Origin of the sequence: Nocardia arseniciresistens, assembly GCF_046764875.1 — a bacterium.
Classification (GTDB): Bacteria; Actinomycetota; Actinomycetes; order Mycobacteriales; family Mycobacteriaceae; genus Nocardia; species Nocardia arseniciresistens.
The window spans coordinates 57,672-173,014 of sequence record NZ_JBKORD010000003.1 but is presented as its reverse complement, the minus strand read 5'-3'; the positions used below and the strand labels follow the sequence as shown (position 1 = coordinate 173,014).

15 protein-coding genes (1 of these 15 only partly in view) are annotated in these 115,343 nt (G+C 65.2%); 4 read left to right on the top strand and 11 right to left on the bottom strand.

What is annotated here, in order from left to right; translation table 11 throughout:
* The first annotated feature begins 138 nt into the window (after positions 1–138).
* A complete protein-coding gene (gene eccA, locus ACLMAJ_RS06330; protein ID WP_412012564.1) occupies positions 139–1,956 on the top strand; it encodes a type VII secretion AAA-ATPase EccA in 1,818 nt (605 codons plus the stop codon).
* A 6-nt stretch (positions 1,957–1,962) separates the two neighbouring features.
* Here eccA and eccB read toward each other — a convergent pair whose 3' ends face one another.
* Positions 1,963–3,384, bottom strand: coding sequence for a type VII secretion protein EccB (eccB, locus tag ACLMAJ_RS06325; protein WP_412012563.1), 1,422 nt, complete (start codon positions 3,382–3,384; stop codon positions 1,963–1,965).
* 139 nt (positions 3,385–3,523) lie between these two features.
* Here eccB and eccE point away from each other — a divergent pair, with 139 nt between their 5' ends.
* Positions 3,524–5,251: a type VII secretion protein EccE gene (gene eccE, locus ACLMAJ_RS06320; RefSeq protein WP_412012562.1), complete on the top strand. Its 1,728-nt coding sequence runs from the start codon at positions 3,524–3,526 to the stop codon at positions 5,249–5,251.
* Between the two features lie 75 nt (positions 5,252–5,326).
* Here eccE and ACLMAJ_RS06315 read toward each other — a convergent pair whose 3' ends face one another.
* From ACLMAJ_RS06315 to ACLMAJ_RS06275, 9 genes are all read right to left on the bottom strand, one after another.
* A complete protein-coding gene (locus ACLMAJ_RS06315; protein ID WP_412012561.1) occupies positions 5,327–5,617 on the bottom strand; it encodes a WXG100 family type VII secretion target in 291 nt (96 codons plus the stop codon).
* A gap of 31 nt (positions 5,618–5,648) precedes the next feature.
* On the bottom strand, positions 5,649–5,948 hold the full coding sequence (locus ACLMAJ_RS06310; RefSeq protein WP_412012560.1) for a WXG100 family type VII secretion target: 300 nt from the start codon (positions 5,946–5,948) through the stop codon (positions 5,649–5,651).
* An 80-nt stretch (positions 5,949–6,028) separates the two neighbouring features.
* Positions 6,029–6,820, bottom strand: a complete 792-nt coding sequence (locus tag ACLMAJ_RS06305) for an ESX secretion-associated protein EspG (protein WP_412012559.1) — start codon at positions 6,818–6,820, stop codon at positions 6,029–6,031.
* Between the two features lie 25 nt (positions 6,821–6,845).
* Positions 6,846–7,841 carry a PPE domain-containing protein gene (locus tag ACLMAJ_RS06300; protein WP_412012558.1) on the bottom strand — a complete coding sequence of 332 codons (996 nt, stop codon included), beginning with the start codon at positions 7,839–7,841 and terminating at the stop codon, positions 6,846–6,848.
* Between the two features lie 16 nt (positions 7,842–7,857).
* Complete coding sequence (locus tag ACLMAJ_RS06295) at positions 7,858–8,154, bottom strand: PE domain-containing protein (protein WP_412012557.1); 297 nt, start codon at positions 8,152–8,154, stop codon at positions 7,858–7,860.
* Positions 8,155–8,167: 13 nt separating this feature from the next.
* Complete coding sequence (locus tag ACLMAJ_RS06290; protein WP_412012556.1) at positions 8,168–9,508, bottom strand: hypothetical protein; 1,341 nt, start codon at positions 9,506–9,508, stop codon at positions 8,168–8,170.
* Positions 9,505–9,762 carry a hypothetical protein gene (locus ACLMAJ_RS06285; RefSeq protein ID WP_412012555.1) on the bottom strand — a complete coding sequence of 86 codons (258 nt, stop codon included), beginning with the start codon at positions 9,760–9,762 and terminating at the stop codon, positions 9,505–9,507. Before ACLMAJ_RS06285 ends, ACLMAJ_RS06290 begins: the two co-directional genes overlap by 4 nt.
* Positions 9,763–9,926: 164 nt before the next feature.
* Positions 9,927–10,226, bottom strand: coding sequence for a YbaB/EbfC family nucleoid-associated protein (locus ACLMAJ_RS06280; RefSeq protein WP_412012554.1), 300 nt, complete (start codon positions 10,224–10,226; stop codon positions 9,927–9,929).
* Positions 10,223–10,501: a hypothetical protein gene (locus ACLMAJ_RS06275; protein WP_412012553.1), complete on the bottom strand. Its 279-nt coding sequence runs from the start codon at positions 10,499–10,501 to the stop codon at positions 10,223–10,225. Before ACLMAJ_RS06275 ends, ACLMAJ_RS06280 begins: the two co-directional genes overlap by 4 nt.
* A 329-nt stretch (positions 10,502–10,830) precedes the next feature.
* On the opposite strand from ACLMAJ_RS06275, the gene ACLMAJ_RS06270 reads away from it, so the two are divergent.
* Entirely contained in the window at positions 10,831–12,954 is a 2,124-nt protein-coding gene (locus ACLMAJ_RS06270) for a hypothetical protein (RefSeq protein WP_412012552.1), read from the top strand.
* Positions 12,951–13,733 carry an ESX secretion-associated protein EspG gene (locus tag ACLMAJ_RS06265; protein WP_412012551.1) on the top strand — a complete coding sequence of 261 codons (783 nt, stop codon included), beginning with the start codon at positions 12,951–12,953 and terminating at the stop codon, positions 13,731–13,733. The genes ACLMAJ_RS06270 and ACLMAJ_RS06265 overlap by 4 nt, the downstream gene beginning before the upstream one ends.
* A 7-nt stretch (positions 13,734–13,740) precedes the next feature.
* Here ACLMAJ_RS06265 and ACLMAJ_RS06260 read toward each other — a convergent pair whose 3' ends face one another.
* A protein-coding gene (locus ACLMAJ_RS06260) for a LacI family DNA-binding transcriptional regulator (protein ID WP_412012550.1) crosses the window boundary here: on the bottom strand, positions 13,741–115,343 show its 3' portion. Its footprint extends 38,602 nt past the window's final position; 101,603 of the gene's 140,205 nt are visible here — the last part of the coding sequence; its start codon lies off the right edge, out of view; its stop codon occupies positions 13,741–13,743.

Sequence of the window (115,343 nt, the reverse complement as noted above, 5' to 3'; positions counted from 1 at the left end):
ACTCGCTGACGCTCGCTCACGAGTATGCAGACTCCCACTTCACACAGTCGAGGTTGATAAGGCACTCAATCTATACCGGCGTCTGCCGGTATGCTGGGCGAGATCTCGCACACACCGTATGCTCTGGGGGCTACCCGCATGACTGGCAACCGCCAAGCACAACGCGCCTTCGATGCTGGCGTCTTGTCCCTGGGCCTCTCCATCGATGGGCAGGAATCCGCCCGCGATCTCGAATACGCCAAGCTGGCGTTCACTCGGGCCACCGAATGGGATCCCGATATGTGCGACGCCTGGCTCGGCCGGGCCGCCGCGGGTGAAGTCACCCGCGAAGTCCTGTTCAACTTGTACAAGACAAGTCCGACAACACTGTTCCGGGAGCAACGTCGCCTCGGTTTGCGCCCCCGCGAGATGGCCGGACGCTTCGTGATCGGTCAGTACATCGACTATCCGCTGGCGAGCTTCACCGAGATCAGGCTGGCCCAGGCCTCGGTGCTGATCACCGAGGGTGACTACGACGAGGCCGAGCGAGTGCTCGACGAACTCGCCGCCCATCGCAAATCTCAACTGTCGCAACCCGATCGCGAGGTGGACGACCGCATCTGCGCGTACGTCCGCGCTTCGCTGCACTACCAGACCCAGCGCTGGTCGGATGTGATGACGGTGCTGGCGGGCTCCGCGGACTGGGAAGACCCGTACATGGCCGCGGCCGCACACGTGATGGTCGGCACCGCGTGTGCACAGCTCGGGCTGTTCGGCGAGGCGATCCGCCGCATGGAAAAGGCCGAGCAGGGGCCCATTCCGGCGGCCGCCGTCACCGCTCGGTTCTGCCGTGGCCTGTGTTTGCGCGAAACCGGCCACGAAGCCGAAGCACAAGCCCTTTTCGAGAAGGTGTACTCGGAGGCGCCGGATTTCGAAGCCAACGCCAACGCCATGCGGGATCGCAAGTACCGCATCACGATCACCACCCAGGAACAGATCGACGCACGCACCAACCGGTGGGATTCGGCCACGGCGCCCTCCACCGAGCAGATGGGCCGCGAGGAGCGCGACGACAAGGCCAAGCTGATTCTCGCGGCCGCACGCGCCGAACTCGATGCCCAGATCGGGCTGAGCGCGGTCAAGACTCAGGTGGCCAAGCTACAGGCGACCGCGCAGCTGGCGAAGATCCGCGCCGAGAAGGGGATGGCCAGCGTGCCGCGCGGTCAGCATCTGGCCTTCACCGGTCCGCCCGGCACCGGCAAGACGACCGTCGCCCGAGTGGTCGCCAAGATCTATTGCGGACTCGGCCTTTTGAAGACCGACTCGCTGGTGGAGGCCAAGCGCGCCGACTTCGTCGGACAGCATCTGGGCAGTACCGCGATAAAGACATCCAAGCTGATCGACAGCGCCATGGACGGCGTGCTGTTCATCGACGAGGCCTACACGCTGATTCAGACCGGGCTACAGGGCGGCGACGCATTCGGTCGTGAGGCAGTCGACACCATCCTGGCCAGGATGGAGGACGACCGCGATCGCCTTGTCGTCATCATCGCCGGGTACGACGGCGAGATCGATCGGCTGCTCGCCTCCAATGACGGCCTCGCCTCCCGGTTCGCCAAACGGGTGAAGTTCGATTCCTACACCCCGACCGAACTCGGTGAGATCGGGCAATTCATAGCGCGCAAACGCGATTCGGATCTCGCCGACGACGCGATGACGCTGCTGGTCCAAGCCTGCACAGAGCTGTACGCCAAGGAAAGCACAGACCAGAACGGCCAGCCGCGCCGCGGCGTCGATCTGGCGGGCAACGGGCGCTTCATCCGCAATGTCATCGAGTCGGCCGAGGAGGAACGCGAGTTCCGGCTCGCCAACGACGAGAACCTCGACCTGAGTGACATCGATGAAGCGGTGCTCATGCGCATCGAGGCGGACGATATGCGCAATGCTTTGACGAATGTCCTTTCGACCTTGCGATAGGACCGCCTACAGCGTGTCGTGGCTGACCAGGGCTTCTTTCGTCGCAAGAGTGGGGCCGGGGACCAGTTGGCCGACGATCTGCCATGGGGCGAGGCGGGGCTTGTCCTCGAGGCCGAGGATCGTTGCGGTCTCGGTGTCGGGGATGCCGTAGCGGACACCGTTGTCGCCCACGTAGAACAGGGTGCCGAGGCGTGCGCTATCGGGACTGATATCGGCTACCTGGATGTATTCGCCGGTGCTCGGTGGGATGTAGGCGGCGTCGACGCGGTCGCCACGGCCGTCCGCGGAGGCCAGCTCGACCGGAACGGATGTCTTCGCCAGCGGTATTTCACGACCCGCGAGCACGGTCACGGTCGGTGCCGGTCCGCTGGCATTTCCAGCCCACGAGACGCACCCGACCGGCGCCACCTGCGCAGTCACGATCTTCGGGGTTTCCTTCGGGAAGTGCTCGACCGCGAGGACGGTGAGCACCGCGATGCCGCTGAGCCGGTCCGGCGGCACCGTGATGATCTCGCTCATGCCTTGCGAATTCGCATTGCGGATCACCTGCGCGGTGAACGGTGATACTCGCTGCACACCGTCGGCGAGCACCACATACAGCTCCTCGGAATTCACCCCGCGCACCCGGATCACGCCGCCGACCGGAACATCGGACAGCCGGCCTGGACCGGGTTCACCGATTCGGTCGATATGTGGCGGTGTCAACGCCGGTACCTGGGTGGTGGAGTTCAATAACCCGGCGCTGATCGGCCTCGGCTGATAGTCGCGCAGCGCGAGTGATCTGGCCATCACCGAATCACCCTGGTCCACTTCCGCGCGCTTGCCGTCGAAAAGCAGAAAGGTCTTACCTTCGCGGATCACCAACAGGGCCTGCGCCGAGTCCAACGGCTGGGCGGCGGCCGCGTCGGTGTCGAGCCGACCGGCGATCACCGTGGACTTCGCGCCTGTCGAGGTGACGGTGCCCCATGAGGACAACGGCACGGTGTCACACAGTGTCCAGATCGACCCGCCGCCCGCCGACGAGCCGGGCAGTGCGGCGGGGGCGCCGGGGATGCCGACGAGTGGGCCGCGCGGTATATCCCCGAGCTTGGACTCCTTCACCGAGGTCGGCACCTCGTTGCTCTGCGTGATCAGGCGAGCCGATGCCAGATTCAGCACGGGATAGAGCTTGTTGTCGACGACCGCATACAGCGCGCCGCTCTCCTTGGCCATCACGATCTTCGAGTCACCGATAGAACCCTGTGGGCGCAGGAAGGACAGAATCGCCGCGCCCGCGACAACCAGAATGCCGAGTACCGCACCGACGAGCAGCGAGCGCGATTGCGACCGCATCGGATCGTGCAGCATCCGGATGTCCCGGCGCACCAGCGCGTGCTCGTAGCGGCGCAACAGAAACCGATACCCGTTGACCTGGGCACGTGTTGTCAACTGGGCCGGCAAGATTCCTCCGAACGGGACGCAAGTAGAGCGAACTGCGATCGGTACACGCCTCTCGATTCCCGAGGAACGTGACCTACTCGCGTGACTACAGTAGCGAAGCAATGGAAGTTCAGTCCATGATGAGCCCATGGCGATACCAACAGCCGATCCGGTGGCGCGGCCGGCGGCCCCACCGCTGAGTTCACCGCAGTCCTGGCTGTTTCGGGTACTTCCGCTGCGCCTTGTGGTTCCCGTGCTCTTGCTCGCGATCACAATAGCGCTCGTGGCGGTCGTCTACGGGGCACCGCCATATGCCGCGGCGGGCGGCGGTGGGCTCGTGGTGCTGATCGGGCTCGTCCGATTCCGCGGCACCTGCCTCACGGCATTTCTCGCCGATGAATTCGCCTTCCGCTGGCATGCGCTCCGGCACCGGGCGACCGGCGTGCACCAGGCTCCGTTCGATGTGCCGGTGCCCGATGGCGGCAGCTACGGCATGCGCTGGGACGGTGCCCGACTGATCACCATGTTGCGCATCGACGCACAACCACAGAACGTGACGCGGCTCAGTCCGAGCGGTCTGAACACCGGCGAAATGGTTCCATTGCCCGAAATCGCCCGCTGCCTGAACCAATTCGATATCGACCTCGCCTCGATCGACGTGATCAGTACCGGATCGCGCACCTCGGACGCGGGCCAGGTGGCCCGGCTCTACGAGCAGATCCTCGGCCCGCTGCCCGCGGTCGCGCATCGGACAGCCTGGGTGGTGCTGCGGTTCGACCCGTTGTCCAACGCGCCCGCGATAAACCGGCGCGGCGGCGGCTCGACCGGCACGTTGCGTTCGGCGATCGTCGCCACCCGGCGCGTCGCCAACCGCCTCGCCGCCCGCGATCTGACCGTGTCGGTGCTGTCGGCCGCCGAGATCACCGCCGCCGTCCATCAACTCACCCGCAGTGCCGATCTCGACCAGTTGAACGAGACATCACACAGCGTCGAGTACAACGGAATCCATTCCGCCACTTACCGGATGGCACCACAGGCTCTCGGGCCGCGCGGGCTCGCGGAAGTCTGGGCCGCCCCGAGCCTGGCGACGACGGTCACCCTGCGGCTGCGGCGCGCGACCGGCACGCCGACCCATCACCGCGAACACGGGCCCGCGACCCTCGCGGTGTCGGCGACGGTGCGCTTCGACGCCCGTGCACACCCACCCAAAATATCGGTTCCAGGGCTGATCGCCTTGTCCGGCAAGCACCGCCGCGCCCTGCTGGATCATCTGCCGATCAGCGCCCGGGGGCCGGCGCTGCCGATCGACAGTTATCTGGGCACACCGGATTCGCTGGCCGATCTTTTCACCCCGATCACCGGCTGCGGGCAGGTGATCGGTGCCGACTCCTCCGGGCAGGGCGTTGCCCTACCGCTGGTCGGTAAGTACATTCGCCGGGTCGAAATCGTCGGTACGCTACTCATCGCCAAACAGGTGATATTGCGGGCGATCGCACTGGGCGCCACCGTCGTGGTGCACACCAATCGACATGACGCATGGCGCTACATGGTGGACAGGGTCGCCGCGCCACACGCGCTTGCCCTGGCGTCCTGGTCGGCCGGGTCGCAGCAAGCGAGCGCACATCGGTCGGCCACAGTGGTTGTCTACGATGGCATTCCGCCATCCACGCATCATTCCGATGCGACCGTAATCGTATTGCGTTCGAACACAAGCCAGAGCACCGATAGCTTCGTGGGCGACATCACCCTGACCGAGGACCTCGACACCGCGAACCTCGTCACGGTCCGAACCGCGACGGAAACAACCTCGGTCCATATGGTCGCCACCCCGGCGGAGATGGGGTATCTCGACACTCCGATGGCGATGTCATATTGACAACCCGAACGTACTGAAAGTCCGAAACGGCCCGTACACGCGAATGGTGAACGGGCCGTTCGGAACCGGTTCGAGCTACATTCCGGCGAAGCTGTCGTACACCTTTTGGTCGGCACTCTGAGCATTGCCGAGCGCCCGGTCCACCGCGTCGCGCAGGTTCTCGAGTTTTGTGGCGGTGTCCGAGAACTCTTGCTCCCATTTTTTGTGCGCGTTTTTGAAACCCATGGCCGACTCGTTGTCTTCCCATGCGACATTGACCAGCTTGTCGGCCGCCGTCTCGAGGTGCCCGATCTCGGTGTGCAACGACTTGTAGTGGGCGTCCAGCTGATCAATCAGCGGCAGCAGATATTTGGGGTCGTAAAGCATATCTAATCCTTTCGAAAAGCGCTGATCGACACTACTTGCCGAGGTTGGTGAACAGATCGAGGTTGTCGGCGTCGATGTTCTTCTTGGTCTCGCCGCCCTCGAAAATATGCGATGTCATTTTGTCGAGTTTGGCGTTCAGTCGGCCGCCTTCGTCCATCCATTCGATGGCAGCCTTGCCACACGCGGTGTTGGCATCGCCCTGCCAGCCGGGCTTGGCCGCTTCGATGGAATCTTCGATGTTCTGGATCGTCTTCTTGATATTGCCGACCGCCGTGGTGAAGTCGTTGACTACGCCCGCGGTCGAGGCGTCGTCGTTACCTACCTTGCTCATTTTCTAACCTTTCACATTCATGTTTGTGTTCGGATGACGCTGCCAAGATCTCGCACAGTCAGCCCTCGACGACGCGTGAGCTAGGGCATCCACCTTCCTCCGGGCAATGAGTCGATCAGCGCGGAAATCGCCTGCGCGACGCGGTGATCAGAGCCCGGTGTGAAGGTGGACCAGACCCGGAGGTCTTGGGCGGTTCCGGGGCTGGCGACAATGCGACCGCGCGCGGTGTCGTATACCGCGACCGCTCCGGATGATCTGGTGCTCGCCCCGTCGGTATTGGCGTAGGCGACGATTTCGGCGTGTGCGAAGCAGGTGGACATGGCGAGCCCGAATTCGATCGCATCATTTTCGTCGGCGACACCGAGCGTGTAGAGCGCCTGGGTGAAGTCGCTCGAGGTCGATGCGCCGTCGAACCGGGTGCGCAGTTGATCCGCGAGAGCGCTGAAACCGGCGATCGGCGCGGGCGCACACCGTCCGAGAGCGGCCAGCATCGGACGGGCGAGCGCGGCACCGCTATCGTCGGCCCAGGTCGTGCGGATATCGAACGCGCTGCCGGTGCGGGTTGCGAGCGCATGTTCCCCGCCCCGCCGCGCCAGGCAGACTCGGATCTGATCTGCCTCGGTGTAGATGCGCGCCACCAGCTCTCGGTCTGGTTGCGCCAGCACCCGCAGCGCGGTGGCGAGTTCGGATTCCACCTCGTCGTAGCGGTCGACCAGCCCGGCACCGCGCAGCTGCGACATCGCCTCCTGCTGCGCGAGATGCCACGCATCGACCGAATCCTGTTGCGGGCCTACGCCCAGCACCAGGGGCAGGGTCTGCACGCCGAGCATGCTCGATACCGCGAGCAGTCCGTCGTTTGTCAACGTAGGCATATCGGCCTCCGACACCTCTGCGGTGTCACGGCTGCGCCTCGACTCGTGTCAGCGCCGGGTCGGCCGAGGCAGGGGCACGTGTGGCTTGCTCGGCGGCACCGAGTACCGGCGGAGCCGCATCGAAGCCCGCCTCGATATTCAGCGCCTCACCGGGACGTGGTTGCGCCACCGATCCGGCGCGGACGACGCGTTCGGGTTCGCCCATGGCACCGGCCGGACCCATACCGCCGGGCATCATCCGGCCGGCACCGCTCTCACTCGCCGCCGCCACCGGTTGCGCCGCAGTGGCTTCCGCGGTGGACGTCGCTTGCGCGACGGTCTGCGCCTGGTAGGCCGTCTGCGCGCGCGGCATCACTGAGAGCCCCGCGAAATTGGGCACGAAACCACCGCGTGCCATAGCCGGATTCGCCGGGGCTGTCGGTGCGACCGCACTACTCTGCTCGGCCTCCAGCGCGACACTGGTGGCGATGACCGGTGGATGCTGCTGTAGCCATGGGGTGGCCAATGGCGTGGTAGCCGACTCGTAGCTCTGCATCACCCGTGCGGCATTCGCCTTCGCCAAATCCTGCTCGTCGTCGACCTGCGCCGCCGCCGCGACAAGTGGTGCGCCGAGCGCGGCGCCTGCCTGCTCGATACCCTGCTTCGTCGCTTCCAGCGCCGCGATCTCGGCGACATGGGGCATCGCGAGCCTGGCCACTTCGTAGGCAATGGCTTGTCCGCCGGCTCGTGTCGCGTTCTGGCCCGCTGCCGCTGCCGCATCGACGAGCCAATCACGCAGAGCGGTGATCCGTTCGACGACGGCATCGCTCTGGGATGAGCGCCAAGATTCGCGAATCGTGGACATAATCTGGTCGTACTCGACGACCGCCGCCGCGAAGCTCGCGGCCAATTGCGCCCACGCGGCACTGGCATCGGCCATCGGCGCGCCACCACGCCCCATTGTCAGATCACGGGACAACTGTTCGGTGCGTCTGGCAGGCCAGACCACACCGGTGAACCCGATTACCGGTGGTTCGACCACACGCGCACCCCCGTTGCTATCTCGCTGCCCCGAAGTCGGCCGCATTGTCGTCGTCCATCCGCACCAGCACATCGGTGTGCGAACGTAGGGCGGCAGCCAACTTTCGGACCTCCAGGATGCCCGCGGTGGCGGCCTCGTCATACGAGGAGGCGACGCCGCGCAGCGATTCCGCGGCGCGAACCGAAACCTCGTCCACCCCGGCGGGTTCGACCGCGAGCGCGGGCAACCGTTGTCGCAGGTCGGACTCCAGCCGGGCCGCGAGCGCATCCAGCGCGGTGGCCGACTTGAGGGCCGGTACCGATTCGAATTCCATGATGTCCTCCTAATCAGAGGGTGAGCGACTTGTCCGGCGAATCGGAATCCAGTGGCCCCGAGACATGTTCGGCCGCGCCGACCACCGGCATCGACGCGCCTTCGACCTCGCCGACGACCTCATTGCCGTGTTGCTCGGTGACCAGCAGCCCGCGCAGACCATCGGCCGACTGCTCGCCCGGTCGCGCCATCCCGGCCGCGCCCGCGGCGCCACCCATCGGCATCATGCCCGGTGAGGACCCTACGCCGCGCGCCGCCGAAACCTGAGCGGCGGTTGCCGCTTCCGCGGCAGGCGTGCTCGCGCCCGCCGGTCCGAAAGAGGCGCCCGCACGCGGACCGTTCCACGCCGCCAACTGGCGCGCTTGGCCTCCAACGCCGACCGCACCGCCGCCGCCCCCACCACCGCCGGACGATCCCTTGCCGGGTCCGCCCAGTCCGGCCTCGTGCCGTGCCTTGTCCTCGGCGTCCTTGTCGACGACCGACTTCGCCGGATACAGCGCGGTCTGCGCGGCTTGCAGCGCCTGCCCACCCGCGCTCGCCATCTGAGTCAGTGGCTGCACCAGCTGCATCAGCTGCTGGATGGCTTTCGACGGATCGACACTCTTCGGTGCGCCGGTTACCGGCACTTTGGTTCCGGTCGCCGTCATGACCCCGCTGTGCCCGGCGAGTTCGACACGGGTCTTGGCGACGACCGCCGCAGCTTCGGCGAGCGTCTCGGTTGTCAGCGCGAGCACGAACGCCTGCCCCGCCGGGGTAGCGATGAAAGGTGCCGCTGCCGCAAGCGAAGTCATGAACTTGGTGATGATCCCCGCCATCAGCGTGGCGCCCTGAAAGACACTGCTCGCAGCGGCGGTGACGCCTGCCGAAGTCTCCGAGCTCTGCGCGGAGACGGCTGTGCCGTCCGAGGTAGCTTGGGCTGCCTTCTGGGCCGCGGATGTGGCACCCTCACTCTGCCAGAGCGACTGCGCGATTTGCAGCGCGGAAGTACCCAGCGTCATCGCTGTCTGCACCGCGGAGGACACCTGGGACATCACCTGCGCCGGGTCGATCTGCGGCAGGCCGTGCCCAACGGCTGGAGTGGTGCCATCGGCCGCGGCCGGGTACTGGCCGGTGCCGAGAGCGGGGAGACGTCCGGTGCCGAAACTGCTCGCCAAGTCGGTGAGGGGTTTGGCAAGCAGCGAAAGATCGATTACGGGAAGCGGCGGGAACTCCGGCATCGGTGGCAACCCCGGAATCTCCGGCAACGAGGGCAAGCCCATGTCCTTCAGGACATCGTTCACCGGCCTGTCCACTGCCTGGCCGATGGCACTGTGCCGCAGCAGATCCAGCACAGACTGGTCCAGGGGTTGGTTCATATCGATCTGCTGATCGTCCCGAAATCGGTGGCCGACGCGGCTTCGGTGGTGTCGTACAGGGCCGCACCCTCATACGCGGCAACCGCGGACATCCCGTACACGTGGGCCAGCTCGACCACCGACGCCAGGTTGTTGGCCTGAGCACCGGCGAACGTAGCCAGGAAGTCCTGGCCGATCAGCCCGAAGATCGGGATTGCGGCAGCAATGGTCGCGGCCTGGTTCGTTGCTCCAGCAACAACTACATCAGCCGCCATAGTCGCAGTTGCGTCACCATATGCGCGGATCGCGTCGGACGTAACCAATATTTCATTCATCGCAAACCCTAGCTGCCGGAAGATGATTGCTCCGTACCACGGAATGTACCGGATACCCCGATCCGATGCTCGGCAAGACTACCCATCACTGGTGAGTCTCACACCTACTCCGCGGCCTCTTCGTTGAACGCGGTGATCAGCTCGGCGCGTTGCGCGAAAGCTTGCCGCGCAGCCTGCCCCGCGGTACTGACCAACACCTGCTCGAACTCGGATGGTGACAATTTCGCTATCCCCGTGGACAATTCCAGATCCACCAGCGCTCCGCTGCCATCGACCACCACGGTGACCAGCCCGTCAGGTGAGGTCTCACGGACGCCGACGGCGGTCATCTCGTCGGCGAGGTCGCGCATCCGATTCAGCCTGCGGTGCGCCCGCGCCTCGAGTTCATCCATCGCCTCACTCATACCGACCTCAACCAGGTCTGCGGCTCGACTTCATACTCCGCTTCCTCGACCAGCTCCTGGCGGGCAACATCTTCCGGCTTGGGCAGCCCGGTCAGTGCGAGTACGTCGCTGGTCAATCCCGCCTTCTCCAGCTCCGCCCTGCGCGCGAGCCCGGCCCGATTCGCCGATCGTTTGCACAGTCTGACGATCTCGGCCGCCAACTCCCCAGGCGGACGGCGCAACTCATCCCACTCGACCCTGATAGCAATCGGCAATCCCTGTTCGGTGGTCTCCACCGAAATCGATCCACTTTTGGACGCGGTTGTCCACATAAGCATCCCTCATCACCTCGTGGTACCCGCGAGTATACGACCGGGCACCGACACAGCAACAGTCGTGACATCCCTGATCACCCCGACGCCCCAAGGGATTTCGGGCCAGCAGTGTACTACCACAGTGACTCGCAGAGCGGTTGGAATATCGCCAACTATGGGAAGAACGTCCGCCGTGCGAGGTAGCGCAGTCGTGTCACACTGGATTCGGATTCTCGGTGATAGTCAGGAGCGCGACCTATGGGTGACACCAAGGCCTTGCCGCAGTCGAGTGCACGCATGCGGGGGCAGCGATGAGCAGCCATGACGCCATGTACGGCGGCACCCAAGAGCCGACAAAGGCCGTTGGCCCGATCGTGACGCCCGACAAGAAGGAAGAAGACCCCTGGAAGGAGGTCGCCAAGCAGACGGCTGCCGGGGAGGTCAGGTTCGAGCCCATGGCCGCGCAGCTGGCTGCTCAGGAATGCGCCGATGCGATAGGCGGCATCCTCGGTGTCCAGAAGACGATCAGCGACATGGGCACACTGAAGGAACTGAGTCAGCTCCTCTCCGGCGGCGTACTCGCCATCCAGTTCAACAACACCCTCCACGGGCTCAACGACGTGCTGAACACTCACAAAACGACGTTGGACCAGATGTTGAACACGTTCAAGGCCGCAGGCACTAAATATATCGATACCGACCTTGATTCCGCGACCGGATTCGATAAAAAGACCAGAGACCAGATGAAGGAGGCTTTGGCCAACATCAAAGCCCCCACCACGGCGGGAAAACCTCGTAACGACGACGTGCCGAAATTGAAGGATGTAGATATCCCGAAATCGGAGAGCGTCGGCGAGGATGGCGAAAAAATCCCGTTGTCCAGTAGAGACTATCTGGACTCAGTGAAAGTGAGCAAAAAAGAATCTGCGACCACAGAGTACCAAGCGCGTGACGAGTACCAAGCGCGCGACTTGGTCAAACCGGCCAATCTCCCGAAAGGTCTCATGGACTATACGGGCGAGAACCAGACGCAGCCGACAGCCTTGCAGCAGTGGCGGCTGGAAGCGAGCGCCAAACCCGAGAATCCGGACAGTCAAGAGTGGGCTGATTTGTATAACCTCGGCAAATCAACCGAGCGGGCGATCAAGCCGGTGAGTCACGCCTCCGACATGTGGAAGTGGATGGCCAAGGAACTGACCGACACCGTCGGCGCCTTCTCCACGAAACTGACGAGTATTCCCGATTCCCTATGGAAGGGTGAGGGCGCCGATTCCGCAGTAGGCGCGGTAAAGAAGTATCACGCGAAAGCCGATAACCTGTCCGAGCGCATGCGAGCCGTCGGCTCCAACCTCGAGTACACATCGCAATGGCTGGCAGACACCAAAAAAGGCATGCCCACGGAACCGAGTGCACCAAAGCCGGTGGTGATCGACGACGGTGGTGGCGCCAGTTCTGAACTGCCGGGCGGCGGTGCCACCATTACCCAAGATTCCGAGAATTTATCGACCGCCGCCCAAAATAAGCGCAATCTTGCGATATACCGCCAGAACATGGAAAACAACTATGTTTTCGGTGTCCAGGCGTCGTCGTTGTTCGTTCCCGCGTTGGACGAGTTGCCGGTGACCGCAGTGACGAAACCCGAGGACGAACCGAAGGACGGCGGCACGGGCGGAGGCCAGAACAACAACACCGGCGGAGGCGGCTCGGATAACACCGGCGGCGGCCAGAGTTACGGCGGCCAAAATAATGGCGGCCCCAGTGCCACCAACTACAACCCGACCAGCCCACCCGTGGTTCCACAGGACACGAGTGACTACAGCACACAGACCAAATCCCCCAGCGACGCCAACTCACAGACACTGACCAACCCAGCCGGGGCAGATCCCACCTCCCCAACCTCCCCCACTTCCGGAACCGACGGCCTGAGTCAGGCGGCCAACCTCGCACAGCAGGGCCTGGGCGGCGCCGAGAGCGCGATTCAGGCCGCGGCGCAGGCCGCCCAGCAAGCCGCGGCCGCGGGGGCAGCGGGATCCGGGTTGAACGCGGCAAGGGCCGGGCTGCCCGGCGGCCTCGGCACGCCCGGCGGTGGCAGCAGCGGGATCAATGCCGCCGCAAAAGTCGGCGGCGGCGGTAGTGGACTGGGTAGCGGCGCCGCTGCTGCCGCACTACAGAAGGAAGCCGATGCGGCACGGATGTTTCCGCGAGCGAACGCCGCCGGACCCGCACCGGCGTCGGCGCTCGGGCGCATGGGCGGAATGTCCGCGGCCAGTATGCCCACGAACGGTACGCCGGGATCACCCGGTGCGGCCGGTGGGGGTCAGGGCCAAGGGCAGGGCAAGGAACACAAGCGCCCCAGCTACCTCGAGTCCAGCAAGCACCTGGAGGAGGCGCTCGGTGACGCGCCAACGGTCGTGAGGGCCGTTGTAGAGAAATGACCCGAACCTGGAAATTCACCGACCTCGAGTTCGTCGTCGCTTGGGAAACCTTCCAAGCGGACCTCCTTCCGGCTCCGTTCGTATTCACGAGCCGAACTCCGCTGTACGACGACTACCAGCGTGAGAAGCGGGATCTCCGTGCGCAACTGGGCACTACGCTCGACCACAACCTCGAGCGAGTGATGGATGTGGTCGCGCGGCCGGAGATCCGAGTCGAACTGCACGGTTGGGGCAGCGACAGCGAGGACGCCGCGAGTCAGATCCGACTGCTGGCGGTCCGCCGTGCGGGCGACGGCTACCTACTCAAACAGCTACCGGGCGAAACTGCTTGGCACAGTGGCGGTTACACGATCACCGAATGCGCGCCGGTGGAGCTCGCCAATGTACTCCTTGCCGAGCTGCCCGAGGTAGCGGCGGGCAAGCTCGGAGACATCGTGCTCACCAAGCAGACCAAAGGCGCCGACCTGGACTACTCCTACGGCCGGTCGTTCATCAACGACTCCTTCGACGACACCGTCGAACGGCAGACCGACCAATTCGTCCGTGCCCCGAGCACCGGCGAGGGCATCATCCATATCGAACAGGGGATGTCGCGGTTCGGCCCGCGCGGGATAACCCGCAGACGCCTGTGCTGGCGCGACCTGGAGGACGACGGACGCTACGCGATCACCAACGGGATCCCGCCTGCCGCGGTGGCCGCCGACACCAAACGGCTCACCGCACTGCTGAATTCGAACATCGCCGACGTGGTCAAAGCCATCAAAGACGAACGCCGATAGGGCTCGATCACAGAACGGCGACACCCTTCCAGTGGAAGTCGGCGAAGAAATCGGCGAAGAAATCGGCGGCGTCCACCCCCTTCGGCAGGTGGCCGGCGATCTCGGCCAGAGTCGGATAACGTCCACTCGTCGGGGATTCGAGCTCGTCGAGTAGCTGTCGCAGCCACGCGGTGATCTCCAGATCCGGGCGCATTATGAGGCGGGCGCAAATGTACATGCTCAACGCTCGCATGCACTCGGCGAAGCGGGCTGGGTCTGCCGCTGCCTCGTGGTCCCAGGCGAGTCGGTGACGCATCGCGGTCTTTGCCCCGCGCCGGCCTTGAACCGCCACGACGACCCGATCCACCCCGTTCGTGCGGAGGTAGTCGAGCAATACGGGAAGGACGTTGTTGCTGCGTCCGGTGCGGTCGTGCCATGGCTCGATCCAGAGGTTGTCGATTCGGGCGGTCATCCCGCCGTGCTCGTCCCATTCGACGCTCAGATCCAGATCACCTACCTCCGCGAGGCCTTCGCGCCGGGTGACGAATACGCCGCGGATCCGCACTCCGGAAACGCCGATCGGTTCATCGACGCTTCGATCGACGCGGTCGTCGAATTGCCCGGGGTCGGGTCGCAGATATTCGACCCGGCTCAGCACGAGCTCGAGGTCGGGTCCGTACTGCTGCTGTAGTCCGGACAGCTTCGGCAGGAGCTCGTCCTCGCGGAGGTGTTCGGTGAGCAGTTTCGGTATCGAGGGAACCGCGGACAGGTCTGGCCGCCACGCGGCACTGGCCTGCCCGGCGAGCCTGATGGCCCCAGCCGCGTCGAGGTCGGTACCGGGAAACACCGGCCGGGGATGACCCGGGTTGGCCGCATGCCGCATGAGATCGTAGACCTGCGTGTAGGTCAGCGGTCTCGCACCGCGCGAGGGCCATCTTCCGGTCGTCTCGGCGTATCGGAACAACGTGAGGTAGTCGGAGTAGAAGCGTTTGGTCAGAATTTCGGCCTGATTGGGATCGAGGCGAATCTTTTCCACGAAGCTGTTGGAATCGCTGTACAGCGAGTCGAGGCAGGCAATGGCTCGCAGTCGACGGAACTCGACCACTCCGGATTCACCGTGTTGCTCGCGAATGTCGGCCTCGACGATATCCGTCACCTCGCCGAGATCGTCTGGGTTCCAGGGGTTCCAGAAGATGGTGACGTAGTCCCACAGCTTGTGGCGGACGCCAGCGAGGTTCCAGTTGTCCAGCGCCACTTCGCCGTCGGGCCGTAGCCACGTGTTGCGGAAGGTTACGTTGCCGTGGCTCAGTCCGGCGGTCTTCCACTTGCCATCTCCCGACGGGGTGTCGCCCGGCAGGGATATCTCGCTCGGTATCGGTGTCCCCATCGCGTCCAAGACATCCTTGCGACGCTCATCGTGCTTGATCCGCTGCATGCTTCGATACAGCCGCTCATGTCCGACCACGGTGCGCGGACCGAGGTCGTCGGGGAGCTCGACAGTCTGCAACTTCCGCAACTGGCGCAATTGGGCACGCAGGGTGTTGAACCGGTCCTGGTCACCGATGGTGGGAATGCGGCCTTCTCCCATGGAACGGATGGAATTCGCGCCACTGTGTACCGCTCCCGCACCCCATTGGGCCACGGTGTCCGGTACGTCGACACCCTTGCGGCGGGCCATGTCCTCCGCCCGATCCTCGGAGAGGTTGATGGGGTGGAAGGCCCGGTCACCGTCGAGGATCTTCGGATGAGTAGGGTTGGCCGCCAGGTCCTTGTCGCCCGGCGCGGCCGCTATGAGTCGCACCTTCCACATCTTTCCGTCGCGGTCGGTAACACACCAAACGTGCGTGTAGTGGCCTCTGGCATGAGGTGGCTCCATCGCCACCGTCACCGCCAGTTCGACAACCTTCTCGGGCTCCATACCGCCGTCACCGACCACCTCGGTGATGGTGGGGAGGAATTCCTCGCCGCGGGGTCGGCGGGCGGCGGTGCGGTACTCGATCGGGGTCGTCGGTGTCGTCGGATCGCTGACTTCTTTGCTCGCCCACCATCGGCTGGCGAGAATAACGCCCGGTCCGCTTCGGCGGCTCACCTGTTGCGGAGTTTCCAGCAGCGGCCGCGGCTCCTGCGCGAGTGACAGGTCCCCGGGTGCCTGCGCACGCGCCGCGGCCAGCATGGAGGCGGTCGATTCGGTCAATCTGTCCGGGTCCCAGCCGAATCCGCAGTGCGCCGCCCGAAGGCCCTCCTTGCCGGAGACCTCGATCGTGAGCGCGTCGGCGCCCATCCGACGGGCCAGATTCTCGGCGGGTCCGAGCAGATGCGGGCCACCATATTCACCGGCCAGGCGATCGATGTCGTCAGAGGACTCCACACGAGCGGTAACCCGGTCTGCCGCCCGGTCGAGCTCGAAAACTACCGACACCTCACCATATTCGCGAGGACCGTCCATCAGCACGGTGCTCATCCGGATGCGGCACTTGGTCTCTCGGTCCGCCTCGTCGAGCAACTCGTACTGCGCTGCCACCGGTTCCAACCGGGCGGGCCCGTCGCTGCGGCGCATACCAGCTACCGCGTCCCGTAGGTCGGTCCGCTCGGTGTCGGCCTGCAACAGCTCACGAATCGAGTGCTCTGGGAGTCCCGACGTATCGGGGGCCGATGCCGGATCGGTGATCGGTCCGGTGGGCGGCTGCCCCTGATCGCGCTGCTGCACGAGCCGCCGTATCCAGCGCTCGATATGGTCGCGCACCATCGCCAGCGTCGGACCTGTTCGTTCCGTCGCAGCGAATACACGAGTGAGATTGCGGTGCAATGCTTGTGCCGCATCCTCTATCGACATCCGGTTGCTGGCGACCAGCAGCGGCAGCCGGAAACTGTCACCGGCGGCGGACTTCCACGCCTCCAGCAGCAGATACCGATCGAAGTCCCGGCGTGCCTGTTCGCCGTAGTGCGTCAGCAACCGCCGACGGCACCAGTTCTCCACGTCGGTCCGGACCGTGGGGGTCGGCCACGGGTTGCGTGCGGCGAACGCGACGTAATCCCACACCGGCGAACCGGCTTGGGACAACTCCAGATCGAGCAGAGCGATCTGATCCTTATCAGGGCCGACGCACTGGATATTGCCGAAGGTCGGATCGCCGTGCACGACACCGAGCCGCACGTCGTCGGGGGACGCGGACCGGACGGTGAAGATCTCGTGCAGGCTCGGCATGCCCAGCTCGCCGTGGAGCCGGTCCGTCGAGCCCGTGTATTTCGAGTACTTCGAGTCGTATTCGAGCCGGATCCGTGCCGCCTCGCGTACCAGCCGTCGCTCCCATTCGAAGCGGGTGCGAGGCAGCATTTCGCCGTGCTCGGTGTCGATGTCGTCCCATTCGTCCGCGTGCAGTGCGTGGGGCCGATCGAGTTCGGTGAACAGTGCCTCGGCCAGGGGCTCCCACGCGTCCGCCGGTGTGGGATCGCTGCCGTCGGCCTCGGCCAGGGGCGGCCATGGTAGGTCCGGTGTGGGATGGGTGCCGTCCAGATGCTCATGGATCAGGAATTTTTCCGGGTAGGCGGCCCGTGTTCCGACGTGGTGCAGCTTCGGCACCCGGACACCGGCCTTCCGGAACAACGCCACCGCCTTCTGTTCCCCGAAGACCAAGCCGATCCGGGGATCGAAATTGGGGTTCGGCGTATCGGTCGGCACCCGGATGACGACCTTGCGACCATTGGGCATCGTGATAACCCACACCCCGTGATGGTTTCCGATGAACCAGGCCCGGTTGCGGACCAGCGTGGTGAAAAATTCGATCTGCGGTTCGGTCAGTGCGGGATCGTTGGTATCGGTATCTTGTTGCGCCGACCGGGGTTTGCGCTGGGAACCCGTCGCCGGAGCCGGCATCTCATCAGCCTCCGCGGGAGCACCGTTCAGCACACCCCACCACCGGCGGTCATCCGGCCAGTCGTCCTGCCACTGCCTGAAATATGCCACCATCTCGGCGAAGGTGGGCCGCACGCCGACCGGCCGGTCGAATCTGTCGAGCATCGGGTCGGCGACTACCTGCAGGCCGTGCGCGTTCATCAGTCGCACAGTGCTTTCCCGCGATTCAGCGAGATGGTCCGGGTCCGAATCCAGCCGCAGGCCGTGGTGCGCGGCGACTCGGAAGGCGGTCCTGCCGTGGATCGGCATGATGATTCGCCCATCGGCGCCAACCGCGCGACGCAGCCGCGGCACGAAATGTTCGGTGAATCCGCTGTCTTCGAACAGCTCATGGACGAACAGATGGTCGAATGTCACTGTGACACGTCCATCCTGGTCGCGGTGGACATGAAACCGCATGTCACCCTGTTCTCGAGCGCCGAATCCGCCCTCTTGGACAATCGTCGCCGACACGGTCAGGCGCCTGTTCTCCGCGTCACCGGTGTATCTGGCGGCGGTCGATATCAGGGCACAGCCGTCCGGTCCGTACGCCTGATTCAGCAGACCGGTCACGACAGCGCGCAGTTCGTGTTCACCGGATTGCTCTGCAACGGGCAGTACGCCGGTGGAAAGCACCGACTCCGGACTTGTCGCGGCTGAATCCGGCGGCCCCGGTACCACGCGAGGTTCCTCCGGTAGCGGTGCCTCACCCCGAGCCACGCGCATCGTATCGGCATTTTCCCTCATCAGGCCGCGAACCACCCGCAGCGACTGCGGATCCCAGCCGCGCAGACGGCACAACCGTCGATAGTCCGAATAGAACCGCCCGACCAAAGCGTCGGTCTTGTCGGGATCTTCCGAGATCTGCCTGACGAACTTCTGAGAGTCGGCGTAGAGCGAGTCGAGGCATGCCATCGTCAGCAGCCGGTCCAGCTCCGCTACGCCACGCGCTCCGCGCAGATCGCGGACCTCGTTCCTGATCTTGTTTTCGATGACCTCGGCCTGGTCCGGCGCCCAGTTCGTCCACAGTATTGTCACGTAGTCCCACAGTTCGTGGGTGATCGCCGTGTTTTCCCAGTCGAGCAAACCGACCACCGACCCATCGTCGGCGACCCGGACGTTATCGAAAGTCATGTCACCGTGGTTGAAGCTGGGCGGCCACCCCTCGTCGTCGGTGTCCGGCGACCATGCCTCGTGTGGCGCGAGCTGGAAAAGCGAATCCAGCCATTCCGCGCGCATGTTGTAGTTGCGCCGCTGAAAGTCCAGGTACAGATGGAAGTTTTCGGTCACCGACCGCTTTTGCAGCTGCTCGGGCACCGGAAGATCCAGCAATTGTCGCTTCAGGGCGAGTATCCCGTCCACCACCGTCTCGAAGTTCGCGTCGGTCGGCGCCGGGGTACGCCCTTCGACATACCGTGTCACTTGGTAAGGGCCCCACTGGTACAACTCCTCCGGGGCACTGATCCCCGCTGCGACGGCATCCCGCTGCGCATCGGCCGAATCGAACCGAAGTCGAGGGAACCAGCGACTGACGCCATCGATCCGACTGGGATTGCGTGTCAGATCCTTCGCCGCACGGGTCGTCGACAGCATCCTGGTGACAACCACCCGATTGCCTTGCTCGTCATGGTCGAACCACGCCTGCTTGCTGTTTCCCTCCCGGTCGGGAGATCGAAGCACAGCACGCAGCACCAGCCTGGCGACGAACGTCAGATCCAGATCCAGGTCCAGATCCGGGTTCCCTCTGCCTTCCTCCCCGATGGCGACCGGCAGCGCCACCCGCGCGGGGGGTTGAGCAATGGGGCGCTCGCCCCGCGGCAGTCCGAGCGTGCTCCATACGGCGCCGCCCGCCTCGGACGCTTCGGACACGTCGATGCTTCCCCACCATGAGTCGGGATCGGTAGGGAGGCGGGCAGCGATGTCATCGAGATCTACACCGCCGTCGAGCAATTCCCGTGGAGTCGGAAGGTCACCCTCATGCAGTCGGCGACTCAACTCCGCGAGTGCCGGCGAATCGTTGACCTCGAGCGCGATGAACGCATCACCGACGGCCGCCCAGACTTCCTCGAGATACCGCTGGTCCCAACCGAATCCGGCTCTGGCTGCGCCCCGTCCGTCGGTGACCTGCAGCCGGAGCTCATCGGCACCCGCGGCGCGGGCGAAGTCGAGCGCTAGGTGATCGATCGGTGTGTGGCCCTCGGCAACATTGCAGAACGCAGTGATACGCCCGGAGTCATGCAGCTCGAGAATGATCTCCACGTCGTCGTACTCGCGCGTGCCATCCATGACGATAGCGTCGACATGCATCCGGGCAGCGACACCGTCACTCGGCTCGCTCGGATATTCGAGCCAAACCTTGGCAGGCTCCAGTCGTGGCGGCCCGTCCCAGCGCTGTATGACCTCCAACGTGGGCTCCACCGCCTCCGACGGCACCCGAGTGCCGTAAGACCGGAAGGCCGTGAACAGTGAGCGCGCCCACCCACGCCGCGATGCCACCGCAGCAGGCGCGGCAGGAACCTCGAAGGCGGGTGTCCAGGCGAAGGGTGTCTTGGCGGGAGGTGCGCCCGGCGTGTACGAGTCCAGCTCGAGCTGAGTCCATTCGGTCAGCATTTGCCACACAGCGGCCTGCGACGGAACCGATTCGCGGTCGACACCGGAGGCCTCGCACACGCGGACGATATTGCGGTAGAAGTCCGGGAAGACATCCTCGATCTCGACTATCTTCGCGGCGATCTGCTGCGGGAACCGATAGGCGTCGCCGATGACCGACTTCCGCGCCTCCAACAGCACGTACCGGTCGAAGTCGGTTACCGCGCCGGTCCCGTAACGCTCGGCCAGCATTTTCTTGATCCACCGTTGGACCTCACCTCGCTCGTCGTCGTCGAACCACTCGTTTCCGAGGTAATACCGGGCCCAATCCCAGGCGATCGGGGCAAATTGGGCGGATTTGGCGTCGGTGAATCCGACGCGACCATACGGGCCGCGCCGCATCTTGCGACGGATCGGGTTGCCGTGCGTGAATCCCATCGGACTCCCCGCCGCCCCATCGGGCAACGGCTTCCACGTGGTGAACAGCGGCGCACCTCCGATCAGCGCGTTCAGCCTGCGGTCGACGTCGTTGCGCTCCAGTTCGCGGACCCGGCGCTGTTGTGTTTTGTCCCAGGCGCTCTGCGTGCCCATCTCGTTGGTGCCTGCCGGCAGGTTGTGTAGCCGGTACAACTCGGGGAAGACATCTTCGGTCGTGCGTTCCCAGCCCTCCCGCGGCAGGACCGGATCTCCCGGGACGAACTCGTGAATCGTCACCCGCTTCGGATCGCCCGTGACTCCCGGCTGCGACTCGGATTGGAAGAGCAGCCGCGGACCCTGCACCCCCGCCTGGTGAAACATGTTCGAGGCCGTACCGGCCGACACCGCCAGTTGGTTCAGGTCGAAGCTCAGCTGCTCCGCATCAGGGAGATACACCCGGACCGTCACCATCGGACCGGCAGCCGAGCCTGTCCCGGGTACGAGCGGCAGATGCCATACGCCGCACTGGTTTTCATACACGTCCGGTGGGATAACGCGCACCCGATCCAGCACGGCGGCAACCTGAGCCGGAGCGAGATCCCGACCGAGGCGGGCCGCGACAGGAACCGGCGCGGGTCGCAGAGCCGTGCGGGATTCGCTCAGCCACAGCGATGTGTCTGTTACCGGCGTCAGTCCCGCCTGCCGCAGCTCGTCGCGATCGTTCAGAACGTTGCCCGCCGTATCGTCGGCGATCTTCATCCGCAACACATCCGCGTCCGCCCCTCGCACGAAGTGGCGTACCAAGTCGAGGAACGAGCCCCGCCCGGTACCGCAGCGGTTGTCGAGGTACTGCGGAACGAACGCGCCGGTCGGGCCGGGGTCGACGTAGGCGGTGACGATCCCGGCGGTGTCGAGGTCGAAACGTATGTCCACATCGCCGAACTCCGCGCGACCGATCATCACCACGGTGCGCATGCGCAGGCGTGCGACCACATCGCCATCGGAATCGACGGATTCGTAGCTGGCCTCGGCCACTTCCAACCGGTGCGGCCGGTGATTCCAGAACGTGGATCCGTTCAATCCGCCCAGCAGCCGCTGGCCTGCCTGCGGATCCGCCAGCAGCTTACGAACCGAATGCGTGAGACCCGGCGCCAGCGGCTCGTCGAGCCGGGGTGCAACCTCGGGACGGTCCTGCTCCGACGGCCACCCGCTCGCGCTGAGATCCGAGAACCTATCGAGCAGCATTTGAAAATGCGGCTCGGGGATCACGCGCACGAAACTGGCACGGCGGACATTTTCGAGATTCCGCCGGAATGCCAGCAGTAGATCGGCGGGCCTGGCGGTGCCGCCGGCGAGAACCCTCGGGGATTGGAAAGTCTGGTCGATAGCCGCAATTCGCGCCTCGAGCTCGACATAGCGGGCGAAGTCATGGCGCGCCTGGCCGCCGTGCAACCGCCCGACGCGCTCGGCGCACCAGACGATCACCTGGTCTCGTACCTCGGGCGGCCAGGGGTTGCGGACAACGAATGCGGCATACACCCATGCCGCAGGCCCGGATGCGGCGGATTCCCACCCGGACGACGCCAGCTCGCCATCCGGCGTCCGAATCAGATTGCCGAGGGTCACCGGGGCGTGCAGACGTATGCCCTGATCGTCATCGGCCACCGATGCCCGGAATCCACGGTGCAGCGGCGGTAGGTCGAGAAAACCGAATCCCGGTCCGAGACTTGCGATGTGCGCCTCCCCGACGCGCAGCGCACGGCGAACATGTTTCTCCCACTCGGTCCGTGTCATCGTCGACGACGCTTGGGGCGACGCGTCGACAGGAACGAGCTGGTCGAACAATTCGTCGGCGATACCGGCGAGGAACGACATGTCATCGCCCACGAGGCCGGCGACCGTGAGCGATGTTCCCTGAATGTGTTCCTGAACGAGAAGACCTCGGCCCGCGTACAGAATCCGCGGCACGCGGGCTGCACGGTCGTGGATCACACCCTCGACGTCCGTTCCCGGGACGACCTTCAGTGCGGCACTGACGATCTCGGGCGTACTGAGCTCGGTCGTACTTCGGGCGGCCCGGACGAGCACCTTCGCACCGGCGTGTCCCGGACGCGGATCCGGTAGCAGCCACAGTCCCTCCCGACCGTCCAGCTGATCCGGCGCCTGCGACCGAGTTTGCGCAAGCAGTACGCCAGCCTGTTCATCGGTGATGGTCTGTTCGTCGGCGGGTGCGGCCGAGTCGTCACCGGCGCCATCCTGGGGTGTGGATGGTCCGGTGATTTCTCCGTCGCGCGGGGGCGCCCAATCGGTGGTGAAGCCGGTGTTCTTGTGCACGTCCTCGAGTTGGTCCAGCTCGTTGGTGGTGAGGTAGGCGACGTGGGCTTTCTGGATGTGGGGGTAGGACTGCGTCCATTTGTCGGCGGTCTGGACTCGGGGGGTGTTGTCGGACTCTTCCGAGGTCAGCGAGGAGTCTGATCGGGTGTGGTCGATATCGGTGTCGTAGATGACAGCGGTGCCTGCGACATTGGTGACGATGTAGGTGTGCATTCGATCGCCGCTATCGATGACGACGACAGCGGTATCGATAGCGTTGCGGGGGTCTGTGACGGCATCGACGATGTGCTGGAGGGGGTCCTCGCCGGTGTCGGCGCCGAGCGGAAGTGGTACCGGCTGGAGTTTGGCGTCGATGGCCGTTTGGTATGCCAGCCAATCGTTTTCGCCGTTGGCAGGTTTGGCCGCATGATCGTTTCCGAGTGCCCAGAGGAATTGAGCACTGCCGGCGACACACTCGTCCATAGCTCGGGATCTCGTCCGGCCGCCGCTGCGCGATGCCGACGCGGGCGACAGGAGATCCACGGAACCTCGTGCGGTGGAAGCATTTTCCGGTTCCGAATCCGGCTCCGGTTCGGGCTGTGGCTGATCGTCGGCCTGCGCCCACCCCCGCAGCGCGGCCTCCACCTCATCCCGAACAACCGGCTCAGGCTGCCCCCACACGCGACGAGCCTCTGTGAGTTTGCCGACCAACTTGTCGACAAGAACCTGTTCCTCCTGCGCGGTCAGCTGTCCTTCCGCAATGAGCTTGGCGTAGCGAACGGACTCGACGATGACCGACTGGACCCACATGTAGTTCAGGTAGGTGTCCAGATCGCGTCGCCAGTCACCAATCGCTGCTTCGGGCTCCGCGGCCACCCATTCCGCGAGGAACGTCTCGAGTTCGTCGGGGGAATAGCCCATCTTGTACACGTGCACGGCCACGTCGAAGAGCGGATCTCCGTACAACGCGCCTTCCCAGTCGAGAAACACCGTCGCCCCGTCACGGATCATCAGGTTCTTGCGGTGCAAGTCGGCGTGCAGCAGTCGAAATGGCCTCCGTCCGAGGGACTTCCACGCATCGTCAACTTCTACGAACGGATTTTCCCGTAGCTTCAGGCCTTCGTACAGCTTCCTGAAGGGGCCGCGGCTTTCTCGATATACCTGCTTGGTGACATCAGACACCCGACGCGCGAAGGCAACCGGATCATCCACTTGCTCACCGAAAATCGGCGACAGCGACCCATACGCTACCGATCGCAGTTCGGCGAACAGCTTCGCCACGTCGCCGGGCACATGAGCGGGAACCTCGGTGCCGCGCGGTGCGATATCGTCCAGCAGCTCGCCATCGATGCACTCGTGGAGCTGATATGCAGGATCTGCCGAGGCCCAGAGCAGGCGCGGAGCCGAGGCAACGAAGGGCTCGATCGCTCGCAGCACCAAAGCCTCGTGCCACTCCCGCAGATCCATGGTGTCGGCGCCGGCGATCGGCCTCCGCACGATGGCCACACCGGCCGGCCCGTCGACACGAACGTTGTAGTTGTAGTTGCCCGCCGCTGAATCGGTCAGTGCCAGAGACTTGTGATAATAGCCGTCGGCAACGGTCTTTCCGAATTCGTGCCGGGCGCCGAACCCCCGCTGCCGGAACATCGTAATCAGGGCGTCGGGAGGCCGCTGGATGGACGGGAGGTGTTGGGGCGCGGGCTGTTTGGGCAAGGGCGCAGGCGGTTCTGATTCGCTGACCGCCGCTGCTGCTGGTTTTTCCGCGTTCGGCTCGTCACCGGTGGCGCTATCGCCGGAGGGCGTCACCCCGGCGTCATCCGGGTCATTCCCGGCCGGCGCGGAAGAGTCCAGCGACCCGATTTCCACGGGCGTGTCCTCGGCTTCGTCCTCGTCCGCGAATGGCAGCTCACCCGACCTGGTCCCCATTCGCAGCGGGAGCTCCGCCAGCGGCGCGGCCCAGAGCCTGCTGGCATACCGCAGGTCGGTTGTGAGCCGGTCCGCGGATGCCTGGTCCGAGTCCGACGCGACCAGTGCCCGGATCAACCGGCTGATGCGGAGATAGCCATGGAAGACCAACTCGTTCCCACTGCTGGGTACGTTGCCCAGCGAGAGATTCAATGTCGCCCAGGCAAAGTCGGGGTCCGCCCACATCGTCGAACGCAACCCCGTGAAACCGGACACTCGGCCGTTCTCGAACAGTATGTTGCCGAAGGTGAGCGCGCCGGGAATCAGCTGAGACCGATTCGGCAGCAAGGTGCCCGCCAACGCCAGGATCGGCGCGAACGGCTGGTCGGGAATGTGGGGGAAAATCTCCGCCACACGTTCCCCGTGCAGCTCCAACAACCGCATGTCCTCGTCGACGAGAGACTGCAGCAGCTGCACGGGGTCGTCTGCCATCAGGTGGCTGCCGGGAAGCTCCGACCTGGGCACCTGTCGCATCTCCTCCAGCAATGTCTCCACCGCAGGGACGATTTCAGCCACGACCAACATCCGATCGACTGCCGACGGCCGATGCCCCGGCAGGCACTCTCCGATGATCAGCTGCCCGGGGCCCTCGTCCTGCGTCGCGTCCAGGAGAAACAGCGGGCGGGGGATCTTCCGTACGCCGTGGCGGTGCATGATCGCCAGCATCTCGGGTTCCCAGTCTTCCCAATGGCCCCTGGCCACAACACCGGGAGAAACTTCGTGGTCGGGACGATTGCCGACCACACAGAACCCGTCCCCGACGGCGATACACCAACGACGTGCGCCCTCGATCCGGCTGGTCGCCCCGACCACGGCCATGTCGAGCACCGCCCGCGCCTCGTCGAGGTCCATCGTCGGGCGCGGGGACCCGACCTCTCCCAGCGTCGAATAATCCTGCGCCCTCCACTGCGGGGCCGACACCAACCGGGGGCCGGTGTCGGGCATGGCCTCGTCCGCACTCGCATTCCCGAAATGCCGCATCACCCACGTGAGCGACCGGGTCCACCCCTCGGGGTTGTCGTCCAGTCGGGTGTCCTCGAGCTCCCCCATCCAGTCGCGCGCACTGTCGGGAAGTTCCATGCCCAGGGCCTCTGGGCCCTTGTGCAGGACAGTCACCCGGGTGACCCGATTCCACCACGGTTCGTTGGTGCTGACCAGCATAAGCACCACCTTGCCGTCGGATTTCCGCAACGCAGCCTCAGCCGCCACCGCGACAGCCGACGCTGCGGCAGTGCGTTTGTCCTCCGGCCAAACCTTCATGGCCTTGGCCTTGCCGACGAATTCTTTGGTCACCACCTCCGCGACGTATCGGATCGTGTTCTCGTCGTAGACCTGGCCGTCGTCACGCAGAGGCAGGGTGGCCACGGTGGGTTCGGCCGCTATGTCCAAGACCTGCGGATGTCGGTGTCCCGTCGCCCTTCTGACCAGATCGGCGCCGCCCCGGGTGGACTTGCCCAACATCTTCCGCACGGCGGTGAAACTGGCCATGTACGCAGTGTCCCGACTGAGATCGGTCTCCCGCCCGAGGGCTGCCATAGTGTCGTGCACCAGCTGCTGCGCATTCAATATGCCGAGAGCAATCTCCACGTTCAGGGTCATGTCGGCGCTGGACAGGCAGCCGGCCATACCCTGGTGATGCAGCTTCGCCTTGTCCCACGCTCGCGGGCCCAGCAGCGACCGGAAGCCGGTCACGCCAAAGGGGGCGAGCAGTGTGTTCTCCAGACCAGGGTCCCCGTGCAGCAGGGTGAATTCCTCCGGTTCCGCCGCCTCCGTCAACGCCTCGACGACATCGAACAGGTCCGCCGGGATCCCCAACCGGTTGAAGAAATCTGCCACCTCGGCGTTTTTCAGGAGTGAGTGGAACCGTTGCCGCAGTTCCTCGATGACCCACCGGAAGAACTCCCGGGTGTTTCGGTTTTCCGGCATCGGCTCCAACAGCATTGCCCGCAGCACAGATTCCGGAATCCGATCCAGCTGCTGCCACAGCTTCCGGTGTCCGGCCATGACCTGTTCGCGCTCCTCGGGAGTCGATTGGTGGCCGAGCAGCATGCTGGTGGCCACGATCGGCATCGACTCGGTCGCCACCGATCGGTCCCCCAGACACAGATCTGTCACCACGTCGTACGCAAAGGGCACGTTCTGCACCCCGTACTCCGCCATCACCCTCAGCACGTCCTGCTGCCGGAACACCCGTGGATACACACCCCGGGAGGGCTTGCTCATTTGCAAGAACAGACCGCGCTCTGGCAGCGCGTAGTTGAAGTTGTCGCGCCCCGGCCGCGCATCGTCGATGCGGAACGCCTCGCCGAGCAGCGCCTTGGTCACCTGCCTCGGCATGGTCGGACGTGGGTCACCCTCTGCACCCAGCGGCGCGAACAACCTGGCGTGAATTTCCGCGTAGGGGACGACATCCTCGCTCGGCAGATCCACGGATGGCGGCCGAGTGGATGGTCCGGTGATTTCTCCGTCGCGCGGGGGCGCCCAATCGGTGGTGAAGCCGGTGTTCTTGTGCACGTCCTCGAGTTGGTCCAGCTCGTTGGTGGTGAGGTAAGCGACGTGGGCTTTCTGGATGTGGGGGTAGGACTGCATCCATTTGTCGGCGGTCTGGACTCGGGGGGTGTTGTCGGACTCTTCCGAGGTCACCGAGGAGTCTGATCGGGTGTGGTCGATATCGGTGTCGTAGATGACAGCGGTGCCTGCGACATTGGTGACGATGTAGGTGTGCATTCGATCGCCGCTATCGATGACGACGACAGCGGTATCGATAGCGTTGCGGGGGTCTGTGACGGCATCGACGATGTGCTGGAGGGGGTCCTCGCCGGTGTCGGCGCCGAGCGGAAGTAGTACCGGCTGGAGTTTGGCGTCGATGGCCGTTTGGTATGCCAGCCAATCGTTTTCGCTGTTGGCAGGTTTGGCCGCATGATCGTTCCCGAGTGCCCAGAGGAATTGAGCACTGCCGGCGACACACTCGTCCATAGCTCGAGATCTCATCCGGCCGCCGCTGCGCGATGTCGGCACTCCGAGTACCTCGGCCAGGGCGAGCACGTGTCGTGTCGCCTCCAGATCTACCGGCGACGCAGCACCACTCAGTACCAGGTCGACGGTTTCCCGACTCACCCCAACCACCGCGCTCACATCATCGGCGGTGGCGGGCCGGACCGTACCGAGGGCGGTGTATTTCTCTCCGTCGGGAAGCAGCAACGCCATGATCAGCTGCGCCAATTTGGCGATGGCGCGGTCTCGCAGCAGCTCGACAGCGCGGGTGGACTTACGCATAGCCGTCGCGATCTCGCGGTAGTCGCAGCCGATCAACAATCGCATCGTGATGAATCTGTACTCGTCGGCGGTGAGTTCATCGGGGCCGAGCTGTCGAACGAAACTTTCGAAGACATCGGGGTAATGACGCTGTGCCGCACTGACTGTCGCCCACGCCTGGTCATCCGTCAGCGCCTCGAATCCGATGAGTTCCTCGGCCAAGTGGCGGACAGCTTCCTTATAGAGTTGAGTCAGCCCCATTTCGGTACGTCCCGTGTGTGCCATCGCCGCCACCATGTCGGCACGAGACCCACCGTTCACAATTCGCACGCGCAGGCACTGTTGCTCGAGCTCGTCGAGTCGGCCGATCGCATCGAGCACCGCGTCGCGGTCATCGTGCCAAGCCGAGATAACCAGATCCAAGGCTTTGAAGCGGCCCGACGCCTCGTCACCATCGGCCGCGCTCGAAACGTCGCCGACCACAGCAGGAAGGCGCGCCATCACAGCGTTCAAGGCGCTGTCCAGCAGCTTTGCTACCTCTGCTCGGGGGATACCGTCCATCGCGGCTGCCGTCTTCTCCATGGACAAACCCTGGAAGTAGAGCAGCTCACACACCTTCCGCTGCTCGGGCCGCCGAAGACCAGCGATCACCCGCAGCAGCGCCGCGAGATCATCCGCCATCGCATCACGCACCCTCGGCGGCACCCTGTCCCGCACCGCCGACAACAACGCGGCATACTCCGGCGAACCCGCCGCCGCCAGCACATCCACACCAACCCGGAACACCGACCACTCCGGATTCCGCCCGACCTCAGCGGGAACGAGCGCGACCGAACTCCGCACAGCGCTCTTTCGTAGCTCCCTTACCCGCTCCAGCGAGATATCGTCCATCGCCGCCGCCGTCTCCTCCAGGGACAAACCCTGGAAGTACAGCAGCTCGAACACCTTTCGCTGCTCAGGCTGCTCGAGGCGAGCGATCACCCGCAGCAATGCCGCGAGATCGTCCGCCATCGCATTCCGCAGACTCGGCGGCACCCTGTCCCGCACCGCCGACAACAACTCGGCATACTCCGGCGAACCCACCGCCGCGAGCACATCCACACCGACCCGGAACACCGACCACTCCGGATTCCGCCCGACCTCGGCGGGAAGCTGCGCGACAAGAACTTTCGAGGCACTGCTCCGCAGATTTCTTACCCGAGTCAGGGGGATCTCGCCCATCGCGATCGCCGTCTCTTCCACGGACAGACCGTGCAGGAACAACAGCTCGCAAGCCTTCCGTTGGTCGGCGGACCGGAATCCGCCGATCACCCGCAGCAACGCCGCGAGATCCCCGGCCATCGCATCCCGAACCTTCGGAGGCAACCGGTTCTCTACCGCCGATAGCAACGTGGCGTATGCGCCAGAGCCCACCGGCGCGAGCACATCCACACCAACCCTGAACACCCCCGAGTCCCGATTCCGCCCGATCTCAATGGGAAGTTGCGCGACAAAAACTTTCGAGGCACTACCCCGCCGGTCGACCTCGCCCTGATCCTCAGCCTCGGGCTCATACTCGAGTTCGTGGGCTGGAAGGTCCACACCAAAGTCGGTCGCAACCAACTCGGCCAACCCGCGAATGGCCTTGAGCTCCAGCGTCCACACTATTTTCGTACTCCCACGCCCCAGGTGTCGCAGCACCGCGACCTCGGCCCGTGAGTGCCCCTGTCGGAACCGCAACACCAACCATTGCCGTCGCTCGGGGAGCAGCGCCGCCAGGCACTGCTCGACCACCGCCGCGTCCGCCGCCGCCAACACCTGATAGACCGGCGCGGATTCGGCTACCTCCGCTTCCCGCAATGCCGCGAGAATCCCAACGCGCAACCACTCGGACATCACCTCACGAGCAACCTCGCGCAGCCCCTCGGCCAGGCCAGGTCCTTCGGCGATCGCTTCGAGACGGGGTGTGGCAAGCCTGAATACATCCCGGGTTATCGCATTTGCCATCCGACGATTACGTACCTCGGACAGCACCATCGAGAAAATCTCCGGCCCGAACTCGGCGGCCCAAGCAGTGCCCGGAGGTGATTCCGGGGTATCCGGAGCGCCCTGCTCACCCGCGCTCGGCTCGGCCGATGCCGACCGCCCATCATCAGGATCCCGACCGAAAATCCTTCTCAGCGGCAACGGCTCTCGCGTGCCCAAACCCTCGACAACCCGGCCGTGCTCGTCGATCACCGCCGCCCACACCCCGGTCGGTTCAGGACGACCCTTGATCCACTCCGTGAAGTCCGCATCCACGTCACCCTGGCGAACCACAACCCGACCACCACCCACATGCACCAACAACACCGCATGCCCCATATCGAGGCCGTCATACACCTCGAACAACACCGCGGCAGCATTTACACCACGTCCAACCAACTCATCCGCCACCGCGGCCCGACCAGCGAAACCTTCCGGCCGATGCCCCAGCGCACCAACGATCTGCTCACCGGACACACCCTCGGAACCCACCAGACCCAACGCGGACCACTCAACCAACTCCGCATCGGGGTGCAGCTCCGACAGACCCACGAACGCAATCGGCACACACTCATTCGCATGACCCGGACGGTCGTGCGGCACCCCGAAGACCGGTTCGGAGACAATGGGCGCAGGTTCGCGCGGATGTGATTGCGACTCGACGGACTCCGCCGTCGAATGCACCGGCTTTGAAACAGCGGTTTCCTGCCGAGCGGTTTCGTCACCGATCAGACCGTTGACTGAGGTCTGTCCTTGTACTCGCACAACAGTGTTCGGCGATTCATAGGTCGACATCCCGGTGTCGTCGGCGACCCGGGCGCTGTTCGACCCGCGCTTCCCAGCACGAGGAAGCCACCACCAGCGCGGCTTCTGTGGCGTGGCGGCGCTCTCGGCCCGCGGAGCGTCGGCACTGTCCGAGGGGGGTCGCAGGACAACGACGGTGACGTCATCGACTTCGCCTGCGTCACACGCGCTCTGGACTACCTCGGCCGCGATCGCGTCCAGCTCGCCGGGATGATTACCGACGGCCTCGCGGAGCTCTCTCGGGCCGGACCACGCGGAATCGGACGACACAGCGTCGGACATCGTCTTCACCGCACCGTCGGTGACCGCCACCACCACTCCACCGCGCGGCACCATGATGGTTCCGTCCTCGGCGATCATAGGCACGTCGATGTCATCCGACACCAGAACCGTAGCGATGTACTCCCCCGGCACAATGTCCGCACCCGGCCCCGCCGGGATCCGCTCTTGCCGACCGAGAGCGTATTCGATGACGTGCTGCTGGTCGGCCAGCCATGGGTGCCGTTCGAGCGCCTCGGCCTCGGTTATTCCGTTCTCCATCGCGTAAACCCGCAGGGGCGAGTGGTCGTCGGTCAACCACATGGCGCGTCGCCCGTCGGCGGACACCCAACCCACCCGACTGTCCCCGACCCACCCGACGGTGAACCGATCCGATTCCGCGATCACGACCGCGGCAGTGCACTGCGGCTTGTCTATCGAATCGGCGTATTCGGGCCGCCGCCCGAGGGTCTGAGCCTTCAGCTGGAGGTGGTGCAACGCGTCCCGCAGCAGCGCTTCCCGGGTGCGTTTGCGGCCGAACCGTGCGCTCGGCCACTTCACTTCCAGGTAGGCACCCAGTTCGGTCGCTGCCGTCTGCGCGACACGATGCCCGTCCGGCGCACCGCTCACCCCGTCGAACACCCCGGCGACCACCACTGGTTTTCCAGCCCGAGTGAACTCCGCGACCATCATCGCGTCCTCGTTGCGTTCGGGGTGCGACACTCCCCGCTGACTGTTCCCTGCGCTCGACCGGGTTTCTCCGGTCAAGCGCTCGGCTCGTTCGGGTGCCTCGAGCTCCTCGACCGGTCGACCATCCTGGTCACGCAGCCCGTGTTTCGGCCCGAAGGTAGTCGCGGTCGAGCGGTCGGGCCTCCCCACAGCATTCGGCTGCTCGTAGGCGACCGCGCTATCACCGGACGACGACACCCCGACGTCGTCCGGGTCAGGCGCGGAAGTCCATGCGATGCCCAGCGTTTCGGCCAAGTGGCGGACACTTGCCTCCGGTGCGGAGACGAGTCCCCACAGCTGCTGGAGGCGAGGCAAGTTCGCGCACACGTCGCGGAGAGCCTCGGCCTGTCGTTCGGGATCCAGCTGTCCCCGTGACAATTCGACGATGGTGGTGATGGTGTCCGTTATCCGAAGGAAGTCGTCGTATACCTGGATGTTTGCGCCCGCGCCCGGCACTGCGGCGGAGGTTGTTCCGGGGCGGTAGCTCAGGCTCGCCCGATCGAAGTCGCGATCTCCGTACCGGGCGGAATCGAATCCGGTATAGCCGCTGACACTTCCGTTCTCGACCAGAATATGTTCGCGAGTGAGACGACCGTGGATCAATTGGAGTTCCGATGCCGCCATGGTTTCGGCGGCATCGAGCATCGGCTGGTAGGGGTTCCTGGGAAAGCCGAGCGCGTCGAATGCCGCTACCACGGCCGGATCATTGCGATTGCGCTGGTAATTCGACATCGCCTCATCGGCCAGGCGGCACGCGAATTCCTTCGTGTCCTGTGCGAGCGGCACAGTACCGGTCAACTCGCTCAGCACCGCACGCGGCACCTGTTCGAGTTCGCGCAGTAGATCTTCCGCGGCGGCGGCGACCATGTCGAACATCAACCCGAACTCGTGCGCGGGCAACGGCCTGCCCGGCAAAAGGCGCCCGACAGTGACGGTCACCGCACTTGCCCCGTGCCTGGACAGAACATCGACCTGGTCGAGGACATGCAGCAGTCGTGGCACCCGTTCGTCGACAAAGGGCGAGATGGCAGGCAACAGCAGATGCGCGGGGAACTCCGGGCTGACCCCGGGTTCGTCGACCGGTGTGCCCTCGACCTCGAGGACCAGATCGCCGATCCTCCTACTACTGTGCTCGGTCCCATCCCATTGACTGAGCCCGAGCCTCGCGTGCGACAGCAGGATTCGCGCTTCGGTCTCGGACATCTCGGGGCGGGGATCCGCGTCCGTGCCAAGGTGTCGATATTCAATCGCGGGCCGGAAATGGTTCAGCCCCAACCTCATTCGCGCCTCGGGCGACGGGGGCGCAACGGGCGGATCCGACGCCGTATCCGCCTTGTAGCCATAGACGAATACTCGCGTATCGGATTCGGGGAAGGCACGGGTCACGCGGTACCGCAGTTCTTCGACGAGAACGAGGCCCGGTGCTGCGGAATCTGAATCTGCTCGCCGCACCAAGGTGCCCGCGGGTACCCGCACGAAGGCGGTGTGGGTTCGGCCCGGCTCGTATTCATCGTGAAACAGCACGGCCGTCGAGTTCGCTGGTGTGCTGTCGGTGTCCTCGCGCATATGCTCGGGTTCTTCGATATCTTCGTCGGTCAGGTCGAGGGTGACCGCGATCAGGACATCGTGCGGCAGCGGACGGGGTTCATGAATGTCGAAGTGCTGCCGAATATACTCGGACGCCTCGGATTTGTTGTCGAAAGCTAAAGTGCCGCCACCTATTTCGAATTGCGCATGCGGAATCTTCTGCCAGATGGGGTAGTGAGCGAAATCGTCCTCGTCCTCGAGGTCGAGGTAATTGAACATGTCGGATGTGAAGTCATTCTGGAGCGTGAGGGGCAGGTCACCTGAGCGCCCCTCGAGTCGTGCCATGAGTTCCGTGGTGGGTGCGTCCCAAATCCGGCGGGCGTACCGCATTTCGGAATTGAGGTCCACGACCCTCTCACTCGATCCCACCCCGGCGAGCGCCCGGATCAACCTACTGATGCGAAGATAGCCACGATAGACAGCCTCGTTCGGAGTGATGGATTCGCTGCCGAGTGAGAGACCCAATGTCGCCCAGACGAAGTCGGGATCTGCCCACTTCACCTGGCGCCACCCAGTGAAACCGGACACTCGGCCGTTCACGAACAGAATGTCGTCGAACGTGAGCGCGCCAGGAATCAGCTGAGACGGATTCGGGCGCAAGGCGCCCGCCAATGCCAGGATCGGCGCGAAGGGCTGGTCGGGAAGTTTGTGAGCGGCGAGCCGTTCCCGGTGCTCCCGCAGAAACCGCATGTCCTCCTGTACGAGTTGGTTCAGGAGCTGCGCGGGGCTTTCGGCAACCAGCCCGCCGAAAGACTCCGGCCTCGGCACTTGCCGCAGCTGCTCCAGCAATGCTCGCACCGGAGCGGCAACTTCACCAACCACCCGCATCCGATCCAACATGGACGCCGGATGCCCCGGCAGGCGCTCTTCGACGACCAGCGGCCCCTGGCCCTCTTCCGGCACTGTCGGTTCCAGAACGAACAGCGGGCGGGGCACCCGCCGCACCCCATGGCGGTGCATGAGCGCAAGCAGCTCGGGCTCCCCGCCCCGCTCATGGCCGCCGCGTCCGAATCCGGCAGGAACTTCGTGGTCTGGACGGTCGCCGACCACGCAGAAACCGTCACCGACGATGACAGCCCAGCGATGAGTGCCCTCGATCCGGCCGGCTTGCGTGACCGAAGCAATGTCTATCAACGACAGTGCTTCGTCCTCGTTCATCGGTATGGCCGAGGACTCATGATCTCCCAGCGTTCGATACGCCCGTGCCATCCGCCGTGGGGCTCGCACAGCATCGACACCGGTGAGTGCGTCGGGTGTACTCACCAACGGGGACAAAGTCTTATCCGCACTCGCGGTCCCGAAATACCGCATGTGCATCACGAACGTGAGCGATCGAGCCCAGCCCTCGGAGTTACTGTCCAATAGGGTGTCCTCGAAGTCCCCCGTCCAGTCACGCACCTCGTCGGGGATTTCCAGGTCGACGGCATCTCGACCGGTATGCAGGATCACCATCCGAGTCACCCGGTTCCACCATGGCTCGTTGGTGCTGACCATCATCAGCACCACCTTGCCGTTGGAATTGCGCAGCGCTCGACCGACCAACAGCCCCACAAGCGCGCCCGCCGCGCCGCGTTTGACCCCCGGCCAACCTGCCATCGCTTTGCCGACGAAACCTCGGGTCGCCTCCTCGAGGTATTGGATCGCGTTCTCGTCGACGTTCTGGTCGTCGTCACGCACTACAAGGGTGGCCGCCGTCGGATTGGAGGCCGTGTCGACAACCAGCTGATGCTCGTCCCCCATCGCCCTTCTGACCAAATCCGCGCAGCCCCGGGTGGACTTGCCCACCATCTCCCGCACGGCGGCAAAACTGGCCATGTACGCGGTGTCCCGACTGAGATCGACCTGCCGCTCGAGGGCCGAGGGAACCGTGTCGTGCACCAATCGCTGCACATCCAATATGGCGCGGGCGATCCGCACATTGGGCGTCATATCGGCGCCGGACAGGAAGCCGGCCACGCCCCGGTGATCGAGGATCGCCTTGTCCCATGATCGTGGGCCGAGCAGCGCCAGGTCCCAATCCACCATCCCCCACGGGTCGATCATTGTGTTGTCCGGAATGTTGTCCCCGTGCAGCAGCGTGAAGTCCTCCGGTTCCGCCTCTTCGATCATGGCCTCGAGGCGATCGAACATGTCCAACGCAATCTCCGCCTGGGCGAAAATGGCCTCCGCGTCACTGTTTTCCAACAGGGTTTCGAACAGCCGTCGCTGCTTGTTCATGACCCACCGGAAAAACCCCTTGGTGTCCCGGTTTTCCGGCATCTCCTCCAAAAGCAGGGCCCGCAGTACTGGTTCCGGGATCTGATCCAGCTGTCGCCACATCTTTTGGTAACCGGCCATGACCTGTTCGCGCTTGCCGTGGTACTCGCTGGCGGTCGCCTGATGGCCGGGCAGCATGTTCGTGATCACGATCGGGGTGGACTCGGTCGCCACCCACCGGTCTCCCAAACACAGATCGGTCAATACCGCGTACGGCACAGGCACATTTTCCACCCCGTACTTCGCGAACAAGCGCTGTATTTCGTGCTCCCGGAATACCCGAGGGTCCACGCCCTGGGAGGGTTTGCGCATTCGGGTGAACAGACCGAGTTCTGGTACCGCGTAGTTGAAGTTGTTGTAGCCCTGTAGCAGAACGCCGTTGCGAAACCCTTCGGACAGAACTATTTTGGCGACTTCCTTCGGCATGGTCGGGCGGGAGTCGTCCACCGCGCCGAGCGGGCGGAACATAGAAGCATGGATCTCCTCGCCGGTCACTCTTCCGATGGCGAAGTCGTCCGTGGATTCACGCCAGGACAGGCGACCATCCGAATCCGGGACACCCACGGCAATTGGATGGCCCCGATTGTTCAGGAACAGCGCCAGCGCGCCTTCCGTGTGCAAACCTTCCGACGCAACGAAATCCGGAACAATCTCCCCCTTACCCGGATCCCGCAACTCGAACCGCTCCACTCCATTCTCAACCAGACGCACCAACCAACGAGCATGACCAAGAGCACCCTTCGCACCCGACAACGCGGGCTCGAACACCACCACCGCAATCCCATTACCCCGCCCCGAACCATCGGCATCCAACGCCCGACCCCGCGCCTTCAACCGCGCCAACGCATCACCCAACCCCGCCACATGCTGCGCCCGACCACCCAGCGCACCCTCCACCGCACTGACCAAAACCCCACCCAAACCAGCCCGACCCAACAACCGGATATCAGTACGGCCGAACCACTCCGCCACATCCGCAACCACCTTCGGACCACACTGATAATCCTCGTAATCGTTCCCTGAGACGAGGACAGGATCCGCGCCGCCCGCCACGCCGTCAGCGTCCGCCTCCGGCGACACGGGCTTCTCGACAATCCCCTCGGCCGTGGCGGGGTCGGTGATCCTCCCACGCCCCGGATACACGGCGCCGGCGGTGCGGTCGGCCCCAACGCGGATCATCCGTGCCAGCCAATCGGTGAGACCGACGACAGGCTGGGCGATGTCGAGCAGCTTGGGTTTGGATTTCTCGGGCAGCAGGTCGACTACGGCGTCCTTGACGTCGCTCACGGTGCCCAACAGCAGCTCCGGAATTTCACGAATGACGGTGCTGAGCAGGTATTTGTCGACGACCTTCATCATGTATTCCTCGGCAGCTCGACTGCCGATCATCGACCAGATGTAGGCACTGAGATACCGTGCCCGCAGGTATTCGTCGCTCTGGGCTGCGAGCCCTCGGCACCCTGGGAAGTGCAGCGCAGACCACAGGTCGTTCTTGAGGAACTCGTCGTTCCACCAGGCGTATTCCTCGTTCGTGAGGATCTTCGGCTCGCCGTTTTCCTTGTGTTCTCCGCGCATCTTGGCGTGGTCGTCCTCCAGCAGCGGTCTGCCCTGGAAGTACTGCATGTCGCCGAACAGGATCGACCACAGCTGCGGCAACTCGTCGAGCGATGAGGCGCGCAGGAACTTCGTGAACCTGCTGATCAAGTCGTTGATGCCCCGGGTACTGGCTTTCTGCGGTTCGTTCAGCGGCAGGGTCCGGAACTTCCGGACGGTAATCGTCTTACCCTCGCGAGTGATCTTCTCCTGCTTGATGAACAGGGTTTCCCAGCCGACCTTACGCAGGTGTAGCAGCTGATCGATCGACAAGCCCACCGTCACGATCAAGGCGAGTGTCGCGTAGACGGGCGCGCGTTTGATGACTCGGCCGAGCTCGAGGAAATCCTTTTCGGTGAGCTCGATGTCGCGTAGTTTGTCGGTTTTCCCCTCGGACAGCGCTTTGAACCACTCCCCCCGATTACTGACCCAGTCAGCGCCGAACGGCTCCCCGGGCTTGGGCCTCGGCAGGTCCTTCAGGTACCAGAAGGCCTCGGGGTCAAGTGCAATCAACTCCGCTATGGCGGCCTCGACCCGGGCCCAGTCTTCGGTCGACATGCCGGGATAGGGCCCCTGTCCGGAGGACGACTCTTCGCCGGACGCTGTCGCGTCGGAGGGGGGAACGTCGGTCGCTTGGCGCCGGATGTCCAAAAGACGTCGTCTCTGTGCAACGACGTTTCCCACGACAGTCGGCCAACTCGTCTCGTCGATGAAATGACCGACGGCGAAGTCATCCTCGGTCCCACGCGGACGCACCACACCATCCGAGTCCGGAACACCATCCTCAACCGGACGACCCTCATTATCCAAGAACAACGCCAAGCCAGCATCAGCGTTCATACCCTCCGGCACAACGAAATTCGGAACAACCTCCCCCTTACCCGGATCCCGCAACTCGAACCGCTCCACTCCATTCTCAACCAGACGCACCAACCAACGAGCATGACCAAGAGCACCCTTCGCACCCGACAACGCGGGCTCGAACACCACCACCGCAATCCCATTACCCCGCCCCGAACCATCGGCATCCAACGCCCGACCCCGCGCCTTCAACCGCGCCAACGCATCACCCAACCCCGCCACATGCTGCGCCCGACCCCCTAACGCACCCTCCACCGCACTGACCAAAACCCCACCCAAACCAGCCCGACCCAACAACTCGACGTCAGTACGGCCGAACCACTCCGCCACATCCGCAACCACCTTCGGACCACACTGATAATCCTCATGCCCCCTAACAACATTCGGCCGCTCGAACGCCGCCGATCCACTACCCACCTGATGCTGTCCCGATGCCGACTCGCGCGCGCCGACTCCGGGTTTGCCGGTGTCGGGATCGTTTCCCGTCGGCAATGTCACCGAGGGGGCGCCTGATTCGAATGGGCCTTTGAGTTTGCCCTTTTTACGTGGGGTCGGCTGGTTGGGTTGGGGTAGGTGGAGATTGGTGAGGTTGTCGTCGTCGTCGATGGTGAGTTCGGCGATGTAAGCCTTTGTGATATTGCGGGGGTGGGACTGTTGCCATTCCTCGCGGGTGCGGACGCGGGGGATGCGTTCGGGGTCGTCGGGGTCGTTGTCGTCGTGGTTGGCGATGTTGGTGTCGAAGATGACGATGCGGCCGCCGACATTGGTGACGGTGTAGGAGTGCATGTGCTTGCCGTAGTCGACGAGGATGACGACGGTGTCGACCTTGTTTCCGGGATTCTCGACCTTGTCGAGGACGTGGGCGAGCGGGTCGTCGGTGTCAGGGTCGAGATGGGTTTCGATCAGTTGGGTGGCGATGGCGTCCCTGAGGTCAGTCCACTTCTTTTGTCGTCGTTTGGGTTTGATTCCCTCGTTGAGGCCGAGCGCCCAGGTCGCTTCGGCTGTTTGGTTGATGGAGTCCAGCAGTTTCCGGGCCCTATCACGTCCGAAGAGGCGCTGCAGGACGGACCAGGCCGTGAGGGCGCCGAAGCCGACGGCGAGAGATGCGGAGGCAGGCTGGTGTCCCCATAGCGCCAGCGCGCCGCCGCCGGCCAAGCCACCCAGTGCGAACGTGGCCCTGGTCATCTGGGAGCTCAGGGCTTGCACCTGCCCCTGTACTTCAGTCGGGGTCTTTTTGCGCCAGTAAGTGTAGATAGGTATCCCGGCCGAGCCGAGGATTGCCCAGCCACCGGCGAGCGCCGCCGAGGCTATCCAGGGGTCGGTGGTGGTTGCCTCCACGATGGCGGTCCCGGCCAAGCCGACCAACCTGGCGTTGAGGAGCGTTTTGATCCGAAAGCTGTCCAACCACCTGGATGGTACGAAGTTTCCTAGCACGGCCCCGGCAGGGACGAGTGTCCCCACTACTCCCATCTGCGCGGCTGACATGCCGGAGTTGACGAGCAGCGACGTGAACTGGATCGACTGCATTCCCAGGTAGAGATTGGTGAGACCTAGGTTGTTGTTGATATTTCGCAGCAGGGAGCGGTGGCGGATAGTATGCGCGCCCGCGACGATCGAATCGCGCATTTCTTCCCGAACGCTGTTCGATCGCGGTACGGTCGAGAGATCCGGTACTCCCGACATTGTCGCCAGGTCCACGATGTTTGTGCCGAGATTGAGAAGGGGAGGAAATGCGGGACCGGCCGCCAGCAGGATGGGCCCGAATGCTCTTCCGATCACTCGGGTGGAGTTCATTTTGAGATTATTGAAGCGGGTAAGTCCTGTTTGCGCGTCGCCGGCCATCGCGGTGAGCACCTTGCTGGAACTGTTTCCGTAGAGGAGGGAGGCGCCTGCTTCCACGAATGTCGTCCCGATGAGTATGGGCACGGCGTACGAAGTTCCAACCGCAAGGGCGACAGTCGCTGTGGCTGCTGTTACCGCCCCCACGATCGCGCTGCCCGTCATCAACTTCCTAGGTGAGAAGTAGTCGGTCAGATATCCCGCGATCGGTGCGCCGACAATGTATGGCACGTTGACGAGCAACCCAACGGCACCCGCCACCCCAGGCCCGGCCTCTTTGATCATCCACAGGTCCAGCGCAGTTTGCATGATCGCGAAGCCGGTGTCGTTGAGGAACTCGGAGCCGAGGCGTGTCCCGACCTTGAAGTCGGTGCGAATCAGGTGTAGCAGTGATTCGTTCTTCGCCGCGGTGGAAGGTTCCGGAGCATCTGGGGATTCCGCCGGAGGCTCGGGCACATTGTGCTGTTGCCCATGTTGGTCGGGGTCGCCTGATCCGCTGTTCGGTGGGTGGTGATGAACGATGGCTGGATTCAATCCGTCGGCCCCGATAATGCCCCGCCGGAAAGACCGCTCGGGTGCGGCGACATTCCAGTCGCTGCGGGCGTGGCGTCCCGGGTCCATATCCAGCACAAAGGGTGCCGGGTGCGATTCCGCCGATGGAGCGGGAGAGACCCTTCTCTGGTCTGCGAACGTCTCCCCTGTGATGAATAGACCGACAGCAAAGTTGTCGTCGGGCCCACGCCACCGCACATCACCATCAGAATCCGGAACACCCTCGGGGATTGGATAGCCCTGATTGTCCAGGAACAGCGCGAGCGCGCCTTCCGTGTGCACATCTTCCGGCGCAACGAAATCCGGAACGACCTCCCCCTTACCCGGATCCCGCAACTCGAACCGCTCCACCCCATTCTCTACATGACGAACCAGCCAACGAGCATGCCCCAGAGCACCCTTCGCACCCGACAACGCGGGCTCGAAGACCACCACCGCAATCCCGTCGCCCTCCCCCGTCGCATCCAACTCCAGACCACGCGCCTGCAACCGCGCCAACGCATCCGCCAAACCAGCCACGTGCTGCGCCCGACCACCAAGCGCACCCTCCATCGCACTGACCAACACCCCACCCAAACCAGCCCGACCCAACAACTCGACGTCAGTACGGCCGAACCACTCCGCCACATCCGCAACCACCTTCGGACCACACTGATAGTCCTCGTAGTTGTTCTCAGGGAAGAGGATCTGGTCACGCGTGTCCGGTGAGTCGAATGACCCATTCGGCTTGTGGGTATCCGACGGCACGTGGGCGCTCGCACCGTCATCGGCCGGCGCTGCTGCGTCCGGCAGCCACGCGGCGACCAAGGGGATGGCTTTCGACCGGGCTCTGCCCCATGCCAGGGTGTGGCCCAGCGGCTTCGTGATCACGTCCGGCGACAGCCCGTCGACGAACCGCCGCTGCAGCAATTGCCACACGTCCGCCGACTGCTTCCCGTCGGGGATCCCCGCGACATCGTCTTGCCGACTTGGCGTCTGAACCGTTTTCCACCAGACCAGATCCCACAGCCGGCCCGATCCGGTCGCCGCGGGACGGTGCGGGACACGTTCGGCCAAGGCGGCTTTGCCAGCGCAAACCAGGGCTACGTTGTGCAACGCTGTAGATTCCACCCGGTTCTCCGGGTCGCTGTAGAAGCCGTAACTCTGGTGGATCGGTACGAGGTCGCGGACGCGGACTTTTAGTGGAGATGCCGCGGCGAGCCGAGTCGCGCCCCATGGTCCCGCCGGATCGACGCCGTGGCCGAAGCCGAAGTAGCGGCCTTTTTGCTCCGGGGCGTCCCCGCCGGCTTTCGTCACCGGATCGCGGTCGTCGGCCAACACGTACACGTTCTCGGCGCCAACGCCGAATTTGTCGGCGTTGTCCATCGGGACACCTGGGGAACCGGTGATGACGACCTGGTCGATGTCGTCGGCGAGCCGGCCGTCAGCGCCCGCAAAGCACAATGTGGTCGAGCCGTAACTGTGTGCGACGACGGTACGCAATCGTGGCCGTGCGGCCCCTCTGGGTTGTGCGGCCAAGGCTCGACGAGTTGCGTTGGAGGCGGCGATACCCGCTGCCACGACATCGCCACCTTGCTCGGCGAGCGCCGACGACCACGCCTCGCCAACTGTGGTCGGATGGTGATAGCCGATGTCGATCAGGGTGGCCATCTTGGCGTCGGGTACGTGTACCGCTGACGCTTTGTGCTGTGCGAGGGCGAATTTCGCCCGCTTCGCCAGTGTCAGCAGCGTGGTACCTACCCCGCCGATATGCCGGGTCTCGAGTTCGGCACGGTCTGCGTCGTCGATGGAAACCTTGACGCTGCCGTTGCCGTTGTACGCGGTCGCATCGAACTCGATCAATTGTACTGGGGGAGAGCCGATCTCGCGCACATCGTCGACGATGACCTCCAGCTGTTTGCGGAGTCCGACCAGATTGCGCAGATGCACGAGTTCCGGTTCGGACAGCCCGCGGCGGAGGAACCATCTGCCGGTGGACCTACGTTCCAAGAAGCCTTCGGTGTCTCGGGTGAGCGACCGAAGATTCGCTTCATTTCGCACCACGGCTGGGACGGGGGCGTTCCCGATCGCGTGGGGATGCACCGCAATCATTGCGGCTCTCGTCTCCTCGTCGGTCAGTGCGTGCCACCATTCCATGACTTTCGTCGCATGAGCCCGCGCTTCCTCGACCACTCGGCCGGGAACCACCGGCGTCGCCAGCGACGACACGGTCGCGTCCGGGCCCAGATGGTCTTTCAGCTTCGCGACCGCCTGGCGGGCAAGGCGTTGCTCCCTATCCGTGGGTTCCGGATCAGGCGGCAGGAACAGCTCCTGGCGGTCCAGAATCTCTTGCTCGATCTTGTCGAGGTCCGCTTCGGTAGGCACGTCCGCAGCGTTGGGAGGGGTAGGTTCCCCGTCCTCGGACACATCGTCGGATTGTCCGACTCGGCGCTCCCGCGGATCGGGGCCCGGGGTTTCCCCAGGCAACTGGAGCACGTTCCCGTCGGGGTCGAACGCCATCGCCCAAATGCGCTCCAGCTTGTCCACTTCCGGATACACCCCGGTAGTCCGCTTACCCGGGTCCAGCACCCGAATCAGGGCGTTGTTCCCCTTCTCGTCACATTGATACACAAGCTGGAACACATGACCGCTCACACCGTGTCGGTCGGTCAGCCGGGAGCCGTAGATCACATGCACGGCCACACCGTTGCGCTCGGCCGGGGCCATGCCTTCGACCAGCTCGCGCAGCGCCTGCTCCACCGCCTCGGGTGCATGGTTCGGATCGATCGGGAAATGCTGCGGACGAGCATCATTCGCGGCATCGGCATACTTCCCGACAGTCACACCCGACAACCCCGCACGCAAAACCTGAACATTCGGATTGCCCGTCGCATCCCGCAACACCCGCAAGTTCTCCGGCCCACACTGGCCACGCTCGTGCGCGCTCTCGGGAGCGCCCGTCGCCACCTCGCGGCCCGAGATATCAGGGCCTGCACCAGGAATAGGTGCCCCTACCAGCGGCTGCGGCAGGCTGCCGACCGGAGGTAGGGAGACCGGATCCCACAGACCGCTCAAACCGGCGAGCGGGAGCAGCACGGGATCGGTGGAGAGCTCCCGAACGGCCGAATGAACCTTTCCGGTGGCAATGCCATAGCGCTCAGTCGCCTGCTGCAACCCCGACCCCGACCCCGATGCGTCGGCCATCTCGTCGCGCGCGGAATACCACTCCGCCACCACAGCGCCGAAGTCCCACGCGCTCTCGAGCACGCTCTGGCGTTGCCTCGACCACAGCTCCTCCGGCACAGCCTTACCCAACAGGTCGGCGAACTTGCCGACCCTGGCCCCCAGTACCTTCTGGCGGTCCGTCGCCGCATCCAATACCTTTTGTGCGTCCTGTTTCTCGCGGTCGGACACGCCGGGACGGTCCAGCTCCTGCACATGAGCGGCCGCGGCGTCCATGTCCTCCCGTGCACGGTGGTGGGCGATCAGGTCGGACAGCCACGCCCGCAACGGTAGCTGGAATGTCTCACTCGATCGATCGAACGCCGCCGATACTCTCTCCGGTATTTCTATCTCGGGGAAGGTATCCTTCAGACCCTTTATTTCAAGCAGGATCGCCGTTATGACATCGACTTGGCAGGGTATCCGGAAGGGTGTAGGTCGTAACCCGTACGGAATATAGTTCTCCACGGAAATACGAGGCGTAACCACTCTGACGTGCCTGACGTCAGTGCAGTACTTCATAATCGTGGCCCGTACGCGTTGGGCGTGTTGGGGTGCGCAGACAAGAACGATAGAGCTGACGTCGCGCTCGAGCTCTTGCAGCAGTTCTATCGATTTGATTGCATTTTGTATGGTGTTTTTGGCGGCAGGTTCTATATGGATTCGATCAGTGTTCAGTCCGAGCTGCGCTGCAGCTAATGCGAATCTGTCGGCCTCGCCACGATAGCCGGAGAAAACCACGGGTGTGCGGTCGAGTCCATACTCACGAAGGGCATTTACGAGGACAGCCGGGCCGCCGATGTCCGGGCCGCCGAACATGACAACGCCACCATAGTTTTCACCAGGAATAACCTTGAACTCGGGGTCATCCCAGAGGAATTTCCATACCTCCCTCAAGTCGTCAATGGTCTGTTTTGTGTCCACCCCCTGCGCTTCGAGGTCTCGCATCCATTCAGGGCGTTGCGCGTCGTCGCCACCGGAGTCCGGCCGGTCGCCGGTGTTTCCCGGTTCATCGGTGTCGAGGAGACCGCGTTCCTCGAGCGCGAACGGCTGCTCTGGCTCGGACGACGCAGGCTCAGGATGTGTCGAGGAAGGACCGGTGATATCTGGTTCGGGTACCGGACCGGTACCTCCCCGGCCCCCTGGCGAATCACCTTCTCCCTCATCGAAATACAGCGCCAGGTAGCCGCGATCGGTTTCGACCGGGTTGCCGCGATCGGTTTCGACGGTGAGGTCGAGTTGCCGGGAACCCCGTGACCCGGACAGCTCCATGGTGAGCACGCCGTTGCCCTCGGTGAGGCGGGCGGCGGGGCGCGGGCCGATGCCGGACATCCGCTTCACGACGGCGGCGAAGGCTCTGGGTACTCCGGCGTGATCGACCCAGCCGGTCATCAGCTCGGGCACCAGCCGCTGCGCCAGCAAAGCCGGACGCTGTCGGCTCAGGTGCGCCCGAACCCGAATCGTGCCGTCGACCATCTCGACGTCGACGAGTCGGCTGCCGTCGGCGTCGCGGACCTGGAGGCGGCGGCCCGTACCGAGATGTTCCAGCGGCCAAAGCTGAGTTCCCTTGTGCTCCAATGCTTTTGTCAGTACGGCGGTGACGGCGGCCCGGCCGTCGACGCCGAGACTCGGCACCTGGGCCAGCGCTTCGGAGATCTGAGTCGCCGTGGACTTCGGTTCTGGTACCGCGGGGTGGGCCTGCTCATCGAGCCGGCGGGCGTGCGCGTCCCATTCGCCCAGCAAATCGACGGCCCGAGCGATCGGATCCACGGCCAGGAACCGCTCGCACATCGCGGCCACCCGGTCGGCGAACAGGAACCTCCTCGGATCGTCCACCGGCAAAGGGAACTGCTGTTGCAGCTGGGCCTGGCCGAGCAGGTTGTAGGCCTGGTCCGCGGTCACCTCTGTCGGGTCAATGCCCAGGAACTGCGACAGCGCTTGCTTCGCCTCATCCCGCTCCCGGACCAGGCCACTCATCAACGGCGAGCCCGGCCGCGCCTGCGCCGGATCGAGCGACTGCTCGAAGGCCAGAAGATCGCAGGTCGCGCGCTGACGGTCGGCTTCCACGAATGCGTCGATCGCGGCGTGGAGTGGACCGACCCGCGCGTCCCACCTGCGATAGGTGTCGATCGACGCGACCATGGCGCGGGTCCGCGGATCGGTGTGCCGCCGCAGCAATTCCAGTTCACCGGAGACCGGCCCCAGTTCGGCCAGCTTCTCGTCTGTCAACATCGCCAGTTCGGCCCGAGCCCTCGCTCGGTGCTCCAGAGCGTCGTTCCATTCCTGGACGAGTGCGGGCAGCCGTCCGTCGACGTCGAGCTCGGTCCTCCACGACTCGACATCGGAATCCGGCGCTACCTTCTGCGCGTCAGCGGCGGCCTGGTCGAAAGGCGCGGGGTCGATCGGATCGTGCCCGCGTGCGATGTTCCAGGCCGAACGATAGAACTCGGCGTAGGTTAGTCCGGCCAGTCGTGGTCCGACGCGCTCCAACAGCGGTCGCACGGCGGCGACACCGGCTTGTGTCGCAAGTTCGAGTTCGGCTGCCGATGGCGGGCGACCCTGGGCGGCAGCATCGAGGACACGCCGGAATGCCGCCATGTAGGCGAGTTCGATGGGATCCGGCGGCTCGCTGTCGTGGCCTACCGCCCGCAGTTGCCGCATCGCCTCGGCACGACCGGCCTGCGCCACTGCCTCCTCTTCGAGCCGCGCCGCGAGATATTTCGAACCATCCGGGTCCAAACCATCCGGGTCCATCACATCGTGAATGGCGGTGCCGTCGACGCGATCCAGGTCATGCTGGACGTGAACGGCGCCCGCGACCATGGCGGCGCCAAGTTCGGCGTCGGAACCGCCGACATCGAGCACCAGGACTTTTCTGGCCGGGTACAGCCGGTCGTCGGCGTTCGCTTCCAGCAGCAGATGAATGCCGTTGTCGCTCAGTATCTGGTCGGCCCACCGGCCGATCTCGGTTTTACGCAAGATCTGCCGAACTCGACGCATGCGCCGCGTCGAAGCCTGTTCGGCCAGGTCCAGCCACGGCACCTCGAGCAGCTGAGGTGCTGGCTGAGGTGCCGGATTCCACAGACGGTCCAAGGTCACCATGCCGTTCCAGTCGCTGGAAGCAGACCAGTACTCACCGTCCAGATCGGCCAAACCTTCCAGTTCGGGATGGGTGGCGATCGCGTTGTCGCGCAGTCGGAGATGAGCGCCCTCGTTGGCCACGACAACCAACCGCGGCCAATTACCAGTGATCACCGCGACGTGATCGGTCAGCAACATGCCAGGCTCGTGTTGCAGCACGGCGTGCAGCACATCACGTGCGACCTCCGCATCGACCGCAGCGTGGATAGCGGCAACGTCCCGCTCCGCCTCCGCCCGCCATGCGACCAGGTCACGAAGCAGTAGCGCGGCATGTTCCCGACGACGAGCCTCAGCAGGCGAGACCGGGCCGGGCGGGGTCGTGCGCTGACGTTCGAGTTCCCGCTCGACCGCGCGGTCCACCGTGGCGAGGTCCCGGCCGGCGGCACTTCTTACCAGCGCCGAGCGCCGGATTTCCGCCGCTATCTCCGGTGTGGTCGGCGTGTGCGCGTTCAACTGCTCGGCGAACTCACGGGTGGCGAACCAAAACTCACGCGCCGTTTGCACGTAGTGTCCGGGCTTGTCGGACGAGGTGAGCAGCTCTTCGAAGTTGTCGGGCGATGCGACGAATTCGTCGAACTTTTCGGCCGACCCTCCGATTTCCGCGAACAACTTCTCGGGGGCAAGAAGGAAAACTTCCAAGGCCCGGACCCCGGCCTGGTGGCCGGCAGCTGCCTGTTCCGACTCGGTGAGGTTCGGGTGAACCTTCAATGCTTCCTCGACAGCCAAGGCGTGGGCATTGGTGTAAACGAGGAAATCGAGGTCGTCCTCGACGTCGATGGTGTAGCCACGGGCTTTCAACACCAAAGCAAACAGGAACTGCCGGGCGAAAGCCCTCGCTTCGATACGCAATTTCGCATGAACGAACTCGTCGAGCGACATCGTGTAAGGGGTCGGCCAGGGAAGATCGTCATTGTCGACGGCGTGCTGGTTTTCGTGGATCAGGGTGATCGCCTGGGACAGCAGGTCCACACCCGGTGTCAGGATGAAACTCGTCAGCTCATGTGGGGAGAAGGCACCGGCCTGGTGCGACAGCAACTTCGACATATGCCGAATCCTGGCGATATCCAACAGCTTCCACGTCGGCCCGGCCTCACCCACAACCGACAACACCTGGTCGCCGATCGTGTCCTGAGACAGACCAACCCTGAACTCGAGGTCGGCGGCGTCGGCCCGTGTGCCGGGCAGGTCAAGCGGATTCCCCGCACCGTCGAACCCGATCGCCCACACCCCGTTCAGCTCCGCCAAAGCCTCCGGACCCATCACATCTTCGAACCGGCCGAACACTCCCTTGCCCGGATCTTCGATGTGAATCTCGCCGTCCCGGAACACCAATCGGAACGCGTGCCCGGCGACACCGTGCTCATCGGCCTTGTCGAAACCGTCGAACACCAACACCGACGCACCCTCGCGCTGCGCCTGTGGCAGTGACCGCAACGACCGCTCGAACCCGTCCACAACACCCCGATGTGGACGAGTCGGATCAATCGCGAACTGCCGAACCTGCGCCACGTTTCCACCCGCGATGCGCACGATGTCTTTCACCAACATGCCCTGCAAGCCCGGCGCGCCCAGAATGCCGAGTTCTTCGGCCTTCGGTATCTGGTCCGCGTCCACCCACGGCAGCCGCTCCAGCAACAACCGTCCGCACTGGTTGATGAAAGCCTTCGCCTCGCGCGCGCCGGTCGAAGCGTCGGGTGTGGTGTGGATAGTGGTGCTGTCCTCGACGGGAACCGGTGGCAGCTCCGGCATGGGCGCTGTGGCGACCGGCGGAACCGGCGGCGAGCCGAGCTGCGGAACCGGCCGAAGCGCAACCGTGTTCGCGGCCGCCGCATCCTGAGGCTGCTCCGCGGCATCTGGTCGCAGATATGCGGCGGCCCCTTCACCAGGCACTGACCCTGGATTGATGTCCGCGCGCGTTCGGGATTGCGAGTGTGCTCCGACTGGTGCCACTCCAGCCGGAGTCTCGACAACGATTCCACGCCGATCGGGCGTCCAACCGAGTCGTTCAGCCTCCTCCCGCACTCGGAGCACGGTTTCTGGCTTCGAACCACCGCGTGCGTGGACGACCCGGTCTGCGGCTACGACGCCCACGCCCGCCGCACGGGCCACATCTGCCAGGGTCACTCGGCGGAGCGTGCCCTGGTTCAAGTACCAACGAACGAGTTCGGGAGGAAGATTCCCGACCAACAGTTGAGCAATGCCGTACAGCTCGGTCTTGACGGCCTGCTTGCTGCGGTCGGTCACCTCGGCGACTTCGGCCATGGACAGGCCCTGCACCAAGTACGGCTCGGCGTATTGCCACTCGGTTCGTGACAACAGTGAGCGCAGCGCAGAAACCTCGTCCGAATTCGCCTGTACTGCTTCCAGTACGAACAACGCCTGACTGTCCGTCAAAACCTTCCCGGTCGCCAACACCGTCGCCAGCTGTGGAACAACCTTGTTTCGCAGCGTGGCCACGCGCCCCGGACGAAGCTCGAGCCGCGCCGCCGCCTGAGCATCGGTCAACTGCTCCAGACACAGCAACCCAGCGACTTCCCGGTGTTCGGGAGAAAGCAGGCCGATAGCGGCCACCACGGCTTCCCGGTGCGCGCCACGAATTGCCCGGAATTCCCTACCACGTGGCGGATGAACAACCCGACCACCGTGGTCGACCGAGGGAACCGGCGACTCGCCTTGCACACCGTCGACGACGATCCCCTGGCGGCCATGCCTCCAGCCGAGCCGTTCAGCCGCCGACCGAATCCGTTGCGCGGTATCAGGATCCGCTCTGCCATCGCTGAGCACACGTCGTGCGGTAACCGGGCTGACCCCCGCGTTACGAGCTACGTCCGCGATAGTGACCCGCCGCAGCGGGCCCTGACTCAGATAGCGCCGCTCCAGGTCGAGCGAGAGGTGCGGCATCAACGTTCGGGCGATGCGGTAGAGATGTTCGTAGACAGTGTCCTGCCGACAAACCTGCACTTCAGCGATACCGGCCACCGTGGCACCCTGGACAAAATACAGTTCGAAGTATTCGAGTTGCAGGGGCGTGAGTTCGGATAGGTGTGCGGTCAGCGCGTCGGAGTCGTACTTGCGGACCGCCTCGATAAAGGCCAGCGCCGGACCGTCGGACGCGCCGCCGAGAACATACTTCCGCACCAATCGCGGCGGCAGATCACGCACCATCAGGTGTGCCAGCCTGTACATCCGCTTGAGGATCACCCGGGTAGAGACGCCTTCGACGGATGCCATCTCCGATACGGTCCGACCACCGGAAAAGTAGCTATCGAAGCGGGCCTGCTGCTCCTCGGAAAGTCGCGCCCGCAGGCGTTGCACCACGTCGGGCTCATGAAGCAGGATTCGTTGCAGCGCTGTGGTAGCCGATCCATCACCGACCGGCAGACCACCCGACAGTAGTGCCGCCAACGCACGAACGAGTTCCGGTTTCCGACTTCGGACGGACCACACAGTGAGGCCGAGCTGTTGTGCCACCGCAGGCACTTGCAGCTCATCGAGGAACAGCGCCGTGGCAACTGCCCGATCCTCTTCGGGAAGTCTCGTGACGGCTCGCTCGACATCACTGCGCTTCGCGGCGCGAACCGCCCGCATCTCCTTGCTGAGCCGTGTCTCCCCCACCGTGGTGGGTGCCTCGTTCACCGTCGGGACCGGCGACACCACCCGAGCATCCGCCACGGAGCGACTGCCAGACAGTGCCGGATCAGCGATCACACCAGGCCGCTTGCTGCGGTAGCCGAGCCGCCGTGCCGCTTCCGCCACTGACGCACGTGATGCGGCCGTGAACGTCGTGGACCCGCTCGGTCGCAGAATCTTTCCGGCGGTGCTCGCACTCACCCCTGCTTCTCGGGCCACATCCGACACGGTGACTCGCCGAAGCGGACCGGCACTGAGGTACCTGTCCCCGACCTCGGGGGGAAGTCGCTCGGCCAGGATTCGAGCGGTTCGATTCACCCGCTGCTGAACTCCGTCTGCGTCCAACGCCCGCGAATCGCCTGCACGGATTCTCCTGGTTTGCCTGGCAGCGATCTCCGGAACGGATAGACCTCGGACGAAATAGAGGTCGAAACATTCGCGTTGCAGCTCGGAAAGATCGTCGAGATGTGGTTCCAGCAAGCTCGATTCGTGCATATGTACGGCTTCTACCAGCAACAACACCGCACTGTCCGGGGTCAGCATCTCAGTCAGCCGAGCGATTCCCTCGCGCACCAGTTCGCCTGTTTCCGGTGCGCCCACCCGCACGGCTCCGGCGTCCCCCGGTGACAACAACCGACTCTTCCCGAATCGCAGGAAGATCGCTTCCCGTTGTCCCTCGGTCAAGTCATCGAGTGCACGCCCCAGGTCTCTGTTACTCGCCCGCGCCAGGACTTCCCGTTCCGCTTCGGTCGCGGTCTGCTCGAGTTCGTGACGAACTTCCGCCGCCCGTCGCGACTGCTCTGCCGCAGCCGCCCGACGCGCCTCCTCCACTACAGCCGCCCGGCGCGACTGCTCGATCGCGGCGGGAAGTCGTTCGGCAAGAAAGGATATCGCCGCGCGCAGGGTCTCAGCGACGCTTCCTCGAGGGCGGTTGTCCGCCTTGGCGATGTCGGCCACCGACTGGCCGATGAACCATCGAACGAAAGTGTGTCTGCGCGCAGGAGCAAACTGCTCGACCAGCGGACGCAACGCGACGAGATGTTCATCGCGCGCCGCCAGAATCACCGCGATCGCGGGCGCGTACATGCCCTCGGACATAGCGAGGTCCGCACCGCCGCCGCCCGCGAGCAGCTCCGCCAGCGCTTCCCCCTCCATGGGAAGCGCATCAGCTCGGGCCTCGGCCTCGGCGAGTTCGACTACCAACTGGCGCAGGATCTTCGACACCATATCGGTCACCACATTCGGGCCGACCCCCACTGCCTTGGCGGCGGCCTGGGTGGACATTCTGTCCCCCATGAACAGCAGCATGAGCACCCGACGCTGCCCGCTCTCGAGCGTGCCCACGGCATTTCGGAATTCTCGATCAGTCGCCGCAACCAATGTCCGCCGCTGCGCCCCCGTGGCGGCATCCTCGACCGCACGCCGGAAGCGAACATGCCGAACGAACTTGGCATGGTCGGACAGCACGCCCTCGGCCAACGACATGACCCACCGATCGACGTTCCGAACGTCGCCGAGTTCACCGATCCGAGCTTGCGCGCGGCGGTACACCTCAGCGATCAAATCGGTTTCGATCTTCGGATTCCGGACCACGGCCATTCGCCGCGCCACCGCCACGGCGTGCCGCTCGCGCAGCTGATCGAGCGTCACCGTCGAATCCGGACGCCGAGGCTTCCGGCCGAACACCTTATCGGCCGGGAACGCGGGCAACCGGCGGTCGCCGAGTCCTTCGGCCACCGTGTTGTCTTCGAACACCGCTGCCCACGTGCCAGTCACATCCGCAGGCTGCTGCCCTGGTACGAAAGGCTTTTCGCGGCCCTGGTCCAGCACCACGATCCGGCCGCCACCACGGTGCACCATCACCACCGCATGGCCCATCCCGGTGTCGTTGTATTCCTCGAACACCACGGCCGTCGCCCCCGGCTTGCGGCGTTTCAACGCGTCCGCGACCGCGTCCCGGTTCGCGAACCCCGCCGGACGGTGCCCACGCAACGCCGCGACGATACTTTCACCGGACACCCCGGCCGACCCGACCTCTCCGAGGGCGGACCAGTCCACCAGACCCGGCCCCTGATGCAACTCCAACTGACGGAAAGCCACTGGGACACAGTCATTCGAACCGATCCGAGCGGCGGCGTCTCGCACCGACTTCCTGACCGCCTGGCTCGGCCTCGGGTCGCCACGAAGCACCCGATTGGCGGTCTCCTCACTCACGCCCGCCGCAGCGGCAATGTGGTCGACGGTCATTCTCCGGTACAGGCCCTGACCGATATACCGTTCGCGCAGCTCGGTCGGTATCTCTGTGATCAGCTCACCCGCGACCCGATATAGGGCGCGTTCGACGATCGACCGCTGCCTGTCGAGGTTGGCGGCGATCGCCGACGTATTGCTTCCTGTCACAAAGAGATCCAGGCATTGCCGCTCGAAGGTGCCCGGATCGGGCAGGCGGTCGGCGCCGGTCTGCGGATGCCGAAGCAGCGCTGCACGCACCAGTTCCAACGTCTCGCGCTCGGACAACCCGATCCCCTTCGGCACCGGCGGGGCCGCGGGGAGTGCGGCCAGGCCACCCCAAGCTGCGATGCCATCCCACACGGGGACAGGGAGTTCGACGAGCATTTCACGGGCGACGCGCTGTAGCGTGCGCTCCACTTTCACCCGATGTTCCCCGGTCACCTTGGCGATCCGGGCGATGCGGTGCCCCGACATATACAGATCGATGCATTGGCGCTCGAAGCTATCCGGATTCGGCAAAGCGTTGGTCAGTACCTGTGCGTTCTGCCGCAAGCCGGCCCACACCAACTCCAATGCCCGGTCGCCGGACAGGCGCATTCGCCGCAGAATATCTGCTTGATGTTCGGCGGGCACCATGTCGACCAGGGCACGGGCGGTCCGATGCAGCGCCCTGGAAACCGATGTTCGATTCACCCCGGCTGCGGCGGCGATCTCGGTCGCGGTGCTCCCACGCACGGCCGAGTCGAGGCTTTGCCGCTCGAATGTGCCAGGCGCCGGAAGATGTTTCACCAACAGCTTGCGATTACGTTGCAGCACCTCCATCACCAGTGCCAGCGCCTCGGCATCGGTCATCTCCACCGTGCCGGGGAGTTCCGCCGCCACCAGCCGCGCCAACCGGTGTCGGTGCTCCCACAGCGCATCCTCGGTGTCACCGAAAATCGCCGAAGCTTGTTCGAGAGTCAGCTTTTGCAGGAACAGCACCCTGGCCAACCGCTGCTCCCCGTGACCAGGCAGCTGACGGATGGCATCGGCCACATCCTTCTTGCGCGCGACCGCGATCGCCGCCAGTTCCCTATCGTGGCGCAGTAGTTCGTCGCGACCGCCGCTGTCACGAGCAGTCGGTATCGGCGGTCGAACCGACGGACGCACATCGACACCGGCGAGGTCGAGAATGACTCCGGGACGCTTGCGCCCCATACCGAGCCGCCGCACTGCGGCCTTTACTCGTTGCTCCGTCTCCGGCGACACCAGATCATCACGGCGATGGAAGATGCTTTCCGCCGTGGACTTGTTCACCCCAGCTTCCCGTGCCACATCCAACCACTGGACTCGTCGCAACCGGCCCCCGCCGGTGTAGCAGTCGCGCAAGCCATCCGGTAGCCGACTGACCACCCAACGAGCGATCATGACCAGATTGGTGCGTACCTCGTCCTCGGACAACCCGGTTGCCTCCGCCATCTCGGCGAAGGTCATCCCCTCTCGGAAATAGAGGGTGAACAACCACATACCGTCCGAGTCGAGAATTACCTGATGTGGTTCCAACACCGCAGGATCGTGCTCGCTGATGGCTTCGAGCAACAGCAACACATCATCTTCGGTCATCGCTGGCATCAAGTCGACCCGATCGGATCGGTCGAAACCGGACTCCAATGTCAGCGCCAAGTGACGAATGCCGTCCTGCACCAGCTTGTCGACCATCTCGACGCTGGTACCCCTGCTCATCGTCTTGGCCGCCTTGGCGAGCGCTGCCGTGTAGGACAGGTGGGCGCTGGCGAGCACCAACACAATCACCTTGCGCTGTGACGCGTTGAGCGTGTGCATCGCCTGTTGGAATTCCTCGTCGGTGGCCTCGCCGAACACCCACCGTTGAGTGTCGTTCTGCGCCATCGCCTGGACGGCCTGCTTGAATCCGAGAACCTGGGTGAAGTCGGCTCGACCGTAGAGCAGTTTTGCCACGACGGGATCGACGCCCGAGCGCAGATACTCCGAGGTGCTCGAGCCCCCGACATCGATCCGCAGCCGGAGCAGAGCCTCCGCGGCCTCGCTTTCGACGACCTCACGATTACCAGTGGTCGCCGCGACCCACCGGTATACCGGATAGCGGAAGCGGTCACACATACGGTCCAATGCGGTGCGGTCGCCTGCTCGAGCCGCAACCGCCAATTCTCGAATGTCCTCGAACGATCCGTCGTCGGTTTTCACCGGGAATGTCTTGGCTCCCGCAGGAGCTGCAGGTGTCGGATACGGCGAGGTATATCCCAGCAGGAAAGCCACAGCCCGGAGCCGGTCGGCGCCTTCGGGAGTCAACATCCGCAATCGGCCCCGCAGCGCCTCCGAGACCATCGGCTGCATAAAGCCTGCGGCGCGTGCGACATCAGCCTGCGTAATGCGCTCGGATAAGACTCCGCCGAGATCGGAGCTCGAGGGCGCTTGCACACCGAGGTGCGTGCGTAGCCGCGCGGCCGCTGTCATCGCGACACCACGACGGTCGTGAATCATTGCCGCTGTGGTCAGCCCGGGTAGGCCTTCGAGGCATATCTGCAATGCGTCGATGTCATTGTGCATCGCCCACCGAATCATGGCCAACGCCTCGGATTCGTCGTAGGAAGTCGCCTCGGCGGCGCTCGGCTCAGCCGATGGCAGGCGCACATCAGCAGGATTGCGCCCGAAGGACCTATCCAACGGCAACCGCGGCAACTCCCGCTCGCCCAAGCCCTCCACAACCCGGCCGCGCTCATCAACCACCGCGGCCCAGACTCCGGTCGGTTCAGGACGGTCCTCGAGCCACTCGTAGAAATCCGTCTCCACGCCACCTTCACGGACCACAACCCGACCGTCACCCTTGTGGACCAGGAACACCGCATGCCCCATACCGGTGCCGTCATACACCTCGAACAACACCGCAGCAGCGTCCACACCACGCCCCACCAACTCACGAACAACCGCAGCCCGATCAGCGAAACCTTCCGGCCGATGCCTCAGCGCACCAGCAATCCGGCTACCCGACGCACCCTCCGGCCCCACCTCACCCAGCGCCGACCAATCCACCAACCCGGTACCGTGCAACCCCTCCAACTCCCGGAACGCCACCGGCACACAATCATTCACATCACCGGGTGGCACCTGCGGCTGGTCGCCGGGCGGTCGACTGCCGCCGCCGTCGTCGGGAGCGTGCCGTTCGATCTCGTCCAACCGGGCCAGGACGGTGCGGAACTTCTCCTCGAGGCCGAGGCGGCGGAATTCGCCTTCCGCCTGGAGGATTCGCTGGCGGATCGCGTGAATCTGTGACTTCGGGACATCGTGGTCGTGCCACGTTTCGGAACCGTCGGCGGCTCGGCGCACGAAATGCTCGGACAGCGGCGGGCGCGACCCGGACGGCGATGGCTCGGTGGCGCGGTGATCGGTACCGAGCACTTCTCCGGTATCGCTGATCAGCCAGGCCGGGGAATGCGCGGGCGCGGCGATGGCGGCTTCGAACATGCCGAGGCGCTTGCCGCTCGACGAGTGGTAGTACGCGTCCCAGGTGTCTCGACTGTCGATGTCGGTCTCTGGGGTTCCCTGAAGGTTCCGCAGGTAGTAGCCGCGGTCCGAGGCGCGGTAGCACTCCGAGGGCTCGACCGTGAATGCCGCGGCGACGAGTGCGTCAGCCTCTGCCTCGTCGGCAAGGCTCGGATCGGAAACCTCGACAAGGGTGTCGAGGACGGTTATGCGAGATCCGGGCCGGCGCACTGTCGTGCGTGTTTCGCCAGGAAGGAGGCGTTCCTGCTCGGTGATGAGGGCGTCGCTCACCTCGTCGGCGAACGACCGATCGTCCGCAAGCGCATCCACCTGATGGGTTTGCGGGCGGAAGTACCTCTCGGAATGCTCCTGGGGAGCAGAGTAATTCGGCTCGAACGTCCGCTGCGTGACCCGCCCGTTGCGGTCTACCTCGACCTGAAGGTAGCTGATATCGACATCGACGCCATGGAGACGGAGCTCGCGGGGATGCAACTGCGCGGTCCGCTCCGGCAGCCCTGGCAGCTTCGGTACCGGTGAGGTAAAGACGATCCGCGACCGCGCGCCGTCTGCTCCCGCGATGAACCCGGAACCCTCGTCGAACACCATCGCATTCTCAGCGACCAGAACGTCGCGGGCGGCCACGACCGACGCCTCCTCGAGAATGTCCACGCAACGCTGTTGCGCCACCTCGAGGTGCGGCAGCATCACCCGGACCCGCTGCTCGAATGCGGCGAACCGCGCCGCGTCGTCGCCCCGGATGGATGTCACCGCACGCAGCGCCACATCGATCGCGGCCGGATCCATTCCGGTGACGTCGACCCCGATATCCCGGCACCACTGGGTGATATCAGAGCGGATCTCGTCAGCACGCGCGAAGGCAGCATCGATCCGCTTGCGCACACTGGCGCGCACTTCGCCCTGCGGCGTCGCCGGATCGAGCTGCCATCTCTTCCATCCGGGCTCGAATGGGCTCCGCTTCTCGGACTCCAGCATGGCTTCGTCGGCGGGGGACAATGCTTTCGGCTTCGCCGACGCGGTTACCGCCGCTGTGGCGGAAACAGGTTCCGCAGTACCGTCATTGACCGGCATCGAGCCGCTCTTCAACGCCGCGACGACCTTGCGTCCCAACTGTTTCATCGTCTTGGCGCGCCAGCCGTAGAACCATTTCGCCAACACAGCACTGGGATCGCGTGAACTGGTGGTCGCGAGCGGGTCCACGATCCGGTAGCCGCCTTCCCCATCCGGCTGCATACGAAGGGTCGCCCGGATGCCGGCGACTTCGATTCCCAGGTACCTCGCGTACTCCGCCTTCGACTCGAACTCGAATTGGGTTTCCCTGATTTCGCCGGCCACCAGCTTGCGCACGACCTCCAGCGAACCGAACGGCTCGGTAGCGGCATTCGTGTCGGCCAGCCGGTGTCCGAGTTGCAATACCCGGGAAGAGTTCTCGTCGAGCGGCTGCCCGCGTTGCAGGCTCTTCTCCATGGGTTCGAGAACGATGTCGAAGAAGGGATTCATCCGGGGAACGATCGACCCGAGCCTGCCGACCGGCTTCAGCCATTTGGGCAGACCGACCGGTTTATCGAACAGCTCATTGCTGCAATATGTGAGGTACGCATCGAGCAGTGCGGCTGCGAGCTCATTCTGGCTCGGGTTACGGTGTGGCACAGGCGCTTTCGGCATCTTGGTGCCAACGGAGCCGTCCTCAAGCACCTCCGCCGCCACCTCGGTGATCCGGAAACGACGCGCCGCAGTGGCCGATGCCGCCTGCGCGAACTCGGGCCGGTCGACGGCCAGCGCGACCAATGCGGACTCGTACCTGCCTTTCATCGCCACAACGATCAGCTGGTCGGGTTCGGACCCTGCGCTCGGGACGTGGATCACATGGGCGCTCACCTGCTTGCCGCCCGGATAATCCGGCAACTTCTCCTGGACTACCCGGCGTGACACCTCATCGTCGAGCGCGGCGAGCTCCCGGCGATATTCGGTGTACACCTCGGACATCCGGACGAGTTGTTCGTCGCGCTCGAGCAGCTCGGTGCGCCGTTCACCAGCACGCTCGAGCAGACGGGCAAGATCCGCAAGCGGATGCAATCGGCCCAGTCGCGTCCCCAATACGTCCAACGGAACCTCGACGAGCGCCGCCGGATCGACCCGCAACTGCTCGGCCAGCGCCGTCCAATCACGCGCCACCATCGCGAGGTACTTCTCGGCACGTTCTTGCCCTTCTACGTCTTTGAAGAAGACTGGCCACTGACGCCCAACCTGAAATTTCGGGTTGATCCACTTCGTGAGTAGATCCGAGACCCGCTTTTGGGCCGCGCCGATGTCGTTTATGCGGCGGGGTTCGGGTGGCGTGGTGGTGAGATCGACACGCTCCTGCGGGACCGGAACCGTCACGTACTCGCACCGATAGGTGTCCTCGATCCGGACCCGCTCCGATACGTACCCGCCCTCGGCCTGCCGCCACTGCGCCTGCAACCGGTCCAGCACCCGACGGTGCTCGCCCTCGACGGCGATCACCATCAGCGTCCCGTCCGGGAACCGGATGATGTCGTGGCCGTCGAGTCGCTCACCGTCCGGTCGTGTGCGCAGTACGTCCGCGACAACCGGGGCGCACGCCCGCGCATCCACCGCGGCGTTGTGCAGCGCCACCGCTGCCATCGCGTCCCGAAGGCTTTCCAGTACCTCCGGCAACCGCGCCGATGCCGCTTCCCTACGGAGGATGTCTGCCCTGCGCTGGTTCAGCGCGCGATAGTGCCCCAGCCGAAGCAGCAGTGGAGCATGTTCCAATTCCGCTGGCGCAACGCCGATTTCAGCCGCCAATTGCGCCCGATCAGCAGCCACCGAAGACTCCTGCTCGACGATGGTGCCACGCCGCACAGCCTCGGGCCAGGTGGCGATTACACCGGAACCCGGTAGCCCGAGAAAACGAGCCAACTCATCCAGCTGCCACTGCGCGTCTCGAAGCTGTTCGCCGACCGAAAGCTCCGGATTCTCCGGAACTCGACCTACAGCAAGCTCCTCCTCCGAATCACGATCCCGCGCACCACTATCCGAGTCCGGAACAGCCTCAGCGCCTCCCCCTTCGTTGGTGCCGGGCTCAGCAGATGGTGCGCGCTCATCATCAGGATTCCGCCCGAAAACCCTATCCAACGGCAACGGCTCCCGCGTGCCCAAACCCTCCACAACCCGGCCACGCTCATCAACCACCGCCGCCCACACGCCGACCGGCTCAGGACGCTGAGCGATCCACTCCTGGAAGTCGGTCTCCACGCCACCCGCACGGACCACGACCCGACCGTCACCCTTGTGGACCAGGAACACCGCATGCCCCATACCGGTGCCGTCATATACCTCGAACAACACCGCAGCAGCGTCCACACCACGCCCCGCCAACTCACGAACAACCGCAGCCCGATCAGCGAAACCTTCCGGCCGATGCCTCAGCGCATCGACGATCTTTTGGCCGGACACACCCTCGGGCCCCACCTCACCCAACTCCGACCACTCCACCAAGCCGGTGCCGTGCACCCCCTCCAATTCCCGGAACGCCACCGGCACACAATCATTCGCATCACCAGGGCGGGTTCCTCGGGTAGCAGCCGCCACCGTCTGACCTGTTTTGGCGACAGCTACAGGTGCAGAGCCTTGCAGCCCGACAACATTCGGCTGCTCGAACGCCGTCGTACCATCACCGGACACGAGTGTCGTGGCCGGATCCTGCCGTCCACGGGCCGTATCGGGCGACTCGTCGGCTGCCACGTCGAGAGCACATGCGACGAACCAGGCTCGGACCTCCTGTCCATCGTGCAACTGGCCGATGCTCGCACGCACACGCCGCAGAGCCATGGCGGTGATCGACTCGGCCGCTTCCCTGTCACCGACCCGCGACAGCACACTCGAGAACATCGTGTGCGCATAACGCAGGCACAACTGGTCGACAGCGTCGGTGTTCCCGGTCTGGGCGGCGTGAACCCACTCCCGCACACCCGTATCGGCCTGCCGCTCAACCAGATCCGGGTCGAGCTTCGCTACCAGCGCGTGCGCGGCCTGATACAGCATAGTGTGCGAACCCGGTTGGATGCGCCTACGCGTGGTCGCGGTTGTCGGCACGTTCGTGTCCTGGTCGAAGTGCCGGTCGAAGTGTTCCCGCTGGGATTCGGTGAGACCGGACAGGTGCGGCGCCAACACCTTCGGACTGTGTGTCTGAAGCTTCTCGATCAACGCCAAAGCCGCGCGTTCGGTCAGCAATACTCCACCGGACAACAAGCTCGCCAAATCCAGGGCGATGCTGTGCTGTCGTTCGTAGATCGACGCCTCGCTGCGCGCCAGCCGATCCTCCACCTCGGACGGTTTCAGGTTCTGTCCGAACAGGAGTGTGGCGATTTCCTGGTCCACGAGAGGCAGATTCAGGATGCACCGTGCCACATCGTCCGGGTGCGCCGCCCGCACCGCCTGCAATTCCTTTCCGCGACGGTGGTAGGCGGGGGACCCGCCATCACCCACCGTCGGAATCGGTAGCAGCGGGGTGCCATCGATGACCACACCATCACCGAGCACGACCCCCGAACGCCCTGGTCGCAACCCCAACCGGTCGGCAACCGTCCGGATACGCCGGGCCGTGTCCGCCCCGACGCCGGGCTGGTTGCGCAATGCCTGCTTCGCGGCGGTTTCGCTCACCCCCGCCTCGCGGGCCACGTCCGGCACGTTGACGTACCGCAATACCCCGGCCCGCGCATACTGCTCGCGCAACTCGGTCGGGAGCTGTTCGGTGAACAGGTGGGCGATCTCGCGTAGTCGACGCCCGACCGTGGTGGTGCCGACGCCCTTGACCTTCGCAATCGTGGCGATGGGCATGTATTGCGCGAAAAACAGCTCGAAAAGCTCGCGCTGCGATTCGTTCAGTATCGACAGGTGCGGCCGCAGCATCTCGGGGCGACGATCGTGCACCCCGACAATGAGCAGCAATGTCGCGTGGTCGTCCACACGCCGCAACTGCTCCAACTCCGCGGAGAGGCGTCGCCGATCACCGGCCACGTCGTCTTCGGGTCGCCCCGACTCCGCCGCGACATCGGCCACCGGCACCGACCGGACGAACAACATCTCCGCGAGTCCCCGATCGGCGGCGGGAAGCTCACCGATACACCAAACCAGCTGACTCCGACGAATCCGATACGTCGGATCTGCCGCAGGTTGCGCCTCCTCCGCTACTGCTTCCGCGCGGCGAATCTCCTCCGCTGCTGCCGCTTCCGCCGCCCGGCGCGCCTCCTCGGCTACTGCTTCCGCCCGGCGCGCCTCCTCGGCTACTGCTTCCGCCCGGCGCGCCTCCTCCGCTGCTGCCGCTTCCGCCGCCCAGCGCGCTTCCTCGGCTACTGCTTCCGCCCGATGCGTCTCCACAAACGCGGCGGGAAGTCGTTGGGCAATAAAAGAGATCCCCGCGCGCAGGCGCCGATCGACAGTGCTTCGACGGCAACCTTCCGCCTCGGCGATGTCGGCCAACCTATGGCCGATGAACCATCGAACGAAGGCATCTCTGTTCTCGAGAGACAACTGCTCGACCAGCACACGCAACGCATCGAGATGTTCATCGCGGGCCGCCCGAATCAATTCGATCGCGGGTGCGAGCGTCCCCTCCGACATAGCGAGGTCCACATAGCCGCCGCCCGCGAGCAGCTCTGCCAGCGCTTCGCCCTCCATGGGAAGCGCATGGGCCTCGTCGTCGGTTCGGGCCTCGGCGCCGCCGAGTTCAACTACCAACTGGTGCACGATCTCGGGCACCCTCGCCGCGACCACATCCGCGCCGATCCCCACTGTCCTAGCAGCGGCCTGGGTCGACATACCGTCCCCCATGAACAACAACATGAGCAACCGACGCTGACCGCTCCCGAGCGCGGCCACGGCAGCTCGGAAGTCGTGATCGCTCGCCTGGACCAACGACTCCCGCAGTGCCCCCGTCGCCGCCGCCTCGACCGCGCGCCGGAAGCGGATATGCCGCACGAATTTGGCCTGGTCCGACAGCACGTCGTCGGCGAGCGAATTGATCCACCGGCCGATGTCAATGCCTTCTGCGAGCTCACCGATCCGACCTTCCGCGCGGCGGAACACCTCAGCGACCAGGTCGGCGGCGACCTTCGAATTCGGCACCACGTCCATCCGCTGAACCACCGCCACATGGAACCACCCACGCAACTGATCAAGCGTCACAGGCGAATCCGGAAGACCGAGCGATCGAGCGGACTTGCCGAACTGGGGAGGTGAATCCGGAACCCTCTCGCCGACAGGAAGTTCCGGGCGGGCCCCACCGGATTGCTCGGGTCGATCCGACTCGACCCAATCCGACCGGTGAAGCTCGAACCAGACCCCTTTTCGCCAGCCCTCCTCCTGGTACCGCAGCAGATCGACACCCGACCGCATCCACGGGCCCTCGGTCCCCTCGACCTGACCCGGTAGCGGAGCGAGATCGACTTTCGTGTCCAAGACGTTCTGCGCATCGAACACAGTGACGCGCACCAGATCACCGGTCGTCTCCACCACAATCTGCACCTTGCCGGAGGTGTGCTCCAGCGCGTTGTCCACCATCTCTCCGAGCACGCCGCCGGCATGCTCTACCTTCGACGCAGGCCAGCCGGGTAGCTGGTCTGCCAACCAGGACACCGCCGTTGCCTTCGCCTGCGGATCGACGGCGCCACTCGCGGTCCGCACAACATGCTGCGCGCGCCGCGTCGATCCGTCCGCCGTGGATGTGTTCGCGGCAGCGGACTCCGGCGCCGTCTGGTTCGAGGTCGGCGAAATATCGCCGACCTCGAGCCACACGGCGCCCGTTTCCGCCATCCATGCGGTCAATCGGTACTGCAACTCACGCAGCACGGCGGCAACCCGATCCGGCTCCGCACCCAGATCGACATCGCGAAGCTCCACCGCCGCGACGCCATTGACCCGCCTCATGACCACCGTGACGTAACCGGGTTTGCCGCGAACCGGGTCGAGCTTCAACCTCACCTCGATGCCGTCGCCCGAGGTTTCCATGCCGACGAGGTCCACCGAGAAGCCGACTCGGTACCCGATGAACAACTGAGCGATATCGCGGCCACGGCGCTCGAGCACCTCGTCGAACGTCAACGCGGCGAACTGGTTGCGCCACAGCAAACCTTGCAGCGTGGCGTCCTCGCGATCGAAGTCGACCGTATCGAAATCGATTCCGGCCTCGGCCATGTCGAACAGCAGGGTCGCGGCGATCTTGGGGTCGGCACTCGCGTTGGCGAACGGCCCGGCGAACGGGTCGACCATGGTGAGCCGACCTTCGACGAACCACCCGGTCCCGAAACCGGCGACTCCCGGCCCGTTTCCTTCCTCCAGGTAGTTGACGTATGCGTCCTGGTGCGAACCATTGCCGCTGTAGTAGTCCTGCGGTTTCGGCCCGAGGATGAGGGGGTCACCGAGCTGAGCGGTGGTGCTGTACGGGTTCCGGTCCGGCCCGAGGAACACCGTGCCGCGCCGCCCGTCGGGGTATTCCCAGTCGCGGACCACCTGGAGCTTGAACACGGGAGCGTTCGAACGCGGCTCGGCGGGAGGACGGTTGGGAAGCACAGTGTCGTACTCGGGCGCAGCCTGCGTGACCTCGTCGACGGCCGCGACACCGTCACCGGACAACGCCGTGGCGGTCGGCTCCTTGGAGAATCGCACATCGACCTCGGTGAGTTCGCCGTAGAAGCGGTCACCTTCTGCCGCGTCCGCACCGTCGTCGACCTGGAGGGACAGGATTCGAACCCGGGTGTAGCCGTATTCGGCCGCCATCTTGCCCGTGAAGGTGCGCTGCGCCGCATCCTCGAGGGACAGGCGCTCGCCCTTCAGGAGGACATTGAAGGTATCGAGATTTGCCCCCAACCACCCGTGGACATTCTCGGGAGTCAGGTCCTGCGGGCGAACCAGCTGGTCCCCGACGTAGAAATCCCAGTGCCCATGGATCTCATGCACCGGACGAGGAAGGGAATCCATGAGATCGCGGAACATCTCACGCTCTGATGGCGTGCCAGGGCCGACCTCCATGCGGAAACGGAGAACACCTTCCTCGATATCCGCGGTCACTCCGTAATGGCGCGTCCCATACCGTTTCGAATAGTCGGCAGCGTCGTCGTCGGGATAATCAATCCACCCGCCACGCTGCTGCTCAGGTACCGCAACCGCGGATTCGGACTCATTGCCGACGGATGCCTGAGCGGTGCTCGAATGTGATTCAGCCGACCTACCCGTCTCCTCGGCGGACGCACGCTCATGAAGCATGCGCAATGTGTTCGGGTTAGGGCGTGCCCGAGTCGGGGGTGTGTCGGTGATCTGGGATGCCGCGCCTGGTTCGGCATTCAAACGCGGGTCGTTCGCGCCGACCGTCCGCAACCGCTCGACCATGGGTAGGTCGAACGAAATCGGTGGCAGAATAGGCGATGTCGCCCATTCCTCATGGTAGGGCGAAGGCGTCGGCCAATCCCGTATCGACGTGGCGGGGGCCCGCCACACCTCCGCGAACATCCCGGTCTCTTCCGGTGAGATATTCGCGCAATCCCTGGCCAAGTTTCGTAGCTGGTTCGCCTCTCCCGGTAGGTCCGCCTCGATCGCCGCGGCCAGCACCAGCAGGTGTTCGGGGTGAACGAGCTCGAGGACTCGGCGTAGCGCATCTGATCCCGCATGCCACGGCAGGCCGTACTCACTGAACAGCAAGTACTCGCGCAACGGCATCCGTGCAAGGGGATGGCCCTCGCCGTAGTTTCGGACAAGCACCCGATCGGGTTCCGAATCCGAGAGATGGAAGAACGGAGCGGAGAGCATTCGGACCAGCGCGGACATGACAGGATCCGCCCACGCTACGTCCCGATGGGTGGCAACCGCGGCGAGAATGACGACGACAGACTCCCAGTACCGATGATTCGTGTCGACCACTGGGAGGCCGAGTTCGCCGGATCCGCGATACACGGCCAACCATTTCAATGCGCAGTTCACCTCCGTGTACGCCGCCAAGCCCAACTCGATCGACGAGACGGCGGGCACACGGCTGGTACGTAGATCAGCGCGGGCGATGTCGGGATCCTCGGAGCCCTCGATCTCTTCCGTCGCCCACTGCATCACCTGCGATAGCCCTTTGTGCAGCGAATCCCCGGGCCGTGAAACGGGCGAACCATGCAGCAACCACGCTCTGACGGCTAGAGCTTGATCGGACTCTTGGCCGGAGCTCGTCAGCACCGCGTACAACCTGGAAATGGCGGACCCCAGCGCCAACGGACGCGAATGGCGGATGTCTTCGAAACGTTCGATCAGCTCACCAAAAGGCGGTAACTCGACCTGAACCTCTTGCGGGGCAAAGCGTTCAGCGCCGGACAGGTCGAGCTCGATCGGCTGCGGGTCCGCCTCCGCCACATGCGTTCGCGGGACCGGCCAGGTCCAGGTTTCAGGGCGGGGTGCCCGAAGGGCATCCGCCAGGATCCCTTCGCCGCCGGAAAGAGTCGCCAATATTTCGGCGACCCGGAGGTGGGCCTCCTTCCGTCCGGCGGACTTCAACGCGTGTGCCAACGCCGCCAACCGTTCGGGGTGAACCAGTTCGACAACCTTTCGCACGGTTTCCGGAGTCGCGTTGAACGGTGGCCCGAACCTATTGAGCAGCGCGGCCTCGGGCGCGGCCACCGATATCCACTCCGGGCCATCGCCACGGTTGTGCAGCCGCACTCTTGACATCGGACGGATCGGTTCGCCCCACGGCAGATACTGGCCAAATGCTTCGTACAATCCGGCCAGCACCGGATCTGCGTTCCGTGTCTCCTCGTGGTGCGATCCCCAGCCGTCGAGCACTGTTGTCGCTATGGCCCCAGGGTCCGTTTCGGGGTGCGGGGCGAGATCATGTATGCCGTGCTCGGCGAATCCCCGATACATGCACAGCCATTTGACCGCGTACACCACCTCGGCGTCGGCGACTTGGGCTGACCGGTGCTCGGCGGGCACGGCACCTGTGACGCGCTCATCCACCATCGGGCGTTCGTGCGCGACCGCCGGGCGGGATTCGACATCCTTCCGCTGCGGAGGCAGCGCCGATTTTCTCGGCACCGACCCGGCGACGGGCGGTGCGGTGGTGGGTTGTCCCCCGCTAGTCGGCAGGGACCCGCGCGTAATGACGGCGGCCAGCAACGGGAACATCCGCGACATGCCGATGCTCAGATTCGACCAAAAATCCGCAAGGCTCGTGCCCAACTCATTGGCCATCTCGCGATCCGTCATAGGCGGGCCGCCGCGGAACCGGATCGCCACGCAGCGCGCCTGTTCGGCATCCACTGCGTCCAACAAATCAAGCACGACACGCAGCGCGCGCGGGTAGTTATCCTGCACGTCCTGGATCATCATGATCGCCTTGCCATCCAAGCGAGGCGCTGCCAGGAACTCGTGCAGCCGCTGTACCCCGGATTTCAGCCGGTCGATGACCAACTGCTCCGAGACCCCCTCCTGCAAGGCCAACTCGGCGACCATCAGTGGCCGATCTCGGACGATCGATTCCGATACGCACACCCGCTCCAGGGGATCAGCCGCATCCAGTAGCCCAAGCCCCACCCCCAACTCCCAGACATCGGCGGCCAGGATGGCTGTGACCGTCTCGCTGGGCAACGGCAATTCGGCATACGACAGCCACGCGGTCACCGTGACAATCCCGGCGTCGATGTGGGCTTCCGCTACGTGCCGTGGAATGCCCAGTGCACGCGCCATTTTGGAGGTGGTGGTCGGACGATCGGCAAGATACCGCTTCAGGAGGCATTCCTGTTGCGCCGCAGGAAGATCCGCGATCAGCCGCCGCACCAGGGCGCGGTCCCTGCGCAACGCCGCCTCGAACGCCGCGATCTGGGTCTCGTCCGCGACCGGCGTATCGGTGATCTCGGGGTGGGTGGCCACGACCTCGTCGGCCAGCGAGTACAGCCACCGCGTGAGGTCCGGTCCAGCCGCTGGCCCGTCGGCGCGGTCGCGCGCCAGCAGGAATGTCTCAGCGGTGATCTGTCGCCGCGCCCGGTGATCCTGGCCGACAAAGGATTTCACATACCGACTCACCTCGGCCCGGTGCCGGTCATACAGCGCACGGGCGTCGCCGGCGACGTTCTCCTGCGACTCGCCACGCTCCGGCAGCCGCACGGGGGCGGTGTTTTCGGAAGTGACACTGCCACCACTACCGGCCTCGTGCTGCCGGGGTCGAACCGATTCGGCCGGCCGATGAAGCTCGAACCAAACCCCCTTTCGCCAGCCTTCCTCCTGGTATCGCAGCAGATCGACACCCGACCGCGTCCACAGCCCATCGGACTCTTCAACGGAGCCGGGCAGTGGAGCGAGGTCGACGTCGGAACCGAAGACGTCCGGCCTTTCGACAAGGACGTTCCTCGTGTCGAAAACAGTGACGCGCACCAGATCGCCGGTTGTCTCCACCGCAATCCGCGACCTGCCGGAGGCGTGGCGGCGCACGTTGTTCACGATCTTGTAGATCGCATCCTTGGCCGCTTCGACCCTCCATTCCGGCCAGCCGGTCAACTGGTCGGCCAGCCAGGACTCGGCCTCCTGCTCCGCATCCGGATGGAGACGACCGTGCTCGAGGCGCACATCAAACTCGACTCGATGTGTCGACGCGTTTATCGCGGACATGCTCCCGGCACGACCGCCTGGCGCATTCCGGGTCGTCGAAGCATCGCCGTCGGTAGCCCAGACCGCGCCCGATTCGGCCATCCACGAGGACAATCGAGCCCGCAACTCGTTGAGCACGGCGGCGAACTGCTGCGGCTGAGCGCCCTGATCGACATCACGCAACCGCACCGTCGGGACGCCGTTTTCCCTTCTCATCACCACCGTGACTCGACCTGGCGCTTGCACAGGGCCAAGCTTCAACGTCACCGCGATGCCGTCGCCCGTCGTTTCCATGCCGAGAAGGTCGACCGCGAAACCGACGCCGTAGCCGATGAACAACCGGGCGACGTCGCGGCCACCGCGCTGGAGCAGCTCGTCGAACGACACGGTCGAAAACGCGTTCCGCCACAGCAAACCCTGCGGTGCTTTGTCTTCCGGATCCCATTCGACCGTCGCAAGGTCTACCCCGGCCGCGGCCAGGTCACCCAGAATGGTTGCCGCGATCATCGGGTCGGCGCACGCGTCGCCGAAGAACCCGGAGAACGGATTGAGCCTCGTGAGCCGACCCTCGTCGAACCACCAGACCCCGAAGGTGGCGACGCCCGGCTGGTTTCCGTCCGCCATATGGGCGACGTACGTCACCGGGTGCGAGCTGTTGCTGGTGCGGTAGTCGTGCGGGGTCCGGCCGAGGATGTAGGACTCGCCATGCGGGTTGGTGGTGCTGTAGGGCCCGTTCGGCCCATGGAACACCGCGCCACGCCGCCCGTCGGGATACTGCCCGTCCCGTTCCACGCGGAGCCGGACCGTCGAGTCGTCCTGGCCACGATGGGGCAGCGGTTTCTGAGGAAGCACCGTGATGTACTCGGCGGTGCTCGTCACCATAGGTCCGACGTCGGGCGGTGTGGCGGGTGCAGACGACTCGTCGCCGACCTCCCGCGACTCGCCACCGTCCGGCTGCCGCGCCGTGCCGATGTCTTCGGGACCATCGATGCCGGCCGGGCCCTCACCGTACTCGTCGCGCAGCATGAACCAGCTCACCCGACCCGAACCGTCGGCCAGCATCCTGGTACCGGAATCATCGACTCCGCGCAGCCTCGGCAGATTCTTCGCGGTGCTGCCGTCGTCGAACACTTCGACCAGCACCGCACCCGAACGATCAGCCACCGTCATCGCGATACGCACCGGACCGGCGGTGTCCTGCAAGGATCCCGACACCAACGTATCCGCCGCGCGTCCCACGATGACGAGCTCGTTGCCGGGCAGTCTCACACCCCATTCGCGCAGCGCCTCGACCAGCCAGGCGCCCGTGACGTCACCGCCCTGCGCTTGCCGCGACGCCGAACGGCCTTCCCCGCCAACGGTCAACTCGTTCCGCCACAAGCCCTCGCCGATGGGCGTCCAATCGGCGGCTGCTCCGACCGGTTCGCCAAGCTGAGACGGAATGTCTTGTCCCGCAGAGTGTTTCGGCTCGGTCGCTCCGGCGGCCTCGGCCTCGGCGGCGAGGTCGGTCGCGGTGTCGGCCGCGTCCGGAATCCCCTGGGTGTCATCGCGGAAACCGTAGTGGCGGGCGTCGACTTCGGCGACAACCTGGCGCAGGCGTTTCAGTCCGCCCACTCGTTCCAGCAGATGCCCATAGGTCGCGATGATCCGTTCCGGTGACGACCGGTAAATGGTTCCGGGGCCCTGATAGAAGCCATACCGCTCGATCATGTGCGCACCGAGTTTGGAGAACTTGACCGAGGCGCTGGTCGTGGTGTTGGTAACCGTGTAGTTGGCAGCACCGATCGTGCCGTCTCGGAACGGCGAAATCTGGCTGTCTATGGTGCTGTACCCGTCGATGGTGTAGGAGTGATCGCCCTCGCCCTGGTACCTGGACACGTTGTAGTCGGCCGCCAGTTTCCCGGTCAGCTGGACAGCCTGGCCGAGATCGGTGTGGCTCAGTCCGAGGCTGCGTACGAGGTCGTTGTCGCGGGCCAACGTATCGAGCAGGTTGTCCTCCGCGCCGAGGAAGCCCTCCGACGATCCCTCGAAATCGCCCGCACCGTCACTGTCCCAAGCCTGTTCGAGGTCGAACGGTTGCATCCAGCGTTGTAGGTCGGCGATCGGATGGCCATTGATGGTGTCGAGCCGTCGGATCAGCTCGGTGGGGTTGTCGCCCGCCACCACGAAACCGCTGTCCTCCCGGCGAGGCGGCACGGGCGTCACTCCCACCTCCGCCGGAGTGACCGGACGCACCACCTGGGCATCGTTCGGCAGATTGTCGTTGCGGACGAACGTGTACTCCAGCCAACCGTTGGTCAGACGCAACGCCGACGAAGGGCCAGCCGGGTTACTCGCCGCGTCGGTCACCGGAACGACTCCGAGAATCCGAGACTGCGCAAACAGCTCGTCCATGCCGAATTTCCATACCTGGGTATGGGAATCGATACCGCCGTCGGGCCGCACCATCATGGTCAGTGCCGTATCGGGGCCTTGCAGGCGCAGCACACCGTCCGCAATCGCTTCGAAGCCGCAATCGACCAACTGCTGCGCCACCGGGACCTGCGCCTGTGCGCGTGCATCCAACTCCCGCACCACCCGCGCCTGGTCCGCTGACCACAACGGAGTAAATCCCCCGTCGGGGGAGAGGGTGACGTCCCGCGGTCCGTCTTCCCGGTAGCCGGGTAGAACGACTCGAGTGTGCACCGTCAGGTTCTTCTCGCCGCGTTCGATGGCCAGCGCCAGCACCTCGGCATTGAAAGTCGTCTGCTGGACGTATAGGCGAATACCGTCACCGTGCGGCTCGATCAGGAACCCGGCACCGCGGTAGAGCCCGTCACCCAGGACCTCGATCCCGGAAATCCTGGCCAGCACGGAATTCGCGTCCGCCCCCGCCGAAACGCTGTCGGTGGCCGGGGTATTCGGATCCCGGTCGGAGGGGTTGTCCGGTCGCGCACCGATCCGCCCCTTCGGGCCACGGCGCGGTTTCGGCTTGCGGTTGGGGCCGATCGGGTCTTTCGGCTTACCGTTTTCGTTGAAGATGATCCCGTTGATATCGGTGGCTTCGGCGGCTGCGGCCTCTTCGATCCAGGTGTCGATATCATCGCCGCGCACGAAGCCGCCGACGACGTTGTCGAACACTACGACCTCGCCCAGTTTGAAGTGCAGGTGCTTGTAGCGGGCGGCGAATTCCGCGGTGACCTTGAATACCGCGAAGGCATGCGCGCCCTTGGCGCCGAAGTCCATCGCCCCGGCGACCGCGCCACCGCGCTGCCATACGTGCCGAACCACGGCTTTCAGGCCGTCGAGGCCATGGCCGATCGGCGATTCCTCCCAGTTCGCGCCGAGCCCTTCGGCGAATGCGGCTCCGGTCATCCCGTTCGCGGCGAGGGATTCGGTGATTTCGGCGGGAGAAATCCGGCCGCCGAGGGCACCGAGGAAATTCTTGACCTGGCGTTGCACCAGGACACCGCAGATCTTCTCGCCACGGCGTGTATGTCCGGCGAGCTGGTCCCATTCCCAGGAAACCGCGCTGCCGTCGGCGGTGCTCGCCCGACCGCGCCCATACCCACCGGAGACCTGGTAGCCGAGGTCACGGATGGCTTGCAGGACTTTTTCCTGGGTCCATGCGGCCACTGACTGGTTGGCGAGCACCCGTTCCACCGTGGACGAACTCACCCCGGCACGCCGTGCCACCTTGGCGATGCTGACCCGGCTGTGGCCGCGGTTGTCGCCGAGGTCGAAGCCGAGACGCTGGGCCGCTTCTTCCAGCTGCCGTGCGGTGGACGAGCCGACCGACCGGCCGTGGTGCGCCCGATGCGCTTGGCTCAGGCCGACGCCTGCCGTCTCCGCCACCTCGGCCAATCCGGCTCGCATCCGCACGCCGGGACGCACCGGGCCGTGTTCCCGCTTCCGATAACCGGTTTCGGCGATAGCGGCCTCCACCCGCTGTTCGACCTCGTCGGACACTCGCAGGCCGTTGATCACCCGGCTGACCGTGCTGGGAACCACCCCGGCCACCCGGGCCACCTCGGAGATGGTGACCCGGCGCTCACGCGGAACATCGGGCTCCGAGACGATATCGGCCGCCCGCCCCCCGAGATCCACATACGCCTGCAACACAATTCGCCTGGTCTCGGCGGAGCCCTGTCTGTGGTTGAGCGCCTTGGACACGGTGCTTTCGGCCAGCCCGGTCCGGCGAGCTATCGCACCGACCGACGGCCCGCCGACGGGACGCGAAGGCAGTTGGTCGCCCAGTCCCAGAATGCGCACCAGCGCTTCGACTCCGAGGGCCAACTTGTCGGCGACCATGCTGCCGTCGAGACCGGCGCTCGTGGCGATATCGGTGATCGAAATTCGCTGAGCGAACCGCTGCAAGACCACCGTGCGCTGATCGGCTCGGAGGGCGTCCACCGCGGCCCACATGCGCGCCGCGTCCACCTGCGCCAATAGCTGGGACTGAGGAGAATACCGCAGGAAATCGGCCATCCGGCGTTGGAAATCCGGGTACTCGAGCAGGAACTGCTCGAGCTCGAACACCTTCGTGGCAATGTCGACAACCCGTTGCTGGGTGATCTCATGGTTCGCCCGCAGTTCCCGAGCGGCCTGGTTAAAGGTTTCGCGGACGAGGGTTTTGACTCGTCCATGATCACCACCGGTCTGGATCAACAGCAGGTCGACGACTCGTTTGCCGAACCGCCGGTACAGCTGATTGCTCACCCTGGCCACGGCCGCGGCGGCCGTCTCCTTGGCAAGGGCGGTGTCGACGAGGTCACCGAACCCGTTGTCGCGCAGTAGGTGCCGGGCGAAGTGGCTGAACACGGTGACCTTGGCGAAGGAAGAGGCCTCGGCCCACCAGAGGCTGTCCCCGCGCAGCTCGTCGATACCGAGCATCACGTCGCCGGGCATGTGCTCGGCAGGCACGACACGGTGGCGGAGTTCGCCTTGCGGCCGGTTCTTCGCCAAGACGGACTCGAGGTCCGTGGTGCCGAAGATATCGAGAACGTCACCGTCGGGGGTGCGCACCAGGCTGTGGATCGGTTTCCACTGTTCGCCTTCGAGCACATCGATTGTGACGATGTCCCAACCGGTCATGCTGTGCAGTGCACCGGCCAGCTTGTGGCAGTCCCGGTTCCCCAGCAGTTCACGGATCTGCCAGTCCACGGTGTTCGTGGTGATCAGCAGCTCGGAATGCCCACGAGCAGTAGGGCTGTCGAGTGTCAGGCCGATCTGCCCGGTGAAGTCGAGTGCCAGCGGACGCCGAGTCCACCCGCGCTGCTTGTCACGATCGACCACCGGCGCCGAGGATGCGCCGCCGTCGGAGGTGCGGTCACCCTCCGGACGAGTCGGCACCGCGGTTTCGGACGCCAGCACTTCATCGGCCGCGGCCACCAGCTCGAGCACTCGGCTACGCGCCGAGGGCTGGGAGCTGTTCTCGGAGCGGCCGAGTAGATCAGCGATCAATCGCCCCATGCGTTCCTGGACGGTTGCGCGGACCGCCTCGGCATGCTGTGCTGCCAGTTCTTCCAGTTCGGCCCGCGCCCGGTCGGTGAGCGGATGTTGCGGCGCTCTGTCGGCACCGAACACAACCCCACGGAACACCGTTCGGACGGACGGAGTGAAGTCACGAATGGATTCGCCGTTGATGCCGACCAGCCGGATCCGCCCGTGGCTGTTGGCAAGTACGAAACCACCGTTGTCAGCGGCGAAATTCCCGCCCGCGACGCTGTAATCGTAGTTGTCGCCGACCGCGATCACCGCGCCGTGCCCCAACGCCTGCAAGGTGCTCACCAAGTCGGCGTGACCGCTGAACTCCTGGGGACGGCCACCGAGCGCGGCGGCCAGCTCGAACAGTGGTGTCCCTTGGTCGGTGGTGTTGGTGGCCAGCTGCCGGATTCCCGGGTTGCCGGTGAGCGCGGCAACGGTCTGCACCACCGCGGGACCGTCGAAATCTTTCAAAATCAGAGCGGGCCAGGTACCGAATTCGTCCATCGCCGCGACGGCCCGATCCAAGCGGCTGGCCTTCTCGCTCTCCGCCCGCACCTTGGCCGTAAGCTCCGACAGCTCGTCCGGAAGTCGGGCGGGCAGTGCGTCCGGATCCAATCCGTGTTCGGCTGCCACCCTGGTCAGTTCGGCTCGGTAGTGATCGAGTTCCAGTTCGGCACGCAGGCGTTCGCCGCTCAACGCGTGTGTACGCCCCAGCCAGTCGGTCGACTGCTGGTATCGGCGCGCCTTCTCGGTGAACAAACTCAGCAGCCGAACACGATCGGGGTCCGATGAACTCGATACCTCGACGTCCACCTCACGCAGCAGCCCGTCAATCGCAGCGGGGGCGAGTCGAGCCGGATCGATGTCCAGACGGGTAGCCAATTCCACTGCTTCGGAATAGCTCCAGCCGCGCCCGATCGCAGCAGCGTAGAGCTCGACGAACTGCGTCAATCGTGGTCGTGTGGAAGACTTCTCGGGTGCGGCCCCCAGGTTCCCTGCCGGGCCGCGGCTCGCCTGCACCTGCGCGCTCTCGAATTCGTCCATCGCCTTGCCGTCGGCATCGATGCCCGCTACGTGGACTTCCGCGAAACCGACCCATCCAGAGACCATCCACTCGTCGACCGCGTCGCCGCGCAGCAAACCGCCTGCGGCGTTGTCGAAGACAACCACCTCGCCGACCGCGAACTCGGGCTCGCCGCGCACCGCTGCGGGCAGGGCATTCATTTTCCTGGCGAAATCTTCATCGACCCTCGCCACGGCGAAGGCGTGGCCGAGGCCCTTACCCGCTGGGTCGACGCCGCCGACCAGAACGCCGCCGAGTTGACGGACGTGCTCGACCATGGCGGTAAGACCGGCGATGCCGATACCGAAATGCTGTTCGGCCCAGCCGATGTTCATGCCCTCGACGAACTCGACCTTGCCGATACCCGACAGGGCGATGGCCTGGTCGTTCACATCCTTCGGGTGCATCGCCACGCCCGCATTACCCGGTGCGGCGTCACGGACGAACCATTGCACCAACGGACCGCAATTGAACGGGCCACCTTCCACCATGCCCGGCTCATGCCGAGTGACGGTCACCCACTTACCGACACCGTCACCTTCCGATGGCAACAGCGCGCGGCGGGCTGCCGGATCCGGCAGCTGTCGCGGGTCGGCCGCAGGCGCGGCGGTCGACTGGGCGGGAACGTCCACACCGAGTGCGGATGCGGCCGCGGCCGCCTCGCTTGTGGCAGGCAGTGATTCGCGACGTTCGTCAGTCTCACGCGACGTTTCGGACTCGGCCGTGTTCGACAGGTCGGATGACCTCGGACGCTGATACCCGGCGGTCGGGTCCGCGCCCTGCACATCCCCCGCCGTACTCGAGTCGCGGCGCGTGCCGAAACCTTCATCGGGCACACCGCTGACCGGCGCATCGGAATCGGTAGACTCGGTGCCACCAGTCGACAACGGGTCCTCGTCGGCACGGTTTTCTTCCCGGTAGGCGACCAGTTGTGCGTCGGCATCCTGCGCCCACATGTGGCGGTGGCCTCCCCGATACAGTTCCGCGCTCAGTGACTCCACCCGCGGACGCGCCGTGTACTTCCACACGACGGCCGCTTCGATGGGATCCGACTGGGCAAGGACCTCGGTCGCCGGCTCGGCGACCCGCTGGAGGGCCGTTATGAAACTCTGTCGCTCGCGTTCCGGCCAATCCGGCAAGTCCACTCCGGGTACCTGCGCCGACAGCGCCGCGAGGAGGTCCAGGACGACGTTCGCCGCTGCGGGCAGCTCCGGCGCGAGTTCCAGCAGCTGCCGGTTCTCTATCTCCCAAAGATTCAGGCCTGCGGTGCTCTGCCGCAGTTCATGGGTCAGCCGCCACACGATGGCGTTCAACTGACGCCCGGTGCGGACCATGTCCCTGTCCGGGAACGGCACACCGACACGGTGCGCGTCCAGTTCGATCGCGGCCCGCTCGAGCAGTGTCCTGAGCTTTGCGATGCCACGCTCGACGACGCGGCATTCGCTGGTCGCCCACGAGGCCAGCTCCTCGTACTCTTGGTCGACGACGTCCCGTCGGTACAGAGCGGCATGGTCGAGGGCGACGGGAACGCCGACCAGCCGCGCGACCGCCTCCGCGGCACTGATGTCACCGACTCCGCCGTGGGACAGGTCCCCCTTTCTCGGCTTGGCCAGTACCTTGCCGATCTTCCGTGCCAGGCGCTCCGGGTTCGAGTCGTTCATGCCCGAGAACCACTGTGCCAGAACGTTGGACATCGCGGCACCGCGTGACCCCGAGGCGTGGGCACGGGAAAGCCAGCTTCGTCCGCTGTCGGTGTCGGAGTCCAACGCCAGCGTGACCGCCTCGCCCAGGCCGGGTATCGCGACCGGGTACCGCTTGTCCCCGGCGGACTTCCATCCGTCCGGCACGGTCGAGTAGTCCGCCCAGGACGGCAACGGCCGTTCCCGAATCGCCATGCTGTAGAGCACGCCCGCGGGATGATCCGACAGCTGCAACTTGGGGTTGTCGCGGGCCATCTTGTACCCGAATTCGAGTATGTCGCCGCGCAATCGGCCCGCGACGACCTCGTCCCAATACGGGAGATCGGATTCCCACGACCAGTTGCGGTGGTTCAGCGCCCACGGGTTGTGGCGTTTCGCCTCGTGTTGCTCCTTCTTCTGGTTGAACTCCTCCTCGCTGCTTTGCCTGCGCGCCGTCTCGTCCGCTTTGGTGTAGAACGCGTCCGTGCCGAGCAGACCCAGCCACTTACGCCACGGGGGCGCGGTCTTACCGTCCTGTTGTAGCGACCAGCACAGCGTCAGGTACTGCGACACCAGCGCGGCGACGGCCTCGTCCCAGGTCGGACGTCGGTACGGTCCCTCTGCCTCGTCACGGGTAATCGACCGGGAAGCCACCGTGCCGTCCGGATGCGCGGTCACTTCCAGGTACTGGATGTCGGTTCCGGGGCGCCACAGCAGGTCGCGGTAGTAGTCGCTGTCCATGGCCAACTCGGTGAGCGCCTCGAGATGCTTGCCCTTCGCGGCGGCGACGACCATCAGAAACCCGATGCCGTCATACGACACGACATGGTGGCTGAGCTTGCGGTGCAGACGCCACCCGTCGCCCGCGCCGCGACTCATCTGCTGATCGATAACCTGACTGCAGGCGTTCTTTTCGAACGACTCGGTCCGGGCGAGCGGCGACGGTTTGGCTGCGGCGGGCAGGGCGGCGGGCACCTCGCTCGGTGCCGGTGCGACCGCCCGACGGTGCGCGGGCAGGTCTTCGGTACCGCCCTGCAGCGCTGCGCGGATCCTGTCCATCGTGTACATGAAGTGGCTGTCCGCGAAATCCATTTCACGAGCGAGGAACGCGGACAACGCATTCTGATTCCTGGAAACACGCACCCCGTAGCCGCTGAAGCCGCCGCTGACCGCAACCGAGGCGTGCCCGAGGGCGCGCACGCCGAGCAACCATTCCTTGTCCTGCCGGAATTCCGGCCGCGTCACCTCGGGCAGCGGTATCTGACGCAGGTAGAGACGCTGCAGCACCTCCGCGGGATGGCCCGGCACCACCATCGGGTCCGCCTCCGCCATCCGGAAGCCGATTCCCATGATGTTGCTGCGGAGCTGACCGACGCGGATCTCGTCTCGGTCCGGAAGGTCGGTCGTCGACTCGTCGTTGACGTGGTTGATCGCGGTCGGATCCTGGCGGAGCGCATCGTATTCCGGCTTCCGCGCGTCATACGCGCCCTTCCGGAACCGGGCCGGCACGTCCTTCTGCTGGTAGAAGCCATCGTCGCCGAGCAGCAGCAGCCAGTCCTCGAAGGGGTCGGCGGTGGTGCCCGCCTTACGGGCCTGCACGTACCCGGCGACCAACGCGCCGCAGGCTTCCTCCCATGTCGCGCGGCGGTACGGCCCCTCCGCCTCGTCACGGGTGATGGGCTCCAGCTCCACCCCACTGTCGTTGCCCCACGTTATCGCCCGCAAATACCGGATCCTCAATCCCGGCCGCCACAGCGCATCGGCGAATTCCTCATGGTCGGTGAGCAATTCGTTCAGCGCCGCCACATGCTGGTCACGCCGCGCCACCACGAACAGTTGGTTCAGCTCCGGGAACCAAGCGACCCGGCCGGTGAGCTGCTCGCCGCCCGGGTTGCGCGCAAGCTCCTCCTCCAGCGCACCCTGCATGGCAGCGGCGACCGGATTCCGGCTGGGCTCGAGCTCGAACGCCCCAGCTTCCGACTCACCGTCCTCGTCGATCAGGTGGACCGGGTTGTCTTCGGCGTCGAGTTCGCCGACGTGGACATCGCTTTCGGCAGGCTCCGGCGAGTTCTCGTTTGTGGCGTGCGGTTTCGACTGCCCGGGCGTCTCGGGCCGTGCCTGCGACCGGAATGCGTGCGCACCCGCGTCATCGGGACCGTCCTCCCCTGGCGGCTCCAGTACATTGCCGTGCCGGCCGAGGGGCTCGGAATCGAGCTGCACCGCGGGTATGCCGACCAGCAATTGATTTACCCGTTCCAGCACCTTCGCAAGCACCGAACCCGAGGCGGTCGGCTGTTGCGGTACCGCGGGGAATCCGGCCTCCAGTACTGCGTCCGTCACGAGGCGGGACTCGGCTATGACGTCGTCGAACTGCTGCCCCGTGACGACCGTGTTCCACAAGTCCTGTCGGTCCATCCCAGTCTGGCGGGCCGCACTTACCAGCTCGCCCAGCTGTCGGCCCAGCTCCAGCAAGCTGCTGCGGCTGTCGTCGGGCAGCTGCTGCTGGGATATGCCCTCCGGGCTGAGCACGAAGGCAATTAGTCCGTTCAACGGGCGATGCGGGATCGGCGGGAAGTCGCGCACGAGGATACCGGCATTGTCGAGCACAATGTGATATCCGCCCAGTGAAACGATCACATAACCGTAACCCGATCCATTGGCGTAGGATTCGATTACACAGGTAATTCCCATGTCGGGCAGGGATTTCCGGAGTTCTTCGTAATCTTCGAAGACTTGCGGGCAGGCACCCAACGCTGCCATCGACTCGAAAGTGTAAGTACCCGATTGTGAGGTACGGCGTTCTATCGGTTCGATCTTCGAATTGCCGGTCAGCGCCAACGCTGCCCTGATCGTCATGGGACCACAGAAATCTTCGAACGGTTCTGTCGAATCGACTGCTCCGGCCCCTGCTTCGAGTTGATCCAGCCGGTCGTCCAACGCCTGGTCGGCGCTTTCCACATCGCGGCTCGCTCGGATAAGCGCATCCTGCAGCTTTTCCGGCTCGGCAAGTGACGGTGGCGTCGACATCACGGTTGCCGCCTCCACTCGGGCAAACACGATGTGGTGCACCAAAACCGCCTGCAATCTGGCGCGGTCGAGCTCGGTCAGCTCGGCGAGGTCCGCCGTGATCTGCTGATGCCGAACCAGCGCATCACGCAGTTCCCGCATCCACCCGGCCCGCGGCTCATCCCCATCGGCGAGCATCGCAAGTGCGGCCAATACCTCTGCACAGTCCTCCGGGCGCAGCAGCTGCTCTCGCCACTCGAGTTTGTCGAAAAGGTGTCGAGCCCGCCGCCATTCGTTGCCGCGTTCGACATCGAGGGCATGTATCCGTACCGCCTGGGATGCGCGCTCCGGCGAAACGACCGGATCCAACGAGAACGGGAGGTTTCCGACCAGTTCGGCCGGGTGTAGCAGGGTGCCGTCGGCGCGCGCAACGATCCCGTACAACTGCGTGGTCTCCGGGATATCCGGGAAATCCGGTTCGAATTCCTCGTAGACCCCGTCGGCGGGATCACTCTTGATAATGATGCCCTTGTAATTGACGAGCGTGAAACGCCGCGGAATCGCGTAGCTCTTGTCCACAACGGCGATCGAAGAACCCGCGGGCAGCGCCTTCAGCAACGCGTCCATCGCGACGTACCCCGGCAGGTGCACCATGCGACCACGCAGCCGGACCTGCAAGCGCTCATCCTGGTCGCTGACCGGGAGACTGTTCTCGGCTGATTCCACTGCGGCGGGGCCGTACATATTCTTGAATGTGCGCACCACCGTGTAGGTGTTCAGCTTGTCGGCTATTTCGTCATCGAGCAGTTCCGGTTCGGCCAGGTCGACCAGACCCTCATCCAACACCAGCGCGACCCGATTCAGCTCGGCGTCGGCGTCGCGCAAGTTTTCGACGAACCGATCCAGTTCGGCCAGCTCGGCGGATTTCTCCTGCCGCAGCACGGCATCCCAATCCCGGATTCCGTCCGCAAGCTGCTGTGCCAGCGTGACCTTCCGGCTCCCAGTTTTGGTGTCGACAGGGATGTCCAGATCTCGGATTCCGTTTGCCAGCATGCTCGCCCAGTAGGTACGCGCCAGCACCGCCTTGTGTAGCTCGGCACTCACCGCGTCCAACCAAGCGTGTGCCTGTTGCAGGTAGTGGTAGCGATACACCGCCTCGATGTGAGCGCGGCGCTGCTTGCTTCGGACCTCTGCCGGAGCGGCCAGCGCGGCAACATGTTCGGCAACAGGACGGGTCGCATCCAAGCGCAGCTTCGCCACCGCGTCCCGGAATTTCTCGGCCGAATCGAGCCGCCACTTGTCCGCACCTCGCTGCAGGTCCGCCAACCTGCTGAGGTTCCCTTTTCGGTAGTACCCGATCCCGTACTGACCGTCTTCATTCGACGGCCAACCACGAGCAAAAGGTGACGCAGGCTTCCGTTCATAGTGATCACTGCGGCCCGGCAACTGTGACAATTGAATGTCCAGCCACCAGCGTAGCCGCGGCAGCAAGGCCCCGAGACCGGTGCCGGCCGCAGCCTTCGGATCCTCGCCGTCGACCCACCGTGTGCCGAGATTCTTACGCGGACCACGATCCACCTGCTCCGCGGGCACGAACTCCACATCCGCCGAACCATCGTTATGGATGACGAGCTCGTGCACATCCGCAACGTCCCCAGCGTCGACAATCCACGCCAGCACACCCGCACCACGCACCGGACGATCCGGATACACGGCCCGGTCGAACACCACGATCTCGTTCTCCACCAACCCCCACTCCGGATGCAACGCCGCGAACTCCGCGCTCACCCGAACAATCGCTGCCGCATGCGAACCCACCACCGCATCCGGCCGCCGCATCAGCGACTCGATCTCCATCCCCACGACGACAGCCCGAACCGTCTCCGAGTCGAGCATGTTTTCGTAAGCCTTCGCCAACCCACCCGAACCGACACCGATCGGCCCATCCGCCCAACCAGCCACCACATCCTGGGCCAGCACAAACCCGCCCAGACCCGACTCGACGACCTCGGGATCGTCGTTGACCGTGACCTGAGCTCCCTCCTCGGAACCCAACGCCTCCTTCACGATTCGCTCCACCCAAGGAGCGCAATCGTTCACACCCTGCTCCAGGTGCCCCGTTACAGCAGGACGTGCCGCGGTGGGATCGCCCGCCACCGTAAGTGGTGAACGCTCGGACCGAACACCGGTCGGCGCCGCCGATGCGGCAGACGGTTCCTCAGAGAGGCCCGCGTGAGCTTCGGCGCCGTAGCCGGGGCGGCCCGGATTCGGGACGTCGCCGTACCGGGCGAGGGCTCGGTCGATCACACCCCGGTACAGCGCGACACGGAAGTCGGGTGCATTCGGGTCGGCGTCGGCGACGAGATCGATGCCGATGATCCGCAGTGCTATCGCCACTTCGTACAGCGAATGATGCTGCGCCACAATGAAGGCGACCACCGCCAAGAGGAAGTCGTTCCATTCGTCACTGGACATCATCGACTTGGCCGGGGCCATGAATCGGAGGGCGCTGCCCGCTACTCCCGCGGTCACCGGGATTCCCCGGGCGATCGCAGTCGCTCGGAACCAGGCGCTCTCGGTGTCGAATTCGACCAGCGCTGTGCCGGGGCGCCACGGCAGCGCGACATCGAAGAGCCGGAAATTCGTAGTCGACACGGCATCCGGACTGATCGGTCCCCGGTCGCGGAAGACGAGCACCCTGTCCACGACGGCATTGCCGGACTTGTCATGCACTCGGCGACCACGGGAGTCATAGGTATAGAGCACTTCGACGTGACCGTGTGTGTCACCCGAGTCGCGCAGCAACTGCTGCTCCAAGACTGTGGCGTCTACCCGGCCGCCCTTGCGCGGCAGCGGATATGCCGCGTCCAGCAACGTCTTGCGCAGCAGTCGCAGTTTCTCCGGAGGAATCGCCGCCAACTCCCGTTGCGACACCGGCATTCCGAGGTCGGCCAGGTTTCGCACCGTGAACGCTCGCCGGCGTTGCGCCTCCGGAGCCCTGTCGGGGCTGGTTTCGCCTCTGCTGCGGTGATATTCGTCCAGATCAGCCTGGGCCTCGGGAGTGTCCAGCGCGAAGTGGCGAATGTCGCGCAGGTCCGCGCCGGTGACCGGGATGCCGGAGTTCGCGGCCGACGCCTGAACCGGGCGCAGTGCCTCGACATCCAATCCCGCTCGACCGGCGAGTTCCTCCCAATCGGGGTTGTTGAAGAGCGTGGCGAGCCCTTCGTTCAGCGTGGTGCCCGCAGCGCTCTGCACCTCGGCGTTGCGAACCAGCGCGTTGAGGATCGCGGACATCAGCTCGCGCAGGTTCCCGTCGCGCCGCAGTTCCTCGAGTGACACCGACCGCGACACCGCACCGCCCCACAGGTCGGGGTCCCGCACGGTCTCCGGCGCACCGGGGACGTTGTAGACGTAGAAGGCGGAATCGATCTGTTCCGGTGTCGCCCATGGGTGCAGCAGTGTGAGCACCTCACGCAACCGATCCAGCATCGCGACCGCCGCGCGCCGCACCTCCGGTTGGTGATACAGCATGCGTACCAGGTAGACCTCGACCTCGACCCGCAGCTGCCGCCAGTTGGTCTCGTCTTCGTCCCACCTCTTCGGGGACAGCCGATACCGGGTCGCGTCATCCGCGGGCTCGGCCCCGCCGACATATCGGTTGTCGAAGTTGCCCGATCGATATCCACCCGGGGGGTATCGATAGGCGACCAGCGGACTCAACAACCACATCCGGAATTCGCGCTGCGGAAGGTCCATCGTGTCCTGGATGAAGGTGTCGTGCGGCGCGAAACCTGTTGATTCCGAAGAAATTCCGACGATCACACCCTGCACCGACGACGATCGACGAGCAGTGCTGAAGAGTACCCGCGGCCACAGCTGTTGCGTCAGCCGCTTCCGCGGCTCCGGAACTCCCCCGACGGCGACGTCGTCGTGGGGGACGTTGCGCGGTTCGCCGGTGCGCGTGCCGACGTCGGAGTGCTGGCCGGTGACATTGCCGATGCGTGGACGGCGCGTCCGGTCGGATGGCGCGGCCGGATCCGATTCGAGCGACTGGTCGGCCGACGTGTCCAGGGTCGTCTCGAGTGGGCGGACCGTATTGCCCTCGGCGTCGAGTTCGATGCCGTGGCTGTAGGCCACCAGACCTGCCGCGTGACTCGGGATGAACTCGCCGATCAGATTGCCGCTGCGGTCGAATTTCAGCAGTTCCCCGTTGTGGTTGACCACGAGGTAGGCGTGCGCGCGGGGTTCGGATTCACCGTCGGATATGTAGGTGTCGATCACCAAAATGCCACGGCGGTGGTTACTTTCGCGCTGCTCTTCGGTGGGGGTGCGGCCGGGTTCGACACCGAGGAGCCTGGCTGCGATTGCCTCGTGTCCGGCCACACCGTGGTCGACCTGCTCACCATCGTCGCTCCGGCGCACCTCGACACCGTCGAGGATGGGGTCGGCGTGCCCGCCGACCAGCCAGGACAGCGCGGCGCCAGGAGTGCCCTCGTAATCTACGTCGACTTCCGGCATGGTGACGGCACGTCGGCCACCGCGCACCTCGTGGTAGTAGTCGTTGGTCGCTTGCCCGGTCAGCGGCGCGCAGCGGCCGTCCTCGGGCGGCGGTCGCAGCGGGGCGGTCGCGGTGTCCTCGACCGGCTGTCCCGCATCCCGCGCGCGGCGGGCGCGCTTGATCCGGGCCGCCTCCTGGTCCGCCTTGGTGTTCGTGCGCTGCGCGCCGAGCGCATCGGCCTCGCGGACCTTGTCGTCTACCGCTTTGTAATCGCGTGCAGCGGTGCTGAGCGCCTCGGCCTCGACCTCCGGCATGGCCCCGTACCAGTCATCCAATGCCTCCTGTGGTCGCGCCACATAGGATTCGATGATTCTCGATACGTCCTCGGGTAGGTCCTCGGGGGCCGCGAACCTGCGCACTACGGCGGTGAACGCCTCCAGTTTCCGCGCCCGTTCCACATCGAGAGCCAGCCGGTCTCGCCCGTCGGCACCCGGAGCCAGGAATGTGGAGGTGCCGTCGGACGGAGGCAGCGACGTCCATGTGAAGCCTTCGGTGAATGCGCCCGTCGCGCCACCGAAGAGATTCCCGGTCTTGCCGAGGCTGCCACCAACAGCGCCCCCGGTAACACCACCACCTATGCCGGTGAATGGTGTATTCCATACACCACCCGATGCGGCGCCGGACAATCCGCCACCGGTGATCGGGTTCCACATCAGCGACTCTGTCATCAACAACGCGATTGTTTTCATCAACGCGTCGTGGAGCTGCTGTTCCAGCTTGCTGAGACTACGGCGGAGATCTGTCAACCCATCGGTCAGATACAGCATCGCGGTCACATCGATATCGCTCTGCGACGCCGCCGACCGAAGTTCCGTCTGGGCCTGCGACAGCTTCGCGCGGGTCTCGCGCAGTTGCCGTGCGAGAACGTCGAGCTCGGCGCGCTGAGTTCGCAGCCGGTGCAACCGCTCCTGCAACGCGCTCAATCGCCTGGCCGCCGCCAACCGTACAGCCGGGGCGTCGTCGCGGTGCGAACGTTGTAGAGCGGCAAGCTGATCCGCCGCAGCGCGCTCTCCTGATTGCGCATCTCTCAGCACCTTTTCCAACATGCCGAGCACGAGGTCGTGGGATTCGGATTCCGCTTTCAGCCTGACGAACTCGCGCGCGATGCGCAGCACCACATCGAATTCGGCCAATTCCAGGACGGCCTCGACCGCCGGAGAACCACCGGCCTCGGGCACCAGCTTGCCCGCCATCTCCTCGATCCCAGCTGGAGTCAGATCGTCCTCGGTGACATCGCTGAGCATGCCCGCCAGCCGCTGTGCCATCGCGGCTCGCCGGTCTTTCAGCTCCTCCAACTGATCGGAGTCCACGGTGTCCGGGAACACCCCGAACCGGCCCCCACGGTCCAGGAGCACCCATTGGAAGCTGGCCCGCAGGTCGCTCGACCGCAGCCGCATCGCGGCCAGCTCCGCGCCGAGCCCGACCTTGGTGTCCGGCAGTGTTTTCGGTGTCGCCCTGCCGAAGACCACCCTCCGCATGTCGGCATCCAGCCGCTCTTCGAGTACGCGCAGTTCAGCTGCCTTGTCCTCGATCGCGCTGATCACGTCGATCACGGGCCGCAGCTGCTCGAATTCCACTGCCAGCGGCTCGATTTCCAGCACTCGGCCGAGATCATTGTCGAGCAGCCGCGCGACCTGTTCGACGGTCGCCGTCGTCAGATCAATCTCAGGCAGCGCGTCGGCCAACTGCATACCCACGGTCGCGAACCGGTCACCCAGGGCCTGCGCCACATCGGCCTTCGGTCGCAATTCCCCAGGCTGCCAACCATGCTCGGGCGCACCGAAAACCTGCTGCGGCCACAGCGGTTGGTCCTGCGCCTGCGCCAGCTGTTCCGCGAGGCGGCCGAGCGCGGCGGCGTCCGCGCTCAGCGCCCGGAACTTCGCTGCGCGCTCACCATCCTGATACGCCTCGAGCAATTGGGCGTCCAGTATGTCGATCCGCTTGATTCGCCCGGCAAGGTAGTCGGACTCCTCGACCAACCTGATCTGTTCGTACAGATCGTTGACCGCCGATTCGATACGTCGCACCATCTCCGGCGGCGCACCCATCGCCGGCAGCTTGGCAAGCTCCGCTCGCACTGCGGCTTCATCGACCAATGTTCCGCGCGGCAGTTTGCCAAGGCCTTCCAACAGCTCGATCAGTTCGGCCCGCCTCAGCGACAACCTGACCGAAACCAAAGCCCCTGGTTCCAAGTCCTCGGCGCGGAAATCGTGCTGGGTCAACAGTTGCGCATGCACCTGTTCCAGCCGTGTTTCGTCGGTGCGGCGCAAGGTGACCAGTGCGGCAGGCAGTTTCCCGTCGGCGGGCTCGCCACCATCCTCCGGCGTCGGCGCTGGGCCGTCTCCCCCTCGGTCACCGCTGCCGCGCCCACCCGACTCGGCACCGTTGTCCCCGTCGTCGTGCCCGTCCGTATTTCGGCGCGAGTCATACGGATTCCTCGGCGCACTGCCATCGGTCGCGTTCGAGGGCTCCAGCTGCACAACCGTGCCGTACCGGTCGATCACGATCAGCTCGCGCAGCCCGGCGATCGGCCTGCGGCTCAACTCCCGCGCCAGTTCATCGGTACCGACCCCGGCCTCGACCAGGTCGACCACGATCCGTTCGACGGACCTGCCCGTGACCGTGTGCTCGAGCCACGAGCGCAGCGCCCGCAGGCCGGACACCGGCGGCGCGACGTGCGCGAACTCCTGTCCGTCCACGCGCATGCTCGAGCCGAGTTCGACCCGGAAACCGCTCTGGGACAACAGGATCGCCGAACTCTGCTGGGCACGGGCAAGCTGCTCGGTCAAGCCGACCGGCAACCCGACCGGCAACACGGTGCGCGCCCCGACGGCCACGCCGCGGACCCGGCCCTCCGGTGCCGAACGAGCGATGACCGCGGCGCGATCACGGCCTTCGACGAACCGCTTCGCCGCGCCAGGGTTCCGTTCGACGACGATCCCGAGGACTCGTCCCACTCCCTTGCCCGACCACTTGGCCAGCCACTGCCGCACCTCTGCGTCACCGACCCACCGCTGAACCTTCCCAGCGACCTTCTCGAAAACCTCGACTCGGCCGTCGGCCCGCATCCGCACACCGAACGCATGCGCACCCGCGGCACCGAACTCCATGACACCGGCCACCGCCCGACGCCTGCTCAGGTCCGTGCGGGCCGCCGGCTCATCCACCAGCCGCACCACCGCGGCCAACCCGTCGACGCCGAACCCGAAACCACCCTCCTCCCACTCCAGTCCGACGCCGCGCGCGATCGCATCCTCATACACCCCGTACTGGTCGATCTCCGCCGAATCAGCCAAGCCCGGTCCGCGCGCCGCACCGATCTCGTCCTGGAAGTCATTGATGAAACCGACCATCGCGGGCGCGCAGTTGAACGGGCCGTCTCGCAACACATCCGGAAGTTCGAAACCGGCTATCTCGCCGAAGACTTCGCTGCCGCTCTCGGCAGTCGCGGCCGACACGGGCGCGGCAGCAGCACGGTGCACACCATCACTGCCACCGATCTCCGGCGATGCTGGTATCTGCGCCCCCTGAATCCCGGTGACATTCGGCAACACATGCCCCAAATGCCTCATCGCCTCGCGGATCCGCGTCAGATTGGCCGGTATCGTCGGCGGCAAGCCACGCAGATAACGGCGGACCGTGGCGGTGCTTACCCCGGCTCGATCCGCGACATCCTGTACCGCGGCCATCGACATGTTCCGCGATGCCCGTTCGATGGGATCGGCCGCGACCACGGAATCGACTGAGGGCGTGGCGAATTCCTGCCAGCTAACTGCCAGATATCGGTCGATGAGGTCGACGAGCTCGCCCAACTCGGGAGAACCCAAATCCTCGGCCATTCGCCGCAGGTCGCCCAACGGCTGCTCCGGGTCTGCCGCTACCGTCAGATCGCTCAACTTCGATACAGTCAAAATCTGTCGCAGCTGGTTGTCCAGATGGTCGGCGTCGGCCGACAACTCCGCCTGCAGTGACAATCGCAATATGTCGCGCGCCTCGGGTGCCTCCTGTTCGACTTCATACATCGCCAGAGTGTGCAGCTGGATGTTCGCCTGCACCCGCAGCTGCCCGCCCAGCCATTGCGCAACCCGCGCCGCGACGTACTCAGCCGACCGGGTGTGCACCATTTTCCGCCAGCGCGCAGGTGTCAGCGCCCGCAGCTGCCGTTGGAGGGTCTCCACCGTCTGACGCAGCACTACCTGCGTCAGCTGCCTCGGTTCCAGTCCCAGCCGCTGCGTCAGCTGGTTGATCAACTCAGCATGCCGCACCTCTCCGGACCGGTGCTCCGAACCGCGGTCCGACGGCGCGGACTGTCCGACCCGCCGCTTCCCCACGTCCGGCCCTGCGGTTTCCCCGGGCAGTTCAAGGACGTTGCCGACGCGATCGAATGCCACTACCCACACTCGATCGAGCTTCTTCACATCGGTGTCCGGGTACTGCCCGGTGGTGTCGTTACCGACATCCTCGGGCTGGATATGACCGTTTTCGCCATCCGCGTCGCATTCCCAGACCAACTGGAACACATGCGCGCTCACCCCGAACCGGTCGGTCAGCTTCGATGCGTGGAACACGTGCGCCGTTGCGCCGTTGCGGTCTGCCGGGGGCATCCGCGAAATCATCAGCCGGAAGGCCTGCTCGACGATCCGGGTCGGACGGTCGGCGAAGAACGGGAAGTGTTGTGGGCGAGCGTTGTTCGCCGATTCGGCGTACTTGCCGATTGTCATGCCGGATAGCCCGGCCTGCACAACCTTGACGTTCGGGTTGCCGGTGACGTCGCTCAGCCGCTGGAGGTTCTGCGTTCCGCACCGGTTGATCTCGTGGGCAGTAGGGCCCGGGAAATCGGGTGCCGGGACCCCGGTGCTCCTATCGCTATCGCCGAATTTCCAGTTCCGAACACGGTTTCCGTCGTCGGTTGCGACGTCGAGTTCCCGAGCGCCGCGCGGACCGGAAACTTTCACGCTGTAGTTACCGTCGAGGCCTGCCAGTGGCTTCCACAACACGCCGGCGACTCGCTCGGACTGCGGCCCGCCTGCCACCAGCTCGGTCGCCAGACGCAGCGCCATGTCAGCCCGTGCCGGGTCATCCTGTCGCAGCGGCATTTCCACCGTTACTGTCTCGTCCCGGCCGGTTCCGACCTGGACAGTCAACAGTGGTTCGCCCTGGACGGTGACCTGAATACGGTGCGCACCGGCGACCACCGCCACGTCATCCAGCCGGGCGCCGTCAATGTTGAGCGCGGCGTCCAACACCCGGACAACCGCATCCCGGGTGGTCTCGTCCACACCTGCAACCGCATCCGAAACCGCCTGCAACCGTTGCGCATCGGACGGGCGATGGTCGGCGTCCAGCGCGGCGTTCAGTTCGGCGCGCAGACCATGCAGCCGCTCCTGCCGACCGTGGACCTCGTCGAAGAACGCAACCAGCCTGCGCAACTCCTGGAACCTGGTGGTCAGGTCGGCTCGGGCGCTCTCAGCCCAGGCCTTGTACCGTGCCGCTTCCCGCTCCTGTTCCCAGATCGCGCGCTTCCGTTCGTCTTTCGGCGCGACCACGGAATCCAGCACGAAGTCGGTGAGCGCCCGATGATCCTGCGGAGTCGGCGCCCACTGCTGCTCCAACCACGCATCGCTCAGGGGCATCGGATCCTGGCGCAGCAGTGCTGCCAAGGACCGGCTCGTCTTCTTCAGCTCTCTGCGCAACCGGGCTTCGACATTCCCGCCGACCGGAATGTGCTCAGGAACAAGACCGTGAGCCGCCAGCGTCGACTCGACCGGGCGGGCGCGGACCGGTTCCGGCAGTTGATCCCGGCCCTCGATGACCGCGACGGCCGCGGCGATCTCATCGACCCGGGCAGCCTTGGCGGCCACCTGCCGGAACTGCTCGGCCGTGCATTTCCCCTGCCGCAGCCTCTGGTAGGCGTCGAGCAAGTCATGTTCCAGCGCGGTGAGCTGGCGCACCAGTTTGTCGTTGCGCTCGGCTTCCTCGACCCGGACCATCAGCTCGTAAGGCTGTTCGAGCGCCTCCACGAGCTCGTCGTCCAGCACCCGGTGCTCGGCGCGCAACGTGGCGGCTGCCTGCTGCATTTGCCGCGCGGTGACCACGTCTTCCTGACGGAACCCCTTGCCGAGCAAGGCTTTCAGGGCTCGGGCCTGCAACGTCCGCAACGTGGTCCGAGCAGCGGATTCCGGGTCCAACAGTTCCGCGGACATCGGATCGGCCCGCATCCGCGCCGCCGCCAGTTCGCACTGGCGGCGCAACAGGACCAGCGGCGGGCTGGACTCGGTCGAGTCCGCATCGTTCACGCGCCGCAGCGCGGCATCGGTGAGCAGTCCGGTGATCACGGTGCGGGTCGCGGTATCGAGGCCGCGCACTCGCGGCAGATGCATGCCAGCGGTCGCGGAGGCGTTGCGGCCGATACCGACTTGGACGGTCAGCAACGTCCCGGCCTGGTCGAGGACGGTGATCCGGTGGACCCCGCCGATGACCTCCACCGCTCCGAGCCAGGAGCCGGGATAGTTCAGCGCATCGTCGAGTAGCCGGGCAACCTCGGTCCGGGTGGATCGGCTGAGCTTGTCCAGCGCGTCCAGCGCCTCCTGCATCCGGGCCTGTGCGGCGGTCAGTGGCCTCGCGACCGATTGTCCGGTCGGTTTCCTCCTGTCGACCGGGCCACGGTCGGCGGGGGTCGTGTCGGATGCGGCGGCATCCGCCTCCACGGAGCGGCCATCACCGCCCGCGGGCCGGTCGATCAGGTCCGCTCGCCCGGCGATCCAGTGCTCTTCGCCGCGGGGGAACAGTCGGGAGGTGCGTCGGCTCCATTCCTCGACCGGTTCTCCGTGGCGATCGAATTCGATGGCGTCCACGCGGCCCACACCGTCGGCGGTGCGCGCCACCCACGCGTCCACCGCCTCGTCACCGACGATCCAGTTGTCTACCGCCTGCGGGTCGGCGGTGTCCAAGACCGCGATCTCGCCCACTCGGTTCTCGAGGACGGGGTAGGCGGCCGCCAATGCGTCGGTGACCTGCATGATGCCGATGGCGTGGTGGCCGACCTGACGGGCTTTCAACCTCCCCGCCTCTTTGACCGGCTGGACTACTTCGAGCACCCCCGCGACCATGCTCCGGTGGCCGAGGCGCACCACCCGCACCGCTATTTCCAGGCCCTCGGCGCCATACCCGTAGGGATCTTCGCGCCAACCGGCACGCAACGCGGTCGCGTATTCCTCATCGGTCTGACCGTCCATACCCGATTCGACGAGCACCGGCCGAATCTTGTTCGCGTGGGCACCCAACCTGATCTTGGCTGCCAGTTGCACGTGGGTGGCGCAGTCGTTGTCGGTGGCCTCCATCAGGTGCCTTGTCAGCGACTGGAGCACCGGTTTGGGCGTGAACGCTTCGTACTGCGACACCGTTCCGAAGTCGGGCAGGGTGTCCACGACCGGTTCGACCCGCAGTGGGGCAGCGACGCCATAGGCGCGGAACCGCTGACCGTCATAACTCACCCGCTTCAGGGTGATATCCAGGTTGCGTTGCAGCACAAACCGTTTGCGGGTGGGATGCCACAGCGCCATGGTTCCCGCCGGCACCCGGACGAACAGTTGATCCCCTTCCCGCAACCGATCCCCGGCGGCTTCCGCGATCTCCGCCGTCGTGTAACCGACCTCCCACAGCACGGCCTCCCGCATCAGCCACGGCTGGTCGGCTTCGAGGTCGTCACCCGCGCGCAATGGCAGCAGCAGGATCATGTCCCGCTCGAGCGGCTGCGCGGCGACCAGGCCATCGACGGCATTGATCATCGACAAGGCCGGATTGTCGGGTGCTCGCTGATCCGCTGCGGTGGAGAGCACCCCGTTCGGGACGGAGAAGCCGTTGGAGGCATCGGTGTTGCCGAAATCCCAGGCCGTGATGAGCTGACTCTTCTGGTGGGGGTCCATCGAGTCGAACTGTGATTCCCACACGCTGTCGGCGTAGTCCAGCGCATGCGCGGCGCTATCGAAAGACATTGCGCCCTGCGATATTTCGGCCAAACCGAGGGCGTGCTGGGCGTGCTCGGACAACTCGGCGTAGGTCGGGTTGTCGGCCATCGGCACGGCTTCGGTGGTGTCGAGGGCGCCGCCCGTTTCCCGCTCCAGGCGAGCCACACCGTCGGTGACCTCCGCTGCCGAGGCGTATCCGAGTCGTTCGGCGACCTTCCACACCCGCAGCCTGCTGCGCGGGTCGAGATCGACCGGTTCGTTCCGCAGTACCTTGACGGCCGCACTGCGATCCACACCGGCGAGCAGCGCGATATCGCGTTGGGCAGCCAGGCCGGCGTAACCGAGTGCGGCGGTCACCGGCTCGGGGGCGACGGTCGAGCTCTCGGCAACCGGCGGCTGGAATTGCGTCAGATCCAAGCCCAGGAACTGCTGGGTCAGGTCGAGCAACTTCTGGAACTCGTTGGGGTACTTCGTGTACCGCTGGAATCTCCGCAACGCGGCATCGACGTCGCCGACCTGCGAGTCGGCGGAATCCGGCCGCAGTTCGGCAAGCCCGAGTGTCTTCGTCAATTCCCGCCGCAACTCTTCGGCCGTGGCGTTGTGTGTTCGCGCGGAAGGCTCGGTGGCGATCCGGTATTCGTGTTCGATGTGCTGAGCGATCCACCGCGCCACCATCTCCGGCCGCCCCAGTGCGGCGAGACTGCTCCAGTCGCTGTGATCGAACTGCGCCAACTGCGTACCGACGATCCCGATCGCCCGCCGCAGCCGATCCTGGGTGAGCATCTGCGCGACAACACCGATCTGGTTGCCCAACGCCTGCGCCAGATTCCACGCCTGCGGGCTGCGTTGCTCCGCGGTGTCGGGGAATCGGTCCTCCGGGCGGGCACCGATCATGCGGCGCTGCGCCAACCCGACAGGCTGGCGGCCGTGCAACGGGATCTCCGGGTCGCGGGGGCCGTCGAAAACGATGGCGTCCACATCACCGACACCGACACCCGCCGCCTGCACCCACGCATCGATCGCGGGGGCACCGATGATCCAACGACCCTCGACCGCACCGGGATAGCCGTTGTCGTGAACGACGATGTCGCCCACCTCGACCCGGCCGCGCAGTTCCTGGTACTCCTCCCGCAACTGCTGCGTGACCCTGACCACCGCGAACGCATGATCACCGAACCGGCCGAGATTCATCACCCCGGCGATCGCGTGCTTACCATCACGAACTTCGGCCACCGCCGCGGCCAAACCCGCCACACCCACACCCAGCGGCTCGGCACGGAAATCCGCGTCCAGGCCCGCCGCGAATGCCACATCCGACATGCCCCGAGCGCGAAGGGTTTCGTCATTCACCGACGCCGGACGCATCCGCCCGGCGGCCGGACCCTCCAGCACCGCGTGAATCACGTTCTGCACCAACGCACCACAGATCTTCGGCCCGGTGCCCGCGAGATGGCCCGCTACGGCAGGCGGACGCTCGTAGTCGGCGACGTCGGCCACCGTCGGATCGACGACCGGCGACGGGATCGGGTCGGTCGCTGCCGCGGCGGCCAGCTGGGTGGTCAGATCCGCGTCGAGTTGCTCGAACTTTGTGATAGCGGAGTGGTATTCCGCGGCAGCGGTGATGAGCGACTCGAGCCGCACATAGGTCTGGGCGGCGGGTCGGGCGCGCTCAGGTAGCAGGTCCTGATCCAGCAACTCCGCAACCCGCTGGGTGGTCAGCTCTTCCCGAGCCAGACCGAGGTCCGTCAGGTCTTGGTCACCGAGGAGGGCATGCAGCTGGCGCAGGGCCGGTTCCTGGTGATCCGCACGCAAGACCGTGGGCAGCTGCGCGGGCTCGGCAAGATCATCCAACGACGACAGTTGGGCGTCTCGACCGAGACGGTAACGGAGTTCCCTGAGATCATCTCTGCCGGCGCTGGCCTGCCGCCACTCCACGATCAGTTGTTCCAGCTCGTTCGCAAGCTGAGCGAATCGATAGGCGGGTTCGACCAACGCGCGGTGCGCTTCGACGATCTCCAACATCCGCCCGAGGCTCCGGTGCCTGCGGACCGCTTCGAACTCGGTGCTGCCAGGACCGGTCGGCTCGGTGCGGGCGTGCAGTCGGCGCAGCGTGTCACGTCGGGTGAACGCCTGCGCCAAAGCGTCACGGTCCGCGGGGAACCGGGCCACATGTTCGCTGCGGGCGAGCAGGAACTGTTCGAACAGGACCCTGCTGTGCGCGGCGATCCGGCAGCGCAGGGTGACCATGCCCTCGATGTCGTGCAGCCTGCGACGATCGGCGACGAATACATCGATATCCCGCAACAGCGCGTCGACCGGGAGGGTCGCCGCGGTATCGGATCCGTCGAGCTGCCTGCGCATTTCGACCAGCTGTTCGCGTGCCCGCAGCAGGTCGGTCGGGTCAAGCCCCTGCGCGGGAGTTCGATCCGCCAGACCGCGCGCCAACCGGGTGATGGTGTCGGCATTCTCGTTGCGCAGCTGTGTCAGCTCGGGACCGATCTCCACCGGATAAGGCAGGTTCCGGGCCGTGACCTGGCCGAGAAGCCTATTGATCTCGAAGTAGCAGATTTGGATCTGGCGCTGCCGGTCCTGCTCCGCCTCGGCCGCTGTGATCAGCTGCCGCAAAGTCTCGAATCGCGTCGCGGACTCGAATTTCATTGTCGCCTCGACGGCGTCCAACGCATCCAGCTCCGAGTCCTGCGCCGGATCCGGACTCAGAACGGCCAGGTCCGATGGCGACAGCTGTGCCGGATCGAGGCCACCCAGCACCGATCGCAAGCGGTCGCTTACTTCGATGAGCTCACTGCGCCATTGCGCCACCGCCTGCTCCGATTGCAGGGGCTGCCAGCTGTTCCAACCGTTGTCCTGGAGCGAGATCGGCCCACCCCGGACATCCGCGGGCAGTGCGGTCACGGTGTTCTCGAGGTCCACCAGTTCCTGGTGAATACTCTCGATCCGGTTGGTGACGTCGACGGCCGATCCGAAGGAACCATCGGCGAGCAAGCCCTGTTCTCGCCACACGTACCCCTGGTGCAGCAGGCCTTCCAACACATCGAGCTGCGTCAGGCTGACACCGGAGGTCCGGGCCCGACCCGGCTCATTCTGGCGATGGAGTTCGACGGCCAGTCTTCGGCGGACCCGGTTCAGTTTTTCGATCTGCTCGGCCAGTGGCGCGGGCAGCACCGTTTCGACCGGCGCGACAGACGGCGCGGCGGCAGGCGCCCGGCCGCCCCGCGCTGGATCCAGCAGCCATCGCACCGATTCCCCTGGCTGCCACGCGTAGTCGACCATTATCTCGTCGTTCAGCGCCGAGGCTACGAAGTCGTCCGCGCCATCCACCGCGATCAGTCGGATCAACGGTTGACCCGGCGCTTCCGGGCCGGTGGCCAGGTGCTTGCGCGCTTCGATGAGGCTCGCGAGCTGCCGAGCCAGCCGGTGCGCGTCGGTGCCGTGCCAGGTCAGCACGGCGTTGTCCTCGACCCGGTGATCCCGCTCCAGCTGGTGTCCGACGGCCCGATGCAGACCGACTCGCAATGTCTCCGGCGTCGGCGCCTGATCGGACACGAAAACTGTTATCTCCATGGCAGTTTCGGTGTCACCGATCGCCACCGACGCGCACCCGGCCGCAGCACCGATCGGCAATTCGAGCGGATGCAGTACCTCGTGAGTGGTATTCGTCGCCCGGTCCAGGGTGTCCACCCAAGCGTCCAGGCTCGACTTCACCGCACTGCCTGGTTCCCGCAATTCGGCGAACTCGCGCTCCAGGCGCTCCTGGATCACCTGTGTCAGCAGCGTGCGCAGCACAGCCTCGGACCGGTGTTCGCCAACGACGCCGTCCGCTGCCGCGACCAGATCCGGCCGGGCTCTGGTGAACGCTGTGCGCTGCTCGGGAGTCCACTGCGCCCATCGCCGGGCTGCCTCGGGCACCGACAGCTCCGGATCCGCGATCAGCCGCTCGTTGGCCGACGCGAATTCCATTTCCGTGGAATCGGGTTCATCCTGCGAGTCGAACAGCTCCGGAAGTTCGTCGAGCCAATCGCCGCGGGTGGTCTGGAACTGGTGAACTTCCGCAGCCAACCGACCTTCGCGCCGTGCGGCGTCCACCACCGCGGCGCCCTCATCCTCGCCGACCAGCGTGACGTGCCGTGGGGTGGCGTCATGGTCGGGGTTGTCCTCGTGCCAGACCGCCGCGTCGGCGACGATCCGCCGGGCCACATCGTCACCGTCTACGCGCGCCTGGTCCACAGTGTGTGGCATTCGGCCTCGGACCGCGCGCTCCGCGTCCACTACCAACACCGCGAGCATCGCGGTCGGTGCGTCACCCTGACGTTCAGTGCCGAAGAGGTCCATGGCCTTTACGGCGGAACTTTCCAGCATCCCCCGGATCCGTGCGGTCATCGGCACGTGGACGATTCGGTTGGTCGCCTGCTGAGCACCGTAGCCGAGCACCGCCCGCCCCCTGGTGCGGTCGTCGAACGGACGCGGCAGCGACAACACCGACACCGACGGATTCCCGGCCAACCGCAGCGCCCGGCCTTCGGCTTGCACTACCGCGCGATGCACCTGATCGAGCTCGAAACGCAGCTCGCTATCGCCCGTACGTTCCGCCCAGGCCCGCAGCCGCGCCAACTCCGCCCGGTTCACCTCATCGCGCACCTGCCACGGAATACCTTCCGCCTCACCGATGACATCCGGATGCAGCATGATCAGCGCACGCTTCTCGGCATCGCCGCAGTCCAACCACAGCTTGCGGTTGACCAGCGCCTTCTCTCGCGCGTCGTCGAGGTCGGCGGAGGCAAGCATGTCCGACACATGCGCCAGCCCTGCCCGATCCAACACCCCGCGCACCAGCACTTCCGCCGGCGCGGACGGGTCGGCAACGGTGGCGGCGTCCTGCGCTACTCGCTGTGCGTCATCGAAGGCTCTATCCGCCTCGTCGAGCTCGACGTTCAACTCAGCCAATTCCCGCACGACGTCGAGGTGTTGGCGCAGCAGCTCCGCCACCTGGTCGATCTGTGGTCGGCGGTACTGGTTCTCGGGTGCGGCGCGCAGTTGCGTGAGCAGCTCGACAACCCCTGCCTCGGTGTTGAAGTCGTAGTCCGGGGCCACCACCAGACCGGCGAGTTCCATATCGATCCGGTGCAACAATGACCGCCGCACCACATGCTTTTCGTCGAACCTCAGCGCGAAAGCGTGCCGCATTGCCCGCTTCGATTCGGACATCGGATCGGAAGCTTGCCTCGTGGCGTCGAAAACTATTCCCCTTGTGGACAGCACTTTCGACTGTTGTTGCGGCGGGAAGTCATGGACGACGACACCGTTCCAGTCGATGACCACGAGGCGGCCGTCGTCGTTGGTGACCACATAGGTGTGTGCGTCCGGAAGGCCGTTTTCCCCGACAATCACATCGGTGACCACCACCAGACTGCCCGGTCCCAGGTCGGTCAGGAGCTGCGCCACGGCCGTGGCGTCAGCGAAAGCCCACTCCTCGGCCCCCAACGCGACGGACAGCTCGAGGGCCGTTGTCCCATCCCCATCTCGCTCCAGCAAGCGAATGTTCGGGTTACCGGTCAGCGCCTTGGCCACCATGGTCGCGGCGGGCATGCAGAAGCTGGGCATCGAGTCTGGGAGATCTTTGCGCCGGTAGGCCACAGCGTCGGAGATCTTCCGGTCCAGCCGTGCCACCAGCGCTTGCGCCTGTGACAGGGCGGCGGCGCGCGCTTCAAACTCGGCATCGCCGCTGCGCGTAGTCGCACCGTCGGCGCCCCAACCGAGTTCGGCGGTCCGGAGCTGGAAGTCGGACCAGTGGCGGTGGCAGTCCAGCACGGCCCGCAACCGTTGGGCGTTCAACTCGTGCAATCGGTCGAGTTCTTCGGTGAGCCGCTGGTGGTGTCGCAGCGCGGTCCACAGTTGGCGTTGCGGATCGGCCTCATCGAACGACGCGGTCTTCTCGAGCTCACGCAATGTGTGCGCCCGCACTGCCGGATCCGACAGATCCACCTGGCGACCGGCCAGTGCCGCTGCGGCTTCCGCTTCGGCCAACTTCTGTCCTCGGTCGAGCGAGATGAGATACATCAACCGGGTATCCGCGTGCCGCCGCCCCGGCGCCGGCAAGTTCTCCGATTGCGGAACAACGGGATTCGCGGCGTCGTTCGGATGCACCGGCGTACCGATGGAGTCGTATACGACCGCGTACATCCGGGTGTTGTCGAACTCCGCGCTGTAACTGGGTGAGCGGTAGTCGGTTTCGGCGCTGAACTCGGATACGTCACCGACATCTCGGGCGACCTTGACGAGGGTCTGGTCCTTGTTGGTCACCGTGTAGCGGATGCTGGAGCCGTCGGGTTGCCATTCGACAACCAGTGCCGACGCATTCGACCCGAGCCCGATCAGCGTCTCGGCCAGGGTTTTCGGCCCCGGCACCCGCAACAGTCTGCCCCGTGCATGTGTTTGCAGCGCTGTGTCGGGCAACGCCGCGATGGTCCCGTAGTCGCCGACATCTACCGCGTCGTAGCCGTAGAGGTCGGCGAGTGACTGCAAAGCGGCGGCTCCGTCCGCACCAGGCCACCAGCCCGCTATATCGGCCCGCGCGGGCAGCACACCGGGATCCTTCAGTACGGCGGCCAGCTTCTTCTCCAGCCCGCGGACCTGCGCAGCAGCCTCTCGCAAGGCGCTCGCCGCGTTTACCAGGTTCCGCAGCTGTTGTGCCGCGTCGAGGTCGCCGTCGCGCTGCAATCGGTCCGCCGCGGAGGTCATCCGCCGGCCCTGCCACCCGGTGTCGGGCACCTCGACACCCGCCTGTACGGCCAACTTCCGGGCCTCGGCGGCCCGCGCCACCCACGTCACCAACGCGGTGGTGTGCCGACTGCTCGCCACATCCAACCGATGACGAGCCTCGTCCGCGTAGCCGTAGCGGCGGACCTGGTCGATCAGCGCGGACCGGCTAGCGGCGTCGGGAACCTTGTCCGGCTCGGCCTCGAGCCGACGCAGCACCTCGTCCACCGGCAACTCGCCCGCGGCGAGTATCTCCACCGCGAAGCGATAGCTGCGCCGCAGATCGCCGAGTTCCGCACGAGCGGCCCGCCGTCGCCGAGTCAGATCCGCCACCCGCAACGCTTCCGGCGGCGCGCCGACCCTGCCGGCCAGGCCGATACTCGGCCGCTCGTCGAAATCGACTACCGCGTCAAGGTTTTCATCGAACTCGATGCCCTTGATCTCGGGGTTGCCACCGGCGGCAACCCGTTGCATCCAGGCTGCGATCGCCTCGTCGCCGACGATCCAGCCGCCGTTGCGGAGTGCTTCCGAGTCGGCGTTGTCGAACACCGCGACATCGCCTTCGCGCAGCTGTGGGTTGGCCGCGGCCAGCGCCTTGGTGACTCGCATGACGGCGAAGGCGTGCGCGCCGATGGCGCCGTGATCGATCACGCCCGCGACCGCGCCACGGTCACCGGCGCGCACCGCGTCACGATCTCCCACCGCAGCCAGCGCCGCTCGCAATCCCTGTGCGCCCCGACCGAATGGCCGCTCCCGCCAGCCGGCGGCCAGGCCACCGGCGAAGGACGCGTCGGTCATCCCGTCCAGTATGAGCTGACCGGTCAATCGTGCGGGATTGACCCGAGATCCCTTGTCGCCCAATAGCTGCTGGAATTTCAGCTGCACTTCGCGACCGCAGATCTTGGGGGGCGGACCGGACAGGTCCTGCGGCACTGCCACGAGCGTGGGTGCACCCAATCGTTCCGCGAAATCCGCTCCGAACCGGATGTTCTCGACCGGCTTTTCGGTCTCGATGCGGCCCGGCCGGCCGAGGTCGGTCGGCACCGAGGCCGGGTCGGCAGCGGTGACCGCCGCATCGGCCTCGGTCACCGTCAGCCCGACGTAGGCCACGCTGGTTCGGCCCCAGATGGTCAGGGTCCTGCTGCCCGGCACACCCGATATCGATACGTGCACGTCTCCGGAAACCGCGGTGGCGGTGGTGAGAAGGTAGCGATCGACCGCGTCCATCGCGGACTCGAGCGCGGGCGATGGCATCCAGTCCGAGATCAGTCGCCGGATGGCCTGCTCCAACGCCGCGACACGCTCCGGCCGACGAGCATCGAGCCGAGTGGACACCTCCGTCGTCGGCGGTTCGGAGACCACCATCCGCACACTCGCCTGGGCAATGCCACTATCGGCGAACAGGTTCACCCGGTACACCACGCGCCCGGATTCGTCGCGTTCGGTGCGTACTTCGTCGGTCAGGTGCAGTTCGGGGTCGGTGGCATCCAGCACCGCATCGATCGCGGATGCTACCGAAGCCCTCGTGTCGGTAGCGATTTCGGTGAGACCGGCAAGCAGCGCACGGGTTCCGTGGAAGTCGGCGGTGCTCGGCTGAGGCGGATCCAGGTGCGCCGAGTCGACCGGAGTGAAGATGCTGAACCAGAGCACCTTGCGGTACGGATCCTGCTCGCCGGGAGCGAGCGGATATCCACCGAGCCGATCCATCGTCTTGCGGACGACGAGCCGTCCCCGGTTCCGCTCCAGCGGCCGGTTCTCGGCAGTCGGCGCGGCGGGCGCTTCGCTTTCCTTCGACAGCAGACCATCTGCCAGCGACAGATCGAAGCCGGGTAACTGCTCGTCCGCCGAGAGATCACCGTCTGCCAGCGACAGATCGAAGCCCGGCAGCTGCTCATCGGCGTCAGGATCTTCGATCGACTCACCCAAGCTGGCCAGGAGCGCGTCGATCATCTCATCCGTGCTGGCGTCGTCGGCGTGCGCTTCCTGCTGGCGCTGCTCCGGCGTTTTCGCGGCGGCGGGCAGCGGCGGCGGGAAGTGGGTGCTGACATCGAGGACTTCCACCAGCACTCGTCCGGACGATCTGGTGTTCCCTGGTGTGTCGATCACGGTCGCGCGAATCAGCACCTGGCCTTCGGTGTGGTTCAACGCATTTCCGCCCCACTCGGACAGTGCCCGACGAGCGTCTTCGATCTTTTCCTCTGGAACCCCGTGTTGCTTCAAGAGCGCGACCAACCACGCCCGAGCCCTCGCGGCCTCGGCGTCCCGGACGTCGGCGCCGACTCCCAGGAGTAGTTGAGCGCGCTTGCGACGACGCGGATCCAGACCGACGGCGGGCCGCTCGAAGAACTCGATGCGGAATGTATCGCTGTCGGCTGTGGACTCGAGCTGCCATCGTTGTGCCGTCTCGGTCAATGCCTTGGTCGCCGCGATCGTCGACGCGTCGGACAGCGCGACGTCGGTGACGACGACGTCGACCGAGGCTTCCCGACCACCCGCAGTGCCCTGCACTCGCGGCCGGATCGTCACCCGCGCCTGCGTGGTATCGGCGAACACCGCGTCAACGACGGTCCCCACCAGCGCAACGGCGGCAGGTGGCTGCCGAGCGGAACCTTCGTCCACCGCTACCGACGGCGTCTCGGTGGCCTGCGGGTCGCTCCAGCCATACCAGTGCATCAAGGCGGCGCACTCGTCGAGCACCTGCTGCCGACTCTCTCGCCAAGCAGTGCGGCTCAACGCCCGCGGCGTAACCGCTTCGATCGCAAGCTCGGCAAACGCTTGACTGTTCGCCCGGTGGGATGCGGGCAGATCCTCATCGACAGTGAGCCCATCGAACGGCCGCATCGTCTCGGACTCGACCGTGGTGTCGGCGTCGCCGCGCCGCGCGAAAATACGTTCGTTAACCCACGATTCCTGAATCTGCGCGGCCACCAACTCGATTGCCAACGGCGCGGCCAGGTCGACGCCCGCGTCCCGCGCCGACAACGCGATCCGCAACGCGGTCCTGGCCTGGGTCGAGTACACCTGCTGGAAATGTTCTCCCAGGCCATCGAACGACACGTTCGCGATGTCGATCTGCGCGCTCTCCGGTGTGCCGCTCCGAATCTTCGAGCCGTCCGGCATCCGCCACTGCGGGGTATAAGTGTTTTCGGATTCGCGGAACTGCTCCCGGTAATCCTCGTGCGCCTGGGCGGCGATCTGAAGGCACACCTGGTTGAACTGCGCACCGAGCCCAAGGGTCTCGTCGTGCGCGGGCTGTTCGATGTCGGTGCGTTCGCCTTCGACTCGACCGACACTCCTGCTCAGCGCGTACGGATCCGTCAGCAGGCGCACCTGAGTGACGAAGGCTTGGACGGCTTGGTGCTCCAGTATCGCGATCCGGCGCGCCGACATTTTCGCGCCCGCGGCCACCACACCCAGGTCGCGCTGAAAAAGGAAGCGCTGCCACATCAACCATCGCTGCGCCGGGGGCAACTGACCGATCGCGGTCTGCAATATCTCTGGCGCGACACCGGTCAGTGGACCTGCCGGTCTACGGGCAGGCGTCGGCGCACTCGACGCGCTCGGGATCTGGCTCTCGGTTGCCCCGGCGGTGCGCAGGAAGGACGCCCACACCCGCTCGGTGAGCGCTTGCCGCTGCTCCTCTTCGGCCACCACCAAGCCGATCTGACTACCCAACCAGGAGTTGACTCGCCGTCCCTGCGGCAGCGTCCCGGCAAAGACAAGGTCGAAGACCCTTTCCCGCAGCCGGCCCGCCACCTCCTTGTCGTCCACCTCCGTTTTCAGCCACTCCAGCACCGCGGTGTCGTGGCTAGCGCGGAACTGGCGCATCGCATTCCGGTCTCCGCTTTGCGCGTCGCGCAACGTCGCCGCACGCTGGTCGCCGTTCTCGGGGGTCGCGGCGGCGGTGACACCGTCACCGACGGACGGTATCGGGCCGGGGTTCGGGTCGGCGTCGGCCTGCGTCATCAGCGACGTCGGCAGCATCGCGGCCATCAACCCGACAACGCCGGGCGGCTTGCGGCGCGGTTTGCCGGTCGGTGTCTCTTTCGCTTTCGGTGCCGGATCGTTGTTCGGGTGCTCGGCGCCGATCTCGACGACCGCGCTGTCTGCGAAGGCAGACATCATCTGCCGCATCTCGTCGAAATGTATTTGGCCGTAGGCAGCGAAAACAGCCCTTCCGGCCGCCATGTGTTCATCAATTTTCGTTGTGGCGACGTCTTCTCTGCGCGCCTGGCAGGCGGAGGCCACATTTCGCACCCTGGTCTCCGCGGCGTGCTCACCCATGTCCGTTGTCTCACGCAGTAGCCAATCCTCATCGGCTGCTCGGAAGGCACGGGGGAGCCCACGGTCGGGGTATTCGAGTGCCACCAGGCGATAGAATTCGGCGCGGGGATCGATGCCCTCGGGCAGGATGAATGCGTACATATCAATGGCCTCGTCCACGTGGCTGTTGATATGCGGGCGGAACCCTTCCTGTGCGCGTAGCCCTTGCGGGATCTGACGGAGGACGTAATACAGGAAGATGGCTTCTCTGTCGTGTCCACTTCGCATGAGGAAGTCGACCTGGCTCGCCCTGTCCTCCTCGAGGGACAGGGCTTCTATACCGAGTTCCTTGGCGATGAAGGCAAGCAGTGCTCGCTCGCCACCTGCACTGGCGATAGACGCTTCCAACGTTTTCCCCGGTGCGGGTACCCTGCCCTCGATCAGAATGACGCGCGGCAACTCGCTCGTCAGATCGGCCCATCGGCGCAGGAATTTCTCGAGCGCACGAGCATTGGGATCGGCCGGTTCACTGCGGTGCACGGTTCCTGCGAAGACGTTGTCTCCCGATAGCACAGCTTTGTGCGGATCCGAGTGATCCGCGTCCGGACCGACCACCCGGGATTGGCGTCCGGGAGCGCCGACCTCATGACCATCGTCGTGGACCGGAGTGGTCTCGGGCCGCGCTTCGGGAGCTACTCGGTCATTTGCCGGACTCTGTTCTGCATCAAGGAGTTTGGACAGTGCTTGTACCGCACGGTTGTGCACCCCTCGCATCGCTGAATCGGTGCGACCGCCGGTTTCGGCGACGATCTGCGGGATCGTCAGGTCCCACAGGTATCGGAGCTCGAGGCACACCCGCTGCTGCGGGCTCTTGATCCGTCGGATGATGGCCTGTAGCGCTTCGAGCTTTCCGGTGTCACCACGTGCGGCGGCGTCCAGCGCGGCATCGAAGGCGGCCTTGACCTTCGGCAACGCGGGCCCATCCTGCACCGGCGGTGGTGCGGACGGCCGCTGTGCGGGTTCGTGATCTTCCCGAGCTGTCGGCGGCTGTTGCGGCGAAGCTGTCCGCGCTGCGGAGCCGTCGAGTTCATCTGCGGGAACCGGGGTATCACCGTCGCCGACACCGTCGGGTAGTTCTCCGGCGGCACGCGCGTTGACTGGCGCGGGCACACCTACCGGGTCGGCCGCAGGAATGATTCCGCGAACGCCACGTCCGTTACCGGAGTCCACATTCCAGTCGACCAAATCCAGAATGACATCGAAAATCCGTGCACCGTCGCCGGTTTCGACCGACATCCGCCCGTCGAGCACCATCGCGACGAGTGCCTCATCCACCTCGGCCACCGCGGCGATGCTCGGGACCTGTCGCCGGATCGTGCGGAACCCCTCGGGCAGGTCGCGGTAGTTCAGCGCAAGCGCCGAGGCCAGCGTGCGACGGTGCGACGGGTCGTGCACCGGCCTACGCCAGGACACCACCTCTCGCACCGTCTCGGAGGAGACCCCGGCGGCGGAGGCCACTTCGGACGTCGATGCCTGCGGATTCGGCTCGCTCGCCGCCGCCGGATCCACCGCCACCGTCGAGGGCAATTCCAACCCGTGCCGCTCGGCTGCCGCGCGAACCCGATCGGCGATTTCCTCAGGCACCGCAATGCCTTTGATCACACTCAGCACCGTCCGGGCGGACACACCGGCATCCACCGCCACCGCGCGCCACAGCGGCAGCCGCGGTTCGGCATCGCCGGGCAACGCGCCGATGGGGCCGGTCGGGGCAGCCCCTGCCACGCGTTCGGGGCCCTCGACGAACCGATCTTGCACCTGCCCGTCGTCCTTGACAACAATGCCGAGAACCTTGGTGACGCCGATGTCCCTGCGGGCTCGCAACCACCGTGCCACTTGGACCTCGCCGGTCCAGGTCAGCTCCTGTCCATTGACCATCTCGCGCACCACGAGCTGGCCCTTTTCATTCAATTTCACGCCGAACGCGTGTGCTCCCGCGTCGCCGAACTGCATCGCACCGGCCACCGCGCCACCGTTGTGGTACACGTGGTCGAGCACCGCGGCCAAACCAGCTGCGCCCTGACCGAATTCGGCCTCCCGCCATTCCGCGCCCAATGCCCGCGCCATGGCTTCCTCATCCACGCCTTGCAGATCGATCATCGGGTTGTCCGCCATACCGGGCGCAGCCATCGGCCGACCGGTGACTGTCTCGACGAACTCCCGCACGAACCGCACCACCGCGGGGGCACAGTTCATCGGCCCACCCCGCAGTAACTCCGGAACCTGCCCGGGCACCGGTGTCACGTAGGCCGCCACGTCCGGTTCTGCCTGCGTGGTCGGCAGTTCGCGCAGGTGAGCGAGGTCGCCGAAGCGGCGGCTCAACCATGCCGACTGACTGTTGGTGTGCAGGACGACACCCGGAATCTCCGGGCCGGTGACCGTGGCGATCTGCTCCGCATTCGTCGATTCACCAGTGGAATCGGGAGATTCGTACCTCACGTCCCCATCCACGGCCGCCTCGGCCGCCCCGATTCCGGTCAGCGCCGCCAAACCGGTGTCCAGCTCGGCCGCCAGCCTGTTCAGCTCTGCCCGGAGTGCGACGCCTTCGACCGCGAAGGCCAGCATTTCGTCGAAACCGTGTAGCTTCTCAACCGCTTTGAGCAGCGGGTCCTCCGCTGGGCGCTGCCCATCGCGCACCTCATCGCGCAGCGCGAACAGCAGTTGACGCACTTGGTCGCTGGTGATGTTGTCCGACGACATTGCTGTGAAGCCAACGGCTGCGACTACATCCGGCAAGTCCTGCCGAGCCTGTTCACGCAACGGATGCAAACGCTGTGGCTTTCCCTTGACCGCCACCATCTCGGACAGGGTCGTCGAGGTCACCGAGCTAAGGCCGGACAGCCGATTCTCAACGCTCCAAAGTCTGGTCGCGACCCGATAGTGTTCTGCGGCAAAATCTTTCAAAACCGCAACCCGAGCGGTCAGCTGCTCCAGTCGCGCACCAGCTCGGTTCAACTCCAGCAGTCCAGGCGCCGGCGGGGCAACGTCCTGCCCGGACTGTGCACGGTGTTCTCGTTGGATGTCACCGAAGCGGACCGCCGCTACCGCGTGCCTGGCCCGTGCCCGGCGGACGGCCGCTTCGGCGGCGTCGACACGCCGTACGCGCTCGTCGGCGACGATCATGCTTTCCAGCCGATCGATCGCTATGGCGAGCCGTTCGCACTCCCGCACGACGGCACGCTGCTCGAGATCGACGTCCTCGCTGACGTACCGGAGATCCCGGAGCCGCTCCAGGGTCACCTGCGCCGGCTCTATCTCGAGCAATGTCGCCGTCGCCGCGACAGCGTCTCGATGCAACGGCCGCAGCCGCGCGAGTTCACTGTGGGCGTTCTCGACATCGACCGGCAACGAAGACGGGCCGGTCAAGCCTTCACGAGCGGAGTTACGGCTGATGATCGCGTCACGGCCGAATCTGGACAACTCAGCGCCGAGCACGTCATTGTCCTCGACGCTATCGACGGTCGGCGAGTTCTCGATAGCCGTCGCAAGCAATTCATCCAACATCCGGTTGGCGCGCAGTCGGCGCGCATCCCGGTCGATCTGCTTTTCCTCGGTTTCGAGCAACAACCGCGCATCAGCGAACTGAATTGCCCACCCGGCTATTTCATGAGCCCTGCGCTGTTGCTGGTCCAACTCGGCCTGGTCTTCGGCCGACCGGACATATCCGGATGCCAGCTCGACCAACTCCGCATCGGATAGCTCCCGCGCATCCTTGCCCGAGCGCGCCCGCAGCTGCTCTCGCGCTTCCTCTTGTATCTCGCGCCAGCGCCGCACGTTCTGCTCACCCTGTCGTGCGGCCCCAAAGCTCACCAGATACTTCTCGCTGATGTCGATGGATCGTCCGTGAATGCCCATGAACGGCCATGCGATGGCCTCGGCTTCGACTTCCTGAACCTCTTGCGCCAACTCGTCGAGCGCAGCAGCCTGGGTGGCCAGGTGCTGGAATTCCTCGACGGTCAGCACGCCCTGTTCGGATCGTATGGCCGCCTCGTACAGCACGTCCTCGAGCGTGCGAATCCGCTGGGCCCGCAGCTCGAGCAGGTGGATGCGTTCGATCTTTTCGACCGCTCGATACTGCGCGACGAAGAGGCCTTCGGCAGCTGCCAACTGCTTGGACTTGTCCTGCTGCGCGTTCAGATTCCCGATATGCCGTTCGATCTCCAGCTCACCGATCAACTGTTGCGGCGAAATCTTCATCATCGCGGCCAAAAGGTTACGGCGACGATCGAGTTGGGAATAGAAGCTCGCCCACGCCGTGGATCCGAACCGCAAGAGTTCCGGAACGTCCACATCGTGTTCAGGTCTGGAATATTCATCGATGAACTGAATGCGCAGCAGCCTCGCCGCTTCGGCGGACCGACGCCGTATCGAGGCAAGCTGCTCGCCCAGAAGCGTTTCGGTGGAAGCCTGCGGTACGGGGTCTCCGTCATCGGACGAGCTGGCGGGGGCGGCCCCTCGAACGCCCAGCGGTTTCTCCGGCCCGTGCAACGGCACGGGATCCGCACCGTTCAACCTCTGCTTCGGTGCGCCATTGTCGCCGAACACGAGCCGATGCACCTTCTGCAGGCCCGGCCCGGCCCGGTGCACCCATTGCGCGATCGCATTGCCGACGATCCAGCCACCGTTGGTGTTGTCGTAGCCGTCGTCGAACACCGCGACTTGGCCGACCAGATCACGCAACTTCGGGAACTGTGCTGCCAGTGCCTCGTTCACCCGCACCACTGCCACCGCGTGCGCGAAACCTTGACCGGTGACATCCAATGCCGCAGCGATCATGCCGATGTCATTGCCCGGCGTACCCACCAGCCGAACCAACTCGGCCAACCCGGCCACGCCCGCCCCCGACGACTCCGAATCCCAGTGCGCGTCCAAACCCTTCGCGAACGCCGCTCCGGCCAAACCCTGCGTCGCGATCGTCCGGTCGCTGACCGACGCGGGATTCATCCCGACGGCCTGATCCCCCGCACCAACCACCACCACGTGCTGCACCTTCGGACCGCACAGCAGTTCCGGAGGATGGTTGTCCTCGAAAACGTAAGCAGCCAAAGCAGTCTCGGACTCGAGCGGCACATCCGCCCCGACCACAGGAGACACCGGCGTCGGCGTGGGCAATACAGGCTTGTACTTGTCGGTGATCTCGGCCAGGACCGTGTGTAGTTGCTCATCGGCCCAGGTGTCCATGTCGACGCCGATACTGGCGGCCAAGTCGGCCAGCTCGTTGTCGAGTTCGACGGGCGCGGTGCGGTCGGCATCCTCGGTCAGGCCGACAAGCAGGTTCGCCCGCTCCATAAGCCACCGCAGCGCCGAGTCGACGCGGTCGTGCCGCTGCGCGATATGAACCAACTTGCGTCGACCGAGGTACCAGTCGACGTCCCCCGAAAGGTGCTCCCCGAGCACCGGATTGTCGCGCGACAGGCGAGCGACTTCCTCCCGTAGCCGCGCCGGGCTCAATTCCTCCGACCGCACACCCAGTTGGTCACTCAGCTGCTGGCGCATGTCGTCAAGCTGTAGACGCAACTGGTGCCGCACGTCGGGCCCCATACCGCTGCCTACGAGCATGCCGAGCGCACCGTACATCTCTTCGAACGCCGATCGAAGTGCAGCGCGGCGCGAATATGCCTCCGACACAGCGTCGGCCAACACTTCGAGAGCATCGACGCGAGTCCGCGACCGCAGATGGGCGACTTCTACCTCGACGACCGCCAAATCCGCTGACAGCCCGATGAGTTCGGCGACTCGGGCGCGGTCACGCGGTGTAATCGCCAGCCCCGACAGTGACCTCACCCAGGCGCGGACCCGACGTGAGTCCATATTGTCCAGATCGCTCGACCGAGCCAGATCCTCGGCTACCAGCTCCGACATCGGCGCGGTGTTGTTGTCGGACAACACTTCCCGCACCGAATCCGCGATCCGCACCGCCAGCACCTGACGCCGGGCGATGGCACCCGCCGATTCCCGCAGCGTCTGCCGGTCGTCGAGCCGCGCCCAGAAGGCCGCGTCGCGTCCTGCTCGCTGATTCTGCTCGAGCCGCTGCTGCACGGCGGCAGCGGCGCGCAGCTGCGGAGCCAGACGCGCGCATTCGATGAAGATCACCGCGTTCTCGTCGGCGCTGGCGAGGACAGCCAACTCGCGCAGCGTCTCATCGATGCGATCGGGCCCCAACGCCTCTAGATCCACCGCGTCACCGGGGCCGTCGTACCGCAATTTATTGATCAGCAAGACGATCCGGCGCTGCATCTTCTCTCGGTCGGCGCGAACCTCCTCGAGCATGTGGGCGAGCTCGCGGGCGGGATCCGGGAACCAGGCGGCATCGGTGTTGCCCGTGGAAGAGGAGTCGATCTCGTCCGCCGACCGCAGTATCGCCCGCACAGCACGCAATACCGGCTCACCATCTGTCAACCCGACGAGATGGCTGGCTGGGCGCTGCCCATACGGGTGCAGCGCACGACGGGCGCCGTGCTCGGCCACGATCTCGTTCGCGACCCGAGCCGCGGCCGATTCGGTCGCGACCGCGTCCAGCGGCACATCGCTCTGCGGAGCGGCCACCCGGAGCACCGCGACCAACCCCGTACCGGGCGAGGACTGGCGCAGCACCCGGAAGTGTGTGACAACCGTCGACGCCGCCGTCGCCAGCCCGGTCGGGTCCGCCACGGTGTTCAGCTCGAGCCGCTGCACGCTGTCGGCGGTGCTCGGATCTCCCAAACCGATGGTTATTTCGAACCCACCGTCCGGCGTCTGAGTACTCGACAACAGCAGCGTCTGTCGCCGATCGGAACCGCGCGGATTCATCAGCTGTTCAGCCACATTCATCGCGTGGACAGCGGCGTTGATCTCGGTCATCCGGTGCCGCCGCGAAGCGTCGCGTGACCGTCCCGCAGCGTCGAGAGCGTCCGTCGCCTCGGCCCGCATGGCCGCAACATTCGCCAGGTGGCGCACCATGTCGGGCAACCCGACAGCACGTGCCAACACATCGGGGTGTCGCTGCGCCAGCGCAGCTCGCACGTGTGCGGGCCACCCATGCCACCGCACCGCATTGGCCGCACCCAGCTGCGCCGCCTCGGCGAGTGACGCACCCTCGGGCAGCACCATCTCCTGGAGGCTCGACATCCCGGACCACCGCAACGCGTCCCGCACAATCTTGCCTGGGTCATCGGCGAGCGGTGGCGCATCCGTGGTCTGAGACGCGATCGATCCGACCGCCTGGCGGTAATGGCTCAGTTGACGGATACGCGCGTCGTCCAGCACTTTCCGGGAGGCCGCGTCGTGGCCGATCACCTCGATGTCCGAGTTCGACAGGTCGACAATGCCGCGTGCCGACGCCAGGTCCGCGACATACCCCGCCAGATCCGACGCGTTCGCGCCGAACCAGAGCACCGACGCCGCCGGACCCTCCGGTGTTCCCCTCGACACGTGGTTCAGCATCGCGGCCATGACGCCATCGGCCAGATCATCGAGTTCGCTGTCGTTGATGTGGATGGTCAGCCTATGCGCGGAACGCGGCTCGCCGACCGCGAGCACTATGAGCGGTGACTCGCCGAAGTCCAAGCGCAGCAACCGCACCCGAGGATGGCCGTGCTGATGGGTGGCCAGCCGTACCGCGATCAGCAACCTATTGATCCAGTTGTCGACCTCGGCCAGTTCCCGCACATTCTCGGCAGTGGGCCGCTCGATATCGACCAAGTCTGCCCGACGCCGCGCCAGCCGCACCCGATTCAGCTCGTCGGCCATCGAATCCGACAACTGCTCGGCGGTGGGCAACGGTTCGCCGATGCTGTCCGCCAACAGCCGCTCCACCGGGTCGGTCAGATGCCCGAGGATCTGCGCGCGAGTGTCCGCGGGCAGCCCAACCCAGCGCTGTTCCATCAGCTCCATCCGGAAACTCTCCGCGGCGTTCAAGGCCGCAAGCGTGTCCAGATCGGCGAACCGGGTGTTCAGCGCGTCGTCCACCTCGGCGGACAGACTCGACCGGAAGTCCTCCCACTTGTGCCGCGAACCCTGGCTCGGTATCGGCGGCAACACCGCACGCGGCGCAATGTAACCGTCCGGATCCGGCTCCTGCGCACCCACCCGAATATTCGCGAATTCCCTTGCCGCAGCAGGCAATTCCTGACTGACCGGAACATCATCGGCAGCCGAACTCGTCAACCGCATGCCCAACACCACCGGCTCCCCAGTGGCGTCGAGTACCACACCCACCGGTGGCGCCCACTCATCGAACGCGACACCCTCGCCGGTCATCCCCTCCTCGAACACCCGCACCACATCATCGGCACCGCGCTTGATATTCACCGCATGACCCCACTGCGGCGGCTGCCCATCGACACCCTCGAACACCAGCACCGCGACAACCGCACCACCCTTGCGCTCCACCCGATCCCGTGCCCCCGCAAGCGAAGTGATGCTCTCGTCCCACCCGACACCGACCACTCCGGGCGCATCCCGCAGCAACACACCGTCCAGCGCGGTGAAACCGGCCAACCCCTCCGGCGGTGTACGCCCAACCGTCGCCCACGCATCCCGCGCCGCCACCGGCAGACAATTCTTCGGCCCGTCGGTCAGGACGTGATCGGCAGTGAGCGGCACGTACGGAACCGTCGCGTCGGTGTGCTGCTGCGCCTGCTCCGCAAGCATCTTGCCCAGCTTGGCAACCACACGGTCCCGCAGACCGCTGATGGACTTCGGGGTCTTACCCATCCGCTGCGCAAGTTCCTGGCGGTTGACGACCTGCTCGTCACCGAACCACAGCGCACCCAATTCGCGCTCGGCCGGAGATTTCAAGTCGGCGGCAAGCTCCGCCAGCAACTCTCGCGGCGCCTGGTCCACCAATTCCCGCGCCTGCGCGGTGGAGAGCCGAATCTCGGGCTGCCGGGAGCGCGTACCGAGCTCCGCCAGGGCGGCTAGAACCTTGCGGCCGTTGTCGGTGTCGGCCGAAAGTTCACCGCTGAGAACGCGGACAAGCGTGGACTGAGCCACGCCGGCATGGGCCGCGATCTTCCGTTGGGATGGTGCCGTGGTGTGCTGCTGGGTTCCCTCCTGCTCGAGCACGCCGCGCAATGGCGGTGGAATACGACGCCCAAGTCGACGGGCAGCCGTGAGGACCTCGCGCTCCTGGTCGGTGCCTTCCGACGCTGACCTGGCGAACACATCGGCGACTGTCCGCTCGGAAACTCCGGCCAGTTGAGCGATTGCCGCATCCGTGACTTTGCTGAAATACCAGTATTCGAGTTCGTCGACCGCAGCAAGAACACGATCTATCACCTGTTCGGTAAGTTCACCGCCGCCTCTGATTGCAGAACTGACGGTTGTTTGCACCACACCAGCGACCGCTGCCACTTCTTGCTGACTCGGCTGCCGACGGAACGATCCCGGAACGAACCGTCCATCGACAAACCGACCGGGAGTAAATCTATTCGAGAGGAAGTCCCAATCCACGGCCTGATGGAACACAGTCGGGATCGGAGCTCCAAACCATTGCAGCGCCGCGATAACACGCTGCTCTTCCTCGGTGTATGACGGCTCGGTCCGAGCGAGCACATCGCGAACCGCCACAGTGGACACGCCGAGCAATTTCGCGATATCGCTGATTTCAGGTTGCCGCGCCAACTCCCCTTCCTCGAATTCAAGGAAAAGTTCAGCCATTTCGGTCGCATGCCCGGGTGCGAACCGCTGCAATTCGGCGCGGACAAGCTCGTGGTCCACCTCCACTGGTTCCACGCCGAGAATCTCGGACAACTCTCGGCGAAGCACCTGAAGCTGATCCAAATCGCGACCCTGCACCGGCGAAGACCAGTAGCCGAGGTCCGCAATCGCTGCGAGCACTCGTCGTTTGGCCGCCGTGTCGCCAGCGATCTCCCCACTGAGTACCAAGCTGACCATTTTCTGCGTCACACCGGCAGCCCTAGCGACTTGCTTCTGATCAGATTGTTCCTTGAAGCTTCCGGGAACAAAACGACCCTCGTCATAATGCGCAGGGGTGAACCTGTCCTTCACAAAGGCCGGATCGATCGCGTTCCGGAGCCGGGGCCGGAGCGGATAGCCGAGAATTTGTGCCGCGACAAGCATCCGCTGCTCGGGCTCTGTATACGATGGCACGCGCCTGTGGAGCGCTTGCACCACATCCGAAGAACGGTGCACACCGGCCAATAGCGTCACATCGGCGACAGTCGGCCGCCTTGGCAAGACGCCGAGTCGCATCGCCGTATCGCGAACCTGCCGCCATCGCGCGACGTCGGCTTCCCGACCGGCGAACACTCGGATCACCGTATCCTCGGAGACGCATGCTGCCTCGGCCAGATCCGCCGTGAACTGCTGCGGCAACCGAATTTTGGCCAGAACCTCGGGCGGCAGCGGGAATCCGAGCTCGGTAGCCGCAGACAACACCGCTCGCATTACTCGCGCGCTGACCTGCCCGCCATTGAGGGCCTTGTGAGCACTGCCCGGATTCACGTTCGCTTCCCGCGCCACCGCTGCCAAAGCGACTGGGCGCGGCGCTGGCGTCCGGAATCTGATATTCGCGGGAAACGGTATGCCGAGTCGATCGGCGGTCGCCAACACCGATTGTCCTACCTGTGCGTCGGTTTCCACACCGGCGAACACCCGACGAACCCGGTGGTACGGAACTCCGGACTCCCGAGCTATATCGGTCATGTTGTTGCGACGTGCCGGTTGCGTTGGCGCAGGCGGAATCTCATCCACGAGTTCGGGAACGATCCCCCGCATCGCCTCGATCACACGGTCGCGTAGTTCCGGACTCACCCAATGCCCATCACGTACGCGGCGAACCGTCTTCTTGGATGTTTGGGCCGCGTGCGCGATTTCACCGGTCCGCCACCAAATCGGTGGTCTCAGAGCTACTTCCGGAAGCTCGAACCCGATCCGCGCGGCCGCATCGAGCACAGCCCGCCAGGTCGCGTACGTAACACGCTCGCCGTTGACCAGCCGGAGAACGTCGCTGTACGACACCCCCGCCTCGCGCGCCAAACGTGTTCGAGAGGGCGGCGAAGGTGCCGGCGGCGGCGGTGTCGCCAGCAGCTCTTCCGGAAGCTCGATGCCGAGCCGGGCGGCCGCGGCGGCGACATTCTCCCGAGTCTCGGCCGACACCCGGTCACCCGCGAGCATGCGGCGCAGTGTGTTCCGGTCCACCCCTGCTTCCCGAGCCAGCATCGTCCATTCGAACTTGGGCGTGAAATCGTGAATCGAGACCACGGCACCGCCGCGGATCTCGCATTCGAGTTCGCGCAGCGCGACCGTCACGCGTTCCCGGTACGTGTCGGGCACCGATTCCCCGACGGCCATCCGCAATACGGCTCGATACGACACTCGGGCGCGGCGCGCCACCGCGTGCGCCGAAGCCGGTTGCGGCAGTTTCTGTGGTTGTGCGACATCCTCGGAAAGCTCGAATCCGATCCGGCGCGCTGTCGCTACCACCTTTGCGTGCACCGACGGACCGACCGCCTTCTTGCTCAACACGAGAACCACCGTGCTGAGCGGGACACCGGCAAGGCGCGCCACATCTGTCGCGGTGGCTGGCGAATCCGGCGTGAAATTGGTTGCAGCCGCCTCGATTTCACTGTCTCGGAGCGCTTGCTCCTCCGAACGATCGGTAGCCGATTGCTCTTCGACCGCCAGCTCGGGCATCGCGGTCTGAGCTTCGGTGAGCATCGTGACCAACGACGCCATAGCCGCTTTTCGCGACGTACCGACGTTTTCGCGGGTCACCATCATCGCTCGGCTCGTATCGAGCACCGACTCGTCATTCAGGATCGTCGAGTAGCAGACGATCTTCCGCTGTGGCCCAAGGCCCGCAATAGCATTCGCCAGCTTCGTGAGGTCGCCCGCGATCACCTGTGCGAGCTGCGGCGACAGCCGCGCCATAACCTCTGCGACCCGCTGGTCATACGCAGGTCCGGCTTCGGGGAGCCGCGCCAACCAGCCTTCGATGTCGACTACCGGCGGCTCGGGCACATCGAGCAGCGCGATCATCAGCTGATCCACGACACGCTCATTGGCTGAGGACTCACCGCTCTCCGTGAGGTCGATGATCTCCAGGACCTGCGCTCGGGAACGCCCGCGCAAGAACCGCAGATTGCAGTATTCCGCGCTGCGGCCGGTCAGCTCAGCGACCGCGTCGCGCAACCGCGCGAGGTCGCCGCCGACGGCTTCTACCACTTCAGCGGGAAAACGTTCGGCCACCAACAAGTTCAGCAATTCGTATTCACGTGTGCCCGGTGACGGCAGATCGTGCAGCGAGATTGCGGACGCCGCTATCACCGCGTCCGCCAACGCGTGCATCGCGGCCTGGTTCAGGCCCTCCACCGCGGTGCCCGCACCGAGCCTTGCGGCCAGCGCCGCCGCCTCCTCCTGGGGCAATCCCAGCCCGGTCACCCGCCGCAGCCAGTCACGATGCGCTCGACTGGGGAGGTTACCGAGTGCCTGTGCGATCAAGACCGGATGCGCTACGGCCACCGCCTGAGCCCGCACCCGTGCGGCATCGGCCGCATCGGGATCGGCACCACTCTCATCGGCTCGCACCCGCTCCAGCACGG

Excerpts from the sequence above, each read along its gene's own strand:
- eccA (WP_412012564.1), top strand. The coding sequence starts at position 139 with ATGACTGGCAACCGCCAAGCACAACGCGCCTTCGATGCTGGCGTCTTG.
- eccE (WP_412012562.1), top strand. The coding sequence starts at position 3,524 with ATGGCGATACCAACAGCCGATCCGGTGGCGCGGCCGGCGGCCCCACCG.
- ACLMAJ_RS06315 (WP_412012561.1), bottom strand. The coding sequence starts at position 5,617 with ATGCTTTACGACCCCAAATATCTGCTGCCGCTGATTGATCAGCTGGAC.
- ACLMAJ_RS06310 (WP_412012560.1), bottom strand. The coding sequence starts at position 5,948 with ATGAGCAAGGTAGGTAACGACGACGCCTCGACCGCGGGCGTAGTCAAC.
- ACLMAJ_RS06305 (WP_412012559.1), bottom strand. The coding sequence starts at position 6,820 with ATGCCTACGTTGACAAACGACGGACTGCTCGCGGTATCGAGCATGCTC.
- ACLMAJ_RS06295 (WP_412012557.1), bottom strand. The coding sequence starts at position 8,154 with ATGGAATTCGAATCGGTACCGGCCCTCAAGTCGGCCACCGCGCTGGAT.
- ACLMAJ_RS06290 (WP_412012556.1), bottom strand. The coding sequence starts at position 9,508 with ATGAACCAACCCCTGGACCAGTCTGTGCTGGATCTGCTGCGGCACAGT.
- ACLMAJ_RS06285 (WP_412012555.1), bottom strand. The coding sequence starts at position 9,762 with ATGGCGGCTGATGTAGTTGTTGCTGGAGCAACGAACCAGGCCGCGACC.
- ACLMAJ_RS06280 (WP_412012554.1), bottom strand. The coding sequence starts at position 10,226 with ATGAGTGAGGCGATGGATGAACTCGAGGCGCGGGCGCACCGCAGGCTG.
- ACLMAJ_RS06270 (WP_412012552.1), top strand. The coding sequence starts at position 10,831 with ATGAGCAGCCATGACGCCATGTACGGCGGCACCCAAGAGCCGACAAAG.
- ACLMAJ_RS06265 (WP_412012551.1), top strand. The coding sequence starts at position 12,951 with ATGACCCGAACCTGGAAATTCACCGACCTCGAGTTCGTCGTCGCTTGG.